This window comes from Mycobacterium sp. IS-1556 (genome assembly GCF_001499985.1).
Lineage (GTDB): Bacteria > Actinomycetota > Actinomycetes > Mycobacteriales > Mycobacteriaceae > Mycobacterium.
The window spans coordinates 1-115,343 of record NZ_LQIM01000038.1 but is presented as its reverse complement, the minus strand read 5'-3'; the positions used below and the strand labels follow the sequence as shown (position 1 = coordinate 115,343).

Here is a 115,343-nt window from a genome sequence, read left to right as displayed (position 1 = left end):
GGTCGGCCAGCGAGATGTTGCGCGCCTCGGACATGGCGCCCGGATAGAACGACGCGATCTGCGCCATGGCGTCATCGGTCGTGCAGACGAACCGAGCGGTGTAGGCGGTCTCGGAGACGAGCACGCTCTCGGTGTCCACCCCGACGGACTCCAGCCAGCTGCGGTAGTCGTCGAAGTCGCGGCCGACGGCGCCCACCAGCGCCACGTCACCGCCCAGCACACCGATGGCGAACGCCATGTTGCCCGCGACCCCGCCGCGGTGCACGACCAGATCGTCGACAAGGAAACTCAACGAGACTTTCTGAAGGTGATCGGGCAGCAGTTGTTCGGAGAATCTCCCCGGGAACCGCATCAGATGGTCGGTCGCAATCGATCCGGTCACCGCAATTGTCACGAACTATCCCCTTCATTTGTTAAGTCGCCTAGGTAATTCTAGTGCGCTAACCTGCCTACAAAAGCCCGTCAGCCACTGTAGACAGGCACCTTCCTGGCCACCTCCCGGGGGAGCAAAGCGATGACCGGTCCGTACCCGCCCGAATACGGCGCTGGACCGACCGCCCCGCAAACGTATCCTCAACCGTTCCCGTACCCGGAGAACATGCCCTCGGCGTATCCGGGCACTCTGCCGCCGCCGGTGCAGTACCGGAAACGGCGGCGGTGGCCGATCGTGGCCGCAGTGGTGCTGGCGGTGGCGGTGATCGCGGCGGTGGTGGCCGGAATCGTCTTCGCCGGCGGCGACGAGGATGCACCGCAGTCGAGCGCGCTGAGCGAGGCGTCGGCCAAAGCCGCGATCCAGGAGTATCTGGACGCGCTGACCAACGGCGACACCGAGACCGTGGCGCGGCACACCCTGTGCGGGTTGTTCGACGCGGTCAAGGAGAAGCGCTCGGATCTGGCGCTGGCCAGGTTGTCCGGCGATGCGTTCCGCAAGCAGTACAACAGCGCCGAGGTCACGTCGATCGACAAGATCGTGATGCCCTCGCCGAATCAGGCGCAGGTGCTGTTCACCATGCGGGTGACGCCGGCCAGCGGATCACGACGGGACCGGCCCGACACCGACGAACAGCAGGCCGTCGCCCAGCTGCTGTCGCAGGGCAACGAGATCCTGGTGTGCTCCTACCTGCCGCGCACGGGCGGCCAGTACTGATCTGGTCCGGTCAGTTGAACGAGTCGCCGCAGGCGCACGAACCCGTGGCGTTGGGGTTGTCGATCGTGAAGCCCTGCTTCTCGATGCTGTCGACGAAGTCGATGGTCGCACCCTGCACATACGGCGCGCTCATCCGGTCCACCGTCAGGTTCACGCCGCCGAACTCCACGGACAGGTCACCGTCGAGCGACCGGTCGTCGAAGAACAGGTTGTAGCGCAGGCCGGCGCAGCCGCCCGGCTGCACGGCGATACGCAGGGCGAGGTCGTCGCGGCCCTCCTGGTCCAGCAACGCCTTGGCCTTGGCGGCGGCAGCGTCGGTCAGGATCACGCCGTGGGTGGCGGTTGCCGACTCTCCCTGAACTGTCATTACGTCTCCTGTGAGGCCTCATCGGGTGCGCGTTACTGGTTCAACGGTACCCCGTTCGGCCGCTATTCCCGAGTCTGTCCCCAGGCCGTCGCGGCCGTCTGCGGCAGAAGTAACCTGGCAGCGTGAACCTGCTGGGCCGTAAGAAAGACAAGGAACCCGACTCGGGCACCGGTGTGGCCGACGCCACAGTGGAGACGGAGTTGGCCGAGGACGCCACGGCGGCGCGCACCACGGCCCCCAAGGGCAGGCCGACGCCCAAGCGCGACGCCCGCAAGCGCGGGCCGGTGGCGCCCGCGCCGATGACGGCCGCCGAGGCGCGTCGCCGCCGCAAAGAGATGCGCTCCAAACTGAGCCGTGAGGAACGCCGAGCGGACAAGGCCGCGCGCCGCGAACAGATGACCCAACGCCGCGAGAAGATGATGGCCGGCGAGGAGGCCTACCTGCTGCCGCGGGATCGTGGACCGGTGCGCCGCTATGTGCGCGATCTGGTGGACTCCCGCCGCAACGTGCTCGGGCTGTTCATGCCGTCGGCCCTGGGCCTGATCTTCGTGATGCTGGCGGTGCCCTCGGTACAGGTGCAGCGCCTGATCTCCCCCGCGATGCTCGTGCTCGTGCTCATCATGGTGATCGACGGCTTCATCCTCGGCCGGCGCGTCAACCGTAAGGTCGACGCGAAATTCCCTGACAACACCGAAACCGGTTGGAAGCTCGGGTTTTACGCGGCCAGCCGCGCCTCGCAGCTGCGCCGGATGCGGGCACCCCGTCCGCAGGTGAACCGCGGCGACAAGGTCGCCTGAGCCCGGTGCGCACCCTGGTGCTCGGCGGCATCCGGTCGGGTAAGTCGCAGTGGGCCGAAGCGGCGCTCGCCGATACCGGTTCGCCACCGCTGCGCTACCTTGCTACCGGGCCTGCGCCCGCCGACGATCCCGACTGGGCTGCCCGGGTCGCCGCCCACCGGCAGCGCAGGCAGGATCGGTGGTCGACCGTCGAAACAGCAGATGTGGCAACGCAATTGCGGACCGAACACATCGCAACCCTGGTCGACGACATCGGCTCATGGCTGACCGCGGCGATGGACAGGTCGGGCGCGTGGACCGGCGGCTCGGTCGCCGCGGACGTCGACGATCTGCTCGACGCGGTGGGCGGGTTCTCCGCGCCGCTTGCGGTGGTCAGCCCCGAGGTCGGGCTGACCGTGGTGCCCGCGACGGCGGCGGGCCGCCGATTCGCCGACGAACTGGGTTCGCTCAACCAGCGGCTCGCCGCGGTGTGCGACCGGGTGGTGCTGGTCATCGCCGGACAACCCGTCTCGGTGAAGGAGCCGGTGTGACGGACTTTCCCGCCGTAGAGTCACCCGACGCCGACGTGGCCGCCGCCGCGCGGGAGCGGCAGAACCGGCTCACCAAGCCGCCCGGCTCGCTGGGCAGGCTGGAGGACCTCGCGGTCTGGGTCGCATCGTGCCAGGGGATGTGCCCACCTCGGCAGTTCCAGCGGGCCCGGATAGTCGTGTTCGCCGGTGACCACGGCGTCGCAGCGGCCGGGGTGTCGGCCTACCGGGCCGATGTCACCGCGCAAATGGTCGCCAACTTCGATGCCGGCGGCGCCGCGATCAACGTGCTCGCCGAGGTGGCGGGCGCAACCGTGCGAGTGGTCGACATCGCGGTCGACACGCCGCAACCGCACTCACCGTCGGTCGGCGCGCACAAGGTGCGCCGCGGCAGCGGCAACATCGCCGTCGAGGACGCCTTGAGCGCCGACGAACTCACCGCGGCGCTCGAGGCCGGTCGGCGGATCGCTGACGACGAGGTGGACTCCGGCGCCGACCTGCTGATCGCCGGCGATATGGGCATCGGAAACACAACTCCGGCAACGACTTTGGTTGCGGCGCTCAGCGACTCGGAACCGGTCGCCGTGGTCGGTCGCGGCACGGGCGTGGACGACGCGGGGTGGGCACGCAAGACCGCCGCGGTCCGCGACGCGCTGTACCGCGGCCGCGCCAGCGTCACCGATCCTGCTGCGCTCCTGCGGATCTGCGGTGGCGCGGATATCGCGGCGATGGCCGGCTTCTGCGCCCAGGCCGCCGTGCGGCGCACGCCGCTGCTGCTCGACGGCCTGGTGGTGACCGCGGCGGCGTTGGTGGCCGAGCGCCTTGCGACGGGCGCCCGCCTGTGGTGGCAGGCCGCACACCGATCCCCCGAACCGGCGCACGCGGTGGCACTGGATCGGCTTGGCCTCGATCCGATCCTGGACATGCGGATGCGCCTCGGCGAGGGCACCGGGGCGGCGGTCGCGTTGCCTGTCGTACGGGCGGCGGTGGCCGCGCTGGCGTCGATGGCGACGTTCGACGAAGCGGGCGTCACCCCTGCATCCGAGGAGTACTAGCCCGTGATCCGTTCGCTCACCGGGGCGTTCGCGTTCGGCACCGTCCTCCCGGCGCCCACCACGGCGGCATTCGGCCGCGGGGCACTGACCGCGTTGCCGGTGGCCGGCGCCGCGATCGGCGGGCTGGCGGCCGCAACGCTGTGGGCGGCGTCGTGGGCGTTCGGGCCGGGACCCCTGGCGGGTGTGTTGGCGGTGGCGGTGGTGGTGGCGCTGACCCGCGGGCTGCACGTCGACGGGCTCGCCGACACCGCCGACGGGCTGGGCTGTTACGGGCCGCCGGAACGCGCGCTCGAGGTGATGCGCGACGGCTCGGCGGGTCCGTTCGGCGTCGCCGCCGTGGTCATTGTCCTCCTGGTGCAGGCTTTCGCGTTCGCCGGGTTGACCTCCGTGGGGTTGGTGGCGGCGGTCGTGGCGGGTCGCGTCGCGGCGGTGCTGGCGTGCAGGCGCGGCGTGCCCGCCGCAGCGGGCAGTGCGCTGGGCGCACGGGTCGCGGGCACCCAACCGGTCGCGGTGGCCGCCGCGTGGATCGTCGCGGCCGCGGCGTTGGCCGCGTTCGCCGGCCCGCGGCCGTGGCAGGGGCCGCTGGCGGTGATCGTCGCGGTGTCGTGCGGGGCGCTGCTCGTGGCGCACTGTGTCCGGCGCTTCGGCGGCGTCACCGGAGACGTGCTCGGCGCCGCGATCGAGGTGACGACCGCTGTCGCCGCACTGGGTCTCGCCATCCGCTGAGCGGCGCCGGGGAACGCCGGCTCAGCCGAGTCGGGCCATCCAGCCGTGGGTATCGGCGAAGGTGCCGCGCTGGATCCCGGTGAGCGTGTCGCGCAGCGCCATCGTGATCTCCCCCGGCCCGCCGTCGGCGATGGTGAACTCGCCGTCGGCGTGTTTGACGCGGGCGACCGGGGTGATGACCGCCGCGGTGCCGCAGGCGAACACCTCGGTGATCTCGCCCGCGGCCGCCTTCTTCTGCCACTCGTCCACGTCGATCTTGCGCTCTTCGACCGTGAAACCGGCGTCGGAAGCCAACTGCAGCAAGGAATCTCGCGTTACGCCGGGCAGGATGGAGCCGCTCAGCTCGGGCGTGACGAGCCGCGCGGACCCGCCGCTGCCGAACACGAAGAACAGGTTCATCCCGCCCATCTCTTCGACATAGCGGCGTTCGGCGGCGTCCAACCACACCACCTGGTCGCAGTCGTTGTCCGCGGCCTGGGCCTGCGCTAGCAGCGAAGCGGCGTAGTTGCCGCCGAATTTCGCGGCGCCGGTACCGCCCGGGCAGGCCCGCACGTATTCGGTGGACAACCACACGCTGACCGGTTTGATGCCGCCCTTGAAATAGGCACCTGCGGGTGAGCCGATGACGAGGTAGCGGTATTCGGTTGCGGGCCGCACGCCGAGACCCGGCTCGGTCGCGAACACGAACGGCCGAAGATACAGCGACTCCTCACCGCCGGCGGCCGGAACCCAGGGCTCGTCGACGGAGATCAGCTGGCGCAGCGACTCGATGAACACCTCCGCGGGCAGTTCCGGGATCGCGAGTCGACGCGCCGAGAGACGTAGCCGTCGGGCGTTCGCCTCGGGCCGGAACGAGACGATCGAGCCGTCCCCCCAGCGGTAGGCCTTGAGCCCCTCGAAGATCTCCTGTGCGTAGTGCAGCACGATCGCCGAGGGGTCGAGCTCGATGGGGCCGTACGGGATCACCCGCGCGTTGTGCCAACCCTCACCCTCGGCGTAATCGATCGACACCATGTGGTCGGTGTGGTACCGGCCGAATCCGGGATTGGCCAGTATCGAGGCCCGTACCTCGTCGCTCGCCGGGTTCGCATTGCGCTCAACCGTGAACTCGAGGGGACCGTCAGTCATGCAGCGATTGTATATCCGCACCGCTACCGGGTTTTTGCCGCGACGAACGGCGGTTTGACCACCTCACACTCGACGGCGCGGCCGCGGACGTCGACCGTGACCAGCTGCCCGTCGGCGATGTTGCGGTCGGTGTCGATCAACGCCAGCGCGATGCCGACTTTCAAAGTCGGAGAGAAGGTTCCCGACGTCGTCACGCCCACCGGACGGTCGCCGTCGAGCACCGTGAGCCCGGCGCGCAGCACCCCCCTTCCGACCGCCCTCAAGCCGCGCAGCAGTCGACGCGGGCCACTCGCCTTCTCGGCCAGCAACGCTTCACGCCCCCAGAACGCATCTTTTTTCCAGCCGATGGCCCACCCGCAACGCGCCTGCAGCGGTGAGAAATCCAGCGACAGTTCGTGGCCGTGCAGCGGATAGCCCATCTCGGTGCGCAGGGTGTCGCGCGCGCCGAGACCCGCCGGCTCACCGCCCGCCGCCGTCACCGTCTCGAGCAGTGCGTCGAACACCGCGTCCGCGCGGTCCCACGGAGGCAGCAGCTCATAGCCGTGCTCGCCGGTGTAGCCGCTGCGGCAGACGCGTACGGGAACCCCGCCGAACTCGGCGTCGGCATAACCCATGTAGTCCATGTCGGTCGGCAGCCCGAGCGCGCCGACGACCTGCGCTGATTTCGGACCCTGGACGGCGAGTACCGCGTACGCCCGGTGTTCGTCGGTGATCGTCAACTCGGCAGGGGCCTCGCGCCGCAGCGCCTCGACGACCGCGGCGGTGTTGGCGGCGTTGGGCACCAGGAAGATCTCGTCATCCGAGACGTAGTACGCGATCAGGTCGTCTACAACTCCGGCGACGCCGCCTACATCGGTGCAGCACAACGTGTATTGCGCCTTGCCCGGGCCGATGCGGCGCAGGTCGTTGGTGAACGCGGAGTTGACGTACTCGGCCGCGCCGGGCCCTCGCACCAACGCCTTGCCGAGATGGCTGACGTCGAACAGCCCGACCGATGTCCGGGTCGAGGTGTGCTCGCTGACCGTCCCGGCGTACGAAACCGGCATCAGCCACCCACCGAACTCGGCAAAGCTCGCCCCCAGTTCGCGGTGGCGGTCTTCCAGTGGGCCGTGTTCGACTTCGCTCACGGAAATCCACCCTAACCGGGGCGTCGACGCTGGCAGACTCGGGTGCGTGGTCGATTTCGCCGCACTGGAGGCGGCCGGAATTGCGAACGCGCGAGAACGCGCGGGGCTCATCGAGTACCTCGACAGCCTCGGGTTCACCGCGGAGGACATGGTCGAGGCAGAACGCAAGGGCCGTCTGTTCGGCCTGGCCGGTGACGCGCTGCAGGGGCCGGGCCGCCCGGTGCACAGCTTGCGCACGGCCGCCGAGGCGCTCGACGTGCCCCTTGACGAGGTCGCCACGGCGTGGGCCGTGATGGGCCTGAACATCTCAGATCCGGATGCATTGGCGCTGAGCCGGGCAGAAGTCGACGGACTGGCGGCGTGGGTGGCGATGAAGGCGCTCGTCGGCGATGATGCCGCGCTGGCCTTTCTACGCGTCCTCGGCAACACGATGGCCCGTCTCGCCGAAGCCGGCGGGACGATGGTGCGCATGGCCCAACCCGATCTCCTGATGACGCACAGCGGGAACGAACTCACCACGGCGAAGGCCTATCGCGCGGTCACCGAGATCACCCAGCGGATCAGCGTGCTGATCGACGCCGTCTTCCGGGAGCACATCATCAGCGCCCGAACCCATTTCGAGGGCGTGTTGCACGACTCGTCGCCCATCGTCACGTGCGGGGTGGGATTCGCCGACCTCACCGGTTTCACCGCCCTGACCCAGCGGCTCACGCCGGACGAATTGTCCGATTTGTTGATCGGGTTCGGCGGCATCGTGTCCGATCTCGTGCACGCCGACGGAGGGCGCGTGGTGAAGTTCATCGGCGACGAGGTGATGTGGGTGTCCTCGACCCCGGAACTGCTGGCGAAGGTCGCTCTCGATCTCGTCGAGCTGCCGCAGGCGCGTGACGCCGGTCTGCTGGTGCGTGCGGGTCTCGGCTACGGGGACGTGCTGGCCATCGGCGGCGATTACTGGGGCACCCCGGTGAACCTGGCCGCCCGGTTGGTGGCGGCCGCCGCGCCGGGGCAGATCCTGGCGTCCACCGACGTTCGCGACGAGCTGCCCGAATGGCCCGCCATTCCGCAGAACCCATTGATACTCAAAGGCTTCGAGGCTCCGGTGACAGCCTATGACCTGCACCTGAGTCGCTGATGGTCGACCTGGATGCGCTCGAAGCCGCCGGCCTCGCCGACGCACGGCAGCGTGCGGCGTTGATCGAGTACCTCGACAGCCTCGGGTTCTCCGCCGAGGAGATGGTCGACGCCGAGCGGCACGGGCGGCGCCTGTTCCAACTCGCCGGCGACGCGGTGCGCCGCTCAGGTCCCCCGACCTACAGCCTGCGCACCGCCGCCGAGGCGCTCGCGCTGCCGGTCGATGACGTCGCTCACTACTGGGCGATGCTCGGCTTGACTGTCACCGATCCCGATCAGGTCGCATTGAGCCAGGCAGATGTCGACGCCCTCGCCACGTGCGCCGCGATGACGGCGTTGTGGGACATAGACGGCACCGCCGGTCTTTTGCGACTCATCGGTTCGGCAATGGCCCGGGTGGCCGAGGCCGAAGCGACGGCCACTCGAACCAGTCAGCCACAGTTCTGGATCACCACCAGCCACGACGAACTCACCACGGCACGCACTTACCGCGCGCTGGCCGAATTGATTCCCAGGGTGGGAGCGTTGATGGATGCCGTACATCGACAGCATCTCGAACGGCCCAACCTGTTCGAGAACGTCCTGCGCGACCCGTCGGCCAGCCTGGAGTGCGGCATCGGCTTTGTCGACCTCTCGGATTTCACGGCGCTGACGCAGCAAATCAGCCCAGGCGAACTGTCGGCGTTGCTCAGCGGGTTCACCGCCACCGTCAGCGACGTGGTGCATGACGACGAGAGTTGGTTGGTGAAATTCATCGGTGACGCGGTGATGTGGGTGAGTTCGACGCCGGAGCGTTTGCTGCGGACCGCCGCCGATCTCGTGGACCACCCACGGGTGCGAAAAGCCGGACTTCGTCTTCGCGCAGGGCTGAGCTACGGCGAAGTTGTCGCCATCAACGGCGACTACTTCGGCACCCCCGTCAACCTGGCCGCGCGGCTCGTCAGCGCCGCGGCACCCGGTCAGATCCTCGCCGCTGCAGATGTCCGCGACGAGCTGCCCGGCTGGCCTGCGACCCGACTGGATCCTTTGACGCTCAAGGGCTTCGACGCCCCCGTCCCGGCTTACGATCTGCACGGCGGCCACTGAAGCTAGGGTTAGGCCTCGTGAGCCCTGCAACTGTCGGATACCAGGCCCCTATCGTCACCGTCAGCTCGGCGCTGCCGAAACGCAAAGCCGGCTCATCGGTGCTGATCGTGCCGGTGGTCAACGGGGACGACGACTCTGCGCCGAAGGTGCTGCCCAGCCCCTTCCTCGATAGCGGGGCGGTCGCCGAGATCGAGGGCGCGCTCGAGGCACTCGGCGCCAAAGGCGGCAGCGAGCAACTCACCCGCGTCGTCGCGCCATCGCTTCCGGTGGCCAGCGTCTTGGCGGTCGGACTAGGCAAGCAGAGCGACCACTACTCCGCCGATGTCATCCGCCGCGCCGCGGGTGTCGCGGCTCGGTCGCTCAACGGCACCGAGGCGGCGCTGACGACGCTGACGGACGTCGACCTGACCGCCGCGATCGAGGGCCTGATCCTCGGCGCCTACCGGTTCGCCGACTTCCGCAGCGGCAAGACCGCGCCCAAGGACGCCGGCCTGCGCGAGATCACCGCGCTCACCGCGGACACGAAGTCGAGTACCAAGGAAGCCGCGCAGCGGGCGGCCGACATCGCGACCGCGGTGGCCACCGCCCGCGATCTGGTCAACACCCCGCCGAGCCACCTCTTTCCCGCCGAATTCGCCCGGCGCGCAAGCGATTTGGCCGAGGCAGCCGGACTACAGGTGGAAATCCTCGACGAGAAGGCGTTGGAGAAGGCAGGTTACGGCGGCATCATCGGCGTCGGCAAAGGTTCGTCCCGTCCTCCGCGTCTGGTACGGCTGTCCCACAAGGGCGCCAAGCGCAAAGGTAAGCGCGTCGCGCTGGTTGGCAAGGGCATCACGTTCGACACCGGCGGCATCTCGATCAAGCCCGCGGCGAACATGCACCACATGACCTCCGACATGGGTGGCGCGGCCGCTGTCATCGCGACCGTGGTGCTGGCCGCCAAGCAGAAGCTGCCGATCGACGTGATCGCCACGGTGCCGATGGCCGAGAACATGCCGTCGGCCACCGCGCAGCGGCCCGGTGATGTGTTGACCCAGTACGGCGGCACCACGGTGGAAGTGCTCAACACCGACGCCGAGGGCCGGCTGATTCTGGCCGACGCGATCGTGCGGGCCGGCGAGGACCAGCCGGACTACCTGATCGAGACCTCGACGCTGACCGGCGCGCAGACCGTAGCGCTCGGCGCCCGCACCCCCGGAGTGATGGGCAGCGACGAATTCCGCGACCGAGTCGCAGCGATTTCGCAGGCGGTCGGCGAGAACGCCTGGCCGATGCCGCTGCCCGAGGAACTCAAGGACGACCTCAAATCGACGGTCGCCGACCTGGCCAACGTCAGCGGCTCGCGGTACGCCGGCATGCTGGTGGCCGGCACGTACCTGCGCGAGTTCGTTCCCGACGGCGTGCAGTGGGCCCACATCGACATCGCGGGCCCGGCGTACAACACGGGCGGCCCGTGGGGCTACACCGGCAAGGGCGGCACCGGGGTGCCGACGCGGACCATGTTCGCGGTCCTGGAGGACATATCTCAGAGCGGCTGATGGGCTCGAGCCGCGAGCGTCTAGGCCATATGGCCGAGACCGACGAAATGGCGGTTTTCACCCGCACAAACCCGCCAAAACGTCCGTTTCGGCGAACACGGACGCCACGGCGCTAGCGGCTAGACCACCCTGCCGCGCGCGGTACTCCGCATCACCTGCGGGAGCAGGTGCGCTACGCCGTAGACGATGTGTGCCTCCGGGGCGACCGGCCGGATCGGCTTGTTCTTCTTGACCGCCGAGACGATCGCGTTGGCCACCTTGTCGGGGCCGTACCGACGTTTGGCGAACACCTTCTCCAGTTGCGCGCGGCGGGCTTCGACCTTGTCCCGCTTGCCGGCGGGCGCGTCGAACCGGGTGGTGTGCACGATGTTGGTGTCGATCACGCCGGGGCATACCGTGGTGAGCCCCACGTCGGCCTGGTCCAGCTCGGCGCGCAGACAGTCGCCGAACATGAACACCGCGGCCTTGCTGGTGGCGTAGGCATTCATCGACTGCTGCGGTGAGTACGCCGCCATCGACGAGATGTTGACGACGTGCCCGCCCAGCCCTCGGTCGACCAGCCGGCGCCCGAAAGACCTGCAGCAGTTGACAACTCCACCGAAGTTGATGGCAAGGACACGGTCGTACTCCTCGCGCGGGGTGTCGAGGAACATTCCGGCGTGCCCGACGCCCGCGTTGTTCACCACGATGTCGGGTACGCCGTGTTCGGCGCACACAAGGTCGGCGAACCGCTCGACGGCGTCGGCGTCGGACACGTCGACGGTGTAGGCGTGCGCGACTCCTCCGCGGGCGGCGATCTGGGCCGCGGTCTCCTTTGCGGTGCCCTCGTCGAGGTCGCTGACGACGATCTCGGCGCCCTCCCGCGCGAATGCGAGTGCCGTCTCGCGACCGATTCCACTGCCCGCACCGGTCACGGAAACCAGTGTGTCACTGAAGTATTCGCGTGGCGGGCCGACCTGTGCGCGCAACAGTTCACGCGCCGGCGGGTTACCGTCGAGGAAATCGACAAGCTGCTCGACCGACCGTGCGATCGCATGCGGGTGCGACATCGGCGACCAGTGCCCGGCGGCAAGATCGCGGCGCCACAGCTGCGCTACCCAGTTCTTGGTGTCGTCATAGACGTACGGCCGCACGAACGGATCCCTGAGATTGACGATGAGTTGCACCGGGACATCGACGTAGTGGTTCGTGCGCCCGGTCTTCATCGACGCCAGATAGTTGGCGCCATAGACCTTGACGCTCTTGGCGGCGTCGTCCTTGTAGGTCGTGGAATGGTGCAGTTGGTCGGGAGGGATCCCATCGCGCAGTAGCAGGATCTGTCGCACCAGGTTTGCGACGAAGCCGCGCACGGCCAACGGTGCGATGCCCGGGATCGAGAAGAAGCCCATATAGGAGAAGGACAGGAACTGGCTCAGCGCGCGAACGAACCGCCGCGGGCGCCACGGACGCCTCAAGCTGCCGATGACGAAACGGTTGAGGTGGTCGATGCTGGGACCCGCAACCGAGGTGAGCGACGCGACGCGGTCGCTGGCACCCGGCCGGGCCAGGTACTCCCACACAGCCGCCGAGCCCCAGTCGTGCGCGAGCACGTGCACCGGTTCACCGGAGCTGACGGCAGCGGTGACGGCTTCGAAGTCATCGGCGTACCGGGCCATACGATGAGCCGAAACGCGCTTGGGCGCAGTCGATTCGCCGACTCCCCGGTTGTCGTAGCGCACGATGCGGAACCGGTCGGCCAGCAGCGGCACAACGCCGTCCCACAGCACGTGCGAATCCGGCCAGCCGTGCACGAGGACCAGCGTGGGGCCATCGGGATTGCCTTCTTCGTGAACGGCGATCCGCACGTCATCTGAGCTGTCGACGAACCGCTGCGCGTTCTGCCCCATCACACCTCCAGTGGTTGGCGGAACCGCCGGTACCGTATCAGCGCTCGTCGAGTTCCCGACGCTCCGCGCGACGGCGTTCGATGCGGCGACGTTCGTCGTAGTCGCGCATCCGCTGCGGATAGCCGACCTTCTGCACGTCGTAGACGGGGATATTGAGCCGTTCGGACAGCCGACGGGCACCGGCGTCTCCCCCGGCACGGCGCCGGGTCCACTCGCCGTCGGCGGCCACCAGGACCACCGTGACGTCGGTGACCGTGGTCTTCGGTTCGACGAAGGCTTCCACACCGGTGTGTTCGGCGACCCACTGGCGCAGGTAGTTCAGATCCGCGGCGGGGTCGGCACCCGGCCCCTTGCCTGCGCGCTTACCGCGGCGAAATCTGTCGAGAACTCCCACTCCCGTCCGTGCTCCCTTCGGCCGCCTGTCTCGATAGTGCCAGAGCCACGGGTCAGCCGGTCTGCGGCGAACTGTGCAACCGGACGTGAAAGGATGGGTTGCGAAGACATCGATCCAGCACGACTGACCGACCGTTCAAGGGAGCGAGGGAGTCAATCACATGGCCATCTCCGTCCAGATGCCTGCACTCGGCGAGAGCGTCACCGAGGGGACTGTCACCCGTTGGCTCAAGCAAGAGGGCGATACGGTCGAACAAGATGAGCCGCTGCTGGAAGTCTCCACCGACAAGGTCGACACCGAGATTCCCTCACCCGCTTCCGGGGTGCTGAAGAAGATCATCGCCCAGGAAGACGACACCGTTGAGGTGGGCGGTGAATTGGCGGTCATCGGCGACGCCGGCGAGGACGGCGGCTCCGACAGCTCCGACGACTCAAAAGACTCGGAAGACAAGGACGCCTCGGAAGACAAGGACGCCTCCAGCGGAGACGAGCAAGCCGCCGAAGAGGAGAAGCCCGCGGAGAAGCCGGCGTCAGAGCCCGAGCCCGCCGCCGAGGAAGAGGACGCGTCGCAGCCCGATTCCAAGCCTGAATCCAAGCCGGCTGCGAAGTCGTCGGGGGACGCGACCCCGGTACTGATGCCGGAGCTCGGCGAGTCCGTCACCGAGGGCACGGTGACACGCTGGTTGAAGAAGGTCGGCGACTCCGTCGAGGTCGACGAACCGCTGCTCGAGGTGTCCACGGACAAGGTGGACACCGAGATTCCCTCACCTGTGGCGGGCACGCTGCTGTCCATCACCGCCGAGGAGGACGACACCGTCGAGGTGGGCGGGGAGCTGGCCAAGATCGGCGATGCCGACGCGGCGCAGGACTCGAAGCCCGAGCCCAAGCCTGAACCAGAACCGGAGCCAGAACCGGAGCCCAAGCAGGAAGAGAAACCCAAGCAGGAAGAGAAGCCCGAGCCCGAACAGGAACCCAAGCCCGAGCCCGAGCAAGAGGCCAAACCCGAACCCAAGCCCGAGCCGAAACCGGAATCGAAACCGCAGCCCGAGCCGGAATCGAAGCCCGAGCCGCAACCCACGAGTGAGTCCGGCCCTTACGTCACCCCGCTGGTGCGAAAGCTGGCTGCGGAGAACAACGTTGACCTCGCCAACGTGAAAGGCACCGGCGTCGGCGGACGGATCCGCAAGCAGGACGTGCTCGCGGCGGCGGAGGCCACCAAGGCGCCGACGACCCCGACCGAACAGCCGGCCGAAGCACCGGGCAAGGCGCCCGCCGCGGCGTCGGCCTCCGCGGACGGCGACACCTCGTCGGCTCGGTTGGCGCACCTGCGCGGCACCACGCAGAAGGCCAACCGGATCCGCCAGCTGACCGCGAAGAAGACCCGCGAATCTTTGCAGGCGACAGCGCAATTGACCCAGACCCACGAGGTCGACATGACCAGGGTGGTGTCGCTGCGAGCACGGGCGAAGGCCAGTTTCGCCGAGCGCGAGGGCGTGAACCTGACATTTCTGCCGTTCATCGCGGTCGCGGTGGTGGACGCGCTGAAGGCGCATCCGAACGTCAACGCCAGTTACAACGAGGAAACCAAGGAGATCACCTACTACGACGCCGAGCACCTCGGCTTCGCGGTCGACACGGAGCAGGGTCTGCTCTCGCCGGTGATCAAGAACGCCGGTGATCTGTCGCTGGCCGGCCTGGCCCGCGCGATCGCCGACATCGCGGCGCGCGCACGCTCGGGTGACCTCAAACCCGACGAGTTGTCCGGCGGAACGTTCACGATCACCAACATCGGCAGTCAGGGCGCGCTTTTCGACACGCCGATCCTGGTGCCGCCGCAAGCGGCGATGCTGGGTACGGGCGCCATCGTCAAGCGGCCCCGGGTGATCGCCGACGAGTTCGGCAACGAGTCGATCGGTGTCCGCTCGGTGTGCTACCTGCCGCTGACCTACGACCACCGGCTGATCGACGGCGCAGATGCCGGCCGCTTCCTGACCACCATCAAGCGCCGGCTCGAGGAAGGCGCGTTCGAGGCCGACTTAGGCCTGTAGAGGCCTACAGGGAAGGCTTGCGCCTGTCGTGTCCGAAGCCGTCATCGCGATCGCGGGATCGTCCGGTCTGATCGGCACGGCGCTGGTGTATGCACTGCGTGCCACCGACCGCCGTGTGCTGCGCATCGTCCGGCGCGCACCGTCGAACGCCGACGAGGTGTTCTGGAACCCGGACACCGGCGAATTCGACCCTCAGACGTTGGCCGGGGTGGACGCGGTGGTCAATCTGTGTGGCGTCAACGTCGGCGAGAAGCGGTGGTCGGGCGCGTTCAAGCAGAGCCTGCGCGACAGCCGCATCGGACCCACGGAGGTGCTCGCCAACGCGGTCGCCGAGGCCGGCGTACCCGTGCTCGTCAACGCCAGCGCGGTCGGCTTCTACGGCGACACCGGCCCGCAGATCACCGACGAGAACGCGCCCGCCGGCGAGGGGTTCCTCCCCCACCTGTGCATCGATTGGGAGGCCGCCACCTGGGCGGCGCGACAGGACGGCGCGCGGGTCGTGCTGGCGCGCTCCGGCCTGGTGTTGGCCCCGGCGGGCGGGATGCTCGGCCGGCTCAAACCATTGTTCTCTCTGGGGCTGGGCGCCCGGCTGGGCAACGGCCGCCAGTACATGCCATGGATCAGCCTGGAGGACGAGGTCCGCGCGCTGCTGTTCGCGATATCGCACGACGAGCTGTCCGGGCCGGTCAACCTCACCGGTCCCGCGCCCGTCACCAACGCCGAGTTCACCGCGGCGTTGGGCCGCGCGGTCAATCGACCGACACCGCTGATGGTTCCGGGATTCGCGCTGCGCGCCGTTCTCGGTGAGTTCGCCGACGAGGGGCTGCTGGGCGGTCAGCGCGCCATCCCCGCGGCGCTCGAGCGGGCCGGATTCGTCTTCCACCACAACACCATTGGCGAGGCGTTGGCGTTCGCCACCGCGCCGCGAGAGTAGCGTCGGTGTAGTGACGGGTTCGATTCGGTCGGTGTCGACGCAGATCGACGTGCGTCGGCTGGGCTTGGTCGACTACGAGGATGCCTGGCAGTTGCAGCGTCAGATCGCCGACGAGCGGGTGGCGGGCGGACCGGACACCCTGCTGCTACTCGAGCATCCGCCGGTGTACACCGCAGGCCGGCGCACGCTGCCCAGCGAAAGGCCGAGTGCGGCCGCCACTCCGGTCATCGACACCGACCGCGGCGGCAAGATCACCTGGCACGGGCCCGGGCAACTGGTGGGCTATCCGATCGTCGGGCTGGCCGAACCGCTCGACGTGGTCAACTTCGTTCGGCGTCTTGAGGAATCGCTGATCAAGGTCTGCGCCGATCTCGGCGTGCAGACCGGTCGGGTCGAGGGCCGTTCCGGGGTGTGGGTGCCGCCCGCGGCGAGCCGCGAATCCGGTACCGACGCCAAGGGCCCCGCGCGCAAGATCGCTGCAGTCGGCATCCGGGTGTCGCGGGCGACGACCATGCACGGATTCGCGTTGAACTGCGATTGCGACCTGTCCGCATTCTCGGCGATCGTGCCCTGCGGCATCACCGACGCCGGGGTCACTTCACTGACGGCTGAACTGGGGCGGCGGGTCGGCGTCGCGGACGTCATCGGACCGGTGGCAGACGCGGTGGCAGACGTCCTGGACGGGCGGCTGAGGGTAGCGTTGACGCCGTGACCGTGACTCCTGAAGGCCGCAAACTGCTGCGTCTCGAGGTGCGCAACGCCGAGACGCCGATCGAGCGCAAGCCGCCGTGGATCAAGACACGCGCGAAGATGGGCCCGGAGTACCAGGAACTCAAGGCGCTGGTCAAACGCGAAGGGCTGCACACGGTCTGCGAGGAGGCCGGCTGCCCCAACATCTTCGAATGCTGGGAGGACCGCGAGGCCACCTTCCTCATCGGCGGCGAACAGTGCACCCGTCGCTGCGACTTCTGCCAGATCGACACCGGTAAACCGGCCGACCTCGACCGTGACGAACCGCGCCGGGTGGCCGAGAGCGTGCAGGCGATGGGGCTGCGCTACTCGACCGTGACGGGCGTGGCCCGCGACGACCTACCCGACGGCGGTGCCTGGCTCTACGCCGAGACGGTGCGTGCGATCAAAGAACTCAATCCGAACACTGGCGTGGAACTGCTGATCCCCGACTTCAACGGCGACCCCGGCCAATTGCGCGAGGTCTTCGAGGCGAATCCAGAAGTGTTGGCGCACAACGTCGAAACCGTTCCGCGGATCTTTAAGCGGATCCGGCCCGCATTCCGCTACGAGCGCAGCCTTCGAGTGCTGACCGCGGCGCGCGACTTCGGGTTGGTCACCAAGTCGAACCTCATCCTCGGCATGGGTGAGACGCCCGAGGAGGTGCGCACCGCGCTGACCGATCTGCGCGACGCGGGCTGCGACATCGTCACGATCACCCAGTACCTGCGGCCCTCGGCGCGTCATCACCCGGTGGAGCGCTGGGTGCACCCCGAGGAGTTCGTCGAGCACGAGCAGTTCGCCCAGGGGCTGGGGTTCGCCGGCGTGCTGGCCGGACCACTGGTGCGGTCGTCGTACCGGGCGGGCCGGCTGTATGCCCAGGCGAAGGCGACGGCGCGCACGGGAGCCGCGGCGGCGGCGTCATCGCACTCCGTATCCTGAAGCAATGGCGAAAACCCGCAATCCCGAGGCCCTCAAGGCCGCGAAGGCCGAGGCCAAGGCGGCCCGCAAAGCGGCGTCCAAACAACGCCGCAGCCAACTGTGGCAGGCGTTCCAGATCCAGCGCAAAGAGGACAAGCGGCTGCTGCCGTACATGATCGGCGCATTCGTGCTGATCGTCGCCGGCTCCGTGGCGCTCGGGATCTTCGCGGGCGGCTTCACGACTTACGTGATGATCCTGCTGGGCATCATCCTCGGAGCCCTGGTGGCCTTCATCATCTTCGGCAGACGCGCTCAGAAGTCCGTCTACCGCAAGGCCGAGGGTCAGACCGGCGCAGCGGCGTGGGCGCTGGACAACCTGCGCGGCAAGTGGCGGGTGACGCCCGGCGTCGCGGCCACCGGCCACTTCGACGCGGTGCACCGTGTGATCGGCAGGCCCGGGGTCATCTTCGTCGGCGAGGGTTCGCCGACACGGGTGAAGCCGTTGCTGGCCCAGGAGAAGAAGCGCACCGCCCGACTGGTCGGCGACACTCCGATCTACGACGTCATCATCGGCAACGGCGAAGGCGAAGTGCCGCTGGCCAAGCTGGAGCGTCACCTCAACAAGCTGCCTGCCAACATCACGGTCAAACAACTCGACGCGCTGGAGTCGAGGCTGGCCGCGCTTGGCACCAAGGTGGGCCCGGCCGCGATGCCGAAGGGCCCACTGCCGACGCAGGCCAAGATGCGCGGTGTGCAGCGCACCGTCCGCCGCCGCTGAGGCCCGAGTTCCGAGTTCGGAGTTCCGCCGAGACAGACGAAATGGTCGTGATCCGACCGGATTTTCAACCAAAACGTCGGTTTCGGCGCCGGCAGAAGTTACCGACGAACCACCGCGGTGTTGGTGAACCGGTCCTGATATCCGCGGAAGTCTTTGTCGGTGAACAGGGCGGGGATGACGAAGAACACCAGCAGACCGCGGACCGCGGCGCGCCCGATCCCGACGTGCATCCGGTGGTCGATCGAGGCGACCCGCAGGCCCAGCGCCCACTGACCGGGCGTGAAGCCGAACAACCGCACCGAGACGATGCCCAGCACCAGCCACACCACCGCGATCGACGTCGAGCCCAGCGGGCTGTACAGGAAGGCGTCGCGGCTGATGACGCCGACGTTCACCGCAAGCCCCACCAGTCCGTAGGCAATGAACCAATCGATCATCAGCGCAGCGATCCGCCTGCCGAACCGGGCGATCGAACCGGGGCCGGTCTCCGGCATACCGAGGCGCTGACCGGGATAGTCGTCGGGTCCGGCGTCGCTGGTCGGATCCGGACCCGACAGCCAGGACCCCAGTGATCGGGCCATACTGTCAGGATAGGGCGGGACATCAGGTGGTCCACGCGAGGCCATCGGCCGCCGGCGACGAGGCACTGAGGTGAGATTGCGTAACTTCGGCGCAACATTCGGTTGACGACCGTGCAACATCGTGTCCCTAGCGTCAACCCGCGGGTTACCAGATAAAGGAGAGAACTCAGTGGCAGAAAAGACGGCCGACGACATTCTCAAGCTGATCAAGGACGAGGATGTCGAATACGTCGACATCCGGTTCTGTGATCTGCCCGGCGTCGTTCAGCATTTCTCGGTCCCGGCTTCGGCCTTCACCCAGGACGTCTTCGAGGACGGCTTGGCCTTCGACGGCTCATCGGTTCGCGGTTTCCAGTCGATCCACGAGTCCGACATGATGCTGCTGCCGGACCCCGACACCGCACGTATCGACCCGTTCCGCGCCGCCAAGACGCTGAACCTCAACTTCTTCGTGCACGATCCATTCACCCGCGAGGCTTACTCGCGCGACCCGCGCAACGTCGCCCGCAAGGCGGAGAACTACCTGGCCAGCACCGGCATCGCCGACACGGCGTACTTCGGCGCCGAGGCCGAGTTCTACATCTTCGACTCGGTGACCTTCGACTCCCGGATCAATGGCACCTTTTACGAGGTGGACTCCGAGGCCGGCTGGTGGAACACCGGCGAACCGGTCGAGGCCGACGGCAGCGCCAACCGCGGTTACAAGGTCCGGCCCAAGGGCGGCTATTTCCCCGTCGCGCCGTACGACCACTACGTGGATCTGCGCGACGAGATGTGCACCAACCTGCAGAACGCAGGCTTCACGCTCGAGCGCGGCCACCACGAGGTCGGCACCGCCGGCCAGGCCGAGATCAACTACAAGTTCAACACGATGCTGCACGCGGCCGATGACCTGCTGCTGTTCAAGTACATCATCAAGAACACGGCATGGCAGGCCGGCAAGACCGTAACGTTCATGCCCAAGCCGCTGTTCGGCGACAACGGGTCCGGCATGCATGCCCACCAGTCGCTGTGGAAGGACGGCCAGCCGCTGTTCCACGACGAGTCCGGCTACGCGGGCCTGTCGGACATCGCGCGCCACTACATCGGCGGCATCCTGCACCACGCGCCGTCGCTGCTGGCGTTCACCAACCCCACGGTGAACTCCTACAAGCGCCTGGTGCCGGGTTACGAGGCGCCGATCAACCTGGTGTACAGCCAGCGCAACCGCTCGGCGTGTGTGCGTATCCCGATCACGGGCAACAACCCGAAGGCCAAGCGCCTGGAGTTCCGCTGCCCCGACAGCTCGGGTAACCCGTACCTGGCGTTCGCGGCGATGCTGATGGCCGGCATCGACGGCATCAAGCGCAAGATCGAGCCGCAGACGCCGGTCGACAAGGACCTCTACGAGCTGCCGCCCGACGAGGCCGCCAACATTCCCCAGGCGCCCACCTCCCTGTCGGCGGTCATCGACAAGCTCGAAGAGGACCACGACTACCTCACCGAGGGTGGGGTGTTCACCGAGGATCTGATCGAGACCTGGATCTCCTACAAGCGCGAGAACGAGATCCTGCCCGTTCAGATCCGTCCGCACCCGTACGAGGTGGCGCTGTACTTCGACGTGTAAGCCGTCATCGTGGAAGGGGCCGGATGGTGCACGCCATCCGGCCCCTCCGCTTTCGTGCGGCCGACGGCGTGCGAACAATCAGCGACGGTCCGGTAACGGTGCTGTTCAAGCGCTCAACAGAACGGGTCGGCGCGCGTAAGGTCGGTCCATGACGACCCAACTGGACGCTCGCCTCTCGAGGTATTCGTCACCGTTGCTGAGTGTTTTCCGCATCGTCTTCGGCCTTCTGTTTGCCATCCACGGTTCGCAGAAGTTGTTCGGCTGGCCGGTCCCAGCGCCAGCTCCGATCGAAGTCGGCGACTGGCCGATGTGGTGGGCGGGATTGATCGAATTGGTCTGCGGCCTGCTCATCGCCGTCGGGCTGTTCACCCGCATCGCGGCGATCATCGCTGCCGGCGAGATGGCCGTGGCGTATTTCTGGCAGCACTGGCCGCCGCTGGAGGGCCCGCGCGGCAGCTTCTGGCCCATCGCGAACAACGGCGAACCGGCGGTGCTGTACTGCTTCGGTTTCCTGGCCCTGGCAGCGCTCGGCGCCGGCGCCTGGTCGGTCGATGCGCGACGCCGAGGCGCGGCCGGCGGGTACGCGGGTGCGCCACCCCGGCGAGTCGGCGCGGTCACTGCGAGGGAGGAGCAGTACGTCGCCACGGACGCGCCTCCGCGCCGGCGCGGCGGGCTGCTCAGCCGTTTCCGCAGACCGCGCTACTGATCCAGGCCGAGGTCCTTACGGAAACGCTTCATCCCGTCGATCTTCGCCGGAAGCGTCGCCTGCGGCCCGGCGTAGAACATCCACGGCATCGTCACAATGCCCGCGATACCGCCCGCCTCGGCGCGCTCGTAATGCTCTGGGGTGAACGCGTCGGTCAGCGGCGTGATGACGGTGAAATCGTCCATCGTCAAACCATTTTCGGCGCGTAGCTCACGCAGCTTCGCGACGCGTTCGAGCGCCCGGTCGGTGGTGATGAGATCGCCGATCCAGCCGTCGTGGCGCGCCGCGCGGCGCAGCGCGATGTCCGAGAGCCCGCCCACATACACCGGGATCGGCGGCGGCGTCGGCTCCATCTCCAGCCGCGGCGTCTGATAGAACTCGCCGTCGAATTCCGTCCACCCGGGCTTCCACAGCTCCTTCATCAGCGTGAGCATCTCGTCGGTGCGTTTACCGCGCCGCGCGAACTGCTGGCCCATCAGGGCGAACTCTTCCTCGCACCAGCCCACACCGATGCCGAGTTCGAGCCGTCCTCCCGCCAGAACAGCCGCGGTGCCAATCGATTTCGCGGCCGAGTACGGGTCCCGCATCGCGGGCAGATACACGGTGGTGACGAACCGCAACCGCGAGGTCACCACGGCCAACGCCCCGATCAACACCCACGGGTCGGGCCAGTCGGTGAAGGCCTCCCACCGCCGCCGACCATCCTTGGTGTATGGATACGGGGTCTGCAGCGTCTCCAGGTTCACGACATGGTCGGGGATACCGAGGCCGTCGTAGCCGAGATCATCTGCTGCCCTGGCGATCTCGACGATCTCGCTGGTGTCCAGGAACGCCACGCTGACGTAGAACTTCACCCGGCGTCCCGCGCCCACGCCGGCCGGATGAAGACACCCTCGGCCTCGACCGTGGTGCCGTCGGCGTCCATCAGGTATCCGCGGGCGAATGTCTTGACGCCCTCGGACCGCTCCACGAACGCCTCCGCGCGCAGTCGGCCCAGCGGGGTTCCGCGCAGATACCGAAGCGAGATCGTGCCGGTGAACTTCGGCTGGGTGAGGCCTTCGCTCGCAGCCTCACCCAGCAGGTGGTCGAGCACCAGCGCGCAGATACCGCCGTGCACCCAGCCCGGGGGGCCTTCGTACGCGCCGCTCAGCGTGAACTCACTCCAGCAACGCCCGTCCTCCTCATGGTGGATGACCATCGGGGGCGCGATCGCATTGCGAAGTCCCACAGCCGGGTTCGCCCACGCCAGCGGGCGCCCGGTGAGCTCGTGACGCAGCGTGCTGGACACCGGGCGCTGCTTGCTCTCGAGGAGGTCCGTGACCGCTTCGATCTTCGCCTGCGCGTCGGCGACCGCGGCTTCGTCGATCTCGGTGTGCAGGCTCGCATAGATCAGTTTGCGCACCGCATCCGTCAGCGGGCCGTACAAAGCCCGCTGACGCTGATACTCCTCCTCGGTGATGACGTCGAACCCGAAATCCATGCTCATGTGTTCATCCACTCCGTCTCATCCACCGAAGACCTTCTTGACGACCGCTTTCGCCCGACGCGTCACCCGCAGATAGTTGTCGAGGAACTCCCCGCCGTCGTCGGTGTCCCAACCCGCTGCCACCGCAACGGCATTCAACTGGCGGCCGGGCCCGGGCAGCTGGTCGGTCGGCTTGCCGCGCACCAGCACCAGCGCGTTACGCGCACGGGTCGCGGTCAGCCACGCCTGGCGCAACAACTCGACGTCGCCCTCGGCGATCAGCTCGGCGGCGCCGATCACGTTGAGCGACTCCAACGTCGACGTGTTGTGCAGCGCGGGCACCTCGTGCGCATACCTCAGTTGCAGCAACTGCACCGTCCACTCGATGTCGGCTAGGCCGCCGCGGCCCAGCTTGGTGTGGGTGTTCGGGTCGGCGCCACGCGGCAGCCGTTCGGCGTCCACCCGCGCCTTGATCCGCCTGATCTCCTGCACCGCTTCGGCCGACACCCCGCCGGGTGGGTAGCGGATCTTGTCGATCATCAGCAGGAACCGCTCCCCCAGGTCGAGATCGCCGGCCACGCGATGGGCCCGCAACAGCGCCTGCACTTCCCACGTCTGCACATACCGCGCGTAGTAGGCCTCATACGAGGCGAGCGTGCGCACCAGCGGGCCGTTGCGGCCCTCGGGCCGAAGGTTCGCGTCGACCTCCAGCGGCGGGTCGGCACTGGGCGTCCCGAGCAGCGAACGCACCTGCTCGGCGACCGTCACCGACCATTTGACCGCGGCCGACTCCTCAACTCCCGCTTCGGGTTCGCACACGAACATCACATCGGCGTCCGAGCCGTAGCCCAGCTCGCCTCCGCCCAGCCGGCCCATTCCGATCACGGCGATGCGGGCCAGCGGTCCCCGGTCACCGGTGTTGGCGCGGATCACCGCGTCCAGCGCGGCCTGCAGCACCGCCACCCAGATCGACGTCAGCGCGGCACACACCTCGGTCACTTCCAGCATGCCGAGCAGGTCGGCCGAGGCGATGCGCGCCAGTTCGCGCCTGCGCAGGGTGCGCGCCGCCGCGATCGCACGCTGCGGGTCGGAATACCTTGCAGCAGAGGCGACCAGCGCCCGCGCCACCGCATCGGGTTCAACGTCGAGCAGTTTGGGGCCGTCAGGGCCGTCGGCGTAGGACTGGATGACCTCCGGTGCCCGCATCAGCAACTCCGGAACGTACGCCGAGGTGCCCAGCACCTGCATGAGCCGCTTGGCGACGGCGCCCTCATCCCGCAGCGTCGCCAGGAACCACCGTTGTTCGGATAGCGCATCGCTGATGCGGCGGTAGGACAGCAGACCCGCATCCGGGTCGGGTGTGTCGCTGAGCCATCTGAGCAGGGTCGGCAGCAGGATCTGCTGCACGCGGCCACGACGGGCGCTGGTACCGGTCAGCGCGGCCAGGTGCGTCAACGCGCTCTGCGGCCCCTCGTATCCCAGCGCGGCCAGCTGCCGTTCGGCGGCCTCCTGGGTCATACCCTCCGAAATGCTCAGTGCCGGTTGCCCGACCGACTCCAACAGCGGTTGGTAGAACAGCTTCTCGTGCAGGCGGGACACCCGCAGGCTCTGGCGCTTGAGCTCTTCGCGCAGCACGCCGAGCGCATCGCGGGTGCCGTCGGGGCGCACGTGGGCGGCCCTGGCCAGCCAGCGCAGTGACTCGTCGTCGTCCTCGTCGGGAAGCAGGTGGGTGCGCACCAGCCGCTGCAGCTGCAGCCGATGCTCGAGCAGCCGCAGGAACTCGTATGAGGCGGTGAGGTTCGCGGCGTCGTCGCGGCCGATGTATCCCCGCTGGCCGAGTGCGGCCAGCGCGCCGACCGTCGATGCGACGTGCAGCGTCTCGTCGTTGCGGCCGTGCACCAATTGCAGTAGTTGCACGGCGAATTCGACGTCGCGCAGCCCGCCGGTGCCGAGCTTGATCTCCCGCGACCGCTGCCCGGCGGGCACCAGTTCCTCGACGCGCCTGCGCATCGCCTGCACCTCGGGGACGAAGTCCTCGCGTTCGCTCGCGGTCCACACCATCGGCATCAGCGCCTCGATGTAGGCCCGGCCCAGTTCCTCGTCGCCGGCAGCCGGTCGCGCCTTCATCAACGCCTGGAACTCCCAGGTCTTGGCCCACCGCTGGTAATACGCGACGTGCGAGTCGAGGGTGCGTACCAGCTGACCGTGCTTGCCCTCGGGCCGCAGCGCCGCATCAACTTCGAAGAACGCGTCGGCGGCGAACCGCATCATCTCGCCCGCCACCCGGGTCGCGAGCGCATCGGCGGTCTCGGCCACAAAGATCACGTCGACGTCGCTGACGTAATTGAGTTCGCGCGCACCGCATTTACCCATCGCGATGACAGCGAGCCGGGGCGGCGAGTCACCACCCGCCGTCTTGAGAGCCAGGTGCAGCGCGGCCGCCAGTGCCGCATCGGCGAGATCGGACAGGTGCTCACCGACGGTCGAGAAGGGCAGCACCGGTTCGTTCTCCACCGTCGGCGCGAGATCGAGAGCGGCCAGCACCAGCAGCCGGTCGCGGTAGAGCTTGCGCAGCGGCTGCAGTGCGGCCGCGGTATCCGAAGCCTCGTCGGCGCGCGCGACGAACACCTCGCGCAGCTCCTCGGCGGCCGGCAACCCGACGTCACCGGCGAGCAGGCGCCAGTTCTCCGGATGGGCGACGAGGTGGTCGCCGAGGGCGAGCGAGGAGCCCAGCACACCGAACAGCCGGCCGCGAAGGCCGCGGTCGGTGAGCAGCGCCCGGTTGAGTTGGTCCCAGCCGGTGTCCAACGCCTCGGCCAGCCGGACCATCGTGTGCAGCGCGGTGTCGGCGTCGGGCGCCCGCGACAGCGACCACAGCAGCTCCACGTGGGCCTCGGAGTTCCAGCCCAGTCGATCCAGGTCCGCAGGGGCGGACGGTTCGACCAGCCCGAGCCGCCCTACGCTCGGCAGCTTCGAACGCTGCGTCGCAGGTTTGGCCACCAGAGAAAGGTAGCGCGAGCGTCGGTCAGAGAGACAAGTAGGCCTTCAGCTCGAACGGGGTGACGTGGCTGCGGTAGTTCTCCCACTCCGCGCGCTTGTTGCGCAGGAAGTAGTCGAAGACGTGCTCGCCCAACGCCTCGGCGACCAGCTCGGAGTTCTCCATTTCGGTGAGCGCCACGCCGAGGCTACCCGGCAGCTCCTTGTAGCCCATCGCGCTGCGCTCCTCCGGCGTGAGAGTCCAGACGTTGTCCTCGGCCTCGGGCGCCAACACGTAGTTCTTCTCGATGCCGCGCAGCCCGGCGGCCAGCAGCACCGCGAACGTCAGATAGGGATTGCACGCCGAGTCGGGGCTGCGCACCTCGACGCGCCGTGACGAGGCCTTGCGCGGTGTGTACATCGGAACCCGCACCAGCGCCGAGCGATTCGCGGCGCCCCAGGAGGCCGCGGTCGGCGCCTCACCGCCGTGCACCAGGCGCTTGTAGGAGTTCACCCACTGGTTGGTGACGGCGCTGATCTCCTTGGCGTGCTCGAGGATTCCCGCGATGAACGACTTGGCGACGTCGGACAGCTGCAGCGGGTCGTCGGGGCTGTGGAAGGCGTTGGTGTCGCCCTCGAACAGGCTCATGTGCGTGTGCATGGCCGAACCGGGGTGCTCGGCGAACGGTTTCGGCATGAACGATGCCCGCACCCCGTCGCCGAGGGCGACCTCCTTGACGACGTAGCGGAACGTCATGACGTTGTCGGCCATCGACAGCGCGTCGGCGTAGCGGAGGTCGATCTCCTGCTGGCCCGGCGCGCCCTCGTGGTGGCTGAACTCCACCGAGATGCCCATCTGCTCGAGCGCATCGATGGCGTGGCGGCGGAAGTTGGGCGCCGAATCGTGCACGGCCTGATCGAAGTACCCGCCGTTGTCCGCGGGCACGGGCGCCGAGCCGTCGTCCTCGCCGGGTTTCAGCAGGAAGAACTCGATCTCCGGGTGTACGTAGCAGGAGAAGCCGAGATCGCTGGCCTTGGCCAGCTGCCTGCGCAGCACATGACGCGAGTCGGCCCACGACGGTGAACCGTCGGGCATGGTGATGTCGCAGAACATCCGCGCCGAGTGGTGCCGGCCCGAGCCGTCGGCCCACGGCAACACCTGGAACGTCGACGGGTCCGGGCGCGCGACCATGTCGGCTTCCGACACACGCGCGAAGCCCTCGATCGCCGAGCCGTCGAAGCCGATGCCCTCCTCGAACGCCCCCTCGAGTTCGGCGGGGGCGATCGCGACCGACTTCAGGTATCCGAGCACATCGGTGAACCACAACCGGACGAAGCGGATGTCGCGTTCCTCCAGCGTGCGCAGCACGAATTCCTTCTGCCGATCCATGACCGCAGCGTAGGCACCGGCTGTTAATTCTGTGTTACACGGCGGCTGCGATTAACAGCGCAGTCCGGCCGGCGGGACCACCGAACGGACCAGGAACTCGACCACCGCGGTGTCCACGCACGCGTCGCCGTTGAACACCACCGTGTGCTGCGTGCCGTCGAACGTGATCAGCCGAGCGTCCATCTGGCGGGCGAGGTCGACGCCCGCCTGGTACGGCGTGGCCGGGTCGCGGGTGGTCGAGACGACGACGACCTTGCCCGGTCCGGGCGACGTGGCCGCGTGCGGCGTCGAGGTGGGCGGCACCGGCCACATCGCACACACGTCGCGCGGGGCGAACCCGGTGAAGGTGCCGTAGGACAGGAACGGGGCGACCTCGCGGATTCGGCGGTCCGCCTGCGCCCACGCGGCTGGGTCGCTCGGATACGGCGAATCGACGCAGCCGATCGCCGTGAACGCATCCTGCTGGTTGGTGTAGTGCCCGGATTCGTCGCGGCCCTGGTATTCGTCGGCGAGCAGCAGCAGGTCGCCGGCATCCGTGCCGCGCTGCAGGCCGAGCAGCCCGCTGGTGAGGTACTTCCAATACCGCTGCGAGTAAAGCGCGTTCACCGTTCCGGTGATCGCGTCCTGGTAGCTCAGCCCGCGCGGGTCCGAGGTTTGGGCCGGGCGCTGAACCAGCGGATTGACCAGCTGGTGGTAGCGCTCGACGAACCGGGCGGGATCGGTGCCCAGCGGGCAGCCCGCCGACTTCGCGCAGTCGGCTGCATAGTCGTCGAACGCGGACTGGAAACCGGCCATCTGGCGGATCCGGCCGTCGATCGGGTCGAGCTGCGGGTCGATCGCGCCGTCGAGCACCATGGCCCGAACCCGGTCGGGATACCGCTCGGCGTAGGCGGCGCCGAGCTGGGTGCCGTAGGAGAACCCGAGATAGTTGATCTGGTTCTCGCCCAGGGCGGCCCGCACGACGTCCATGTCCTGGGCCGAGGTCGCGGTGCCGACATTGGCCAGGAACTCGGTGCCCATCCTGTCCACGCACGACTGCACGAACTGCTGATACAGCCGCTCGATGTGCGCGACACCGGCGGGGCTGTAGTCGGCGAGCGGTTCCCGACGGAACGCGTCGAACTCCGCGTCGGTGCGACAACGCAACTCGGGTGTCGAGTGCCCGACACCGCGCGGATCGATGCCGACGAGATCGAAGCGGCGGCCGATCTCCGAGTCGGCCAGCGCGGCGCCCATACCCGCAACGGTCTCGACCGCCGATGCGCCCGGCCCACCGGGATTGACCACCAGCACGCCGATCCGATCGCCGGTGGCCGGCACCCGGATGACGGCCAATTGGGCTTGTGCGCCAGACGGTTTCGTGTAGTCAACCGGCACCGAGACCGTGCCGCATCGACCGGCCGGAATTGCCGCGGCCTTCTCGGCGCCGATGATGCGTTCGCATCCGCCCCAATTCGGCGGCTGCCCGTACGCCTGCGCGGATTGACCTTCGGGACTCGCCGAACCCACCGGACAGGCAATGACGGACACCGCAGCGAACGCGGACACCATCCGCCCCACCCGCCACATGGCTGACATCGTTGCACGCCGACCGCGCGCCGTCTCTACTGTCGATGCAACGGTGACCCGGCCGTGATCAGGCAGATGAACACGTGGTGCCCGGCGCCGGCAACGTCAGGTCGACGAGATAGCGCGCGGCGATGTCGTCGACGCACTGATTGCCCTGGAACACCACCGTGTGCTGCGTTCCCTCATACGTCACCAGCGTGCCGCCGAGTTGGTCGGCCAGTTCCACACCGGCCTGATACGGCGTTGCGGGGTCATTGGTCGTCGACACCACAAGTGTCGGCGGTAGACCGCTCACCTCGATCTCATGCGGTTTGCTGGTGGGCGGCACCGGCCAGAACGCGCACGTACTCAGCGGGGCGTGTCCGGTGAACTCGCCGTAGCTCATGAACGGCGCGGCCTCCCGGACCCGCCGGTCCTCCTCGACGGCTTTGGCGCGGTCGGTCACCGCTGGCTTGTCCACGCAGTTCACCGCCACTCGCGCGTCGGTGGAGTTGTTGTAGTGGCCCTGCTCGTCGCGGCCCATGTACAGGTCGGCCAGCGCGAGCATGGTGTCACCGCTGCCCCGCTTCATTTCGCTGAGGGCCTGGGTGAGATGGCGCCACAGGTTCGGCGAGTACAGCGGCAGGATGGTGCCCACGATCGCGTCGGAGTAACTGAGGCCGCGCGGGTCCCGCGTCTCGAGCGGTTGCTCCACCAGCGGGTCGACCAGGCTGTGGTAGACGTCGGTGGCCTTGGCCGGGTCGGTGCCCAGCGGACACGTCGGGCTCTTCGCGCAGTCGGCGGCGTAGTCGTTGAACGCGGTCTGGAACGCCGCGGCCTGCCGGACGTTGGCCTCGATCGGATCGGCGTTGGGGTCCACCGCGCCGTCGAGCACCATCGCCCGCACTTTGTCGGGGTAGTTCTCCGCGTAGGTGGCACCGATCCGGGTGCCGTAGGAATAGCCGAGGTAGGTCAGCTTCTCGTCGCCGAGCGCCTCTCGCATCGCCTCGAGATCCTTGGCCACGTTGACGGTTCCGACGTTGGCTAGGAACTCCTCGCCCATCTTGTCCACACAGCGTTGGACGAACGCCTTGGTCTCCTTCTCGATCTCGGCGACGCCCTCCGGCGAGTAGTCGACCTGAGGTTCGGCCCGCAACCGGTCGTTGTCGGCGTCCGAGTTGCACCACAGGGCCGGGGTGGAGTTGGCGACGCCGCGGGGGTCGAAGCCGACCAGATCGAAACGCTGGCGCACCGACTCGGGCAGCGAGCCGACCAGGCTCGCAGCGGCTTCCACGCCGGACTCCCCCGGCCCGCCGGGATTGATGATCAGAGAGCCGATCTTGTCGCCGGTCGCCTTGAACCGGATCATCGCGATGCGGGCGACGTCACCGTCGGGCTTGTCGTAATCCACCGGCACCGACAGCATCCCGCACTCGGCGCCGGCCGGAACCCGCGACTCGTCGGTCTTCTCGGTCTGGCACGCCCGCCATTCGATCGGGGTACCCGGCGCAGGCACCGCGACGACGGCGCGGCCGTCGACCAGCTGGCTGCAACCGGTGGCCGCGAACAACACAGTGGCCGCGAGGACCCCGAGCTTGGCGTTCATGGCTCCACATGCTGCCATGACCACCCATCGGCGCTGGCTAGGCCACTATCGCGTGGCGGCCAGCAACTCGTCGAGCGCCGCGGAGAAGTCGTCGGTCATGTCCCACAGATCGGGCAGCAACTCCGGGCACGCCACGATGCCGACGTTCAGCGCTCCGGTCAACGACATGACGGTGATGTTCAGCCCCGAGCCGTGGAAGATCGGCCCCAGCGGGTACATCGCCTTGGCTTCGCAGCCCAGGTAGTACAGCGGCACCTGAGGCCCCGGGACGTTGGAGACGACGAGGTTGTGCACCGGCCTGGCGCCGCTCAACCGGCTCGCGGCGTAGACACGCATCGCGACACCGAACACCGCGGGGGCGGCGAACTGCGTCCAGTCCTGCAGCAGGGTAGCCCCGATGGCCGAACTATGTTGTTTGGCAACGGAATTCGCTTCGGCGATGGATTTGAGCCGGGCCGCCGGGTCGTCGATATGCGTCTCCAAGCGCGAAAACATGCCCGACACCTGGTTGCGGCCCGGTCGATCGGACTTGTCGTGCACCGAAACGGGCACCATCGCGACCAGCGAGTTCTCCGGCAATTCCCCACGGTCGGCCAGGAACTTGCGCAGCACACCGGATACCAGCGCCATCACCACGTCGTTGAGCTTGACCCCGAAATGGTTCTTCACAGTCTTGACGTCCTCGAGATCCAGCTTCGTGAACGCGATGTTGCGGTGCCCGGTCACGTTGGTGTTGAACGCCGTCCTCGGCGCGACGAACGGGGGCGCCATCGAAAGCCCGGAGCGGGCGCGGCGGACGGTGTCGACCACCGACGACAGCGTCATCGGCAGCGCGTTGACCAGCTTCAGCGGCCGGGTCGCGAACTTGACCGCACCGCTGACGGCGATCTCGAGGGAGGTCGCGTCGCCGGGACCGTCGACCGGATCGGGCGGCGGTGCGTCCGGCTCGGTGCTGCACAACTGCGACATCAGGCTGGCGCCGGTGACCCCGTCGACCCCGGCGTGGTGCACCTTGGTCATCACGACGAGCCGCCCGCCGGCCTGCGGATCGGTGCCCTCGACGTTCTCGATCACCCACTTCTCCCACAGCGGACGGGTGCGGTCGAGCGGCAGCGATGCGAGGTGGCCGCAGATCTCGGCGAGCTCGCGGCGGCCGCCCGGCGCCGGCAGGCCGATGCGGTGCAGATGGCGGTCGACGTCGAAGTCCTTGTCCTCCACCCACACCGGATGGTCGAGGTTGAAGCGGCTGTCGGCCAGCTTCTCGCGGAACTCCGGCATCGCCTTGATCCGCTGGTTGAGCGCATCCCGGAATCGATCGAAGGTGTAACCGCCGGGCATCGTCGAGGTGTCGAGTTCGAGTATCGAACACACATGCAGCGGCTGCTGCGCGGTTTCGAGGTACAGGAAACTGGCGTCGAGCCCGCTGAGCCGTTGCATGCGCCGATGTTATGCCCGGCGGCGGCCGGTGTGAGGAAATCCACTCAACAGGGCATTCACTGTCTACCGCGCGAAGTGGCAGACTGGGGGCCGTCAGACGAACCCGGGGACCGATTACGGCCTCGAGGATTCGACCCGACTCACCCGCTTGGGGGACATCGATGTCTGAGCAGACCGTCTACGGCGCTGCCACCGACAAGCCGCGCACTACTCCTGAATCGTCCGCACCGCGGACCAAAGTCCGAACGCTGCATTTGCACAAATGGAAGGCCGAAGGCCACAAGTGGGCGATGCTCACCGCCTACGACTACTCGACAGCGCGCATCTTCGACGACGCCGGCATCCCGGTGCTGCTGGTCGGCGATTCGGCAGCCAACGTCGTCTACGGCTATGACACGACCGTGCCCGTGAGCATCGACGAGCTCATCCCGCTCGTGCGCGGTGTGGTGCGCGGCGCCCCGCACGCGCTGGTCGTCGCCGACCTGCCGTTCGGCAGCTACGAAGCTGGCGCTGCACAGGCTCTTTCCACGGCCACCCGGTTCCTGAAGGAGACCGGTGCGCACGCGGTCAAGCTCGAGGGCGGCGAGCGCGTGGTCGATCAGATCGCGACGCTGAGTGCGGCGGGCATCCCGGTCATGGCGCACATCGGCTTCACACCCCAGAGCGTCAACGGGCTGGGCGGGTTCCGCGTCCAGGGCCGCGGCGACGCCGCCGAGCAAACCATTCACGACGCCATCGCCGTGCAGGAAGCGGGCGCCTTCTCCGTCGTGATGGAGATGGTGCCGGCCGAACTGGCCACCCAGATCACCGGCAAACTGACGATCCCCACCATCGGAATCGGCGCGGGCCCGAACTGCGACGCGCAGGTGCTGGTCTGGCAGGACATGGCCGGCATGACCAATGGCAAGACCGCCAAGTTCGTCAAGCGCTTCGGCGATGTCGGCGGTGAACTCCGCCGTGCCGCAGAGCAATATGCCGACGAGGTGGCCGGCGGGGTGTTCCCCGCCGACGAGCACTCGTTCTAGTTCCTCTGCGCGAACAGACGCGAACTGCCCACTTTCGACGCGAAAACAGGGCAGTTTGCGACTGCTCGCGCTACTGAAACTCCGGCTTGCGCTTGGCCAGAAACGCGTCGACGCCCTCGACGCCGTCGCGGGACACCGCGCGTCCGGCGATGAGCCGGCTCTCGAGTTCCATCTGCTCCTCGAGTCCGTTCTTGAACGTCCCGAGCAGCAGCTGCTTGATGCCGCCGTTGGAACCGGCTGCGGTGGCGGCCATTTGATCGGCGAGCTTCGCGGCCCGGTCGGCCAACTCCGCGTCGGGAACCACCTCGGTGACCAAACCCCACGCCGACGCCTCCTGCGCGGACAGGGTGCGGTTGGTCAGCATGAGCTCCTTGGTCTTGGTGATCCCGATGAGCCGCGGCAGGTAATACGACGCGCTGCCGTCGGGGCTCAAGCCCACCCGGGTGTAGGCCATCGTGAACGACGCGGACTCGGCGGCCAGCACCAGATCGCCGGTCACGGCGATTGAGAATCCCGCGCCCGCGGCGGTGCCGTTCACCGCGGTGATCAGCACCGCGTTCATCCGTGCGAAGGTCGAGATCGCGCGGTGCAGATCGTCGGCGACGCCCTTGATGTGAGCGCCGCGGTCCGGCGCTGACGCGAACGACTTCAAATCTCCACCGGCGCAGAAGAACCGGCCCGACCCGGTGAGCACGACAACCTTGGTCGCGTCGGTGTCGCATTGCTTGGCGGCGGCGGCCAGCTCACGAGTCATGGTGGCGTTCATGCCGTTTGCCGCGTCCGGCCGGTTCAGCGTGATGCGGGCGATCGCACGGGTCTGCTCGAAGGTCAGCGTTTCGTAATCGGTCACAGGTGGACCCTATCTTTCTCATCCTCGGGACCCTTCCCCCGTGTTCACCCGCGTGTGGCAATCTGTCTCGCACCATGGGCAAATCCAATGACCAGTCATCGCGGCATCTCGAGGTCGAGCGCAAGTTCGACGTCGTCGATTCGACCGTGTCACCGTCATTCGACGGTTTGTCGTCGGTGGTGCGCGTCGAACGCGCACCGGTACACCGGCTGGAAGCCGTGTACTTCGACACCCCGGACCACGCACTGGCTGCGCGCCGCATCACGCTGCGCCGCCGCACCGGCGGCGCGGACGCCGGATGGCACCTCAAGCTTCCGGCCGGTCCCGACGCGCGTACCGAGGTCAGAGAGCCCCTCGGCGAAGAGGATGAGGTGCCGGCGACGCTGCGTGACGTCGTGCTGGCCATCGTGCGCGACCGCCCGCTGGGGCCGGTCGCGCGCATCTCGACACGGCGCACCGTCGACCTGCTCTACGGTCCCGACGGGACACCGGTGGCGGAGTTCTGCGACGACGAGGTCACCGCTGCGGCCGAGCCGGGCGGCCCCGAGCAGGCGTGGCGCGAATGGGAACTCGAGCTGACCGACGGGGCCGACCGCGAACTGCTTGACCGGTTGTCCAACCGGCTGATCGACGCGGGGGCCGATCCCGCGGCCAGCGGTTCCAAACTGGCGCGGGTGCTGGCCGAGTCGTCGCAACCCGAGGCGGTCCCGCGACCGGCCGACCCGGTGCACCGCGCGGTGGCCGAACAGGTGGAGGAGCTGATCGAGTGGGACCGGGCGGTGCGCGCCGACGTCGACGACTCGGTGCACCAGATGCGAGTGACGACGCGCAAGATCCGCAGCCTTCTGCAGTCGTCACGGGAGGCGTTCGGCATCTCCGACGACGCCTGGATCCTCGACGAACTCCGGCAGCTCGCCGCGATCCTCGGCGTGGCGCGCGACGCGGAAGTGCTGGCCCAACGCTACGAGCAGGCGCTCGATGAGCTGCCCGAGGAACTGGTCCGCGGCCCGGTGCGAGAGCGGTTGGTCGACGGCGCCAAGCGGCGCTATGCGGCCGGGCTGCGCCGGTCACTGATCGCGATGCGTTCGCAGCGCTACTTCCGGCTTCTCGACGCGCTCGAAGGCCTGATCGCCGCCGAACCGGCGCCGCAGGACGAGGAGGAGCGCAGCCAGGCGACGATCGACGCGGCCTACAAGCGGGTCCGCAAAGCGGCCAAGGCCGCCGCCGAGGCGGACACCGAAAAGGATGAAGCACTGCATCGAATCCGTAAGGGCGCCAAGCGTCTTCGCTACACCGCCGCGGCGACCGGCGCGGCCAAGGTGTCGGATCGGGCCAAAGCCGTTCAGTCGCTGCTCGGCGACCATCAGGACAGCGTGGTCAGCCGGACTCATCTGGGTCAGCAGGCCGAAGCCGCGCACGCCGCAGGCGAAGACACCTTCACCTACGGCCTGCTCTACCAGCAGGAGGCCGAGGTCGCCCAACGCGCGCGCGACCAGTTGGACGGCGCGTTGACGAAGCTGGCCAAGGCGGTGCGCAAGGCGCGGTGAGCGGCCGGCGAGGCGGATGAGTTGGCCTGTAAGCCGGATTCTGTCCCTCACCACCGCAGCTGACCGCGGCGGCGAGGTGGCGACCATCCATCTGGACACACCGTCGCCGGGTGCCTCGAGCGGCCTACCCGCAGGCTCGGGCGAGCAGCCCTCGGACGCCTGCGCGGCCGCAACCAGGTTGCGGCCTTCTTGGCCTTGCTTCGGGTGGGGTTTGCCTAGCCACTCCGGTCACCCGGAATGCTGGTGCGCTCTTACCGCACCGTTTCACCCTTACCACCGTCACCGGTGGCGGTCTGTTTTCTGTGGCACTTTCCCGCGAGTCACCTCGGATTGCCGTTAGCAATCACCCTGCTCTGTGAAGTCCGGACTTTCCTCGAAACCGAGGCGAACCTCGATTCCGCGGCCGCCCAGCCAACTCATCCGCGCATACAACGTACTGCCAGTCGCCGCTGTTCCGCGAGTTCGACATACTTATGCCCATGGCGCAGGTTCCTCCGGCGCGCTACCTCATGCGCGCCAAAGACCTGGTCGACGCGCGCTATGCCGAGCCCATCACCGTCGACGACCTGGCCGCCGCGGCCGGGTTGTCGCGGGCCCATTTCAGCCGGATGTTCACCCGAACCTTCGGCGAATCGCCGCATGCCTATCTGCAGACCCGACGGCTGGAGCGGGCGGCGGCGCTGTTGCGGTACACCGACCGCTCGGTGGCCGATATCTGCGTGATGGTCGGGTTGGCCAGCGTCGGATCGTTCACCACCTCGTTCGCCCGGGTGTACGGCAAGCCGCCGGCGGCCTACCGCGCCAGCCTGCCGCCGGCGGCCATGCACGCCCGGGTGCCCAGCTGCATTCTCAAACGCGACACCCGCCAGCCCGCCGACAGTCGGGTCCGCAAGACAGCACACGGGGAGAAGACGGGCCCGCGACCGGCGTCGTAGCGTCGTGCCCATGTTGAGAATCTCGAGCGCCCAGATCTGGGTTCACGACCAAGACGTCGCATTGAAGTTTTGGACCGAAAAGGTCGGAATGGAAGTGCGCCAGGATGTTTCGCTTCCCGATGGGGACACGCCGTTCCGGTGGCTGACGGTCGGCCCGCCGGGGCAGGACGACTTTTCGCTGGTCTTGATGGCCGTGCCCGGCGCGCCGGTGATGGACGAGGCCACCCGCCAGCAGGTGCTCGATCTCACCGCGAAGGGGTTCGCCGGCACGGTATTCCTCACCACGGACAACTGCCAGGCGACTTATGAGGAAATGCGTTCGCGCGGGGTGGAGTTCACCGAGGAGCCGCACCAGATGCCGTACGGCATCGATTCCGGCTTCCGCGACCCGTCCGGCAACAGCGTGAGGTTGACCCAGCTCGCGGACATCCCGGCCGGCACCGGCTGACGCGCATGCGGATCGGCACCGCTGCGCTGGCTTCGGCGGCGTTCTTCGTGGTCGCGCCCGGCAGCTTCGTCGGGCTCGGCCCGTGGCTGATCACCCGCTGGGACCTTCCCGATCCCGTTTCGCCGTGGCGTGTGGCACTGGGCGGCGTGATGATCGTCGTCGGTCTGATCCCGCCCATTCACGCGTTCGTCGAATTCGTAAGAGCTGGTGGCACTCCGATGCCCGTCGCGCCAACCGAACGACTGGTCGTGACGGGCTTCAACCGGTTCGTCCGCAACCCGATGTATGCCGGTCTCATCACGGCCATCCTCGGCCAGGCGGTGCTGTTCGCGAACATGTGGCTCGTCGTCTACGCCGCGATCGCATGGGCCGTCACGGCCTCGTTCGTGCGCTGGTACGAAGAACCGACGCTGGTTCGCACGTATGGGCAGCAGTACGAGACCTACCGCGACAACGTGTCGGCGTGGCTCCCCCGGCTGACGCCGTGGACGCCACAGACCTAGCGGTGGGACGTTCTTCTCGAGTGGACCCGAGTGACCCGGAGAAGAGGATTTCTGAGCTCGAGCGCCGGCTGGCTGAGCCGCGCGTCGGCGCCGACCCCGTTGCCGGCTCGGACCCACTCACCGCCGAGCACGTCCACAATGTGGCGTTTTCCAAGCCACCTCTGTTCAAGCGGGGCTACGACGAGGACGAGGTCGATGCCTTTCTCGATCTCGTCAAGGTCGAGTTGACCCGACGCGACTAGAACCGGCACCACCGACCCCACCAATGGACGTGTCCGTCTCACGAATCCGCGATCCCGCACGTTTACCAGGTATGGCCCAGACCAAATGGCGAACTCGCGTGGACTCCGGCGACTGGGAGACCATCGCCGCTGAACTCGACGCAACCGGCGGCGCCCTGCTTCCCCGCCTGCTCACTAAGGGTGAAGCGGCGGCGATCAGAAGCCTCTATCCTGCCGACGACTTGTTCCGCGCGACCATCGACATGGCTCGATATCGCTTCGAGGAGGGCGAATACCGCTACTTCCGCCGGCCCTACCCCGAACCGGTCGAAGCGCTCAGGCAGGCGCTGTACCCGCGGCTGCTCCCGATCGCCCGCGACTGGTGGAGCAAGTTGGGCCGCCCGGCCCCGTGGCCGGAGAGCTTCGACGACTAGATCGACCAGTGCCACGCCGCCGGCCAGGCCAAGTCAACGGCGCTGCTGCTCAAGTACGGCCCGGGCGACTGGAATGCTCTGCACCGAGACCTCTACGGCGACTTGGTGTTTCCGTTGCAGGTGGTGATCAACCTCAGCGAACCGGGCGTCGACCACACCGGCGGCGAGTTCATGCTGGTCGAACAGCGCCCCCGCGCCCAGTCCCGCGGTACCGCGACGCTGCTGCCGCACGGACACGGATACGTCTTCACCACGCGCGAGCGGCCCGTGCGGTCGACCCGCGGATGGTCCGCCGCGCCGGTCCGACACGGTGTGTCGGTGGTGCGCTCGGGTGAGCGGTACACCCTTGGGCTGATCTTCCACGACGCCGCGTGACCGCTAGCGCCGACGCAACATGATCACGTTGTCGACCCACGTCGCTGTCTCGCCGTCCGGCGTCGTCACCTCTCGCGTCGGCGTGTCGATCCGAGCCGGCTCCCATTCGGCCTCGGGCAGATTCAGCTCCGCGACGACTTCGTCGGGCGGTGTGAACAGGTGGTGGTGGTCATCGAGCTGCGACGCCCACGGCGGCGGCCCGCTGTGATCGACGATCAGTAGAAGCCCGCCCGGTCGGACGGCCCGCGCGGCCGCTTGGAAGATCGCCGTCCGGTCGAGCGGAAAAGTGGAGTGCAGGAACTGCGCGTTCACCAGATCGAAGTCACCCTCCGGGAAGCTTTCCGACAGGTCGTGCTGTTGGAAGTCGATCCGGTCACCCACCCCACGCGCGGCCGCATCTTCGGCGGCCCGTCGCAGCGCGGTGTCGGAGATGTCGACGGCGACCACCCGCCATCCGTGTTCGGCCAGCCACATCGCGTCACCGCCCTCGCCGCTGCCGAGATCCAGTGCGACGCCGGGCTTCAGGCCCGACGCAACGTCGACGAGACGAATGTTCGCCCGCCCGCTCCAGATGCGGTCCTGTTCGCTGTAGCGCTCTTCCCAATGCTGTTTGGCGTCAGGCGTTGACATGTCGGCTCCCTTCCGGAACATCAACTGGATAGTCGTCCTCGATCAGGCTCTGCACCACGGCGGCGGCCGCTGCCGAGCCGCCGGCCACCGCTGCGGCCACCTGCGGCATCTGCGCGCTGAGGTCGCCGGCGGCGAAAACGCCTGGCGCACTTGTGCGGTAGAGCGCGTCGACGTAAACGGGGTTCTGCGCAATCGGTGTCGGGTCGCCCTGTGTAGCGCCGAGTTGCTCGGCGAGCGACGAACGTTGATGCAGCGTCGTCGCGACCAGCAGACCCGTCCGCGCAAGGCGACTCCCGTCGGCGAACACCACGGCCTCCAAATCCCCGTCCCGCACGGCGAGTTCGGCGACCGCCCGCTCATCGATCGGGACGTCCGCGGCGACCAGCCGTTGCCGCTGCCCGTCGTCGAGATCGGCGGGACCGTCGGTGAGCAGGACCACGTCGTCGCTCCACATACGCAACAACAGCGCCGAATGCACCGCACGCTCCCCACGCGCCAGTACGCCCAGCGGCTGGTCGCGAACCTCCCAGCCGTGGCAGAACGGGCAGTGGAACACCGACCGGCCCCACAGTTCCGCCAGCCCCGGAAGCTGCGGGGGCCGATACTCCATACCGGTGGCCAGCAGCACCCGCCGGGTCCGCTCGATCCGGCCGTCGGCCATCCGCAGCTCGAAGCCTCTCCCGGTCCGTTCACCGCCGACGACGTCGCCGGTGCGCACCTCGACGCTCGGATACGCCGATAGTTCCCGGCGCCCCAGTTCGTACAGCTGCGCCGGCGGCCGACCGTCGTGCCCCAGCAGTCCACCGATACCGTGCGCGGCCAGGTTGCTCTGCGCGCCGGAGTCGATCACCAGCGTGCGCCGCCGAGCCCGGCCCAACACCAGGCCGGCGCTCAGTCCGGCCGCACCGCCACCGACCACGACGCAATCCCAATCTGTGTCCATGCGTCCACCTTGCAACCACCCCCTACAAGATGCCAAGCTTTCTTGCCATGCAGGCAAAAGCAGAAGAGAGCGTCGACGCGAAGGTGCGGCGCAGGCTGCGCGAACTGCGCTTGCAGCGCGGCCTGACCCTCGAAGACGTCGCGGGCCGGTCGAACATCGACGTGTCGACGCTGAGCCGACTCGAATCCGGTAAGCGCCGGCTCGCGCTCGACCACCTGCCGAGGTTGGCCGCCGCGCTGTCGGTGAGCACCGACGAACTACTCCGCGCACCGGAAGCCGAGGATCCCCGGGTGCGCAGCGGCTCTCACACCGCACGCGGAATCACGTACTGGCCGCTGACCCGTCAGGCCGCGGGCGGTCTGCACGCGTTCAAGATCAGGATCAGCGCCCGGCGCCGCACCCCGCCCGCCGAACTGCCCGTGCATGAGGGCCAGGACTGGATGTACGTGCTGTCCGGTCACCTCCGGCTGGTCCTCGGTGATCGCGATTTCACGGTCAAACCTGGTGAGGCGGTTGAGTTTTCCACCTGGACCCCGCACTGGTTCGGGGTGGTCGACGGGCCGGTTGAGGCGATCACGATCTTCGGGCCGCACGGTGAGCGGCTCCATCTTCACGACTCGTCAAGGTAGGCGGTCTGATTGACCAGCCGCACCGAGGCCGCGCCGTCGGGATAGAACTCCGCGATCGACAGCGACGCCAGGTCGAGATGAATCCGGTAGAGGATGCTCGCGCCGCCATCGAGTGCCATGCGCAGAAGCGTCTTGATCGGCGTCACGTGCGAGACCACCAACACGGTGTCCCCCGCGTGTTCGGCGATGATCCGCGCCCTCGCCCTGCCGACCCGCTCGGCGGCGGAGTCGAAACTCTCACCCTGCGGCGGTGCCGTGGACGTGTCCCGCAGCCAGCGCCGGTGCAACTCGGGATCCCGCTCGGCGGCTTCGGCGAACGTCAACCCCTCCCACGCACCGAAGTCGGTCTCGATCAGGTCGTCGTCGACGGACACGTCCAGGCCGAGCGCCTTGGCCGCCGCCGTTGCGGTGTCATACGCGCGCTGCAGCGGCGAGGTGATGACGGCGGCGATACCGCCTTTACGCCCCAGATACTGCGCGGCCGCTTCGGCCTGGCGTCGTCCGAGGTCGGTCAGCGCCGGGTTGCCGCGGCCCGAATACCGGCGATGCACCGACAACTCCGTCTGACCGTGCCGCAGCAGCAGAAACCGGGTCGGTGCGCCCCGCGCCCCGGTCCACGCCACCGGATTCGGAGCCTGCTGCGGCGTGGCGTGCGCTGGGCCGGTGAGTGATTCGGCCGCGGCGTCCATCGCCTCGTTCGCCAACCGGTCGGCGTGGCTGTTCTGCGCCCGCGGGATCCATGTGTACGTGACACGGTCGAAGCGCGCGGCGAGGTCGCGGGCCTGCCGGTGCAGGGGGGCGAGGTCGGGATGCTTGACCTTCCAGCGCCCCGACATCTGCTCCACCACGAGCTTGGAGTCCATGAACACGTCGACTTCGCTTGCGCCCAGACTGGCCGCCTCGCCGAGCCCGGCGATCAGCCCGCGATACTCGGCGACGTTGTTGGTGGCGCGGCCGATCGCCTCCTTGCTCTCGGCGAGCACGGTGGTGCGGTCCGCCGACCACACCACCGAGCCGTAGGCGGCCGGCCCGGGATTGCCCCGAGAGCCCCCGTCCGCCTCGACGACGACCTTCACGCGCCGAACTCCTTGACCCGCAAGAGGATCGCTCCGCACTCCGGGCACCGCAGCACGTCGTCGTCGGCCGCGGCCGAGATCCGCGCGAGCTCACCCTTGTCGATCTCGATCCGGCACGCTCCGCACCGGCGGCCCTGCAACCGCCCGGCGCCCGCACCGCCGCGGGCGCGCTGCCTTTCGTAGAGCGCAACGAGGTCGGAGTCGAGCGCGGTGATCAGCTCGTCGCGACGCGACACGGTCTGATGCCGCTGCCGGTCGAGTTCGGTACGCGCCTCGTCGCACGCCGTCTGCGCAGCGCCCAGGTCGTTCTGCAGCTCGTCGATGGTGGCCAGCGCGGCCTGCTGGTCGCTCTGCAGCTCCTCGCGGCGCTCCATCACCTCCAGCTGCGAGTCCTCCAGCGCCGCCTGCCTGCGCTCGAGTGTGTCGAGTTCGTGCTGCAACTCGGTGAGCTGTTTGGCATCGACCGTCCCGCCCGCGAGAAGCGCGCGATCGCGCTCCTCGCGCTGACGCACCGCGTCGATCTCCGATTCGTACTTGGCGACCTGCGCATCCAGGTCCTCGATGGCGATCTGCAACGCGGCCAACCGGTCGTTGGCGTCGCGGTGTGCGGCCTGCACCTCCTCCAGCCGCTGCTGTTCGGCCAGATGTTTGGCGCGGTGCTCGAGACGGCTCAACTGGGCGTCGATTTCGGCCAGCTCGAGTAACGACTGTTGTTGAGCTACTTCAGCTTTCATGCCTCATCTCTCGACATTCCATGGGTCGGTGCGCACGTCGGAGACCCGCACGGTCAGCGCATCGCCGAAGTGGGTGCGCAGCAAGCCGGCGGCCTGACGGCACCACGGATACTCACTGGCCCAGTGCGCGACGTCGATCAGCGCCACTTCGGAGGCGCGTCGGTGTTCGTCGGCCGGATGGTGCCGCAGGTCCGACGTCACATAGGCATCCACGCCACGGCGGGCGACGGCGCCGAGCAGCGAGTCACCCGCTCCGCCACACACCGCGACCCGCGAGACCGTCGCCTCCGGGTCGCCCGACGCGCGCACGCCCCACGACGTTGCGGGCAGGGCTTCGCGCACGCGGGAAACAAACGCCGACAACGGCTCCGGGCGGGCCAGCACGCCGACTCGTCCCAGCCCGACGTTCCCGGGGATCGGCGCCAGCGCGAAGATGTCGAATGCGGGCTCCTCGTAGGGATGTGCATCTCGCATCGCGGTGAGCACGCGCGCGCGCAACCGGGCGGGGGCGATGACCTCAACCCGGTCCTCGGAGACCCGTTCGACCGCACCGACGCTGCCGATCGCCGGCGACGCGCCGTCGTGCGGGAGAAACTGTCCGGTGCCGGTCGTGGTCCAGCAGCAGTGCGAATAGTCGCCGATGCGACCGGCGCCGGCGCCGAACATGGCTTCCCGCAGCGCCTCCGAATTCTCCGCGGGCACGAACACGACCCACTTGTCCAAATCGGATCCCGCGCCGGCCGGGTCGAGCACCTCCTCGACGGCCAGGCCCAGGGTCTCGGCGAGCGCATCGGAGACGCCGGGCGACGCCGAGTCGGCGTTGGTGTGCGCCGTGAACAACGCCCGGCCGGTCCGGATCATCTGGTGGATCAGGGCGCCCTTGGCGGTGCTGGCCGCGACCGTGTCGACCCCGCGCAGCAGCAGCGGATGGTGCGCAAGCAGCAGCCCGCGATCGGGCACCTCGGCGGCGACCGCGGCGGTCGCGTCGACGGCGACGGTGACCGTCTCGACGGTTTCCGACGGGTCGCCGCAGACCAGGCCCACCGAGTCCCAGTCCTGTGCAAGCTCCGGCGGATACGCCGCATCGAGCACGTCGATGATGTCGGCCAACCGCACGCTCACCGCAGCACCTCGGCCATCGCCTCGACGAGCACCGGCCACTCCGGGCGCACGGCGGCACGAAGGAACCGGCCGTCGAGCCCGACGAAGGTGTCGCAGCGGCGCACGGCAATGCCTCTGCCGTCCAGGTGTTTTCGCATCAACTCGGCATCCGGCACACAGAACAGGACGAAGGGAGCCGAACCGTTGACGACATGCACGCCGATGCTAGTCAACGCCGCCACCATCTCGGCGCGCACCTCGACCAGGCGGCGGGCGCCCCGGTCGGCCTCCGCCACCGCTTCGGGCGCGCAGCAGGCGGCGATGGCCTCGAGTTGCAGCGTGCCGACCGGCCAGTGCGGCCGTCGCGCCGTCAACCGCGCCAGCACATCGGCCGAGCCAAGCGCGTACCCGACCCGCAGCCCCGGCAACGCCCACGTCTTGGTCAGGCTGCGCAGCACCACCACGTCGGGCAGCGCCTCGGCGGCCAGTGACATCGGCTCACCGGGAACCGCATCGGCGAACGCCTCGTCAACCACCACGGTGCGCCCGGGCCGACGCAGCGCCAACACCTCCTCACGGCCGTGCACAACGCCCGTGGGGTTCGTCGGGTTGCCGAGCACGACGAGGTCCGCGTCCTCGGGTACCGCGCCCGCATCGAGGGTGTACGGCGGATCCAGCACCACATGGTCGAACGCCACCCCGGCCGCCGACAGCGCCGCCTCCGGTTCGGTGAACGACGGCGCGATCAGGGCGGCCCGTCGCGGCCTCAGCTGGGCCAGCAGCGCGAACCCCTCGGCGGCCCCGGCCAGCAGTGCGACCTCGGCCACGTCGCGCATGTGCCGGTCGGCAACCGCGGCGAGCGCGCGATCCACGTCAGCTTGGCTCGGGTACCGGGCGAGGTCGGGCAAGCGGGAGGCGAGGCGGTCGACCAGCCACGACGGCGGCGCGTCGGCGCGGACATTGACGGCGAAGTCCAGCATCCCGGGCTCCGCGGCCTGGTCGCCGTGGTAGCGCGCGGCTGCACGCAAAGGTCTCGCCACATCACGACACTAGTGCGCCGCCTGCCCGGGTTCTGCGATCGGGGAGAATGGACCCGTGACCGACATGCTGGCCTCCACCGCTCTGGCGACCCGCCCCCAACTGGTGATCTTCGACCTCGACGGCACCCTGACCGACTCGGCGCAGGGAATCGTCTCGAGTTTCCGCCATGCGCTCGGGTCGGTCGGCGCCGCGGTACCCGACGGAGACCTGGCCACCATGATCGTCGGCCCGCCGATGCATCACACGCTGCGCCGCCTCGGACTCGGCGAGCAGACCGGCGCCGCCATCGCGGCGTACCGCGCGGACTACGTCACCCGCGGCTGGGCGATGAACCGCGTCTTCGACGGCATCCCCGCGCTTCTCTGCGACCTGCGCGCGGCCGGTGTGCGGCTGGCGGTGGCCACCTCGAAGGCCGAGCCGACCGCACAACGAATCCTCGCCCACTTCGGCCTCGCCGACTGCTTCGAGGTGATCGCCGGCGCCAGCGTCGACGGCTCGCGCGCGACCAAGGTCGACGTCGTCGCACACGCGCTCGCCCAACTGGGCAGGCTGCCCGAACGCACGCTGATGGTTGGCGACCGCTCCCACGACGTCGAGGGCGCCGCCGCGCACGGCATCGACACCGTCGTCGTCGGATGGGGCTACGGAAGCGGCGATTTCGACGATCCCGCCGCCGCCCAAGGGGTGGCGCACGTCGCGACGGTGGCTGACCTTCGTGAGGTGCTCGGTGTCTAATGTCGCCGGCCGGGCGGCTCCGGTGTCTGAACCGCTGCACGTGACGTTCATCTGCTCGGGAAACATCTGCCGGTCCCCGATGGCGGAGAAGATGTTCGCCCATCAGATCGGTGAACGCGGCCTGGGTCACGCCGTCCGCGTGTCAAGTGCCGGCACCGGTGGCTGGCACGCCGGTGAGCCCGCCGACCGCCGGGCCAGCCACGTGCTGCGTGAGCACGGCTATCCGACCGCGCACCGCGCCGCCCAGGTCGACGACGACCACATGTCCGCCGATCTGGTGATCGCACTGGGCCGCAACCACGTCCGGATACTCAAGGATCTGGGCGTGCCCACCGAACGGATCCGGATGCTTCGCTCGTTCGATCCGCGGTCGGGCGCCCACCCCCTCGACGTCGAAGACCCCTACTACGGCGACCACGCCGACTTCGAGGCCGTCTTCACGGTCATCGAAGCGTCGTTGCCGGGTGTGCACGATTGGGTCGACGAGCATCTTGCCGGCCGGGGGCTTGCGAGCTGATGCGCCGGTGGACGTTCTTGTTGCGGCCGTCATGGCTGGCACTGTTCGTCGTGGTGGTCGCGTTCGCCTATCTGTGCTTCACCGTGCTCGCGCCGTGGCAGCTGGGCAAGAACACCAAGACCTCACGTGAGAACGCGCAGATCGCGAACTCGCTGAAGGCCGAGCCGGTGCCGGTGGCATCGCTTCTGCCGCAGCAGGATTCCGCGGCGCCCGATGCGCAGTGGCGCCGCGTCACCGCCAGCGGGCGCTACCTGCCGGAAGGGCAGGTGCTCGCTCGGCTGCGAATGGTGGAAGGCGAACCGGCATTCGAAGTGTTGGTGCCGTTCGACGTCGACGGCGGGCCGACTGTTCTCGTCGACCGCGGATACGTCCGGCCGGTGGAGGCCTCCGGGGTGCCCGAGATCCCGCCCGTGCCCGCCGAAACGGTGACCATCGCCGCGCGGTTACGCGACTCCGAGTCGGTGGCGCAGGGCAAGGAACCGTTCCGCCGCGACGGCATCCAACAGGTCTACTCGATCAACACCGAGCAGATCTCGGCGATCACCGGGGTGCCGCTGGCGGGTTCGTATCTGCAACTGGAGCCGGAGCAGCCCGGCGGGCTCGGCGCGATACCGCTGCCGCATCTGGACGCCGGACCGTTCCTGTCGTACGGAATCCAGTGGATAGCGTTCGGCATCATCGCGCCGATCGGATTGGGCTACTTCGTCTATGCCGAGGTGCGCCAACGCAGGCGGGAGAAGGCCGCACAGGAGGCGGCGCAGGCTGCGCCCGACGCGCCGCTCACGACGGAAGACAAGCTCGCCGACCGCTACGGCCGACGGCGCTGAACGCCAGCGCCGCACCGGCGGCGGCGATTTGGACGGCCCGGGACAACCGCACCGCCCGCCGAAGATCGGCCACCCGCGGCGGTGCACCGTCGCCGAGTGTGGGCCGGATTTCCAGCCGGTCGGCGTACCGGGTAGGCCCGCCGATCCGCACCCCCAGCGCGCCCGCGAAGGCGGCTTCCGCCACGCCGGCGTTCGGGCTGGGATGACGGCCGGCGTCGCGCCGCCATGCGCGCAGCGCCGCGACGGGAGAGCCGCCGACCACGGGCGCGCACGCAGCGACCAGGACCGCGGTCGCACGCGCGGCCAGATAGTTTGCGACATCATCGAAACGAGCTGCCGCCCAACCGAACCGCAGATAGCGAGCGGACCGGTGGCCGATCATTGCGTCGAGGGTGTTCGTGCCGCGGTAGATCAGCACAGCGGGAACCCCGCCGACGGCCGCCCACAGCAGGGGTGCCACATGGGCGTCCGAGGTGTTCTCCGCGACCGATTCCACCGCCGCCCGGGTGAGCCCGGCCTCGTCGAGCGCCGCCGGATCGCGGCCGCACAATGCGGGCAGCAGCCGTCGTGCAGCTGCGACGTCGCCGCTGTCGAGGTGCCGGGCCATTTGGCTGCCGGCGCGGGAAAGCGAGGTCCCGCCCAGCGCGACGAACACCGTCGCCGCCGTGGTGACCGCGACCGGAACCGCGCCCCGGCGCCGGGCGACATGGTCTACCGCCACCCCGAGCACCCCCAGCGCGCCGAGCAGCGCAGCGGTGTGCAGCACCCCCGCCGAGCGTGTGTCCGCGTACGTGCGACGCTCCAAAGCCGCTGCGGCGCTCCCGAAGACGGCTACCGGATGGCCGCGCCGCGGGTCACCGAACAGCGCGTCGGCAGCACAACCGGCCGCGATCCCCGCCACGCGTGCAGGTGAGGCCGGCGCAAACATCCCGCGAGCGTCTCACAAGGGGGCCTGTTCGTACGCGTGAGGTTGGACCGTCGCTCCTAATGACACACCCAAGCCGTGTCGATGCTGAATCGATAGCAAACCTGGGTAGGTTGCCCGGCGCTGCTGAACCAATGCTGCGACTGGGAACCGTCGTCGAGCGTGTACTTGCAGCTGTAGTAGCGGTCCCTGGGTTTGAACTGGCCTTGTGCTCGCTCGAATATTCCATCGGAACTGGTGCAGTTCTGGGCGAGTTGATCCTCGGTGGTCCGCGGTGGCCTGGCGTCGGCCTCCGGTGCAGCGAACAGTGCTGCGCCGGCGGCAAGGGCGACGGTTGCGGCAACCAACGGTATCGGCCTGTCGCTCATCTTGATCTCCTCACTTGGATTGGCTCCTGAGATGAGCGTCGCCCGGCCGGTGTCGGCCAACCAGTAGCAAATCTGTACTGGGTCGCTTCGAACCTGTACCGACGCCGGCCGCCGTGCCACGCTGTATGAAGCGGATCCGCCGCGAGGTGAGGAGCCAGCGGAAATGTCGTCTTATGGCCAGTTCTGTCCCGTGGCCAAGGCCATGGAGTTGCTCGACGAACGCTGGACGATGCTGGTTGTCCGCGAATTGCTTTCGGGGAGCACCCATTTCAACGACCTGCGCCGCGGGGTACCCAGGATGTCGCCGACGTTGTTGTCCAAGCGCCTGCAGACCCTGATACGCGCTGGGGTCGTGCAGCGCATCGACGACGATGGCCACCCGTCCTACGTGCTCACCCAGTGCGGTCGCGAACTCATCGACGTGGTGACCGCTCTTGGCTCTTGGAGTCTGCGCTGGATCGGTGATCTCGGCGATCAGGATCTCGACCCACACCTGTTGATGTGGGACATCCGCCGCACCGTGCCTACCGATCGATGGCCCGCGGGCCGCACGGTGGTGGCTTTTCGGCTCTCCGGCGTCGCCCCGAAGGCCGCGTCATGGTGGTTGATCGTCGCCGACGGCCGTGCCGACATCTGCGATTTCGATCCCGGTTACGACATCGCCGCAACGGTATCCACCAGCTTGCGCACGCTCACCCAGGTTTGGCGCGGCGACCTGGCGTGGTCACACGCCGTCGGCAACGGCTCGATCACCATCGACGGCCCGTCCCTGATCCGGCGTTCAATCCCGAACTGGATCGGGCAATCGACACTGGCGCCCGTTCCCCGCCCGGCGTGACCTGTGAGTGGGCGCGGACGGTATCGAACCGCCGACCGCTGGTGTGTAAAACCAGAGCTCTACCACTGAGCTACGCGCCCTTGCAGGGCAAGCTACACGGCGATGACCTGCGACAGGAAATCAGCTCAGCCGGACCGCAACGCCGCCAGCGCGTCCGTCCATAGCGCTTGATCGCGGGCCTCGCCGGGCTGTTTCATCTCGGCGAACCGGACGATGCCGGTGCGGTCCACGACGAACGTGCCGCGGTTGGCGATGCCCGCGTCCTCGTTGAACACCCCGTAGGCCGACGCGACGGCCCCGTGCGGCCAGAAGTCGGACAACACGGGGAACGTGAAGCCGCTCTGCGTCGCCCACACCTTGTGGGTGGGCGGCGGACCCACGGAGATGGCCAGCGTCGCGGTGTCGTCGTTCTCGTACTCAGGCAGCCGGTCGCGGATCTCGTCGAGCTCGCCCTGACAGATGCCGGTGAACGCCAGCGGGAAGAACACCAAGAGCACGTTCTTCGCGCCCCGGAAGTCGCTGAGCGTGACGGTCTGACCGTTCTGGTCCTTGAGCGTGAAGTCGGGCGCTTCGGTACCAACCTCGATCACGAGCGTCTCCCCGCCGCCTTGCTCTTCGGTTGCACCAGCCGGCTGGCGATCCAGTCGCCGAGGTTCGCCGAGGAGGTCTGCATCAGCCCGGCCGTGGGAGCCGACTCGGCGATCTCGGCCGGTTGGACGTGGCCGGGCTTGCCCGTCTTCGGGGTCACCACCCAGATCACGCCGTCGTCGGCCAGCGGAGTGATCGCGTCCATCAGCGCATCCACCAGGTCGCCGTCGTCATCGCGCCACCAGAGCAGTACCACGTCGATGACCTCGTCGGCGTCCTCATCGAGCAGCTCGCTGCCGCACGCCTCCTCGATGTCGGCTCGGATGTCGTCGTCGACGTCTTCGTCCCAGCCCAGTTCCTGTACAACCTGATCTTTTTGGATGCCCAGTCTGTGGGCGTAGTTCGGGGCGTCATCCGCCGCGACCACCGTTGGTCCTCCTTCAGCCGGCTCGGGCGCACGTTGCGCTCGGCGTTATCTTGGGCCCTATCGTCGCACGCCGGGGTCCGCCCGCACGTGCCTGGCGGCAAGGTTGGTCAATATCGGTCAGTATGCGGCGTCACAGAGGTTGAGCGCGGCGGTCTTGGAGTCGTTGAGCCGGGTGATCGCCGCGTTGAACTCATCGGGCCCGTAGTTACCGGCGATCGCGGTGGCCACGCCCCTGGCGGCGTCGACCCACCCGTTGAGCGCGTCCCTGAGCTCTGGGCTGAGCGCGTCGGAGACGCTGCGCGCGACCATGTCGGCGCTGTGGTTCAGCGCATCGATCGCCGGGCCCGCCTTGGCCTGCACGTCGGCGGCGTTCTGGTTGAACGCATCGACGTACGCGTTGACCGCGGTGATCGCATCGACGCTGGTGGAACTGAGCGTCTCGCACGAGGAGTGGATCGCCTCCTTGGTGATGGAGGACTGGCGTTCGGACTCCCGGGCGCTGGAACTGGCGGCCGACTCCTCCAACGAGGCCGAAACCGACGCCCGGTACACCGGCGCCTCGGCGGCGTCCACCTGCGCGGTGCCCTCGGTGACGCTGCTGCATCCCACGACGACCATGGCGGCGGTGGCCGAGATGCCGACCATCAGTGCGCCGATCTGCAGCGGTTTTTTCACCAGCGCACCGATCACCACGGCTGCAGACGTTACCGGGTCGGTCCGGCGATCGTCGGTTGGTTCCACTCACCACCCCACCTGTGCGGGTGGGGCAGGATGGGAGAAGGATGGAATCCGCCGCCCACGCGCAAGCGTAGAAAACATCTGCGTCGAGTGCGTGAGCACCTGAAACCGCCTACCAAGGAGCGGAAGTTGACCACCGAGTTCGTGCGCCAGGATCTGGCCCAAAACTCCTCCACCGCAGCTGAACACGACCGGGTGCGGGTGATCCGTGAGGGTGTCGCGTCGTACCTACCCGATATCGATCCCGAAGAGACCAGCGAATGGCTGGAATCGTTCGACCAGCTGTTGGAACGGTCCGGCCCGGCACGGGCGCGCTACCTCATGCTGCGCTTGCTGGAGCGCTCCGGCGAACAGCGCGTGGCCATTCCGGCGCTGACGTCGACGGACTACGTGAACACGATCCCCACCGAGCTGGAACCCTGGTTCCCCGGCGACGAGGATGTCGAGCGTCGCTACCGAACCTGGATCCGGTGGAACGCCGCGATCATGGTGCACCGCGCGCAGCGGCCGGGAGTCGGTGTGGGCGGCCATATTTCGACGTACGCGTCGTCGGCCGCCCTGTATGAGGTCGGCTTCAACCACTTCTTCCGCGGCAAATCGCATCCGGGCGGCGGCGACCAGGTGTTCATCCAGGGCCACGCATCGCCCGGCATCTACGCGCGCGCGTACCTGGAGGGCCGACTGTCCGCCGAGCAACTCGACGGCTTCCGCCAGGAGCACAGCCACCCCGGCGGCGGGCTGCCGTCGTATCCGCATCCGCGGCTGATGCCCGACTTCTGGGAGTTCCCCACCGTCTCGATGGGGCTGGGCCCGATGAACGCCATCTATCAGGCCCGGTTCAACCACTATCTGCACGACCGCGGCATCAAGGACACCTCCGACCAGCACGTCTGGGCGTTCCTGGGCGACGGTGAGATGGACGAGCCCGAGAGCCGCGGCCTGGCGCACGTCGCGGCGCTGGAGGCCCTGGACAACCTCACGTTCGTCGTCAACTGCAACCTGCAGCGCCTCGACGGGCCGGTGCGCGGCAACGGCAAGATCATCCAGGAACTCGAGTCGTTCTTCCGCGGCGCGGGCTGGAACGTCATCAAGGTGGTGTGGGGCCGCGAGTGGGATGCGCTGTTGCACGCCGACCGCGACGGCGCGCTGGTCAACCTGATGAACACCACACCCGACGGCGATTACCAGACATACCGGGCCAACGACGGCGCCTACGTGCGCGACCACTTCTTCGGCCGCGACCCCCGCACCAAGGCCTTGGTCGAAAAGATGTCGGACTCCGAGATCTGGAACCTCAAGCGAGGCGGACACGACTACCGCAAGGTCTACGCCGCCTACCGCGCCGCCGTCGAGCACAAGGGCCAGCCGACGGTGATCCTGGCCAAGACCATCAAGGGCTATTCGCTGGGCGCGCACTTCCAAGGCCGCAACGCCACCCATCAGATGAAAAAGCTTGCGCTGGAAGACCTGAAGTACTTCCGCGATGCGCAGCGCATCCCGATCAGCGACGCGCAGCTCGAGGAGAACCCGTATCTGCCGCCGTACTACCACCCCGGCCCGGAGGCACCCGAGATCCGCTACATGCTGGACCGGCGGCGCTCGCTCGGCGGGTTCCTGCCCGAACGTCGCACCAAATCCAAGGCGCTCACCCTACCCGGCCGCGACACCTACAAGGCGCTGAAGAAGGGGTCGGGTAAGCAGGAGGTGGCCACCACCATGGCCACGGTGCGGACGTTCAAGGAGCTGTTGCGCGACAAGGAGATTGGCTGGCGCATCGTCCCGATCATCCCGGACGAGGCCCGCACGTTCGGCATGGACTCCTGGTTCCCCAACCTCAAGATCTACAACCGCAACGGTCAGCTCTACACCTCGGTGGACGCCGAGCTGATGCTCGCGTACAAGGAAAGCGAAGTCGGCCAGATCCTGCACGAGGGCATCAACGAGGCCGGCTCCTCGGGCAGCTTCATCGCGGCCGGCACGGCGTACGCCACCCACAACGAACCGATGATCCCGGTCTACATCTTCTATTCGATGTTCGGGTTCCAGCGCACCGGCGACAACCTGTGGGCGGCCGCCGATCAGATGACGCGCGGGTTCCTTCTCGGCGCCACCGCGGGACGCACCACACTGGTCGGCGAGGGTCTGCAGCACGCCGACGGGCACTCGCTGCTGCTGGCGGCGAGCAACCCGGCCGTCGTCGCCTACGACCCGGCGTTCGCCTACGAGATCGCCTACATCATCGAAAGCGGCCTGCACCGCATGTACGGCGAGAACCCGGAGAACGTCTACTTCTACATGACCATCTACAACGAGCCCTACGTTCAGCCGCCGGAACCGGAGGACCTCGACGTCGAGGGCCTGCTGCGCGGCATCTACCGCTACCGGCCGGCACCCGAGAAGCGGTCGAATGCGGCGCAGATCCTGGTGTCGGGGGTGGCCATGCCGTCGGCGCTGAAGGCCGCCGAGATGCTCGCCGACGAGTGGGATGTCGCCGCGGACGTGTGGTCGGTGACCAGCTGGGGCGAGCTGAACCGCGACGGCGTGGAGATCGAGAAGCAACGGCTGCGTCATCCGGACCGGCCGGCGGGTACGCCCTACATCACCAAAACCCTGGCCGAGGCGCAGGGCCCGGTGATCGCGGTGTCGGACTGGATGCGCGGGGTGCCCGAGCAGATCCGGGCCTGGGTGCCGGGCACCTACATCACGCTGGGCACCGACGGGTTCGGCTTCTCCGACACCCGGCCCGCCGCACGGCGGTACTACAACACCGACGCGGAGTCGATCGCCGTCGCCGTGTTGGAGGGGCTGGCCCGCGACGGCAACATCAATCAGTCCGTCGCGGTCGAGGCGGCGGCCAAGTACGAGATCGACGACGTGATGGCCGCGCCCGAGCAGACCTCGGATCCCGGAGTGGCTTAGGCCACGACATTGGACCCGGAGTGGCTTAGTTGTCGGGCAGCGCGTTGGAGGGTTCCTCCATCTCGGTGGCGTAGCCTTTATGGATGCCTGACAACAGGTACGTGCCGCCGAAGTCGACGGTCGAGGTTCTCGAGACCGTGCCCGACTCGGTGCTGCGCCGGTTACAGCAGTACTCGGGCCGACTGGCCACCGAGGCGGTGCGGGCGATGGAAGAGCGGTTGCCGTTCTTCGCCGAACTGGAGGCATCGCAGCGCTCCAGCGTGCAATTGGTCGTGCAGACCGCGGTGGTCAACTTCGTCGAGTGGATGCGTGACCCGCAGAGCAATGTCAGCTACACCGCGCAGGCCTTCGAAGTCGTCCCCCAGGATCTGCGGCGGCGCATCGCGCTGCGGCAGTCGGTCGAGATGGTCCGCATCACCATGGAGTTCTTCGAAGAGGTGGTGCCGCTGCTGGCCCGCTCGGAGGAGCAGCTGACCGCGCTGACCGCGGGCATCCTGAGATACAGCCGCGATCTCGCGTTCGCCGCGGCCAGCGCCTACGCCGATCAAGCGGAGGCACGTGGCGCGTGGGACACCAGGATGGAAGCCAACGTTGTCGACGCCGTGGTGCGCGGCGACACCGGCCCGGAGTTGCAGTCCCAGGCCGCCGCGCTGAACTGGGACGCCACGGCGCCCGCCACGGTGATCGTGGGCCTGCCACAACCCGACCGGGTCGATCTGGCCAGCGACGACGTACACGACGTCGTTAAGCGCAACGGCCGCGCGGCGCTGTCGGACGTGCACGGCAACTGGCTGGTCGCGATCGTGTCGGGAGCGCTCTCCCCGACCGACCGGTTCCTGACCGAAATCCTGACGGTGTTTGCCGACGGGCCGGTGGTGGTCGGTTCCACCGCCACCACGCTGGCGAACGCCCACCGCAGCGCTACCGAGGCCATCGCGGGCATGAACGCCGTGGCGGGCTGGAGCGGGGCGCCCCGGCCGGTGCCTGCGCGCGAACTCCTGCCCGAACGTGCGCTGCTGGGCGACGTGACGGCGATCGCGGCCTTGGAAACCGAGGTGATGAGGCCGCTGGCCGACGCCGGACCCGCGTTGACCGAGACGCTCGACGCCTATCTGGATTCCGGCGGCGCGATCGAAGCGTGCGCACGCAAATTGTTCGTTCATCCAAATACCGTCCGCTACCGGCTGCGGCGGATCGCCGACTTCACCGGCCGTGATCCCACGGTTCCGCGCGACGCCTACGTGCTGCGGGTGGCCGCAACCGTGGGCCGACTCGGCCGCCAGCCATACCAAACGAGCACAGCAAACATGATCACTGCGCTGCGGCACGCGCCGCCCGCGGAAGCGCTGGACATACCGCTGCCGGGCAGCGAGATCGCGGGCGGATATCAGTAGCGTCGCATCACAGGCAGTTTTGTGGGGTTTCCACAAAAACATAAGACGAGGTTCATAATCTCTTACACCGCGCAAACCCGTCTTCACAGTGTTTTCTTAATTCGTGCCTCAGAAAAGCGTGCTTGCACTTCTCGCGCCCGGACAGGGTTCCCAGACACCCGGCATGCTCGCCGCGTGGCTGGAGCTGCCCGGTGCCGCCGAGCGGCTCGCCGCCTGGTCCGAGATCAGCGGGCTGGACCTGACCCGGCTGGGCACCACCGCGACCGCCGAGGAGATCACCGACACCGCGGTGACCCAGCCGCTCGTCGTGGCGGCCACCCTGCTGGCTCACGAGGAGCTGACCCGGCGCGGCCTGATCGCCGGACGTGCAGACCAGGAAGTCGTCGTAGCGGGCCACTCAGTCGGTGAAATCGCCGCCTACGCGATCGCCGGCGTGCTCTCGGCCGACGACGCAGTCAAGCTGGCGGCCACCCGTGGTGCCGAGATGGCCAAGGCGTGCGCTGTCGAACCGACCGGCATGGCCGCGGTGCTCGGTGGTGAGGAAGCCGACGTGCTCGCCCGCCTTGAGGCGCTCGACCTGGTGCCCGCCAACCGCAACGCCGCGGGACAGATCGTCGCCGCCGGCGCCGTCGCCGCGCTGGACAAGCTCGTCGAGGATCCGCCGGAGAAGGCGCGGGTGCGCAAGCTGGCCACCGCGGGCGCTTTCCACACCCACTACATGGCCTCGGCGCTGGACGGATACGCCGCGGCCGCCGAAGGTGTAACGATCTCTGAGCCCACCGCGAAGCTGTTGTCGAACGCCGACGGTCAGCCGGTCGTCTCGGCGACCGACGCCATGAGCAAGCTGGTGGCGCAGATGACCCGGCCGGTGCGCTGGGATCTGTGCACCGAGTCGATGCGCGAACTCGGTGTGACCGCGCTCGTCGAGTTCCCGCCCGCCGGGACGCTCGCGGGCATCGCGAAAAGAGAACTTCGGGGGGTGCCGACGCACGCCGTCAAGTCCCCCGCTGACCTGGACGGGCTCTCGGAGCTCTAGCCAGTACAACCACATATCGAACGTCATTCCCACGAAGTAACAACCCCAATTAGAAGGAGCCATTGTGGCCGCCAGTCAGGATGAAATCATCGCCGGTCTCGCCGAGATCATCGAAGAGGTCACGGGTATCGAGCCTTCCGAGGTCACCCCGGAGAAGTCGTTCGTCGACGACCTGGACATCGACTCGCTGTCGATGGTCGAGATCGCCGTGCAGACCGAGGACAAGTACGGCGTGAAGATCCCCGACGAGGACCTCGCCGGTCTGCGCACCGTCGGTGACGTCGTCACCTACATCCAGAAGCTCGAGGAAGAGAACCCCGAAGCCGCCGCGGCCATCCGCGCGCAGATCGAAGCCGATCGGGCATGAGTAGACCTTCCACTGCTAACGGCGGTTTCCCCAACGTCGTCGTGACCGCCGTCACGGCGACCACGTCGATCGCGGCGGACATCGAGAGCACGTGGAAGGGGCTGCTGGCCGGCGAAAGCGGCATCCGCGTCCTCGAGGACGAGTTCGTCACCAAGTGGGACCTGCCGGTCCGCATCGGTGGGCACCTCGTCGACGCGATCGACGACCATATGACGCGACTGGACATGCGGCGGATGTCGTATGTCCAGCGCATGGCCAAGTACCTCAGTGGCCAGCTCTGGGAGACCGCGGGTACGCCTGAGGTCGATCCGGATCGCTTCGCCGTGGTCGTCGGCACCGGTCTGGGTGGCGGCGAGAAGATCGTCGAGACCTACGACGCGATGAACGAGGGTGGCCCCCGCAAGGTGTCGCCGCTCGCCGTGCAGATGATCATGCCGAACGGTGCGGCCGCGGTGATCGGTTTGCAGTTGGGCGCCAGGGCCGGGGTCATCACCCCGGTCTCGGCGTGCTCATCGGGTTCGGAGGCCATCGCCCACGGCTGGCGCCAGATCGTGATGGGCGACGCGGATATCGCCGTTGTCGGCGGTGTCGAGGGCGGAATCGAGGCGCTGCCGATCGCGGCGTTCTCGATGATGCGCGCGATGTCGACCAACAACGAGGATCCTGCGGGTGCGTCCCGGCCGTTCGACAAGAACCGCGACGGTTTCGTCTTCGGCGAAGCCGGTGCGCTCATGATCATCGAGACCGAGGAGCACGCCAAGGCCCGCGGCGCCAAGCCGTTGGCCCGCCTGATGGGTGCGGGCATCACCTCTGATGCCTTCCACATGGTGGCGCCCGCCTCCGATGGTCTGCGTGCGGGCCAGGCGATGAAGCGTGCGATGGAAACCGCGGGCCTGGCGCCCAAGGACATCGACCACGTCAACGCCCATGCCACCGCGACCTCGATCGGCGATGTCGCCGAGGCCAACGCGATCCGGTCGGCCGGCGTCGAGCACGCGGCGGTCTACGCGCCGAAGTCGGCGCTCGGCCACTCCATCGGAGCGGTCGGCGCGCTGGAGTCGGCATTGACCGTGCTCTCGCTGCGTGACGGCGTCATCCCGCCGACGCTGAACTTCGAGACCCCCGATCCTGAGATCGATCTCGATGTGGTTGCAGGCGAGCCTCGTTACGGCGACTTCCAGTACGCCATCAACAACTCGTTCGGCTTCGGTGGACACAATGTCGCCCTGGCCTTCGGGCGCTACTGAGCGGAAGGGACTTTCGAGCAGTAATGGCAGGGTTGACGCGTTCAACTCGGCTCTCCACGGGGGCCGGTTTCCCCAACGTGGTCGTCACGGGTATCGCCATGACGACCGCACTGGCAACCAGCGCGGACGACACCTGGAAGAAGCTGCTGGACGGTCAGAGCGGCATCCGCAAGCTCGAGGATCCGTTCGTCGAGGAGTATGACCTGCCGGTTCGCATCGGCGGGCATCTCCTCGAGGACTTCGACCACGAGATGACGCGGGTGGAACTGCGCCGATTGTCGTATCTGCAGAAGATGTCGACGGTGCTGGGCCGCCGGGTGTGGGAGAACGCCGGCACGCCCGAGGTGGACCCCAAGCGGCTGATGGTGTCGATCGGCACCGGCATGGGCTCCACCGAGGAGCTGGTGTTCAGCTACGACGGTATGCGCGCCAACGGGCTGAAAGCGGTTTCGCCGCTGGCCGTGCAGATGTACATGCCGAACGCCGCAGCCGCGGCGGTGGGACTGGAGCGCAAGGCTCGCGCCGGGGTGGTCACTCCGGTGTCGGCCTGCGCATCGGGGTCGGAGGGCATCGCGCACGCGTGGCGCAACATCGTGCTCGGCGAGGCCGACGTCGCGATCTGCGGTGGTGTGGAGACCAAGATCGAGGCGGTGCCGATCGCCGGCTTCGCCCAGATGCGAATCGTGTTGTCCACCACCAACGATGACCCGGCCGGTGCGTGCCGACCGTTCGACAAGGACCGTAACGGGTTCGTGTTCGGCGAAGGCGGTGCACTGATGGTCATCGAGACCGAAGAGCACGCCAAGGCCCGCGGCGCCAACATTCTCGCCCGGATCATGGGAGCCAGCATCACCTCGGACGGCTACCACATCGTGGCGCCCGATCCGAACGGTGAGCAGGCCGGTCACGCGATGACGCGTGCGATCGAACTTGCCGGCCTGCAGCCCACCGACATCGACCACGTCAACGCGCATGCCACCGGCACCAGCGTGGGCGACGTGGCCGAAGGCAAGGCGATCAACAACGCGATGGGCAGCCACAAGCCGGCGGTGTACGCACCGAAGGCGGCGCTCGGCCACTCGGTCGGCGCAGTCGGCGCGGTGGAGTCCATCCTGACCGTGATGGCGTTGCGCGACGGCATCATTCCGCCGACGCTGAACCTGCGCAACCTGGATCCGGAGATCGATCTGGACGTGGTCGCCAGGGAGCCGCGGTCGGGCAATTACCAATACGCGATCAACAACTCGTTCGGATTCGGTGGGCACAACGTCGCGCTCGCCTTCGGGAAGTACTGACACTCCCCCAGGGATCCAGCGCTACAGGAGGTTTTAGATGACGACCATGGCCCCCGAGGCAGTCGGCGAATCGCTGGATCCCCGCGACCCGCTGCTGCGGCTGAGCACCTTCTTCGACGACGGCAGCGTCGAGTTGCTGCACGAGCGGGACCGCTCGGGCGTGCTCGCCGCCGCCGGAACCGTCAACGGCGTGCGCACCATCGCGTTCTGCACGGACGGCACCGTCATGGGTGGGGCCATGGGCGTCGAGGGCTGTGCCCACATCGTCAACGCCTACGACCAGGCCATCGAGGAGCAGAGCCCGATCGTCGGGATCTGGCACTCGGGTGGCGCGCGGCTGGCGGAAGGCGTAAAGGCGCTGCACGCGGTCGGTTTGGTGTTCGAGGCGATGATCCGGGCGTCCGGATACGTTCCGCAGATCTCGGTCGTCGTCGGCTTCGCCGCCGGCGGCGCGGCTTACGGTCCGGCGCTGACCGACGTGATCGTGATGGCGCCCGAAAGCCGGGTCTTCGTCACCGGTCCCGATGTGGTCCGCAGTGTGACCGGCGAGGACGTCGACATGGCGAGCCTCGGCGGGCCGGACACCCACCACAAGAAGTCCGGCGTGTGCCACATCGTCGCCGACGACGAGCTCGACGCCTACGAGCGCGGCCGTCGGCTGGTCGGATTGTTCTGCCAGCAGGGCCATTTCGACCGCGCCAAGGCCGAGGCCGGCGACACCGACCTGCACGCGCTGCTGCCCGAGTCGGCGCGCCGCGCATACGACGTGCACCCGCTCGTCGAAGCCCTGTTGGACGAGGGTGTGCCGTTCGAGGAGTTCCAGGGCAAGTGGGCCCCGTCGATCGTCATCGGGCTCGGCCGGTTGTCTGGTCGCACCGTCGGCGTCATCGCCAACAACCCGCTGCGCCTCGGCGGCTGCTTGAACTCCGAAAGTGCGGAAAAGGCAGCGAGATTCGTGCGGCTGTGCGACGCGTTCGGCATTCCGATCGTCAACATCGTCGACGTCCCCGGATACCTGCCGGGCGTGGATCAGGAGTGGGGCGGCGTCGTGCGGCGCGGGGCCAAGCTGCTGCACGCATTCGGCGAGTGCTCGGTCCCGCGCGTCACGCTGGTGACGCGGAAGATCTACGGCGGTGCGTACATTGCCATGAACTCGCGGTCACTGGGCGCGACGAAGGTGTACGCCTGGCCCGACGCCGAGGTCGCGGTGATGGGCGCCAAGGCTGCGGTTGGCATCCTGCACAAGAAGAAGTTGGCCGCCGCTCCGGAGGACGAGCGCGAGGCGTTGCACGAGCAGTTGGCCGCCGAGCACGAGAAGATCGCCGGCGGAGTGGATTCCGCGATCGACATCGGCGTCGTCGACGAGAAGATCGACCCGGCGCATACCCGGTCGAAGCTGACGCAGGCGCTGGCCGAGGCGCCGGCGCGCCGCGGCCGCCACAAGAACATCCCGCTGTAATCAGCGGGTGGTGTAGCCGCCGTTGGCGAAAATCGTCTGTCCGGTGATCCAGTGGCCCTCATCGGCGAGGAACACCACGAACGGCGCGATGTCCTCGATGTTTGTGAGCCGGCCGCCCATGGCCTGCGACTTGTGGAACTCGACGCGCTCGGGCGTCTCCTGCCCGTAGAAGAAGGGCGTGTCCATCGGGCCGGGCCCGACGTTGTTGACATTGATGCCGCGCGCCATGAATTCCTTGGCGGCCGCCCGGGTGAAGTGCTCGACCGGGCTCTTGGCTCCGGCGTACGTCGAGTAACCGTCGGTGAAGGCTGCAAGCAGTGCGGTGACGATGGTGGTCACCGATCCACCGTCGGCGAGCTTGCGGCCAGCCTGCTGCAAGAAGAAGTACGCGGCCTTGGAGTTGATGTCGAACATCGAATCGTATTCGTCTTCAGTCGTTTCCATGATGGGCTTGCGCAGCACCTTGCCGACGGTGTTGACCGCGATGTCCACGCTGCCGAAGGCGTCGATCGCCGCGTCGAACAGTTTCTCGACGTTGCCCGGAACCGTCAGGTCGCCCTGAACCTTGACGGCCTTGGCGCCTGACCCTTCGACCTGGGCGACGGTCTTGTCTGCATCGGACTCGGTGGCGGGGCTGTTGTAGTGGACCGCCACATTGACGCCGCGTTCTCCCAGCGTGGTGCTGATCAGGCCGCCGAGGTTCTTCGCTCCGGCGGCGACGACTGCTGACTTGCCTGCGAGGTTGCTCATAGTGCCGACCGTAATCAGAAAATCGACAAATGAGAAACGCATAAAACCGCACTATTGACAAACAACAGTTGTAGATAGGCTGTTCGCATGGCACGCGCCATTCCGGACCTTCGCCGTCTGCGACACTTCATCGCGGTCGCCGACGCCGGCGGGTTCACCCGCGCCGCCGAAGCGTTGCATCTCAGCCAGCAAGCGTTGAGCAGTTCGGTACAGCAGCTGGAAAAGGAGCTTGACGCAAAGCTTTTCGAGCGGGTCGGGCGGCAGGTATCGCTGACACGTGCCGGTCGGTTGCTGCTCGCGGAGGGCCAGACGCTACTCGCCGCCGCGCACACCGTCGCCGACCACGTGCACCGCGTGGCGGCGGACACCGAGGCGGTGTTCGTTGTGGGCCACACTCCGGCGTTGAGCAGCGCCGAGGTCTACACGCTGATGGAGCCCGCGATCGCGGCGTTCACCGACACGTCGTTCACCTTCCGGCAGATGTTTCCCGATGTCCTGGTCGCCGGCCTGCTCGACGGCTCAGTACACCTCGGCCTGCGCCGCGGTGTCGTGCCGCCGAGCAACCTGGCAGGCGCGGTGATCGGCTACGACCGCGTCCGCGTGGCCGTTCCCGCCGACCATCGGCTCGCGACCCGCCGGAAAGTGGACATTCACGACCTCGTATCGGAACGGATTGCGCTCTGGGCCCCTCCGGGTGCGTCGTATTACAGCGATTTTCTGATGAGCGCGTGCCGACGCGCTGGTTTCGAACCGGGCTATGTCGTCAGTCGTGTGCAAGGAGCCGCCACTGTCGCGGCGCCGCTGACCACCGGGGCGGTCGGGTTCGTCACGGCACCCGCGGGGCCGGCGATGGGCGGTCGGGTGACGGTCGTCGACCTGGTACCCGTGCTGCACGTTCCGGTTCAAGCGCTCTGGCAACGGCATACGTCGTCGGCGGTGCGGGATGCGGTGGTGACTCCGGACAAGTGAATCCGCTCGGCGACCACCGCCCAGTGCCGGGCGTGGTCAAAGTTGAGATTTCGCCAGCATTTCCTGCGCGACGCCCACGACCCGTTCCCGGTCGGACTCCACCAGGCCGATGCGGGTGCGGCGGTCGACGATGTCGTCGACGTTCAACGCGCCCTCGTGGGTCACCGCATACTCGAATTCCGCGCGGATCACGTCGATTCCCTCGGCGACAGGTTCGGTCGACCGATCGCAACTCGCCGCCGCGATCACGTTCGGTGCCTCTGCACCGAAGCGTGAGAGCAACGAGCCCGGCATCTCCGGTGGATGACGAAGGGTGGCAACAGGATTCGACGGCGCGCCGACCAGCGGCAGATTGCGGGTGCGGCAGCGCGACGCCGTCAGCCCCCGCAAAGCGATGGACTGGTCGAGCACATCCTCGGCCATGTGCCGGTATTCGGTGAGCTTGCCGCCGATGACGCTGATGACGCCCGACGGTGATTCCACCACCGCGTGATCGCGCGACACGTCGGCCGTGCGGCCGCTACCGGTGTCGATGAGCGGTCGCAGGCCCGCGTAGGCGCCGATCACATCCGACGGCGTCAATGCTACGGCCAACGCGGTGTTCACGGTGTCCAGCAGGAACGAGATTTCGTCCGGCGAGGGTTGCGGCACATCGGGTATGGGCCCCGGCGCGTCCTCGTCGGTCAGCCCGAGGTAAACCCGACCCAACTGCTCGGGCATAGCGAACACGAAGCGGTTGATCTCGCCGGGGATCGGGATCGTCAGCGCCGCAACGGGATTACCGAACGCCGCCGCATCGAACACCAGGTGCGTTCCGCGGCTGGGCCGCAGCTTGATCGACGGGTCCACCTGTCCCGCCCACACTCCGGAGGCGTTGATCACCGCGCGCGCGGTGACGTCGAAGGACTCACCGGTGAGCTGGTCGGTCAGCATCACCGAGGTCCCGGTGGCCGACGACGCCGCGACCCGGGTCAGGACGCGGGCACCGTGCTGCGCAGCGGTGCGCGCCACGGCGGTGACCAGGCGGGCGTCGTCGATCAACTGCCCGTCGTATGCGAGCAATGCACCGTCGAGTCCGTCGCGCCGCACGGTGGGCGCCAGTTCGGCGGCACGGCGCGCATCGATCCGCCGCGACCGGGGCAGCGCCGAAGCCGGTGTGCCCGCCAGTTTGCGTAGGCCGTCGCCGGCCGCGAAGCCGAAGCGCACCAGCGCACGCGACGCCGCATTCATCGACGGAAGCAGCGGAACCAGCTGCGGCATGGCCGTGACGAGATGAGGCGCGTTGCGGGTCATGAGGATTCCGCGTTCGACGGCGCTGCGCCGGGCGATGCCGACATTGCCCGTCGCCAGGTATCGCAGCCCGCCGTGCACCAGCTTCGAGCTCCACCGGCTGGTGCCGAACGCCAGGTCGTGCTTTTCCACCAACGCGACGCTCAGCCCGCGGGTGGCGGCGTCCAGCGCGATGCCGGCGCCGGTGATACCGCCGCCGATCACCAGGACGTCGACCCACTCACCGTCGGCGAGTGCAGCCAGTTCGGCAGCGCGGCGCGCGGCGTTCAACGCCGTTGAGCCGCTCACGGTGCGAGGTATCCGTTCAAGGCGCGGGCCAATTCGGCGTTGAGCGAATCGCGGTCCAACAGCTTTTCGACCATCTGCGCCGACTGGATCGTCGACTGCGTGATGAGCAGGCACATGGCGCCGATCTGGTGTGGGTCGCCGGGTCGGACGCTGCCCTCGTCCTGGGCCGCCTTGATCGCCGTCGCGAGTGCATCGACAAGGATCATCTGGCTCGTGCCCAGCCGGTTGGCGATGTAGACCATGGCGAACTCGGGCGCGTCGTGCAGCACCGACATGACGACCTCGTCGTTGCGCACGTGCTCGGCCACTGCGACGACGCGTTGCACCAGTGCTTCGCGGCCGGGTCCGGTGTCTGGCACCGCCTCGAGCACACCGGCGATGCGCGACGTCATCAGCGCCGCGAGCACGCCGTTGGTATCCGACCAACGGCGGTAGATGGTCGGGCGGCTCATCCGTGCGCGCCGAGCGATCTCGGTCATCGTCACCCGTTTGACACCGACGGCGAGCACGCATGCCGCCGCGGCCTCGAGGACGCGGTCCTCGACGGACGATTGATCGTTACGGATTGACGACATGTGTAATACTGTAACGCATGACGCGTCCGGATGCTCACCACACCGCCCTCCTGCCACCGATGAAGTGGAACGCCTGGGGCGATCCAGCGGAAGCCAAACCACTGTCCGACGGCATCCGCGCGCTGCTCGAACAAGCGCTCGGCGTGCAGGAATCCGCGACGTCCGAACTGCGGCCCGACGAGGTCAGGGTGCGGCCGTCGTCGCTGTCCGCCGCTGACCGCGATGCGTTGACGGGCATCGTCGGGTCGGACTACTGCCGAGTCGACGACCAGGGCCGGCTGCTGCGGGCAGGCGGTAAGTCCACGCTGGATCTGTTGCGCCGCAAAGACACCGGCGTGCAGGACGCACCCGACGCCGTGGTGCTACCGGGAAGCGAGGACGAGATAGCCGCAATCCTGCACTTCTGCAGTGACCACCGGATCGCCGTCGTACCGTTCGGCGGCGGCACCAGCGTCGTCGGCGGCCTGGACCCCCTCCGGGGCGATTTCAGCGCGGTGGTCTCGCTGGATCTGCGCCGCCTGAACGAACTGCACTTCCTCGACGAGGTGTCCGGAGAAGCCGAGCTCGGCGCGGGGATGACGGGACCGGACGCCGAACGCCTGCTGGGCGAACGCGGCTTCTCCCTCGGCCACTTCCCGCAGAGTTTCCAGTTCGCCACCATCGGCGGTTTCGCTGCGACCCGGTCGTCGGGTCAGGACTCCGCGGGCTACGGGCGGTTCAACGACATGGTCCGTGGCCTGCGGGCGGTGGCGCCGGTCGGCGTGCTGGACCTCGGACGCGCCCCAGAGTCGGCGGCGGGACCGGATCTGCGGCAGCTGGTGATCGGTTCGGAGGGCGTGCTGGGCGTCATCACCCGCGTGCGGGTGCGGGTGCATCCGGTTCCGACTGCGACGCGTTATGAGGCGTGGTCGTTTCCCGATTTCGCGACCGGCGCCGACGCGCTGCGCGCCGTCGTCCAGACCGGCACCGGTCCGACGGTGATCCGGCTGTCCGACGAGGCTGAGACCGGGGTGAACCTCGCGACCACCGAGAGCATCGGCGAAAAACAAGTCACCGGAGGCTGTTTGGCGATCACGCTGTTCGAGGGCACCGAGGCGCACGTCGCCAGCAGGCATTCGGAAACGCGCGCGGTGTTGGAGGCCGCCGGCGGCACGTCGCTCGGCGAGGAACCCGCGCGGGCATGGGAGCACGGCCGGTTCGGGGCGCCGTATCTGCGTGACTCGCTGCTCTCTGCGGGCGCGCTGTGCGAAACCCTCGAGACCGCGACGAACTGGTCCAACGTGCCGGCGCTGAAAGTCGCCGTCACCGAAGCGTTGACGAACGCGCTGGCCGAATCGGGCACGCCCGCTCTGGTGCTGTGCCACATTTCGCATGTGTATCCCACCGGCGCATCGCTGTACTTCACCGTTGTCGCCGGGCAGCGGGGCAATCCGATCGAGCAGTGGCGCAAGGCGAAGGCCGCCGCATCGGATGCGATGGTCCGCACTGGGGCCACCATCACCCACCACCACGCGGTCGGCGCCGACCACCGGCCGTGGATGCGCGACGAGATCGGGGACCTCGGCGTCGAGATTCTGCGAGCCGTCAAGGACAAGCTCGACCCGGCGGGAATCCTCAACCCCGGCAAGCTGGTTCCATGACGTTTCAGGGTCGCGTCACGATGCTGACCAACCCCGCGTCGGGGCACGGCAGCGCGCCGCATGCGGCCGAACGCGCTGTTGCTCAGTTTCATCGGCGCGGCGTGGACGTCGTCGCGATCGCAGGCACCGACGCCGAGCACGCGCGGCGACTCGTCGAGGGTGCGCTCGAACGCGGTATGGATGCGCTTGTCGTCGTCGGCGGGGACGGCATCATCTCGCTTGCGCTGCAGGTGTTGGCGCAGACCGAGATACCGCTCGGCATCATTCCGGCGGGCACCGGCAATGACCACGCGCGCGAGTTCAGGATCCCCACGCGCGATCCCGAGGCCGCGGCCGACGTGGTGGTCGACGGCTTGGTCGGCGGTGTCGCGCAAACGATCGACCTAGGGCGCATCCGCGGCGCGGACGGCACCGACAAGTGGTTCGGCACGGTGATGGCGGCAGGTTTCGATTCCCTGGTCACCGACCGCACCAATCGGATGCGCTGGCCGCACGGCCGGATGCGATACAACCTCGCGATGGTGGCCGAGCTGTCGAAGCTGCGACTGTTGCCTTTTCGGCTGACGTTCGACGGCGAGGAGGTGACGACGGAGTTGACGCTGGCCGCGTTCGGCAACACCCGCAGCTACGGCGGCGGCATGCGCATCTGCCCCGACGCCGACCCCACCGACGGTCAACTCGACGTGACGATGGTTGCCTCGGCGTCGCGAACCAGGCTGATCCGGCTGTTCCCCACCGTTTTCAAGGGCACGCACGTAGATCTCGATGAGGTTCGCACAGCGCGGGCGAAGACGATACGGGTCGACTCCCCGGGCATCAACGCGTATGCCGACGGCGAGTACGTGTGCCCGCTGCCGGTCGAAGTGACGGCCGTTCCCGGCGCGCTGAACATCTTGACGCCCGCCACATAACGCGAGCAGACGCAAATTGCCTCATTTCGGCCCATTTCTGGGGCAGTTCGCGTCTGCTCGGCGAGGCGAGGACCCAGCCCAGCTCGGCGAGGAGACCTCAGCCGACTCCGCGGCTGAGCCAGCTCACCTCCGCGCCCGCACCGCCGTCTCGGTATGCCTCGAGCGCCTCATCCCACGCGGTGCCCAGTACCGAGTCCAGCTCGGCGGCCAGCGTGTCGGCGCCCGAAGCCATCAGCGCGCGCAACCGCATTTCGCCGACCATCACGTCCCCGTTGGCGCTCATCGACCCGCTCCACAGACCCAGTTGAGGGGTGTGGCACCAGCGGTGGCCGTCGACGCCGGGGCTGGGATCCTCGGTCACCTCGAACCGCAACACCGACCACGAGCGCAGCGCGCTGGCCAGCGCCGCGCCGGTGCCCACCGGACCCACCCAGTTGGTGACCGCACGCAGCTGTCCCGGCATGGCCGGCTGCGGAGTCCACTTGAGGTTTGCCCGGGCCTGAAGGGTCGACGACAACGCCCACTCGACATGCGGGCACACCGCCGCGGGTGAGGCGTGGATGTAGACCACGCCCGTCGTCGCGTCGGCGAACTGGTTCGACGCACGCATAGCTGCTCCTTCGGCTCCACGAGGGACGTCTTCCCCAAGCGGCCTCGCGAAATCCGAATTACAGCTGTGTCGTGCGTGTCTATTGTGCCCTGTGAGACGCCTGTTGCGCTAGTCTGCGCCGAATTCTCTCAGGACTTCGTCAGACAACTCCCGCCACGGCTCGTATGCCCAGTCCCCGAAATCCCGGTCGGTCAGCACGACCAGCGCCAGATCGGCCTGCGGATCGGCCCACAAAAACGTCCCTGACTGGCCGAAATGCCCGAAAGTGCGGCCCGAGTTCCCGGTGCCCGTCCAGTGCGGGGACTTGCCGTCGCGGATCTCGAAGCCCAACCCCCAGTCGTTGGGGCGCTGTACCCCGAAGCCCGGTAGCACGCCATCCAGGCCGGGAAACTGCACCGAGGTCGCCTCGGCGTGCAGCTGCGCCGACACCGTGACCGGCCGCAGCAGGTCGCCGGCGAACGCTGCCAGATCGGCCACCGTCGACGTCGCGCCGTAGCCCGCGGCCGCCGCTCCACCGTCGAGTGCGCTGTCGGTCATCGCGAGCGGTTCGAACACGGCTTCGGTCAGATACCGCGCGAACTCGATGCCGGTGGCCTTCTCGAGCGTCTCGGCGAGCACCTCGAAGCCGTAGTTGGAGTAGACGCGGCGCGTCCCCGGTTCTGCCATCGTCTCCGCCGAGTGCATGGAGTAGCCGGCCGCGTGCGCAAGCAGATGACGGACGGTGGCGCCCGGCGGGCCCGCCTCGGTGTCGAGGTCGACGGCGCCCTCCTCGACACCGACCTGCACCGCGCGGGCGGCCAGCAGCTTGGTGACCGACGCCAACGCGAACCGGTGGCGGACATCGCCGCACTCGGCCAGCACGCCGGACGGTCCGACCACGGCGGCGGCGGCATCCGGAACAGGCCAATCGGCCAGGGCATCGAGCGCGCTCATCGCGCCGAGCCTACTTGCGCGCGATGTAGTAGTTGTTGATCGGATCCGACTCGATTTCGCGCATCTGGACGTCGGCGAACCCCGCCTCGGCGAGCATCGACGTGGCGAGTTGGTGACCCCAACAGGTGCCGAGCCCTTCGCCGTCGAGGCCCAGCGACACGCTCATGCAGTGCATCGTCGAGACGGTGTAGAGGTACGTGGACAACGGCACGCCGACGTTGTCCTCCAGCCGGCTCGACGCCTTGATGTCGACCATGAGCAGGTAGCCCCCGGGCCGTAGTGCGCGGTAGATGTTCGCCAGCACCGCAGCCGGGGCCGCCTGGTCGTGAATGGCGTCGAAAACCGTTATCAGGTCGTAGCTTTCGGGCATGTCGAGTTCGGCCACGTCGGCGGCGACGAACGTGGCGTTGGTCAGGCCGAGCCGAGCCGCCTCGGCGCGCCCGACGCCCAACCCCTCGTCGGAGAAGTCGATTCCGGTGAACCGGCTCGCCGGGAAGGCCTGCGCCATGACGTTGATGGCATGCCCACTGCCACAGCCGATGTCGGCGACCTCGGCACCCTCACGCAATAACTGCGGAAGCCCGTCGGCCATCGGCAGGATGACGTCGACGAGCGCGGCGTCGAACACCTCACCGCTCTCCTCTGCCATCAGCGTGTGGAACCGCGGATACTCGCTGTAGGACAGTCCGCCGCCGGTTCGGAAGCAGCCGATGATCTTCTGTTCGACCTCGGCCAGCAGCGGAATGAACTGCGCGACCCGCGCGAGGTTGTCCGGGCCGGCGGCGCGGGTGAGCACCGCGGCGCGATGGCGCGGCAGCGTGTAGGTGTCCGTCGCGGCGTCGTAGTCGACGACCCGCGACGCGACGACTCCGCCGAGCCATTCGCGTACGTAGCGTTCGTTCAGCCCGGCGGCGTCGGCGATTTGGGCGCTACTTGCCGGCGGTAGCTCGGCCAGCGTGTCCCACAACGAGGTCTGGTGTCCGATGGACAACAGGATGGACAGGCTGGCGCTGTCGATCGCGTCGACCATCCGCCCGGCGAATTCTTCGGTGGAGTCGGCGGCGGAGTTCTTGTCGAGTGTGGTCATAACCCGATCAACGGTAGGCGCGCCACGTCGGTTCAATGCCCCGATTCGTCGACACGGCGCCGCGCCACGATCGCGAAGTTGAGCGGAATTCGTGGCGCCGATGGTGGGAGCGCCCAGCCCTCCGGTGATGGGATAAGGTCGGCAAACGCAGGCCAGTCCATGTATGGCAGTTCGACCAGTGCTTCGATCTGCAGTCCCGCCTGCAGCAGGGCGGAGACGATTTCCCCGAGATCATGCCGCCACTCATGGTTCTCGACGTGGCTGATGAGACCGGCTGAATCCTCCGTGTACGTGCCAGAGTCCTCGTAGATGCGACTGCCTCCGCCAGCCAAGTAGTCGTCGGTGATCTCCCATGGCTCGAACGCCATGGCACCGAGGATTGGGTGGTCATCGCGGATCAGGAACAGTCCACCCGGCTCGAGCAACTCACGGATGGACTGGGCCCAGTTGACCAACTCGGGCAACCACACGATCGTTCCGGCGCTGGTGACGATGAGCTCGAACCTTCGCTCGATCAGCGTCGATGCGAACCGGGCGTCACCTTCGACCCACGTCAGTTCGCGGCCATCGCGCTCTGCGATGCGGGCGGCGTGACGAAGAGAATTGGGCGAAAGGTCGAGACCGTGGACGTCAACGGCTCCCATTCTTGCCCACGAGACGGTGTCGATGCCGATGTGGCACTGCAAATGCAGCAGCGAACGGCCAAGGACCTGACCGTTCGGCAGATGCGGTTGCAACACGGAGAAGTCTTTTCGCACTACGCGGGAGATTTCGGACGGGTCGCTCAGGAACCCGTCCACGTCATACATCTGCGATATCGCGTGGACATCTGCACGCTCGTCCCAGTTAGCCCTATTCGCTGCAATCGCTTCGGCGTCACTCACGGCACCAGTGTCTCCCGAGCCGCTAGCTGGACATACGTATGGACACTATTCCAATCCGGACGCCACCCATTAGGTTGGACGCATGAGCCAGACGGTGCGCGGTGTGATCTCACGCAAGAAGGGCGAGCCAGTAGAAGTCGTGGACGTCGTGATTCCCGACCCCGGTCCGGGCGAGGTGGTGGTCGACGTCACCGCGTGCGGGGTGTGCCATACCGACCTGACGTATCGCGACGGCGGGATCAACGACGAGTTCCCGTTCCTGCTCGGACACGAGGCGGCCGGGACCGTCGAATCGGTCGGCGCCGGCGTGACCAACGTCGAACCCGGTGACTTCGTGATCCTGAACTGGCGCGCCGTGTGCGGCCAGTGCCGGGCCTGCAAGCGCGGCCGTCCGCATCTGTGCTTCGACACCCACAACGCCGCGCAGAAGATGACGCTCACCGACGGTACGGAGTTGACGCCTGCGCTGGGCATCGGCGCGTTCGCCGACAAGACTCTGGTTCACGAGGGCCAGTGCACCAAGGTCGACCCCGAGGCCGATCCCGCGGTGGCCGGGCTGCTTGGCTGCGGCGTGATGGCCGGTCTGGGCGCGGCGGTCAACACCGGCGCGGTGGGCCGCGACGACACCGTCGCGGTCATCGGCTGCGGCGGCGTCGGCGATGCGGCCATCGCCGGCGCGCGATTGGTCGGCGCCAAGCGCATCATCGCCGTCGACACCGACAACAAGAAGCTCGACTGGGCCCGCGAATTCGGCGCCACCCACACCGTCAACGCGCGTGAACTGGACCCGGTGCAGACCATTCAGGACCTCACCGACGGTTTCGGCGCCGACGTTGTGATCGACGCGGTCGGCCGACCGGAGACCTGGAAGCAGGCGTTCTACGCCCGCGACCTGGCGGGAACCGTTGTGCTGGTGGGTGTTCCGACGCCGGACATGACGCTGGAGATGCCGCTGATCGACTTCTTCTCCCGTGGAGGCTCACTCAAGTCGTCGTGGTACGGCGATTGTCTACCCGAACGGGACTTCCCCACCTTGATCAGCCTCTACCTGCAGGGGCGGCTGCCGCTGGACAAGTTCGTCACCGAACGCATCGGCATCGACGACGTCGAGGAGGCGTTCCACAAGATGCACGGCGGCTCCGTGCTGCGTTCGGTGGTGATCCTGTGAACGGCGGGCCGATCGGGCGGGTGGTCACCCACGGCACCTTCGAACTCGACGGCGGTAGTTGGGAAGTCGACAACAACATCTGGGTTGTCGGCGACGACTCCGAGGTGGTGGTGTTCGACGCGGCGCACGACGCGGGCCCGATCGTCAACGCCGTCGGCGGCAGGCACGTCGTGGCAGTCGTCTGCACGCACGGGCACAACGATCACGTGACCGTCGCGCCCGAGCTCGGTCAAGCGCTCGACGCTCCTGTGCTGTTGCATCCGGCTGACGAGGTGTTGTGGCGAATGACGCATCCCGACAGCGACTTTCGCACCGTGTCCGACGGTGACACCCTGCGGGTGGCCGGCACCGAGTTGCGCGCGTTGCACACCCCTGGCCACTCGCCGGGGTCGGTGTGCTGGCATGCGCCCGAGTTGAATGCGGTGTTCTCCGGTGACACCTTGTTCCAGGGCGGGCCCGGTGCGACGGGGCGGTCCTTCTCGGACTTCCCGACCATTCTCGAGTCGATCTCGGGCCGGCTCGGCAAGCTGCCCGGCGACACCGTCGTCTACACCGGCCACGGCGATTCCACCACAATCGGCGACGAGATCGTGCACTACGACGAGTGGGTGGCCCGCGGCAGCTGAGCTGCCTATCGGCTCGGGCCACTGGTCCCGTAGCTAGTCATCGAGGATGCGGCGCTTCTCGGCCTGGAACTCCGCCTCGGTGAGCGCACCCGAATCCCTAAGTGCGGCCAGCTGCTTCAACTGCTCGAGCCGCACCCCCTGGTCGTTCGGCTGGTAGCCGGAGGTCGGTGTCGACACCGACCGCAGCGTCGGCGGTCCGTCGGCGCTGAGCATCTCGTGCGGCGCAAGCGGTCGCGCCGCCTTGCCGGCGCGCGCCGACCAGACCATGGCGGCGATGAGTTCGAGCACCCCGAGCGCGATCAGGCCGCCGAACACCCAGAGCAGCCAGCTGTAGGCACTGCCGTGGCCGAAAGCCAGCCGAGGGTTGATGTACCCGGCCACATCGCCGTCCGTCGCGACGCGGTAGGTGCCCGCTTCGGCCACCTCGATCAGCCACACCCGCACGTGCGTGTCACTGTTGACTGTTGTTGTCCCGCCGATGTTTTCGGTCACCACCGGGTCGGCGACGCCATCGGGCGACTCGATGTCGATGCTGATCTCGGGGATGGGGAAGCCGCTCGTCGGCTGACCGGTGATCATGGTGTGGAAGCTGACGGTCACCTCGCCGGCCGGCAACTCGATGCTGCCCGTTCCCGGGATCGGCACCTCACCGTATGCGTCGAACTCGTCGAGCACGAACGCGTTGAGTACCAGCGTGACGATGAACCCGACGACGGACACCAGCAGGGTCAGCACGGAGACGACGACGGCGATGCGCGGGGCGACCCTTCCGCTCATGGCCAGAGTGTGACACGGCCGGGCCGCGTGCGGTGGCCTTGATGGGATCAGTCGACACCTTCGGCGGCGTCAATTCCGAACGGGGACTACCGTCGTAAGCGACCGAATCTGTTGTCCGCCACGTCCGGGAGGTCGCGTTGCCCGAGTCCAGCATCGTCGTGCGGCCCGAGCCGATGGAGAGCGGGTCCTACACCGCCGGCTCGCGGCTGCAGGCCGCCGGACTGCAGGCCGCGATCAAGCTCTTCGAGGAAGCCGCCGCCGCGGTGCCGGTCCCCCGCCTTCCGCAGCCGTTCGTCATCGCCGACTACGGCGCCTCCACCGGCCATAACTCCCTGCTGCCGATCTGCGCGGCAATAGCGGTGCTGCGCAAGCGGACCCGCATCGACCACTCCACGCTCGTCGTGCACACCGACGTGCCGGAAAATGACTTCACCGCATTGTTCCGGACGCTCGCCGACGATCCGGATACCTATCTGAGCAAGGACGCGGCGACCTTCGCCTCGGCGATCGGCCGGTCGTTCTACTCGCAGATCATGCCGTCCAGCAGCGTCAATCTGGGGTGGAGTTCGTGGGCGGTGCACTGGCTCAGCCGTGTCCCGGCGCCGATCCCCGATCATGTCCACGTCGCATACAGCCGCGACGAGAGCGTGCGCGCCGCCTATGCCAGACAGGCCGCCCAGGACTGGCAGGAGTTCATCGCGTTTCGCGGCCGCGAGTTGCGTCGCGGCGGTCGTCTGGTGGTGATGACGACGGCGGTCGACGACGACGGCGAGATCGGGTACCGCCCGGTGCTGGGCGCACTGGTCGACACGATCGACGAGCTCGCCGCCGAGCGGCTATTGACCACCGACGAGGTGTACCGGATGGGCATCCCGATCGTCGGCCGCAGTGAGCAGGATTTCCTGGCGCCGTTCGCGCCGAAGGGCCGCTTCGAACAGCTCGAGATCGAGCACCTCGAGGTCTTCGACGCCGGGGACCGCTTCTGGCAGCAGTACCAAGTCGACGGCAACGCAGACGCTTTCGCCGCGCAGTGGGCGTCCTTTTGCCGGGCCGCGGTGTTCCCGACGATGGTGGGTGCGCTCGACGGCGTCGGCACCGAGCCACGGGTGGCGGAGATCTTCGACCGTCTCGAGGCTGGCGTTGCGACCCGGCTCGCCGCGGCGCCCGAGGAAACCCAGATTCCGATGGCGCACCTGGTGTTGACGAAACGACCCAGGGCCCACTGACCGCGGCTCGACGGGTAGCCCGTTCGCCGGTGGGGTTACGGCGCGGGCTGCCCGGGCAGTTGCGGAGCCGGCACCCAGGGCAGCCCCGGGATGGTCGGGTACGGCGCGGTTGGGGTCCACGCCGGCGGCTGCGTCGTCGGTGGCGGCTGCGTCGTCGGTGGCGGCTGCGTCGTCGGTGGCGGCTGCGTCGTCGGCGGTGGCGGCTGCGTGGTCGGTGGCGGCGCGGACGTAGGCGGCGGCGCGGACGTGGGCGGCGACTCGGGTGACGGCGGCGGCTCGGTGACGGTCCGCGTCTGCGGCGGAGGCGGCTGGTAGACGGTCTGCGGCGGCGCCTGCGTCGCGGGTGCCGGTTCGGCGGAGGTGGGCGGCGGTGTCGCGGGTCGCGGGGTGGCCGTGACCGGAGGCGCGGTGGTCGACGCCGGCGTGGGAGCGGTCTGGTCGCCGTCCATCACCCAGAACACCGCTGCCGCCAGGGCAGCCAGCACCACGACGACGCCCGCAGCGAGCGGAACGGCCGGGTTTCGGTACCACGGCGTTCGTCGAGGTGGCAGGTCATCCCAGGACTCGTCGCCGAACTGCAGCTGTGGTCGCACCCCGGCGGCGGCGCCCGCGGGCTCCGGCGCGTAGTCGTACGGGTCGGTGGCCGCCACCTCGGGCACCTCGTCGGCGTCCGACCACGCCAACGCGCCGAAGGCGCTCGACTGCGGCGACATCTCGTCGGCCGCCGCGTCAACCTCGGGCGCCATGGCGGTTGCCGCACCGGCCGCAGCGGCGGCCCCGGGCGCCGCGGCCATCGCGGTCATCCCCTCTTCGACGGTGCCCCGGGCGGCCGCCAGCCCGCCGCCCACCGCCGCGGTCAACTCGGGCTGGGCCGTCGTGATGACCGGCACCCGGAATCGCTCCGACAGCGTCGTCGTGATGACCGGGATCCGCGCGCTGCCGCCTACCGATGCCACCGCCGCAAGCTCTCGAACACCGTTGCGCTCCAACGTGTCCTGAAGCACGTCGGCGAAGGCGGTGACCGGCGCGCGCAGCAGCTCGTCGAGTTCGGTGCGGGTCAGCCGCACGTCGCTTCGGTGCCCGGGCAGGTCGGCCACCAGCGAGGTGAACGCCGCAGTGGACAGCCGCTCCTTGGCGCCGCGGCACTGTGCGCGCAACCGCGACAGCGATCCGATCGCCGAGGTGCCGGACAGGTCGATGGTGCCGGCCCTGGCCAGGTCGTCGAGGACGTGGGTCAGCAGCGCCTGGTCCACCAGGTCACCGGACAGGTCGGGGTGACGCACGGTTTCGGCGACCGGCGAATAACCGTTGCCGGCGTCGACCAGGGTGATGCTGGTACCGGTGCCCCCGAAGTCACAAAGCGCGATGACGCCGCGCGCGGGCAGGCCAGGCTCGTTCTGCAGCGCGGTCAGTGCCGCGACACTGTCGGAGACGACGGGCGCCGGCTGCGGACGGTCGAACTCGGGCATCGCGGCCAGCGCGCCGCGCAGCGCGTCGACCGAGGCGGGCCGCCAGTGCGCCGGATGCGTCACCGCGACCGGGCCGACGGGCCGGCGCCCACCCCCGACCGCGTACAGCATCGCCCGCAGCGCATCCGCGAGCACGGCATCGGCGCTGTGACTCGAGCCGTCGGCGGCGACGATGCCGACCGGATCGCCGACGCGGTCCACGAAATCGGTCAGGATGAGGCCACGCTCGTTGAGGTTGGGGTTTTGGCCGGGCACGCCGACCTCCGGGGGCCGGTGCGCGAAACGCGTCAACACCGGCGACCGGGTCAGCGCGGACCGGTCCAGCACGACGGCCGCCAGGTTGGTGGCACCAACCGACAGCCCGACCCCGTCAGCCATCACTCCTCGTCTCGATGAAAAACCCCATTGGGTTCCATCTCAGCAGATCGGGTTGGCGTTACTTCACCGGATGGTGCCTGCACCCGGAATCAGCGGTAGATCGAGCGCCGTCACCCAGCCCGGCGAGAGTTCGTTGACCGCGGGTACCGCGTTGAGTGCGCGTAGTCCTGTGGCCAGGCAGCCGGCCGCGGCCGCATCGCGCCCGGAGCCGTCGGTGAACCGGAACGCGGTCTCCTGGAAGATGCTGGGAGTGCCCTCGATGTCGACGCGGTACACGTCGTTCTCGTTGCCCGAGGGCCAGTCGGGCGCCGCGTCGCTGCCGATCCGGTTCACATGCTCGAGCTGGATCCGGGTCTCGCCCCGGTACACGCCGTTGATCGTGAACCGCACGGCGGCGACATTGCCGGGCGCGATGGTTCCCTTGACGGTCTTGCGTTCGGTCGGCGTCACCCATTTGTCCCATGTCGTGGTGATCTCGTCGAGCATGATGCCCGCAGCGTGCGCGATCATCGGAACCGTTGCGCCCCAGGCGAACACGAGGATGTCGGGGTTCTCCAGCAGCGGGCGGTACTCGGGCGGTTTGCCGATGCCCATCTCGCGGTCGTAGTCGCCGGAGTAGTTGGTGTAGTCGAGCAACTCCGAGGCGCGCACCTTCCGCACCTGCGAGCACAGGCCCATCAGCGTCATCGGGAACAGGTCGTTGGCGAACCCGGGGTCGATGCCGGTGGTGAAGCACGACGACTCGCCGAGCTCGCACGCCGCGGTGACGGGCTCGATCCAATTCGGCGGGTTCAGGTGCATGGTCGGCCAGATCCACGGCGTCATCGCGGTCGAGCAGACGTCGATCCCGGCCCGCAGGAAACGGGTGATCAGCGCGATGTTGTCCTCGGCGTGGTTGGCCGTCGGGCCGTAATGCACCAGCGCATCGGGTTTCAACGCGATCAACGCGTCGAGGTCATCGGTCGCCGTGATCCCGAGCGGGGTGCTCAGGCCGCAGATCTCGCCGACGTCGCGGCCCACTTTCTCCGGGTCGCTCACCCCGACACCGGCCAACTCGAACAACGGGTGCTCGACGATTTCGGGGATCACCATCTTGCCCACGAATCCGGTGCCCCAGACCACTACGCGCTTGGCGCCAGCTTCCTTCACCACAGCTCGACGGTCCCCTTCCACTCGGCCACGGCCTACACCCTAGGTGCGCGCGTGGCGTTTCAGCCGCGAACAGACGCAAATGGCCTCAAAATCAAAGGTTTTCGGGGACATTTGCGTCTGCTCGCGCTCGACGGGATGTGTCGCGCAACGAAGCCTTGAATTGCATTGCGCGATAGGGCCAGCCGGTCGCGGTGTTCCACTGTGACACCACCAGCCCGACGCCGCCGTCGATGTCGAAGCGCGACCCCGGCAGCAGGTAGCCCCCGTAGAGCTGGGCGACGCGGCTGCCGAAGTGGTCCTCGGCGTCCCACGCCGTTCCGACGACCGGCATCTGGATCGGCGTGGTGTGCATGTTCGCCACGGGCGAGGCCACCACCCGATAGCCGAGTGCATACTTCGACGCGAGAAAGCCGCCCAGCACCCACTTGTCCGGCCCGATACGGCGAAACGCCAGCTCTCCCCATCTCTCACCGGCCGGTGTGACAGGTGTCGCGGAAGTCCCCCACGCCCACCGGCCGCCTCTGAAACCCCAACCGAGATAGCGGGTCCGGTCCCCGATGTGTTCGGGACGCACCCGCATCAAGACGATCCCCTTGTCGCGCTGAAAGCCGGTGGCCGCCACGTAAACCCAGCCGTCGTCCGGATCGAAATCCCATGCCCAGCACTGTGCGTGCCCGCCGTGCAGGTCGGCGGGGAACTTGGCCTTCTCGCCCAAGTGCGTCCAGGTGACACCGCTGTCGGGCGAGCGCCAGATCTCGGTCCAGACGACTGTGCCGAAGCCGCGGTTGACGATGACGTGCAGGTACATCGAATCACCGACGGTCAGTAAGTCCGACGGGATCACGGTGCTGATGCCGCTGCGGCGCCATCCGGAGGCCGCATCGTCGTGCGCGTAGTGCCACAGCTGCCTCGCGTAGTCGGGGTCGCTGCCGCCTGCGCACTCGAAGACGATTTCATGGTCGGCGTCGCCGGTGCCGATCAGCACGACCGGTGAGCGCCAATCACCCTCCCCCACCTTGCGACCCGAGAACGTGTCGCCGAACACCGACACCAACTTGCCGTCCGGCGCCGTCACCGAGGCGCCGAGATCGGTGCAGGTGACGCCCCATCGGTCGGTGAGTCCCGGACCGGTGAGGTCGACGGCCTTGCCGTTGAGAAGCGGCAGTCGGGCCCGTCGAGTGGGCCGCAGGCCATGGCCGGCTGCCCGGCCGATCGACGGGTTGTCGGGCACCTAGAAGCAGCGTCGAAGGCCGCCGGGCTCACAGATCAGCGGATACGGCGTGACGGGGATGGCCAGCGGCTCCTTGAACGACAGGGTCAGCGGCATCTCGACCATCGCGGGCTGCTCGCCGCATACCGCGCCGTGGATGACCTTGAGGGTGCCGGCGAGCGTGCTCCCGTTGAACGAGTAGATCATCGTCTGGGGCGCCTTACTGCCGTCCGCGCATTTACGGAACGAGTCATTGGGGTTCGCCTCGAATGTCCACTGGCCGCCGACCTGGACGGCTTCGGCGCCGCCGCGGCCTGCCGGGAAGACCTTCAGCCGACACCCGACGGGAAGGATCAGGGGCTCGCGCAGGTCGCCGACGGTCGGGACGCAGATCGGGTAGATCTCCCAGGTGGTTTCGGCCTGCCCGGCGATGCGGACGTTGTAGACGCCCTCGGGAGTGTCCGGCGACTTGACGTCCCCCTGACCGTGCGCAATACCCTGCGCGCCGAACAGCACGCCGAGAACGAGCGCGGCCACGCCCAGAGTCCGTGTGATCGTGTTCCTCAACGTGGTCCCTTTCCCGGCGTCAGCGGTGTACTGAGTATTTCAGTGTGCACATCGGCTCGTCACGGCTTTCCCCTGTCCCGGGTTTCGCCGACCAGCGCCGACGGGTAAAGACGCGGCACGAGGCTCGGGATGGTGGCAATGAAACGACTGGTGGCGGTGGCCCCAGCAGTGGTCTTAGCAGTGGTCTCGGCCATCGTCATCGTCCTGTCCGGGTGTTCCACCGGGCAACGTGTCGACCTCGGCGACTCGTCGAACCACCTCATCGCCGCCATCGCCGGCGAGCCCGACCAACTGGACCCGCACAAGACCAGTGCCTACTTCTCCTTCGAGGTGCTCGAGAACGTCTTCGACACGCTCGTCGAACCGGACGCCAACCTCGAGATGCGGCCCGCGCTGGCCGAGTCGTGGGACGTCAGCCCCGACCAGCTGTCGTGGACGTTTCACCTCCGGCCCGGGGTGACATTCCACGACGGCAGCCCGTTGAGCGCCGACGACGTCGTGTTCTCGTACCGGCGCATCATGGATGAACAGCTGGCCAACGTCGACAAGTTCAGCGCCGTCACCGACGTGCGGGCCGTCGATCCGCTGACCGTCGTGATCCGCGTCAAACACCCCACGCCGAACCTGTTGACCAACATCGGCGGCTTCAAGGGCATGGCGATCGTGCAGCGCCGCAACGTCGAAAGCGGTCAGATCGCCACCCACCCGATCGGCACGGGACCGTTCGCGTTCCAGTCCCAGAAGAGCGGCGACTCCATCACGCTCAAGGCCAACCCGTCGTATTGGGGTGGCCCACCGAAGGTGCCGGGTGTGACGTTTCGCTTCATCTCCGAACCGTCGACCGCGCTTTCGGCGTTGCAGGCCGGTGAGATCGACTGGACCGACTCCATCCCGACGCAACGGGTGATGCAGCTGCGCGACGACGACTCGCTGCACCTGGCGGTGACCCCGAGCAACGACTACTGGTATCTCGCGCTCAACCAGGCCCACAAGCCGTGGGACGACGTGCGGGCGCGCCGAGCCGTCGCCTACGGCATCGACCGCGACGCGATCGTCGCGGCGACCAGCTACGGCACCGCGGTTGCGAACCAACTCGCGATCCCCGAGGGCAACCCCTGGTACACCGAGTACACGCGCTACCGCTACGACCCCGACACCGCCAACCGGCTGCTCGACGAGGCGGGCGTCGGCGACATCGACCTCGACATGCTGGTCACCAGCGAGTACCCCGAGACCGTCACCGCGGCCCAGGTGATCGCCGACAACCTTGCGCCGCTTGGTATCACGGTCAAGATCCGCACGGTCGACTTCGCCACCTGGCTCGACGAACAGAACTCCGGCCTCTTCGACATGCTGATGATGGGCTGGCTCGGCAACATCGACCCGGACGACTTCTACTACGCCCAGCACCACACCAACGGCACCAGCAACGCCCAGAAGTTCTCCAACGCCGAGGTGGACCACCTGCTCGACGCCGGTCGGGTGGAAACGAATCGCGAAGCGCGCGAAGACATCTACCGCCGAGCCGCCACGATCATCGCCGACCAGGTGAGCTACATCTACCTCTACAACCCGTCGGTGATCCAGGCCTGGGTGACAAACCTGTCCGGATACGAGGCCCGCCGCGACGGTGCTGTCCGGTTCCGCACGGCAAGCCTCACCCAGGCCGAAACGACATGACCGCCTTGCTCGTTCATCCGATCACCCGGTTTTTGGCGCGCCGGCTGGCGTACTCGGCGGTGGTGCTGCTCGGGGTGCTCGTCGTGAGTTTCGCGTTGGTGCACCTCGTGCCGGGCGACCCGGTGCGCATCGCGCTCGGCACGCGCTACACACCGCAGGCCTACGAGGCGCTGCGGTCGGCGAGCGGCCTGGACAGACCGATCATCGGCCAGTTCTTCGGCTACCTCGGTTCCGCGTTGACCGGCGATCTCGGCGTCAGCTTCCGCAACGGCGATCCGGTGACGGAGATCCTGCTCGAACGCCTGCCCGCGACGGTGTCGCTGGCCGCGGTGGGCATCGTGATCGCGCTGCTGATCGCCATTCCCGCTGGCATCTGGTCGGCGCTGCACGAGGGCAGGCTCAGCGACGCGATCGTGCGGATCGGCAGCCAGTTCGGCGTCTCGATCCCGGATTTCTGGATGGGCATTCTGCTGATCGCCTTGTTCTCGTCAACACTGCACTGGCTGCCCACCTCCGGCTACCGGCCGCTGGTCGAGGATCCGACCGGGTGGTTGCGCCACCTGGTCTTGCCCGCGGTGACCATCGGCCTGGTCGCGGGAGCGATCATGACGCGGTACGTGCGCTCGGCGGTGCTGGAGGTCGCGGCGATGGGCTACGTGCGCACCGCGCGGTCGAAGGGACTTGCGCCGCGGGTGGTCACGCTGCGCCACACCGTGCGCAACGCGTTGATCCCCGTACTGACCATCACCGGTATCCAACTCGCCACCATCCTTTCCGGTGTGATCGTCGTCGAAGTGGTGTTCGCGTGGCCCGGACTGGGTCGACTCGTCTACAACGCGGTCGCGGCGCGCGACTATCCCGTCATCCAGGGCACGGTGCTGCTCATCGCGGCGCTGTTCCTGCTCATCAACCTCATCGTGGATGTGCTCTACGCCGTCGTCGACCCGAGGATCCGGCTCTCATGACCACTCCCGCCGAGCAGGGCAGCAGGATGTCGTCGCTGCGACTCCTGCTGGGCAACCCGGTCACCGTGGTCAGTGCCGGTCTGTTGATTGTGATCGCGTTCGTCGCGGTCACCGCGAATTGGATTGCGCCGTACGGGATCAACGACGTCGACGTGCCGAATGCGCTCCAGGCACCCAGCGGCACGCACTGGTTCGGCACCGACGAACTGGGCCGCGACGTGTTCTCCCGGGTGCTGGTGGCGACGCAGTCGTCGATGCGCGTCGCCGTGGTGAGCGTGGCGTTCGCCGTGGTGGTGGGCGTGGCGATCGGCGTGGTCTCCGGCTACCGCGGCGGTTGGCTGGACACGGTGTTCATGCGCGTCGTCGACGTGATGTTCGCGTTCCCGGTGCTGTTGCTCGCGTTGGCGGTGGTGGCGATCCTCGGGCCTGGTGTGACGACGACGATCCTGGCGATCGGCATCGTCTACACGCCGATTTTCGCGCGCGTCGCGCGGGCCAGCACGATGAGCGTGCGCGTCGAACCGTTTGTCGCGGTGTCGCGCAGCATGGGCACCGGCCATCTGTACATCCTCGGCCGCCACATTCTGCCGAACATCGCCGGACCACTGGTGGTGCAGACCTCGCTGTCGCTGGCGTTCGCGATCCTCTCGGAGGCGGCGCTGTCGTTCCTCGGGTTGGGCATCCAGCCGCCGCAGCCGTCGCTGGGCCGAATGATCTTCGACTCCCAGGGTTTCGTGACCATGGCGTGGTGGATGGCGGTGTTCCCCGGCGCCGCGATCTTCGTCGCCGTACTGGCGTTCAACCTGCTCGGCGACGGCCTGCGCGACGTCCTCGACCCGAAACAGCGCACCATGATCGAAGCCCGGAGAAAGCAGTGAGCGAACCGGTGTTGAGCGTGCGCGACCTGCGGGTCGGCATCGGCCGACGCGAAATCGTGCACGGAGTCTCGTTCGACGTGCACCGCGGGCAGACGCTCGGCATCGTCGGCGAATCGGGATCGGGCAAGTCGATGACCGTGCTCGCCGCGACGGGTCTGCTCGACGCCCCTGGTGCCACTGTCTGCGGAACCAGCACGCTCACAACGGGTTCCGGCCGGACCGAGCTCGTCGGCGCACCGAGCCGGATTCTGCGCAGCGTGCATGGCGGTCAGATCGGCTTCGTGTTCCAGGATCCGGGCACGTCGCTGAACCCGCTGTTGACGCTCGAGCGGCAGATCACCGAATCGCTCGAGGCGCACCGCCGGATGAACCGGCAGCAGGCGCGGGGCCGCGCCGTGGAGTTGTTGGAGGCGGTCGGCCTGCCCGATCCGCAGTCGCGGCTGCGCGCCTATCCGCATCAGCTCTCGGGCGGGCAGAAGCAGCGCGTGATGATCGCGATCGCGATGGCGTGCGATCCGGTACTGCTGATCGCCGACGAACCGACGACCGCACTCGACGTCACCACCCAGGCTCAGATCGTCGAGTTGGTGGCCGACCTGCAGCGCGACTTCGGCACGGCGGTGGTGTGGATCAGCCACGACCTGGGCGTGATCGGCCAGGTCGCCGACGACGTCACGGTGCTGCGCGGCGGCGAAGCCGTCGAGCAGGCGCCGATCGCCGACGTCTTCGACCGTCCTGCGCACGAGTACACCCGTGAACTGCTCGCGGCCCGGCCGCTGATCGGGCGGCCCGGCCCGGCGGCCGTGGCCGATGCGCCTGTGCTGCTGGACGTCAACGGCCTCGACGTGCGCTTCGCGGTCCGCACGCCGGTCGGCACATCGACCGTGCACGCCGTCAAGGAGTTGACGTTTCAGATCCGGCGCGGCACCACGCTTGGTTTGGTCGGCGAGTCGGGATCGGGTAAGTCGACGGTGGCCGCGGCGCTCACCGGCTTGCTCCGCCCAAATGCCGGCACGGCAACGCTCGACGAGGCCGAGGTGTTCAGCGTCCGCGGCTCTGCCGAGAAGGCGCTGCGCCGGCGGATCGGCCTCGTGTTCCAGGATCCGTTCTCGTCGGTGAACCCGCGTGCCCGCGTCGGCGCCGCGATCGGCGAACCGCTGATTGTGCACCGCCTCGCGAAAGGCAGGCGTGCACGCGCGGCCAGGGTGGCCGAGTTGCTCGAACTCGTCGGTCTGCCAACGTTATTCGCGTCGCGCTACCCCCACGAACTGTCCGGGGGTGAGCGCCAGCGGGTGAGCATCGCCCGCGCGCTGGCCGGCGAGCCGGAGCTGCTGATCCTCGACGAAGCGACTGCGGCGCTGGATGTCTCGGTGCAGGCGCGGGTACTCGACCTGCTGGCCGGGCTGCAGCGCGACCTCGACCTGACGTACCTGTTCATCGCGCACGACCTCGCGATCGTGCAGCAGGTCAGCCACGACGTGCTGGTGATGCGCGACGGCGCCACGGTCGAGTACCGTCCGGCCGCGGAGCTGTTCGCGTCTCCGCAGGACGACTACACCCGCACGTTGTTGGCGGCAGTACCCCCGGAGCGCCCGCGAGCCTCGTGCAGCTAGCTCGTCGGCACCGATGTACATCGATCCGGGCCCTACGGTCGAGATTGCACTCATGGTCGTGATGTGTGCGGTCGGCGCCGTACAACCCTGGGTGCAATCTGGCGCGTAGGACGTCTCGGGCAACATAGGACGGCCAGGTTGTCGGCGAGTTGTCCGCGCGCACGTTGCATAGCTTGTTGTCTCGAGGCGACAAATGCCGTTATGAGAAGGTCTTGCCATGACTCAACTCAGCGGCAAGGTCGCTCTGGTTACGGGTGCGTCGGCGGGCCTGGGCGCCGCGGTGGCCCACCTCTTCGCCGAGCGCAACGCGATGGTGTTCGGCATCGCACGCGACGCCGAGCGGATGGCATCGGTGTTCGAGGCGGTGCCCGGCGGTCGTTTCGCGTCGGTGGACGTGGCGTCGTCGCAGGCCTGCCGCGACGCCGTCGCACAGTGCGTCGACGCGTTCGGCCGACTCGATGTGCTGGTCAACGTCGCCGGCTTTCACCAGATGCGGCACACCACGACGGTGACCGACGACGAGTGGGACCGCGACCTGGCGGTGAACCTCAACGGGCCGTTCTACCTGTGCCGTGCCGCTCTGCCTCACCTGCTGGAGAGCGGCGGCAACATCGTCAACGTCGCCTCCATCGCCGGCGTCGAGGGCGAGGTCTACTCGGCGGGGTACTGCGCGGCCAAACACGGGCTGGTCGGGCTGACCCGCGCACTGGCCGTCGAGTACACCAAGGACAGAATCCGGGTGAACGCGGTGTGCCCGGGCGGGATGCCGACCGCGCAGACCACCGAGTTCACCGCGCCCGACAACGCCGACTGGAACCTGATCATGCGCATCGCGTCGCCGCGCGGGTTCTCCGACACCGCCGACGTCGCCAAGGCGATCGCGTTTCTGGCCAGCGACGACGCCGCCGCGATCCACGGCGCGGTGTACCGCGTGGACAACGGCAAGGGCGCCGGCTGAAGGGATCAGAGCAGCTTGTGCTCGATCACCGTGGTGAGACGCGGTTTACGCCAGCCGCCGCTGATCTTCTCGATCCGCACCCCCATCTCGCCGCCGGCGATCTCCAGCGTGCCGACCTGGTTGCGGAAGTGCGGCATCGTGACCGGCCGCCAGCGCAGTCGCGGCATGCCCACGTCCGTGGTCTTGACCAACAGCTTGCCGACGATCTCCGCGGTCCGAGTATGACCGAGCCGCAATACGATTCGCTCCACCGCCGACGGTTCCTTTCGCAGCCCCGAGCACACCACCTGCCAGATCTTGGTCAAGGCATTCGGCGCGTCCTGCGGTAGCTCGATCTCCGACACCCAGCAGTGGTGGACGTCCCCGCCGAACATGACCATCGACTGCGGAGCCTCTCCTCGTTTGCCGGTGGCGACGTCGATCACCAGGTCCTCGAACCGCCGGAAGCTGTACTGGAAGCACGCCCAGTGGTCGAGGTTCGCCGCGATGCGCACCTTCTCGCCGAGCCCGGTCAGCCATCGACCCCAAGCGCCGTCGGTGACCGCTTCGGACCAGCCCTCGATGTGGTGCATGCCGTAGGGCAACAGGATCGGCAGCGAGCTCGCGAACAGCAGATGGTCGTAGTTGCCGTCGACCCTGGCGGTGATCCACTCCCATTCGTCGTCGGTCATGATGCGGCGCTGCCCCGGTTGCAGTTGCCTACCGGTTCGCGAGTCGGCGACGATCAGCCGGGACGAGCCGAGGTCGCGGCACATGCTGAATCGTGAAGCGCCCTCGTCACTTTCGGCCCGCTTAGCGAGCAGCCTGATCGGCTCGGTGCCGTCGCGGCTGGCCAGGACCTGCTGGAACGTCTCGTCGTCGGCGAGCTCCTGCGGCGACATGTTGCCCAGATGCTGGTAGATCCAGTAGGCCATCAACCCGCCGATGATCCGGGTCTCGTACCAGTCGGTCTTGCGCTTCTCCTCCAGCCACGCCTGCGAGGTGTTCCACTTGTCGTTGATCTCGTGGTCGTCGAACATCATCGACGTCGGCAGCGTGGACAGCATCCACCGCACCACGGGGTCGCTCCAGGCGTCCCAGTAGCCGATGCAGTACTCCTCGAAGTCCTCGAGCACCTCGACCGGCCCGTCGGCGTGTACCTCGCGGTCGGCGACGAGGTCCCTGATCGTGTCGTTGACCTGATCGGCGTAGAGCTGGTCGCCCATCATCAGCAGCGCGTCGGGCCACAGCGCCGACGGCTGTCGCAGCATCCGCATACCGTAGGTGCGCAACACGTCGATGCCCTTGCCCTTGGGATGCCACCAATGTTGATAGGTGTAGGGCGGACGGTGCGGCGCCGAGCAGCGGCACGATCCGAACAGCAGCCGCAGGGAACCGTCGCGCGGCATCAGCCTGATACGCGGCTGCGGGAACTCGTAGTCGTCCGGTGGCCACGCCTTGGCGCCGTCGAGGTGGACCTCGTAGGGATGTTCGCGGTTGGGGTCCAGATCCGCCACGCAGACGATCGCGAAATGGTGGCCCTCGACCTCAAAGGTGTTGGCGCCGTTGCCGAGAACCTCGACGCGGCATGGCCCGTCGGTCTCCACCCAGACGGTCGCGTCCGTTTCGCCGACGTGGCGGAGCAAGGGCCCAACACGCACCTCGGGCATCACCCCATCATGCCCGCTCGTCGACGCCCGTGCACCCGTCTTCGGGCGCCGGCGCAAGAGGCGAACTCAGTGCTCCGGCCGCCGGCGTCCGAGGAAGAACGCCAGACCGATCGCCCCGAAGCCCAGCGTGCCGATCACGCCGGCCGCCACCATCAGGAAGATGTCCCTGCCGGTGAGGCCGCCGGTCGTCGCCTCATCAGACGCGAGTCGGAGCCGGTAGTCGCCGGGCAGCCGGCCCTCGGCGGGTTCGCTCAAACCGGGGAACTGCTGAGTCCGGTGCACCTCGAATTGGCGTTCCCCGCTTGCCGTCTGGGTCCACTCGCCCCAGGCCGGCGTCGCCCCGTCGAGCAGCACCTTGCGGCCACCGTAGACGGGGTCCACACCGACATCGACGATCTGGCGGACCCGGAACGGCTCGTAGCGAGCATTGGAGTAGTTGACCAGGACCGGCACGTTGTCGTAGCGCAGCACCGGCGGCGGAGGTGGCGGCAACGGCAGGCCGGCACCCGGGAAGTAGCCACCGCCGAAGAAGCTGCCGACCGCGATGTTGGTCGCCGCCTGCGCGAGGTTGGCCGCCACGTTGACGGGGCTGAGCACTGCGGCCGTGAAGCTGTAGGCCGCGAACCGCGCGGCTTCGATCACGAGCCGTGTCAGCGGCGGGATGTACACGATCCGGGGCCGCATGTCGTAGACGTAGACGATGCGCACCGGCGCCCGGAAGGGGTTCATCAGCACCGGCCGGTAATACTCGTCGTACTCGATCCAGTCGGGCCGCCACTGGCGCACATTGCTGATCAGCTCGAAGTCGCGGTCGCGCTTGGCCTCCAATTCGACCTTCGCGCTGGTGCTGGCTTCCAGGCCGTTCAGCCCCAGGGTCAGGTCGACCGACTGCTTGAACGCGTTGACGTCCTGCTCGGGTGCGGCGGCGGGCTCCGGCTCGAAGATCGGTTCGGCCTTCTTGGCGAGCTGGATGTTCTCGGCCGGGGCCTCGAGCGTCTCCGGGGCCAGTATCTCGATCTCCTTGGCGGCCTGCTCGATGGACACCGTCGGGGTTTCGGACGCCTCGCCGTCGTCCTCGGTCGCGGTGGCCTGCGATCCGCTGGTCGGCGTCGCGCTGTCCGTAGCCGGCGCGAGCGCGGCCGACGTGGACGTCGACGGAGCGGCCGACTCACTGACCTCGGGCGCGGTCGCCGGAGCAACGCCGGTGGTGGCCGGTGCGGCCGACGTCTGCGGGGCCCGCTCGACGGCCGTAGACGGCTCGGCGCTGGGCTCGGTGGCGTCGGCAGTCGGAACCGCCGCGGTGGTCGTCGGGGCCACGGTTTGCGGTGCAGGTTCCGGCTCGGGCGCCGGTTCCGGCTCGGGCGCCGGTTCCGGTTCGGGCTCGGGCGCCGGCTCCGGTTCGGGTGCGGGTTCCGGCTCGACGACGACGGGCTCCTGCGTCTGTGGCGCTTGCGTCTGCGGTGCCTCCTGGGTGCGCGGCACGTCGGGCACGACGGGCTCGGGCGCCGTCGTCGGCTGTTCGGCCGTCACCTCGCGCTTTGGAGCTCTCACTTCGGGTTCCGGCGCGACCGTCGTCACGACGTCGTCGGAGTCCGGCTTCGCAACGGCGGGGGCGACACCAACGGTCAGCGCGGTCATGGAGATCACGACCCCCGACGCCAGGGCGGCGATGCCTCGCCTGCGGACATCATCCAGCGGTGCACCCATCGTGCATCGACTCCCTTCTCTTGGGCGGCATTCACCGCCGCTCCCCCGACGCTACGAATTTGTTGGGCAACTGGAGGCTCGCCTGAGGCGCCCCCGACGCTCCGGTCTCAGAGACTTCATCGTTGACACGGGCCACGCGTTACACATCGACGGCCGGCGCTCGTGCGTCTACAGCGAACAGAAGTTAAATGTGCTATCGGTGTGGCTAGTGGTGCCTGTGGGGCCCGGCCAGGTGGGTGCGAGGTTACGGCTTACGGCGCCGAAGACCACCGATCGCCAACGCGATCCCGATCAGCGCGATGATCGGTCCCAGGATCGACCAGGTGGTGGTGTTGCTCATCGGGCTGCCGCCGACCACACCGAATCCTTGGAGTGTGAACAGCAGGCCGAACAACGCGACAATCACGCCGAGTAGGGCAATGGCGAACCTCATGCGTTCACAGTAGGCGCGAAGCTCAGCGGCGCTGCGACAGGTACTTCTGATACGCCTCGGCGGCGGCCGCCAATTCCGGACGGGCGTCGAGCACGGGCTTCATCTTCTGGCGCGCCTGTTCCCGCTTGTAGGGCAGGAATTCCGTCGGGAAGTCGCCGTCATGCGGCTGATAATCGCGCAGCACGCGCCGCGCAACGGTGGCCTTGTGCACCTCGTCGACGCCGTCGGCGATGCCCATCGTCGGGGCGCCGGCGTACATCGCCTGGATCGGGGTGAGATCTGTGGTGCCGAGCGAGCCGAGAATGTGCAGCGCGTTGAACGACACCTCGCGCAGCACCTTCGCCATCGTGAACTTGACGGCCGCAATCTCGGTGCGGGCCTCCTGCGTCGAGGTGTTGTCGATCTTCCACGCCGTCTCCAAGACGAACAGGCGCAGCATCTTGATCATCGCGTAGGACTCGGCGATCTTCTCCTGCACCATCTGATGTTCGGCGATGACCTTGCCGTGCGATTCGCGGCTCAGCGCCCGCTCGCACATCATGTCGAACGCAAGCTTGCACTGCGCGATCGTGCGCATGGCATGGTGGATGCGCCCGCCGCCGAGTCGGCGCTGCGCCAACACCTTTGCACCGTTCTCCGGGCCGAGGAGATGGTCGAGCGGCACCCGCACGTCGCGGTAGATGATGTGGTTGTGGTTGCGCGGCTCGGGCATGATCTCCACGCCGGGCGTCTTGCGCGGGACAACGAACATACCGTTGGTGCACATCACGAACAGGATGTCGGCGACGCGGCCGGCCGAGGTGAACCACTTCTCGCCGTTGATCACCCAATCGTCGCCGTCTCGCACGGCGTGGGTCTTGAACAGGTTGGGGTCGCTGCCACCCTGCGGCTCGGTCATCGAGTACGCCGAGAACATGTCCTGGTTGAGCAGCGGCTTGAGCCACCGTTCCTTCTGTTCGTCGGTTCCGTACGCGGCCAGCATCTCCATGTTTCCGGTGTCCGGCGCCGATGCGCCGAACATGTGCGGGGCACCGGCGTAGCGGCCGATGATCTCGTTGAGCAGGCCGAGCTTGAGCTGGCCGAAGCCCGGCCCGCCGAGATCCTTGTCGAGGAAGATCGCCCACAGGCCCTGGTCCTTGACCTCCTGCTGGAGCTCACGCACGTAGGCCTTGACCGCCGGATCGGGTGACCGCACCGCGTACGGAAACACGTGGTCGAGCGGTTCGACCTTCTCTTCGCAGAACTGCTTGACCCAGTCGAGCTTCTCTTGGAATTCCGGTTCGGTGCTGAAGTCCCACGCCATGCTCGCAGTCTGTCACCACCACCGCCGCGATGCGGCAATCCCGGCCTCGGTAACGCCGTAGTCTCGATCTGCATCCGATCCTGCGTGCCCCGAGCTAAAACGGGTAATTGGGCGCTAGGAAGGACGTGACATGACTACGCGTGCGCTCACAGCGCTTTCGATCGCAGCGGTGGGCCTACTGTTCGCCGCACCGCAGGCCGCCGCATCACCCGAAGACGATCTCTGCCGCAGCATCACCTCGGTGGGATACACGGGCGACTGCGCCACACTGACCACCCTCGCCCGGGATGCGTGCGCGCAGTTCGCCCGCGGTGCCGACTCGACCGCCGTGGCCGAGAAGTTGGACATCACGACCAAGGACGAGGCGCTGTCGAACTTCATCGTGGCCGGTGCGCGCCTGTATTTGTGCCCGCAGCCCAAGCAAGCGTGATCCGCTGAGGCGGTTGGCGGCGCTAGACTCCGACGGCAATGAACGCCCGTCTCGACGCCGCCAGGACCGTTGCCGCCGCGGGCATCGCGGTGATCTTGTTCGCGCCGGTCGGGTGCTCGACCCCTGACAGGCCGGAGGCCTCGTCCACGACGACGGCAGCGCCGGCTCGCCCGTTGCCGACACCGGCAGCCGACGCCCCGCGCCGCGAGCTGGCATCCGATCCGGCGCGCATCGCCGACGATCTGGTCGCCGACGAACGCGTGCTGCGCGACCCGTCATCGTCCGAGGCGCTGATGACCGCGGCGGCGCATCGGCAGCAAGCGGCGTACCGGGCGCTGGGACGGCATCCCGAGTGGGATCCGATCGTCCGCCCGCGAATCCCGCCGGAGCTCCTGCAGATCTACGACCACAACGTCAACGCCCGTCGAGAACTCGGGGTGATGAGCCGACCGAAGGACACGCTGCCCGCCTGGCGGATCGTCCCGCCCACACCCGCCGACGAACTGATGGGCTACTACCGTCAGGCCGAATCCGAGTTCGGTGTCGGCTGGAACTTTCTGGCGGCCATCAACCTCATCGAAACCGCTTTCGGGCGGGTCGCGGGCGTGAGCACCGCGGGCGCGCAGGGCCCGATGCAGTTCATGCCCTCGACATTCGCTGCCTACGGCGCCGGCGGCGACATCCTCTCGCCGCGCGACAGCATCATGGCGGCCGGCCGTTACCTCGCGGCCAACGGGTTCGCCACCGACCGCGACTACGCCCTGTACCGGTACAACAACTCGAACAACTACGTCCGGGCGGTCAGCGACTACGCCGCGGTTCTGGCCGCCGATCCCGCTGCGTTCGCCGGCTATCACCGGTGGGAGGTGTACTACCTGTCGACAGCCGGAGACGTGCTCCTGCCGGTCGGCTATAACGAGACCTCCCCCATACCCGTCGCGACTTACCTTGCGTCGTCGGCGAAGTCGTCACCCGACGTCCAGATCTCCGAGCAGAGCGCGCAGATACTCGAAAGGTTGCTGACCGTCAGGAACGGTGCGGCCGGCGCCGCCGCGCCCGAGATGACCGACACGATTTCACGGCAGTTCCTCGACACGCCCTATGGCGCAGACACTCTCGTCGGTTCCGCGAGCGAGCCCGAAAAGCTCGTCGTTGAACTGTCGCGCGTCGACTGTTTCACCTATGCCGATTACGTCGAGGCGCTGAAGCGGGCGGGAAACCGCGAGGAGTTCATCGCCGCACTGACCGAGGTCCGCTACCGGGACGGCGTCGTGAGCTTCCCGAACCGCAAACACTTCTTCACCGACTGGGCCGCGGGGACGCCGCCGATCGCCACCGACATCACGACGAGCTTGAGTCCCAACGCTGTTCAGGTGCAGAAGAACCTGAACCAGAAGGATTCCGGCGGGGTGTACCTGCCCGGGTTGCCGGTCGTTCCGCGAACCGTGTCCTACATTCCGAGCGCACAGGTCGACGGGGGCGTGCTGAGCCAACTGAATACCGGCGATTACATCGGTTCGTATGCCGAAGACGGCGGCCTCGACGTCACGCACGTGGGCATTTTCATCGATGCCCCGAACGGCCCCGTCGTGCGGAACGCGTCATCACTGGACGCCGACGAGAAGGTCGTCGACACCCCGTTACAGGACTATCTGCGCAACGTGCCCGGGGTGGTGATACTCCGCCCGGTTCGTTGACAAGTCACGGACACCCGTGAGCTTGAATCAACCGCTCCGCCATACCGATCCGCCCAGGGCAAGGCCGGAGTATCGTCTGCCTTCTCCTCGAGGAGGCGATCATGAGGCATGCGGCCACACCATTCGAAGTTCAGCCACCGCGGCCCACTGCCCGAAGCACAACGACTCTCGATACGAGTGATGTCGCACAGCAGCATGACAGGTCTCGTCGGAGATCTGGCGCGTCTCAGCATTCTGGGTGATGACGTTGCAACACAATGAATCTCGCCGATAGGAGTGGCACCATGGTCGATTCCGGGCCGAATGGGCGAGCACATTTGACAACCACTATCGACGCGTCAGCTTTCTCGGAGACCGAGACAGTGACACAACTTCAACCGCTCTATCTGCTGGCAGACAGTCAGCTGCTGTTCTGGAAGCGGCACAACCGATTGCTTCTCGAAGCGGCCCTCGATGGATTGGCCGGCGACACAGCGATCAGCGCGGCCTACATCGGCGCCTCCAACGGGGATCGTCCGGAGTTCTACGACATCTTCGAGGCGGCGGTGGACGCGATCGGCATCACCGACCGTCGCATGATCAAGTCGTCGTTCGGCCCCGACGATCGCGCTTTCTTGGAGCGTGCCCAGTTGCTCGTGCTCGCAGGCGGCGATGTGCGGCTCGGCTGGGACACGTTCAAGAGAACCGGCATGAACGAGGTAATCGTGGACCGGCGTGCTCAGGGGGCGGTCCTGGTGGGCGTTTCAGCTGGCGCCGTTCAACTCGGACGCTATGGCATCCTCGAGGCATCGGATCCACCGGCGCTGCTCGACGTGTTCAACTTCGTTCCCCTGGTCATCGACACGCACGACGAGCGAGCCGAATGGTCGCGGCTGTCGCGCGCGATTCATTCGCTGGAGGGAGCGGCGACCGGGCTCGGGGTTCCGTCCGGCGGCGGAGTCATCGTGCACGCGGATTGCACCGTCGAGCCTGTTCGGCGTCCCGCGCACGAATTCCGCTTCGACGGCGTTGCCGTCACGCATTCACTGTTGTGCGCCGAGGAGGACACCGAGTGACGCGACCTACAACGGTCGCGATAGCTTGGCCGTTGTGCCACGATCATTCGACTTTGCGATGGACTCCTCGGCCAGCGTCGAACAAATTCTTTCGGCGTTCTCTGAGGAGGAGTACTGGCTGGCGCGGCTGGCGGCCTTCGGCGGCATCGGCAGGCTCGAGTCGTTGGACGTCGACAGCGGTGGCTCAGTGTGCGTGGTGATCAGAACCGACCTGCGCCACGACGGTCTGCCCGGCCCGATAGCCCATTTGTTTCCGCACAGCTGGCACACGATTCACAAGGAGAGGTGGCGCCCGATTCGCGAGGGGCAGGTGCAGGGCGAGATCAGTGTAGTCACGCACGGAGCGCCGGGTTCCGGGACGGGAACAGGACTACTCATACCGACGCCGCAGGGCACGCGCCTGGAGGGCGCCGCGACTGTGGAGTTCAGAGTCCCTCTGATCGGAGGCAAGGTCGAGAAGATGATCGGCCGTCAGTTGGTTGAAGGCCTTTCCGCAACGTTGAACTTCACCGCAGAGTGGGTCACGGAGCACAACTGAGTTGCCTTATGTGGCTTCAGCTTCAAGTGAACGTCGGAGTTGTTGGCCATACAGGCTGACCGATTCGGCGGTCAGCATGTTCTCATGGGTGCAGTCGACCGAGTACTCGGTGATGTCGCCGGCTACAAACGGGGACCAGTTCTGCGACGCAGACGACGGCTCTCCTTGCACCGCGGAGAACACGGTCATATCGCCGTCGAAAACGCCCGGTTCGTGGGTCCGATACAACTCCACGTTGGTGTTGATGTTGTTGACGATCAGATCCCGGAGATACTTGTATCGGCTGAACTCCACGGAGGCGTGCTCGCGAAGCAGTTCTTCGACCTGCTCGTAGGTAAGCGGCTCGTCTTGTGCTGGGACGTCGATATTGCACAGCCGCAACACTGCTTCAAGCATGTCTTCCTGGCCGAAGTCTTGGTCCGGCAGGGTGACGGTCCCGCCGGCACTGGGCTGGGCGTCGAGAAGGATGAGACGGCTGATCTCAGATCCGCGACGCTGAAGTTCGATGGCGACTTCTTGGGCGACGACTCCTCCAAAAGACCAGCCGAGAAGATTATACGGCCCTGTCGGACAAGCCTTTTGAATCCGGTCCGCATAGTTCTTCGCCATCTCGCGAATTGTCCGCGGTTCGACTTCTCCGCTGTCCAGGACTTGTTGAATTCCGATGATCGGGCAGTCCAGAGAGATGCCGAGAGCGTGGTACGCCCAACTCACCCCACCCCCGGCATGGATACAGAACAGCGGTGCGCCCGTGCCCGGTTTGAGAGTCTGGACCGGTGCGACTTCAACGGAAACGGCATCTGTGTCCAGCCGCTGACTCAGGCTCTTGACCGTGGGTGCCTCGAACACGGTGGGTACCGAAAGATCGGTACCGAGCGAGGACCTGATCGCCGCGATCAGGCGCATCGCTGACAGTGAGTCTCCTCCGAGGGCGAAGAAGTCGTCGTCGAGTCCGGCGCGGTCGAGGCCCAGGACGTCGGCGAAGATTTCGGCGACGGTTTTTTCGGTCGGTGTTTGCGGGGCGCGGAAACTGGCGGTGGAAAACACCGGGGCGGGCAGGGCCCGGCGGTCGATCTTGCCCGAGGACGTCATGGGGAACTCGTCGAGCACCATGATCTGGGTGGGCACCATGTACTCGGGCAACCGCGCGCTCAACTGTTGGCGCACCGCGCTGATCTTGGTGTTGGTTTGCGGGTCGTTGGCGTGTGCGCTGCGCTCGCCGGTCTCGGGGTGGGGCAGGTACAGATCGGTCAACGCCGACTCGCACCCGACCGCGGCGGAATCGATGAAGACCGCATCCAAGGTGCCGGGCTGAGCACCCCAGGTGACCGCGACGCGATAGCCGGCCGCCTCGCCCAGTTGGTGCAATTGCTCGGCGGTGACCGCATCAGCAGCGGGCACCGCCAGTGCCTCGGTCAGCGTCAGCCCGGCGGCCAAGCCCTGTTCGACACCCACGTCGACGATCACCCCGGCACGCGGAATCTCGGTGACCCGCACCGCCTCGCGACGTTGCGACACCAACTCCGCATGCAACCCACTGAGCCCGGCGCATCGCGTCCACTCCCAGACGGGCACTGCGGCCAGCGAGTGCGCCACGGTGGGATCCTTGTGCACCACAACGTCATAGCGGTAGCGGGTCAACTCGTTATCGGCCGATCCCCGTTTGACCTGAATGTCGAGCCCGGCCACCGCCGGATGCGCCGCAGCCCAGGTGGTGAAAAACTCCGGCGCCAACAACAATTCGGGTTCACCGACGACGGCGCGCTGGACCCGCTGACGGATCTCGGCGGCATCGGTGCGCTCAATGTTCTCAGTGCGCGCCAACGCGACACCGGTGTGAAACGCCCCCTGCAGACTGTGATTGCGCACATCGCCGATGACCAACGCCCCACCGGGGGCCAACAACTCGACCGCGGTGTCGATCACCTGAGTCAAATAAGCCGCGCTGGGGAAATACTGCACCACCGAGTTGACGATGATGGTGTCAAAGAACCCCGGCGGCAGACCCTCGCTGACATCGGCGCGCTGCACCCGCAACCGCACCCGATCCCCCCACGGTTGCGCGGCCACCGCCGCCTGCAACGTCTCAATGGTCGGCGCGGAAAAGTCGGTGCCCCAATACTGTTCACACTCCGGGGCGACCTGAGACAACACCAACCCCGACCCCACCCCGATCTCCAACACCCGCCGCGGCCGCAGCGCCAAAACCCGATCCACAATCGCCGAACGCCACTGCTGCATCTGCTCAACAGGAATCGACTCACCGGTGTAGCTACTGTTCCAACCCCGAAAATCCATCCCGAAACCCGGCACCTCGAGCTGGGCGTCATACAACTCGTCATAAACGTGATGCCACTGCTCGACAATCCCGGCATCATCACCAGCACTACTCGCCTGCTCCAGGGTCACATAGGCCACCAGGTGTGAGCCGGCGGTGCCTTGATGCACGGTGGCTGCGGCGTGGGTGACCTGCGGGCAGCCCAGCAAGCTGTTTTCGATCTCGCCCAACTCGATGCGCTGCCCACGCAGCTTGACCTGGGTGTCGGCGCGGCCCAGATACTCCAACGTGCCCGCCGAGGTCCACCGCACCAGATCCCCGCTGCGATACATCCGCGCCCCGCCATCCCCATACGGATTGGCCACAAACCGCTCAGCGGTCAACCCCGCCCGACCCACATAACCACGCGCCACCGCCGGCCCACCCAGATACAACTCACCCACCACCCCGACCGGAGCCGGATGCAACCGCGCATCCAACACCAACGCACACACACCCGCAATCGGAGCGCCGATGTCCACGCGCTGTCCCGCCGACAGTGGTGCGGTGCACGTCGCCCAGACGGTGGTCTCGCTCGGACCATATGCGTTGAACATCCGCCGTCCCGGCGCCCAGGCGGCCACCACCTCCCCCGCACACGCCTCCCCGGCCGTGATCAGCGTGCCCAGTCCGTCGAGCTGGGTTCGATCGAGCGTCGCCAGCACCGTCGGAGTCAATACCGCCGCATCGACCCGATGGTCATGCAGCACCGCGGTCAACGCCTCCCCGGCATAGGCATCCGGCGCGGCCACCACCAACGCCGCCCCTGGTCCGGCGGCCAGGATCACCTCGAACACCGAGGCGTCGAAGGTGGGTGCGGCGACCATCAACACCCGCGACCCGGCGCCCAACCCGAACGTTTCCCGCTGCGCCGCCGCCAAACCCAGCAGACCGGCGTGGCTGACCACCACCCCCTTGGGCACACCGGTGGACCCCGAAGTGAAGATCACATAGGCCCCACTGTCGGGCCCCAACGGGGCCAACCGATCAGCATCGGAGATCGGATCAACACTGCGCCCCGACACATCCAACTCATCCAGACGCAACACCGGACGCGAGCCCGCCCCCGCCACCGAATCCGCACCCATCGTCACCACACACACCGCACCCGCAGCATCGAGCACCGTGGCGATGCGCTCCACCGGATGGCCCCGATCCACCGGCACATACACCCCACCGGCCTTGACCACCGCCCACCACGCAACCACCAACTCCGCACACCGATCCACCGCCACACCCACCGCACGCTCGGGACCCACCCCCACCTCGATCAGCACCCGCGCCACCCGAGTCGACCACTCATCAAGCTCGCGATACGACACCCGCCGGCCACCATCGAGCACCGCCACGCCATCTGGATCAGCAGCCACCGCCATGGCCAACACCTGCGGGGCCACCCCCACCGGCGCGACCACCCCAGCACCCGACCACTGCGCCAGCACCAGATCACGCTCACCACCATCGAGCAACGCCACCTCGCCGATCACCACCGAGGCATCAGCCACCACCGCCTCGACCACCCGACCGAACCAACCCACCAACCGCTCGATAGTGGAACGCTCATACAGATCCCTGGCATAGGTCACCATCCCCGCAGCCATCGGCGCATCCGGATCCTGGCCGGGCATCTCACCCAGCTGGATGTCCAGGTCGAACTTCGCGGAACGGGTTGACGCGGCGAGTCCGTCGACGCTGACCCCGTCGAACGTGACCATTTCGGGGCGCACGTTGTTCTGGAACACCATCAGAACTTGGAACAGTGGATGATGCGACGTGGAACGCACCGGGTTGAGCTGCTCGACCAGCCGCTCGAACGGCACATCCTGATTGCTGTAGGCATCCAGCGCCTTATGCCGCACCTGCTCGAGCACCTCGCTGAACCGCTGCCCCGAGCTCACCCCCACCCGCAACACCCAGGTGTTGACGAAAAACCCGACCAGCTCATCCAACGACTGATCCATCCGCCCAGCGATCGGCGTGCCCAACGCCACGTCCTCACCAGCCCCGGCCCGGTGCAACACCACCGCCACCACAGCCTGCAACACCATCGACGCCGTCGCATTATGCGCTGCAGCCACCCGTTTGAGCCCGGCCCACAACTCCGGATCAACGCGCAACTGCACCTCATCACCGCGATAACTGGGCACCGGCGGGCGCGGCCGATCAGCCGGCAACGACACCACCTCCGGCAGATCAGCCAACTCCTGCCGCCAGTACGCCAACTGACCCGAGATCACACTGTCCGGATCAGACTCGACCCCCAACCAATCCCGCTGCCACAACGCATAATCGGCATACTGCACCCCCAACGGCACCCAATCCGGAGCCCGACCCAGACGGCGCGCTCCATACGCCTGGGCCACATCACGCACCATCGGAACCGTCGACCAGCCGTCAAAAGCGATGTGATGCACCACAATCGCCAACACATACTGCTCAGCACCCACCGCAAAGATCTGCGCACGAACCGGGATCTCATCGGCCAAATCAAACCGATACCCCGCCAACGCCACCACTTCACCGACCACATCGCCCTCGGCCAACGACACCACCGCCGCGCCCCCACGCCGCCACATCCCCACCTGCGCGGGCAACACCTTCTGGAACGGCACACCATCAACCTCAGGAAACACCGTGCGCAACGACTCATGCCGCGCAATCACATCATCGAGCGCCGCATCCAACGCCCCCACATCAAGCGCCCCACCAATCCGCAATGCGATCGGGATGTTGTAAGTCGCCACCCCACCCTCGAACCGGTTCAAAAACCACAACCGTTGCTGGGCATAGGACAATGGGATCTGCTCCGGGCGCGGCATCACCTGCAGCGGCGGGCGGGCAGGGCCGCCACGATGGCAATCCAGATACTCTGCGAGAGCCCCGACGGTGGACGCGTCAAACAGGTATCGGACGGGAACCTCCCGACCCAATGCCAACTGCAGTCGAGTACTCACGCGAGTAGCGACCAGTGAGTCTCCTCCGAGGGCGAAGAAGTCGTCGTCGAGTCCGGCGCGGTCGAGGCCCAGGACGTCGGCGAAGATTTCGGCGACGGTTTTTTCGGTCGGTGTTTGCGGGGCGCGGAAACTGGCGGTGGAAAACACCGGGGCGGGCAGGGCCCGGCGGTCGATCTTGCCCGAGGACGTCATGGGGAACTCGTCGAGCACCATGATCTGGGTGGGCACCATGTACTCGGGCAACCGCGCGCTCAACTGTTGGCGCACCGCGCTGATCTTGGTGTTGGTTTGCGGGTCGTTGGCGTGTGCGCTGCGCTCGCCGGTCTCGGGGTGGGGCAGGTACAGATCGGTCAACGCCGACTCGCACCCGACCGCGGCGGAATCGATGAAGACCGCATCCAAGGTGCCGGGCTGAGCACCCCAGGTGACCGCGACGCGATAGCCGGCCGCCTCGCCCAGTTGGTGCAATTGCTCGGCGGTGACCGCATCAGCAGCGGGCACCGCCAGTGCCTCGGTCAGCGTCAGCCCGGCGGCCAAGCCCTGTTCGACACCCACGTCGACGATCACCCCGGCACGCGGAATCTCGGTGACCCGCACCGCCTCGCGACGTTGCGACACCAACTCCGCATGCAACCCACTGAGCCCGGCGCATCGCGTCCACTCCCAGACGGGCACTGCGGCCAGCGAGTGCGCCACGGTGGGATCCTTGTGCACCACAACGTCATAGCGGTAGCGGGTCAACTCGTTATCGGCCGATCCCCGTTTGACCTGAATGTCGAGCCCGGCCACCGCCGGATGCGCCGCAGCCCAGGTGGTGAAAAACTCCGGCGCCAACAACAATTCGGGTTCACCGACGACGGCGCGCTGGACCCGCTGACGGATCTCGGCGGCATCGGTGCGCTCAATGTTCTCAGTGCGCGCCAACGCGACACCGGTGTGAAACGCCCCCTGCAGACTGTGATTGCGCACATCGCCGATGACCAACGCCCCACCGGGGGCCAACAACTCGACCGCGGTGTCGATCACCTGAGTCAAATAAGCCGCGCTGGGGAAATACTGCACCACCGAGTTGACGATGATGGTGTCAAAGAACCCCGGCGGCAGACCCTCGCTGACATCGGCGCGCTGCACCCGCAACCGCACCCGATCCCCCCACGGTTGCGCGGCCACCGCCGCCTGCAACGTCTCAATGGTCGGCGCGGAAAAGTCGGTGCCCCAATACTGTTCACACTCCGGGGCGACCTGAGACAACACCAACCCCGACCCCACCCCGATCTCCAACACCCGCCGCGGCCGCAGCGCCAAAACCCGATCCACAATCGCCGAACGCCACTGCTGCATCTGCTCAACAGGAATCGACTCACCGGTGTAGCTACTGTTCCAACCCCGAAAATCCATCCCGAAACCCGGCACCTCGAGCTGGGCGTCATACAACTCGTCATAAACGTGATGCCACTGCTCGACAATCCCGGCATCATCACCAGCACTACTCGCCTGCTCCAGGGTCACATAGGCCACCAGGTGTGAGCCGGCGGTGCCTTGATGCACGGTGGCTGCGGCGTGGGTGACCTGCGGGCAGCCCAGCAAGCTGTTTTCGATCTCGCCCAACTCGATGCGCTGCCCACGCAGCTTGACCTGGGTGTCGGCGCGGCCCAGATACTCCAACGTGCCCGCCGAGGTCCACCGCACCAGATCCCCGCTGCGATACATCCGCGCCCCGCCATCCCCATACGGATTGGCCACAAACCGCTCAGCGGTCAACCCCGCCCGACCCACATAACCACGCGCCACCGCCGGCCCACCCAGATACAACTCACCCACCACCCCGACCGGAGCCGGATGCAACCGCGCATCCAACACCAACGCACACACACCCGCAATCGGAGCGCCGATGTCCACGCGCTGTCCCGCCGACAGTGGTGCGGTGCACGTCGCCCAGACGGTGGTCTCGCTCGGACCATATGCGTTGAACATCCGCCGTCCCGGCGCCCAGGCGGCCACCACCTCCCCCGCACACGCCTCCCCGGCCGTGATCAGCGTGCCCAGTCCGTCGAGCTGGGTTCGATCGAGCGTCGCCAGCACCGTCGGAGTCAATACCGCCGCATCGACCCGATGGTCATGCAGCACCGCGGTCAACGCCTCCCCGGCATAGGCATCCGGCGCGGCCACCACCAACGCCGCCCCTGGTCCGGCGGCCAGGATCACCTCGAACACCGAGGCGTCGAAGGTGGGTGCGGCGACCATCAACACCCGCGACCCGGCGCCCAACCCGAACGTTTCCCGCTGCGCCGCCGCCAAACCCAGCAGACCGGCGTGGCTGACCACCACCCCCTTGGGCACACCGGTGGACCCCGAAGTGAAGATCACATAGGCCCCACTGTCGGGCCCCAACGGGGCCAACCGATCAGCATCGGAGATCGGATCAACACTGCGCCCCGACACATCCAACTCATCCAGACGCAACACCGGACGCGAGCCCGCCCCCGCCACCGAATCCGCACCCATCGTCACCACACACACCGCACCCGCAGCATCGAGCACCGTGGCGATGCGCTCCACCGGATGGCCCCGATCCACCGGCACATACACCCCACCGGCCTTGACCACCGCCCACCACGCAACCACCAACTCCGCACACCGATCCACCGCCACACCCACCGCACGCTCGGGACCCACCCCCACCTCGATCAGCACCCGCGCCACCCGAGTCGACCACTCATCAAGCTCGCGATACGACACCCGCCGGCCACCATCGAGCACCGCCACGCCATCTGGATCAGCAGCCACCGCCATGGCCAACACCTGCGGGGCCACCCCCACCGGCGCGACCACCCCAGCACCCGACCACTGCGCCAGCACCAGATCACGCTCACCACCATCGAGCAACGCCACCTCGCCGATCACCACCGAGGCATCAGCCACCACCGCCTCGACCACCCGACCGAACCAACCCACCAACCGCTCGATAGTGGAACGCTCATACAGATCCCTGGCATAGGTCACCATCCCCGCAGCCATCGGCGCATCCGGATCCTGGCCGGGCATCTCACCCAGCTGGATGTCCAGGTCGAACTTCGCGGAACGGGTTGACGCGGCGAGTCCGTCGACGCTGACCCCGTCGAACGTGACCATTTCGGGGCGCACGTTGTTCTGGAACACCATCAGAACTTGGAACAGTGGATGATGCGACGTGGAACGCACCGGGTTGAGCTGCTCGACCAGCCGCTCGAACGGCACATCCTGATTGCTGTAGGCATCCAGCGCCTTATGCCGCACCTGCTCGAGCACCTCGCTGAACCGCTGCCCCGAGCTCACCCCCACCCGCAACACCCAGGTGTTGACGAAAAACCCGACCAGCTCATCCAACGACTGATCCATCCGCCCAGCGATCGGCGTGCCCAACGCCACGTCCTCACCAGCCCCGGCCCGGTGCAACACCACCGCCACCACAGCCTGCAACACCATCGACGCCGTCGCATTATGCGCTGCAGCCACCCGTTTGAGCCCGGCCCACAACTCCGGATCAACGCGCAACTGCACCTCATCACCGCGATAACTGGGCACCGGCGGGCGCGGCCGATCAGCCGGCAACGACACCACCTCCGGCAGATCAGCCAACTCCTGCCGCCAGTACGCCAACTGACCCGAGATCACACTGTCCGGATCAGACTCGACCCCCAACCAATCCCGCTGCCACAACGCATAATCGGCATACTGCACCCCCAACGGCACCCAATCCGGAGCCCGACCCAGACGGCGCGCTCCATACGCCTGGGCCACATCACGCACCATCGGAACCGTCGACCAGCCGTCAAAAGCGATGTGATGCACCACAATCGCCAACACATACTGCTCAGCACCCACCGCAAAGATCTGCGCACGAACCGGGATCTCATCGGCCAAATCAAACCGATACCCCGCCAACGCCACCACTTCACCGACCACATCGCCCTCGGCCAACGACACCACCGCCGCGCCCCCACGCCGCCACATCCCCACCTGCGCGGGCAACACCTTCTGGAACGGCACACCATCAACCTCAGGAAACACCGTGCGCAACGACTCATGCCGCGCAATCACATCATCGAGCGCCGCATCCAACGCCCCCACATCAAGCGCCCCACCAATCCGGAAGGCAGTCGGCATGTTGTAAGTCGCCACCCCACCCTCAAACCGGTTCAAAAACCACAACCGGCTCTGTGCGAAGGACAACGGTACGACCGCGGGTCGTTGTCGCGCCTCCAACGGCTTACGCCGTTGCGAGCCCTCACCGACCCGCTGCGCCAACTGAGCAACCGTGGGCGCGTCGAACAAAGTGCGCACCTCGAGGCGAGCGTCCAGTCCCGTATTGACGGCGTTGATCACCCTCATCGCCAGCAGCGAATCGCCGCCAAGGTCAAAGAACGAGTCGTCGACGCCGACCCGCGCGTGCCCGAGCACCTGGGCGTAGATGCCGGCCAGAATCTCCTCGACGGCGTTAGCCGGGGCGCGGTACCCGCCGGTGGCGTACTCCGGTGCCGGCAGGGCGCGTTTGTCGAGTTTGCCGTTGACCGTCATCGGTAGCGCCTCGATCGCCACTATGGCCGCGGGCAGCATGTAGGCGGGAAGCCGGTCGGTCAGCGCACTGCGCACCTCGACCGGATCGGCAGTGCCGGTGACATAACCCACCAACCGCTTGTCGCCGGGGCGGTCTTCGCGGGCGATCACTACCGCCTGCTCGACGCCGTCCACCGCAGTCAAGGCGGTCTGGATTTCGCCGAGTTCAATGCGATACCCGCGGATCTTGACCTGTTCGTCGGCGCGTCCGAGATACCGCAGCTGCCCGTCAGAGCCCCAAGAGACCAGGTCTCCGGTGCGGTACATCCGTTGTCCTGGCGCCCCCGCTCCTGCGAACGGACACGCCACAAACCGCGCCGAGGTCAATCCGGCTCGACGCCAATACCCCAATCCGAGCCCGGAACCGGCCACATACAACTCACCGACCACCCCGGCCGGAACCGGACGCAACCATCTGTCGAGCACAAAAAAGCCAAGATGGGCCAACGGAATACCGATGGGGCTGACGTTGCTGGTGGCATCGCCGTCGACGATCTGCCGGAGTGAGGCATGCACCGTCGTCTCGGTTGTGCCGTACAGGTTCAACAGACGTGGGGACTCGGGATGTTTGTCCAGCCATGGCCGAAGACGTTGCGGGTCAAGCGCTTCGCCGGCGAACAGCACAGCTTCCAGTTCCAACTGCTGGCCCGGGTCGTCCTGCCGCACGTCGGCGGTTTGCAACGCGTAGAACGCCGACGGCGTCTGACTCAACACGCTGACCGATTCACCGACGAGCAGGGCGTGGAAGTCGTCTGGCGAACGGGTCACCGGCTCGGGCACCACGACCAGCCGCCCACCACCCAGCAGGGCACCCCAGATCTCACACACCGAGACGTCGAAGGCGTAGGAATGCCACTGCGACCACACGCCCGCGCGATCGACGTCGTTATTCAGCGACGCCAGCAGCTCGATGACGTTGCGATGAGTGATCGCCACGCCCTTGGGCACACCGGTCGTGCCGGAGGTGTAGATGAAGTAGGCGACATCGTCGGCGGCCGGCGCCGGTGGCGCCGCGGCGGACTGGCTCCTCACGGCGGAGGCGGCGGTGTCGATGACGACGAGGTCATGCCCACTCAGCCGCTCGGCGAGGCCCGCTGTGGTGACCGCGGCCATCGGCGCCGCATCAGCGATCATGAAGTCGATCCGTGCCGCCGGCAACGCCGGGTCGATCGGCAGATACGCCGCACCGGTCTTGAGCACCGCCAGGATCGCCACAATCGCCTCGGCGGACCGCGAAACCAGCAGCGCCACAGTCTCACCCGGACCCGCGCCGTGGCCGACCAACAGCTGCGCCAACCGGTTGGCAGCCTCGTCCAGCTCTCGATACGTCATAGCGTGACTGTCGAAGGTCACCGCCACCGCATCCGGAGTCTGGGCCACTCGCGCGGCGAACAACCCCGGAATAGACATCGACGAGGGTTCGTGCTGGGTCAGCACCGCCCGATTACTCCATCCTTCCAGGCGGGCGTGTTCACTTTCGTCGAGCAGATCCACCGACGAAAGTGGCCGGACGGGCTCGGCGGTCATCGCCGCCAACACGCGCTGCAGCCGCTCGATCAACGCGTCGATGCCGGCGGCGTCGAATACGTCGGTGTCGTACTCGACGCGGATGCCCAGTTGGGCACCTGGCGTGGCTTGCACTGTCAGCGGGTAATGGTTGTATTCGCGGCTGGCGAACGCGGTGACGACCACGTCGTGGTCGCCCGACATGGTGGCGGTGTCGATCGGGTAGTTCTCGTAGACGAACAGCGTGTCGAAAAGCTGCTCCTGACCCGTGATCCGGTGGATTTCGCTGAGCGCCAGGTGTTGGTGGTCAACGGTGTCGTTGTGGGCGCGCTGCAGTTGGTCCAGCAGCTCGGCGGTGGTGGTTGTGGGCGTGATTTTCGCCCGCACCGGCACGGTGTTGATGAACAGGCCGACCATGGATTCCGCACCGACGACGTCTACCGGTCTACCGGAGACTGCGGTGCCGAAAGCGACGTCGTGCTGGCCGGTCAGCCAAGCCAGGAGTTTTGCGAAGGCTCCTTGCAGCACGGTGTTGACGGTGGTGCGGCGTGAGCGGGCGAGCTCGGTGACAGCCCGTGTGGTTTCTTCGGACAGTCGAGACGATGCAATACCGCGGGTGCCCATCCCCAGCCGTTGAGCGGGTCCCACGAGAGTGGGGGTGTCAAAGCCGGCGAGCACCTCACGCCAGGCGTTAAGGGCGGCGTCGAGGTCTCGATCGGCCAGCCAGGTGACGAACCTGCGATACGGCGCAGCCGCGGGGAGTCGCTGACCCTGATAGCTGGCGAAGATCTCGCCGAGCAGGATCGGCAGCGACCATCCGTCGAGCACGATGTGGTGGTTGGTCAGCACCAACCGGTGCGTCTCGGGGGCGGTGCGGATCAATGCCGCCCGGAACGGCGGTCCGTCGGCCAGATCGCAGACCGCGGCGCGTTCGGCAGCGCACAGCTGCTGCATCTCTGCGTCGACGTCGTGGGTGTTCACTTCGGCGTAGCGCCACGCGGTCACTGGATCGGCGGGGATGATCTGCACCGGCTCGTCGAACTGGGAGCAGAAACGGGCCGCCAAATTGGGATGGCGGTGAACCACCGTACGCACCGCATCACGCAGTCGGTCGGAGTCGAGATGACCGCTCAACGCGATATCCAGTTGCACGGCGTACACGTCGTCACGGTTGTGCTGCGCCGTGCTGGCATGGAAGAGCAGGCCCTGCTGCAGCGGGGTCAACGGCAAGATGTCGACGAGTTCGTATTGCCCTGCGAGATAGTCGATTTGATGTTGACTCAGCCGCGCCGGGGCGATATCCGATGGTGTCAACCCGCCACCGCCCCGTCGCACATGGACGCAGATGCCGGCCAGTGCGTCGAACCACAACTTGCTCAGCCGGCTGACTCGGGCACGATCCAGCACCGAGGGTGCCCACGTCCAATTGGCGTGCAGCTGCGGGCCGGCCTCGGTGTCGAGGGTGCCGGCGTTGAGTTCCACGGTGTGCGCCAAGGGCATGGGCACTGCCGTGGCGGCGGCGGTCAGCGACATGTCGTCATGGTCGACACGCCACAGGCCACTGGATGTCTCGCCGGCCGCGCCGCCCAGGCGGCCGAGGTAGTTGAACCCGATTGAGGGGTCCGACTCGGGCAGGTCGACGTCAGGATTCAGGTAGCGCAGCAGACCATAGGTCAGCGGATCGGGCAGGGCGCGCAGCTGTTCTTTGGCGTCCTTGATCGAGGCCCCCAGCGACGGCTCGCCGGCGATCACCTGTGCCCAGCGCAGGCCACCGATGCTCATCGACACGGGATACTTGGTGGTGAACCAGCCCACCGTGCGCGACAGGTCAACTCCTGCGGCCAACTCCTCGTCTCGCCCATGGCCCTCGACATCGATGCCGATCGGCACAGCGCCGTTGCCCACGAACTCCGACCATGCCAACCCCAGGGCGATCAGCAGGACCTCCTGGATGCCCGCGTGGAATGCCGCTGTCACCTCCCCCAAGAGCAACCGGGTCGTCTCCGCATCCAGCGACACCGACAGATGGCCGGCACTGGCATACGTATCGAGGTCGGGTCGTATTGCCGGCAACGCTGCTGGTGCTGCCGCAACCTGCTTCCACGCCGCCGCATGGTTCACCACCTTGTCGGCACGGGCATACTCGGCCAGCAGCGACGCCCACCGGGCGAAAGACGTCCCGCCCGCCGGCAACTTCACGGGCTGTCCGCTGTGGTGCTGGGCCCAGGCAAAGTTGAGATCCTCCAGGACAATTCGCCACGAGACGCCGTCGATGGCCAGGTGGTGAATGATCAGCACGAGCTGGCGCGCCGAGGCCACCCACAGCGCGCTGAGCATCAGCCCTGCAGCCGGATTCAACCGCGAGCGGGCGGCCACCAGCACCTCGTCGGACAACTCATCGACGGTTCGCAGGCACGTCAGGGCATCCACCGCTCCGACTTCGGGCACCGTCAACGACCACTCGCCGTCGACGTCGCGATCGACGCGCAGCCGCAACATGGCATGCCGATCCAGAAGCGCCTGCAGCACCACCACCACGTCGGGCTCAGACACCCCCGCCGGAGCCGACACCAACACCGTCTGGTTGAACTCGTCGACAGGGCCGTCCACACTTGCCAGCCAGCGCATGATCGGGGTCGCCGCTATCGGTCCAATGCCCGGATCGACCACATCGGCCTCACCGTCGGCCACCTCGGCCACGCGGGCCAGTCGGGCCACGGTCTGCTCGACGAACACATCGCGTGGCCGACAACGCAATCCGACGGCTCGCGCGCGCGCCACCACCTGCATCGACAAGATGCTGTCGCCACCCAGATCGAAGAACGAGTCGTCCACGCCGACGCGCTCCAATCCCAGCACTTGGGCGTAGATGCCGGCCAAGATCTCCTCGACCGCGTTGCCGGGGGCTCGGAAGTGTTCGGCGTCAATGTATTCCGGCGCTGGCAGAGCGCGTTTGTCGAGTTTGCCGTTCACCGTCAGTGGCAGCGCCTCGATCGCGACAACCGCGGCGGGCACCATGTAGGCCGGCAACCGTTCGGCCATCGCGGCGCGAACGCTGGTCACGTCCGCTGTCCCGGTGATGTAGCCAATCAAGCGTTTGTCTCCCGGGCGGTCCTCGCGGGCGATCACCACCGCCTGCTCCACCCCATCCAGCCCGGCCAACACGGCCTGCACCTCACCCAGTTCGATGCGGTAACCGCGGATCTTGACCTGCTCGTCAGCGCGTCCCAGATACTGGAGTTGCCCGTCGGCGCCCCACCGCACCAGATCGCCGGTGCGATACATCCTCTGTCCGGGCGCATCCGCGCCTACGAAGGGGCACGCCACGAACCGCGATCCGGTCAGCCCGGTCCGGCGCCAATATCCGCACCCCACGCCGCGACCGGCCACATACAACTCTCCGACCACTCCGGCCGGCACTGGTCGCAACCATTGGTCCAGCACGAACAACGCCGCCCCGGGCACCGGCTTCCCGATCGGCACCGCCCCCGAATCCGGTTGCAGCGGAGCGCTTATCGTGGCGTACACCGTGGTTTCCGTCGGCCCGTAGCCGTTGATCATCACCCGCCCGGCCGCCCACCGGTCCACCACCTCCATGGGACACGGTTCAGCGGCGATCATCAACGCCGTGGATTCCACACCCTCGGGTGAGAGCATCCCCACCGCAGACGGGGTTTGACTCAGAACGCTGACTTTCTCGGTGACCAGCAAGGCATGAAAGTCCTCCGGTGAGCGGGCGACCGATTCGGGCACCACCACCAGCCGCCCACCGAACAACAAGGCGCCCCAGATCTCCCACACAGAGAAGTCGAAAGCCAACGAATGAGACTGCGTCCAGACCTGCCCCGGCACCAGGTCCACGCCGACATCCAATGCGTCGAACAACCGCGTGACGTTCTGATGGGTGACGGCAACACCTTTGGGCACACCGGTGGTGCCCGAGGTGTAAATGATGTGGGCGAGATCGTCGGGATCCGGTGCCGGTAATGCCGCGCTGGGTTGGCCGGCGATGTGGAGGTCGTCGACAGCGATGACCGAGACGTCGCACCCGGCCAGCCGCTCAGCCAAGCCCGTGGTGGTGATCGCGACGAGCGGTGCGGCGTCGGCGATCATGAACTGCATTCGCGCCACCGGCACGACCGGGTCGATCGGCAGGTATGCCGCCCCGGTCTTCAGCACCGCCAGAATCGACACGACCGCCTCGACGGAGCGGTTCAACAGCAGTGCGACACATTCGCCCGCAGCCACGCCCTCGCCGGCCAACAGGTGCGCCAGACGATCAGCGGCCTCGTCCAGCTCGCGATATGTCAGACAACGGCTTTCGCAGCTGACCGCGACCGCCTCGGGGGTACGGCACACCTGTTCGGCGAACAGCGCCGGTATCGACGCCGGTGTCGAAGCTTGCGCCAGGACCTCGCGGTTGCCGATCTCGGCCAGCCGGACGTGCTCCGTTTCGTCGAGCAGATCGATCGATGACAACCGCCGCGTCGGGTCGGCGGTCATCGCCTCCAGCACCCGCGACAGCCGTTCGATCAGCGCCTCGATACTTTCCGCGTCGAACACGTCGGTCCGATACTCCACCGCACCGCCGATTCCGGCCGGCTCCCCGACTTCGGTGAACCGTTCGCCCAGGGAAAACGTCAAATCCATCCGAGCAGAACGTGTGTCCACCGGCACCGGGGTGACTTGAACATTTCCCAATGCCCCCGCCGCGGGCTGCGTTGAGAAGTCTTGCCAAGCCAACACCACCTGAACCAAGGGCTGGTGGGTGAGTGATCGGTTCGGATTGAGCCGCTCCACAAGAACTTCAAAGGGCACGTCCTGGTTCTCGTAGGCGGCCAGGCTACGTTGGCGCACCTGGCCCAACAGCTCAGCGACAGTGGGATCGCCGACGAGCTCGACCCGCAGCACTAAGGTGTTGACGAAAAAGCCGATCAGCTTGTCGAGCGCTGGGTCGCGTCGTCCGGCGATCGGAAACCCTACCGCCACATCTGAATTAGCGGTGAGCTTCGACAGCAACACTGCCAGGGCGGCCTGAACCACCATGAAGTTCGTCGCGTTGTGCTCACGGGCCACCCGAGCCACCCGCTGCTGCAACTGCGCCGACCAGCCCACGGCCACGGTGGCGCCGCGCTGATCCGAATTCGGCGGATATGGCCGATCGGTGGGCAGCTGCAGCCGCTCGGGCATTCCTGCCAGCGCTTGCTCCCAATAGGCCACCTGCGCGGCGATGGTGCTGTCGCTATCGGCCAGATCCCCCAATTGGGCGCGTTGCCACAACGTGTAATCGACGTACTGAACCGGCAACGGCGCCCAATCGGGGCCCTGTCCGGCACACCGGGTGGCATACGCCACGGCCAGATCCGCCATCAACGGCGCGACCGACCAGCCGTCGGCGGCGATATGGTGCACGACCGCCACCAACACGTGCTCATCATCAGCGAGCCGGAAAAGCTTTGTCCACAAGGGCATATCGGTCGCCAAATCAAAGGTGTGCCGCACCGCCGCGTCGATTGCTTCTTCGAGACGGGCCGGGGACCAGCCGCTGGCGTCAGCAACATCCCAACGGAAGTCGGCACGTTCGGGCGGGATCACCAGCTGCTGAGGCAACCCCTCGGGCGCGACGAACAACGTGCGCAGGCTCTCATGGCGGCACACGACGTCGGCCAGTGCCGCATGCAACGCCTCGACGTCGAGTCCGCCGCTCAACCTCAATGCGGTCGCCATGTTGTACACCGGCGACGGCCCCTGCAACTGGTCGATGAACCACAACCTCTGCTGGGCATACGACAAAGGAACCACCGCGGGTCGCTCGACCGCCACCAACGGCGCCAGTCGGCGCGAACCCACACCGATACGCGGCGCCAACTGCGCAATTGTGGGAGCCTCGAACACCGTGCGTACCGAGAGGTCGCTGTCCAGCGCCGCGTTGATCGCCGCGGCCAGCCGCATCGACGAGATGCTGTCGCCGCCCAGTTCGAAGAACGAGTCGTCCACCCCGACGCGATCGATCCCGAGGACCTGGGCGTAGATGCCGACGAGGATTTCTTCCACCGCGCTGGTCGGTGCGCGATACTCACCGGCGGTGTATTCAGGTGCCGGAAGGGCGCGGATGTCCAATTTGCCGTTGACCGTGAGCGGCAGTGCGGCCAACACCACCACCGCCGCTGGGACCATGTAGGCCGGGAGCCGCTCGGCCAGCCGCACGCGTATCTCGGCGGGGTCAGCCGCGCCGGCCGCGGTCTCGGTGACGTAGCCGACGAGGCGTTTGTCGCCGGGGCGGTCCTCGCGGGCGACCACCGTCGCCTGGTCCACCCCGACCATCCCGGCGAGAGCTGCTTGTACCTCACCGAGCTCGACGCGGTAACCGCGGATCTTGACCTGTTCGTCAGCGCGGCCCAGATACTGCAGTTGCCCGTCGGCGTCCCACCGCACAAGGTCGCCGGTCCGGTACATCCGCTGTCCTGGCGGTCCCGCACCGACGAACGGACACGCCACAAACCGCGACCCGGTCAGCGCGGGCCGGCGTACATACCCCACCCCCACGCCGCGACCGGCCACATACAGCTCGCCGACCATCCCGGGTGGGACCGGCCGCAGCCATCCGTCCAACACGAACAACGCCGCGGTCGACACGGGCGCACCGATGGGCACGACGCTCAGACCCGGTGTCAGCGGCGCACTCATCGTCGCGTACACGGTGACTTCGGTTGGGCCGTAGGCATTGATCACCACTCGCCCGGACGCCCATCTATCCAACACGTCGGCCGGACAGGGCTCACCGCCGAGCAGCAACGCCGTCGAATCCAGGCCCTCAGGTGAGAGCACCCCGACCGCGGACGGCGTCTGGGTCAGCACACTGACACGCTCGGCAACGAGCATGTCGTGGAAGTCTCTGGGGGAAGCCGTAACCGATTCGGGCACGACCACCAGCCGACCACCACTGAGCAGCGCTGCCCAAATCTCCCACACGGAGAAGTCGAAGGCGTACGAATGGCATTGGGTCCACGCCTGTTCATCCGGCAGGTGTGTCGGCATTGACTCCGCCACGTGTGCCAGGTTGTGCTGGGCGATGGCGACACCTTTGGGGGTCCCGGTGGTGCCCGACGTGTAGATGAGGTAGGCGATGTCATCGGGGCTCGGCGCGGGCAACGGTGTTGTCGGGTACTTGTCGATCCGCGGGTCGCTGACATCGATGATGTCCGTATCGAATCCATCTAGCCGCCAAGCTAATTCGGAAGTGGTGAGCACGGCAGCCGGCACGGCGTCGGTGAGCATGAACTCGATTCGCGGCGCCGGGAGCGCCGGGTCGATCGCCAGGTACGCCGCCCCGACCTTGAGCGTCGCCAGCATCGCCGCAACCGCTTCGGCCGACCGCTCCAGTAACAGCGCCACGCACTGCCCGGCGACCACCGAGTGATCAGTCAGCAGATGCGCCAACCGATTTGCGAACTCCTCGACCTCTCGGTAGGTCCACGAGCGCCCGTTGGACCACAGTGCCACCGCATGCGGTGTCTGAGCGACCCGCGCAGTGAACAACGCCGGGATCGACACCGGCGTCGCCGGCTTGCTCAACACCGACCGGTTACCAATTCTGTCTAGGTGGACATGCTCGCACTCGTTCAGCAGGTCCATCGACGACAACCGCCGGTCGGGATCGGTGGTCATCACCGCCAGTACCCGCGTCAACCGCGTGATCAACGCGTCAATGCTCTCGGGATCGAAGACGTCGGTGTCGAATTCGACGCGAAGGCCCATCTCACGTCCGGGCTGGGCTTGCACCGTCAGCGGATAGTGGTTGTATTCGCGGCTGCTGGCGCCGGTGACGGCCAACTCGTGATTACCCAACACCGCGGCGGCATCGACCGGGTAGTTCTCGTACACAAAGAGGGTGTCGAACAGTCGCTGATGGCCGGTGATGCGATGGATGTCGCTGAGCGCCAGGTGCTGGTGCTCGAGGAGGTTGTTGTGAGCGGCTTGCAGCTGATCGATCAGATCGCTGGTAGTCGTCGTCGCCGTGATGCGGGCACGAACCGGCACTGTGTTGATCAACAGCCCCACCATTGCGTCCGCGCCGACGATCTCGGCGGGGCGAGCGGACACAACCGCGCCGAACGCGACATCGCGTTGACCGGTCAGCCACATCAGCATGTGCGCGTAGGCGGCCTGCAGCACGATGTTGACGGTGGCGTGGCGTGAGCGCGCCAAGTCCCCAAGCGCCTGAGTGATCTCCTCGGGAATCCGGAACGACTCAACGCCTCGGCGCCCCAACCCCAACCGGTCTGCCGGGCCCACCAACGTGGGCGCATCGAAACCGGCCAGCGCCTCGCGCCACGCCGCGTGCGCCGCAGCGTGGTTTCGCCCGGCCAGCCAGGTGACGAAGCTGCGGTACGGCGCGGGTGCGGGCAGCCGCTGTCCGTAATAGCTGGCGAAGATCTCGCGTAGCAGCACTGGCATCGACCAGCCGTCCATCACGATGTGGTGACTCGTCAGCACAAACCGATGCGCGTCTGGTGCAGTGCGGATCAACGCGGCCCGGAAGGCCGCTCGGTCGGTCAGGTCACGGACCGCAGCGCGTTCGTCCGCACTCATCCGCGCAATTTGCTCGTCGACATCGGCGCCGGGTTTCAGCACGACGTACCGCCACTCCACGGTGGGGTCGGCCGGGATGATCTGCACTGGCTGGTCGAACTCTCCGTGGAAGCGGGCGGCCAAGTGCGGATGACGGTTGATCACCGCATCCACTGCGTCGCGAAGCCGGTCCGGGTCGAGCGGGCCTGCGACCGAGATATCCAGCTGCACCGCGTACACGTCGTCACTGGCGCTCGCGGTGCTGGCATGAAAGAGCAGCCCCTGCTGAAGGGGCGTCAGTGGCAGTACGTCAGCGATCTGCATATTGCCTCTGGAGATCGTCGATCTGCTGCTGGCTCAGCGAGACAGCGACATCGGAGGGCGTCAGCCCGCCGCCACCGCGTTGCACATGTGCGCAGACGCCGGTCAGGGCGTCGAAGAACAACTGGCTGATCAGACTGATCTCTTCGCGCTTGAGTGCAGAGGGCGCCCATGTCCAATTGGCGTGCAACTGCGGACCTTCCTCGGTATCGACGGTGGCGGCGTTGAGCTCCACCGTGTGCGCGAGGGGCATCGGTACCGCTGCGGCCGCCGCGGCGGCGACCGACAGGCCGTCTGGGTCCACCCGCCAGATCGCATCGGACGCCACGGCAGCGGCTGGTCCCAGTCGTCCCAGATAGTTGAACCCGATCGACGGTTCCGACTCGGGCAGGTCGACATCGTGGTTGAGGTAGCGCAGCAGGCCGTAGGTCAGCGGGTCGGGCAGAGCGCGCAACTGTTCTTTGGCATGTTTGATCAGCGCGCCCAGCGCCGGCTCGCCCGCGGTCACCTGTGCCCAGCGCAGACCGCCGACGGTGATCGACACCGGGTACTTGGTGGTGAACCATCCCACCGAACGGGACAGGTCGACGTCGCCGGCCAGTTCCTCGACCCGGCCGTGGCCTTCGACGTCGATGCCGATCGGTGTCTTGCCGTTGCCCAAGAACTCCGACCACGCCAGAGCAAATGCGATCAACAGGATTTCGTGGATGCCGGCATGAAATGCCGCGGGCGCTTCGCCCATCAGCAGCCGAGTGGTCTCGCCATCCAGCGTCGCTGACAACTGGTCCGCATTGGCATAGGTATCCCGCTCGGGTTGCACCGGCGGCACCAGTGCTGGCACCGCCGCCACCTGCTTCCAGGCGTCGGTCTGCTCCACCACGGCCGCGTCATGCGCATGACCTGCCAACAACGATGCCCAGCGGGCAAACGACGTCCCGCCCGCCGGCAACTCAACCGGCTGCCGGTGCTGATGCTGAGCCCACGCAATATTGAGGTCTTTTAACAGGATTCGCCACGACACCCCGTCCACGGCGAGGTGATGGATGATCAGCACCAGCTGGTTTGTGGTCGTCACCCACAGCGCACTCAGCATCGCCCCAGCCGACGGGTCCAGCCGTGACCGCGCGGCCACCACCGCCTCAGCGGAGAGCATCTCGACCGCATGGAGGCGTCCGCGAGCATCGACCGAACCTGCCTCGGGCGCCTGAAGCGACCAGTTCCCTGCACCGTCGTCGTCCACGCGCAACCGCAACATGGGGTGCCGATCCAGCAGGGCCTGCAATAGCACCACCACATCGGCGTCGGTCACGCCAGCCGGGGCCGACACGACCATCGTCTGGTTGAATTCGTCGGTCGGGCCCTCCACGCCTGCCAGCCAGCGCATGATCGGAGTGGGCGTGACCGGCCCGATACCCTCATCGGCCGTAGGCTCACCGTCGGCCACCACCGCGACTCGGGCGAGTCGGGCCACCGTCTGCTCGACAAAGATGTCGCGTGGTCGACAAAGCACTCCGACTGCCCGCGCGCGAGCAACTACCTGCATCGACAGGATGCTGTCGCCGCCGAGGTCGAAGAAGGAGTCGTCGACTCCGACGCGTGGTAGGCCGAGTACTTGGGCGTAGATGCCGGCCAGGATGTCTTCGATTGCGCTGGCGGGGGCGCGATATGCGCCGGCGGCGTATTCGGGTGCGGGCAGGGCGCGGGTGTCGAGTTTGCCGTTGGGGGTCAGCGGCAGCGCGTCGAGTAGCACCACCGTGGCCGGGACCAGATAGTCGGGCAACCGATCCAACAGCTGGGCGCGAATATCGCCCGGGTCTGCGCTGCCGGTGATGTAGCCGACCAGACGCTTGTCACCGG

91 protein-coding genes, 1 tRNA gene, 1 other RNA gene and 3 pseudogenes (1 of these 96 running past the window's edge) are annotated in these 115,343 nt (G+C 67.5%); 50 read left to right on the top strand and 46 right to left on the bottom strand.

The window, feature by feature from the left end; genetic code table 11:
• A protein-coding gene (locus tag AU187_RS18855; RefSeq protein WP_059098898.1) for a carbohydrate kinase family protein crosses the window boundary here: on the bottom strand, positions 1–394 show its 5' end (the start). It extends 581 nt beyond the left edge of the window; 394 of the gene's 975 nt are visible here — the first part of the coding sequence; it begins with the start codon at positions 392–394; its stop codon lies beyond the left edge, outside the window.
• Between the two features lie 120 nt (positions 395–514).
• Here AU187_RS18855 and AU187_RS18850 point away from each other — a divergent pair, with 120 nt between their 5' ends.
• Positions 515–1,147, top strand: coding sequence for an Rv0361 family membrane protein (locus tag AU187_RS18850; RefSeq protein ID WP_059098897.1), 633 nt, complete (start codon positions 515–517; stop codon positions 1,145–1,147).
• Between the two features lie 10 nt (positions 1,148–1,157).
• Here the strand turns inward: AU187_RS18850 and AU187_RS18845 are convergent, their stop codons facing one another.
• A complete protein-coding gene (locus AU187_RS18845) occupies positions 1,158–1,514 on the bottom strand; it encodes a HesB/IscA family protein (RefSeq protein WP_059098896.1) in 357 nt (118 codons plus the stop codon).
• Positions 1,515–1,636: 122 nt separating this feature from the next.
• Here AU187_RS18845 and AU187_RS18840 point away from each other — a divergent pair, with 122 nt between their 5' ends.
• The 4 genes from AU187_RS18840 to AU187_RS18825 are packed head-to-tail and all read left to right on the top strand — an operon-like array spanning position 1,637 to position 4,619.
• Positions 1,637–2,311 (top strand): DUF3043 domain-containing protein, encoded by a 675-nt coding sequence (locus tag AU187_RS18840; protein ID WP_082683794.1) that lies wholly within the window; start codon positions 1,637–1,639, stop codon positions 2,309–2,311.
• 5 nt (positions 2,312–2,316) lie between these two features.
• Complete coding sequence (locus tag AU187_RS18835) at positions 2,317–2,841, top strand: bifunctional adenosylcobinamide kinase/adenosylcobinamide-phosphate guanylyltransferase (RefSeq protein ID WP_059098895.1); 525 nt, start codon at positions 2,317–2,319, stop codon at positions 2,839–2,841.
• The gene (cobT, locus tag AU187_RS18830) at positions 2,838–3,893 is read left to right on the top strand and encodes a nicotinate-nucleotide--dimethylbenzimidazole phosphoribosyltransferase (protein ID WP_059098894.1); all 1,056 of its coding nucleotides are present in this window, start codon (positions 2,838–2,840) and stop codon (positions 3,891–3,893) included. Before AU187_RS18835 ends, cobT begins: the two co-directional genes overlap by 4 nt.
• A gap of 3 nt (positions 3,894–3,896) precedes the next feature.
• On the top strand, positions 3,897–4,619 hold the full coding sequence (locus AU187_RS18825) for an adenosylcobinamide-GDP ribazoletransferase (RefSeq protein ID WP_059098893.1): 723 nt from the start codon (positions 3,897–3,899) through the stop codon (positions 4,617–4,619).
• Between the two features lie 21 nt (positions 4,620–4,640).
• On the opposite strand, the gene AU187_RS18820 is transcribed toward AU187_RS18825, so the two are convergent.
• The gene (locus AU187_RS18820) at positions 4,641–5,747 is read right to left on the bottom strand and encodes a branched-chain amino acid aminotransferase (protein ID WP_059098948.1); all 1,107 of its coding nucleotides are present in this window, start codon (positions 5,745–5,747) and stop codon (positions 4,641–4,643) included.
• Between the two features lie 23 nt (positions 5,748–5,770).
• Positions 5,771–6,874, bottom strand: a complete 1,104-nt coding sequence (gene gcvT / locus AU187_RS18815; protein ID WP_059167167.1) for a glycine cleavage system aminomethyltransferase GcvT — start codon at positions 6,872–6,874, stop codon at positions 5,771–5,773.
• A gap of 46 nt (positions 6,875–6,920) precedes the next feature.
• Here gcvT and AU187_RS18810 point away from each other — a divergent pair, with 46 nt between their 5' ends.
• From AU187_RS18810 to AU187_RS18800, 3 genes are read left to right on the top strand one after another with little or no spacing between them, the layout of a single operon-like run.
• Positions 6,921–8,006 (top strand): adenylate/guanylate cyclase domain-containing protein, encoded by a 1,086-nt coding sequence (locus AU187_RS18810; protein ID WP_059098891.1) that lies wholly within the window; start codon positions 6,921–6,923, stop codon positions 8,004–8,006.
• On the top strand, positions 8,006–9,091 hold the full coding sequence (locus tag AU187_RS18805; RefSeq protein WP_059098890.1) for an adenylate/guanylate cyclase domain-containing protein: 1,086 nt from the start codon (positions 8,006–8,008) through the stop codon (positions 9,089–9,091). The genes AU187_RS18810 and AU187_RS18805 overlap by 1 nt, the downstream gene beginning before the upstream one ends.
• Before the next feature lie 17 nt (positions 9,092–9,108).
• Positions 9,109–10,629 carry a leucyl aminopeptidase gene (locus AU187_RS18800; protein WP_059098889.1) on the top strand — a complete coding sequence of 507 codons (1,521 nt, stop codon included), beginning with the start codon at positions 9,109–9,111 and terminating at the stop codon, positions 10,627–10,629.
• 119 nt (positions 10,630–10,748) lie between these two features.
• Here the strand turns inward: AU187_RS18800 and AU187_RS18795 are convergent, their stop codons facing one another.
• Positions 10,749–12,515 (bottom strand): SDR family oxidoreductase, encoded by a 1,767-nt coding sequence (locus AU187_RS18795; RefSeq protein WP_059098888.1) that lies wholly within the window; start codon positions 12,513–12,515, stop codon positions 10,749–10,751.
• A 37-nt stretch (positions 12,516–12,552) separates the two neighbouring features.
• Complete coding sequence (locus tag AU187_RS18790; protein WP_059098887.1) at positions 12,553–12,909, bottom strand: hypothetical protein; 357 nt, start codon at positions 12,907–12,909, stop codon at positions 12,553–12,555.
• 160 nt (positions 12,910–13,069) lie between these two features.
• On the opposite strand from AU187_RS18790, the gene sucB reads away from it, so the two are divergent.
• From sucB to AU187_RS18765, 5 genes are read left to right on the top strand one after another with little or no spacing between them, the layout of a single operon-like run.
• The gene (gene sucB / locus AU187_RS18785; RefSeq protein WP_059098886.1) at positions 13,070–14,956 is read left to right on the top strand and encodes a 2-oxoglutarate dehydrogenase, E2 component, dihydrolipoamide succinyltransferase; all 1,887 of its coding nucleotides are present in this window, start codon (positions 13,070–13,072) and stop codon (positions 14,954–14,956) included.
• Between the two features lie 28 nt (positions 14,957–14,984).
• Complete coding sequence (locus AU187_RS18780; protein WP_059098885.1) at positions 14,985–15,890, top strand: TIGR01777 family oxidoreductase; 906 nt, start codon at positions 14,985–14,987, stop codon at positions 15,888–15,890.
• A gap of 10 nt (positions 15,891–15,900) precedes the next feature.
• The gene (lipB, locus tag AU187_RS18775; RefSeq protein ID WP_059167166.1) at positions 15,901–16,602 is read left to right on the top strand and encodes a lipoyl(octanoyl) transferase LipB; all 702 of its coding nucleotides are present in this window, start codon (positions 15,901–15,903) and stop codon (positions 16,600–16,602) included.
• On the top strand, positions 16,599–17,561 hold the full coding sequence (lipA, locus tag AU187_RS18770) for a lipoyl synthase (protein ID WP_059098883.1): 963 nt from the start codon (positions 16,599–16,601) through the stop codon (positions 17,559–17,561). The genes lipB and lipA overlap by 4 nt, the downstream gene beginning before the upstream one ends.
• Before the next feature lie 4 nt (positions 17,562–17,565).
• A complete protein-coding gene (locus AU187_RS18765; protein ID WP_059098882.1) occupies positions 17,566–18,318 on the top strand; it encodes a DUF4191 domain-containing protein in 753 nt (250 codons plus the stop codon).
• Between the two features lie 98 nt (positions 18,319–18,416).
• Here AU187_RS18765 and AU187_RS18760 read toward each other — a convergent pair whose 3' ends face one another.
• Positions 18,417–18,899, bottom strand: a complete 483-nt coding sequence (locus tag AU187_RS18760) for an RDD family protein (RefSeq protein ID WP_059098881.1) — start codon at positions 18,897–18,899, stop codon at positions 18,417–18,419.
• 169 nt (positions 18,900–19,068) lie between these two features.
• Between AU187_RS18760 and glnA (AU187_RS18755) the strand changes: the two genes are divergently transcribed.
• Positions 19,069–20,505 carry a type I glutamate--ammonia ligase gene (gene glnA / locus AU187_RS18755; protein ID WP_059098880.1) on the top strand — a complete coding sequence of 479 codons (1,437 nt, stop codon included), beginning with the start codon at positions 19,069–19,071 and terminating at the stop codon, positions 20,503–20,505.
• Between the two features lie 148 nt (positions 20,506–20,653).
• Complete coding sequence (locus AU187_RS18750) at positions 20,654–21,211, top strand: DoxX family protein (protein WP_059098879.1); 558 nt, start codon at positions 20,654–20,656, stop codon at positions 21,209–21,211.
• Here AU187_RS18750 and AU187_RS18745 read toward each other — a convergent pair.
• Genes AU187_RS18745 through AU187_RS18715 form a run of 7 tightly spaced genes read right to left on the bottom strand, consistent with a single transcriptional unit; the run spans position 21,205 to position 31,633 of the window.
• Entirely contained in the window at positions 21,205–22,065 is an 861-nt protein-coding gene (locus tag AU187_RS18745) for a TIGR03619 family F420-dependent LLM class oxidoreductase (RefSeq protein ID WP_059098947.1), read from the bottom strand. The genes AU187_RS18750 and AU187_RS18745 overlap by 7 nt on opposite strands.
• Positions 22,062–22,697 carry a PaaI family thioesterase gene (locus tag AU187_RS18740; protein ID WP_059098878.1) on the bottom strand — a complete coding sequence of 212 codons (636 nt, stop codon included), beginning with the start codon at positions 22,695–22,697 and terminating at the stop codon, positions 22,062–22,064. Before AU187_RS18740 ends, AU187_RS18745 begins: the two co-directional genes overlap by 4 nt.
• 18 nt (positions 22,698–22,715) lie before the next feature.
• Positions 22,716–25,676: a bifunctional [glutamine synthetase] adenylyltransferase/[glutamine synthetase]-adenylyl-L-tyrosine phosphorylase gene (locus AU187_RS18735; RefSeq protein ID WP_059098877.1), complete on the bottom strand. Its 2,961-nt coding sequence runs from the start codon at positions 25,674–25,676 to the stop codon at positions 22,716–22,718.
• 25 nt (positions 25,677–25,701) lie between these two features.
• Positions 25,702–27,042 (bottom strand): type I glutamate--ammonia ligase, encoded by a 1,341-nt coding sequence (gene glnA / locus AU187_RS18730; protein WP_059098876.1) that lies wholly within the window; start codon positions 27,040–27,042, stop codon positions 25,702–25,704.
• 51 nt (positions 27,043–27,093) lie between these two features.
• On the bottom strand, positions 27,094–28,620 hold the full coding sequence (locus tag AU187_RS18725; RefSeq protein WP_059098875.1) for an alpha/beta hydrolase: 1,527 nt from the start codon (positions 28,618–28,620) through the stop codon (positions 27,094–27,096).
• Between the two features lie 58 nt (positions 28,621–28,678).
• Positions 28,679–30,196 carry an alpha/beta hydrolase gene (locus AU187_RS18720; protein ID WP_197413434.1) on the bottom strand — a complete coding sequence of 506 codons (1,518 nt, stop codon included), beginning with the start codon at positions 30,194–30,196 and terminating at the stop codon, positions 28,679–28,681.
• 45 nt (positions 30,197–30,241) lie between these two features.
• Positions 30,242–31,633, bottom strand: coding sequence for a WS/DGAT/MGAT family O-acyltransferase (locus AU187_RS18715; protein ID WP_059098873.1), 1,392 nt, complete (start codon positions 31,631–31,633; stop codon positions 30,242–30,244).
• Between the two features lie 161 nt (positions 31,634–31,794).
• On the opposite strand from AU187_RS18715, the gene panB reads away from it, so the two are divergent.
• Positions 31,795–32,658, top strand: coding sequence for a 3-methyl-2-oxobutanoate hydroxymethyltransferase (panB, locus tag AU187_RS18710; RefSeq protein ID WP_059098872.1), 864 nt, complete (start codon positions 31,795–31,797; stop codon positions 32,656–32,658).
• A gap of 70 nt (positions 32,659–32,728) precedes the next feature.
• Here the strand turns inward: panB and AU187_RS18705 are convergent, their stop codons facing one another.
• On the bottom strand, positions 32,729–33,508 hold the full coding sequence (locus tag AU187_RS18705; protein ID WP_059098871.1) for an enoyl-CoA hydratase/isomerase family protein: 780 nt from the start codon (positions 33,506–33,508) through the stop codon (positions 32,729–32,731).
• Between the two features lie 74 nt (positions 33,509–33,582).
• On the opposite strand from AU187_RS18705, the gene AU187_RS18700 reads away from it, so the two are divergent.
• Positions 33,583–35,055, top strand: a complete 1,473-nt coding sequence (locus AU187_RS18700) for a CYTH and CHAD domain-containing protein (RefSeq protein ID WP_059098870.1) — start codon at positions 33,583–33,585, stop codon at positions 35,053–35,055.
• 13 nt (positions 35,056–35,068) lie between these two features.
• Here the strand turns inward: AU187_RS18700 and rnpB are convergent.
• Positions 35,069–35,474, bottom strand: an RNA gene (rnpB, locus tag AU187_RS20100) — RNase P RNA component class A.
• 60 nt (positions 35,475–35,534) lie between these two features.
• On the opposite strand from rnpB, the gene AU187_RS18695 reads away from it, so the two are divergent.
• From AU187_RS18695 to AU187_RS18675, 5 genes and pseudogenes are all read left to right on the top strand, one after another.
• The gene (locus AU187_RS18695; RefSeq protein WP_059098869.1) at positions 35,535–35,990 is read left to right on the top strand and encodes a helix-turn-helix transcriptional regulator; all 456 of its coding nucleotides are present in this window, start codon (positions 35,535–35,537) and stop codon (positions 35,988–35,990) included.
• Between the two features lie 10 nt (positions 35,991–36,000).
• Complete coding sequence (locus AU187_RS18690) at positions 36,001–36,438, top strand: VOC family protein (RefSeq protein WP_059098868.1); 438 nt, start codon at positions 36,001–36,003, stop codon at positions 36,436–36,438.
• A gap of 5 nt (positions 36,439–36,443) precedes the next feature.
• Positions 36,444–36,941, top strand: a complete 498-nt coding sequence (locus AU187_RS18685; protein WP_059098867.1) for a methyltransferase family protein — start codon at positions 36,444–36,446, stop codon at positions 36,939–36,941.
• Between the two features lie 68 nt (positions 36,942–37,009).
• Positions 37,010–37,174: pseudogene (locus tag AU187_RS18680) on the top strand (DivIVA domain-containing protein); the annotation flags it as partial.
• 80 nt (positions 37,175–37,254) lie between these two features.
• Positions 37,255–37,971, top strand: a pseudogene (locus AU187_RS18675) (2OG-Fe(II) oxygenase).
• Between the two features lie 3 nt (positions 37,972–37,974).
• Here the strand turns inward: AU187_RS18675 and AU187_RS18670 are convergent.
• A complete protein-coding gene (locus AU187_RS18670) occupies positions 37,975–38,601 on the bottom strand; it encodes a class I SAM-dependent methyltransferase (RefSeq protein ID WP_059098865.1) in 627 nt (208 codons plus the stop codon).
• Positions 38,588–39,544 (bottom strand): NAD(P)/FAD-dependent oxidoreductase, encoded by a 957-nt coding sequence (locus AU187_RS18665; RefSeq protein WP_059098864.1) that lies wholly within the window; start codon positions 39,542–39,544, stop codon positions 38,588–38,590. Before AU187_RS18665 ends, AU187_RS18670 begins: the two co-directional genes overlap by 14 nt.
• 47 nt (positions 39,545–39,591) lie before the next feature.
• Between AU187_RS18665 and AU187_RS18660 the strand changes: the two genes are divergently transcribed.
• A complete protein-coding gene (locus tag AU187_RS18660) occupies positions 39,592–40,173 on the top strand; it encodes a helix-turn-helix domain-containing protein (protein ID WP_059098863.1) in 582 nt (193 codons plus the stop codon).
• On the opposite strand, the gene AU187_RS18655 is transcribed toward AU187_RS18660, so the two are convergent.
• Genes AU187_RS18655 through cobC form a run of 4 tightly spaced genes read right to left on the bottom strand, consistent with a single transcriptional unit; the run spans position 40,155 to position 44,124 of the window.
• Complete coding sequence (locus AU187_RS18655) at positions 40,155–41,249, bottom strand: bifunctional RNase H/acid phosphatase (protein ID WP_059098862.1); 1,095 nt, start codon at positions 41,247–41,249, stop codon at positions 40,155–40,157. The genes AU187_RS18660 and AU187_RS18655 overlap by 19 nt on opposite strands.
• Positions 41,246–41,983, bottom strand: coding sequence for a zinc ribbon domain-containing protein (locus AU187_RS18650; RefSeq protein ID WP_059098861.1), 738 nt, complete (start codon positions 41,981–41,983; stop codon positions 41,246–41,248). Before AU187_RS18650 ends, AU187_RS18655 begins: the two co-directional genes overlap by 4 nt.
• Positions 41,984–41,986: 3 nt before the next feature.
• A complete protein-coding gene (locus AU187_RS18645) occupies positions 41,987–43,105 on the bottom strand; it encodes a Nif3-like dinuclear metal center hexameric protein (protein WP_059098860.1) in 1,119 nt (372 codons plus the stop codon).
• Positions 43,102–44,124, bottom strand: a complete 1,023-nt coding sequence (cobC, locus tag AU187_RS18640; RefSeq protein WP_059098859.1) for an Rv2231c family histidinol phosphate aminotransferase CobC — start codon at positions 44,122–44,124, stop codon at positions 43,102–43,104. The genes AU187_RS18645 and cobC overlap by 4 nt, the downstream gene beginning before the upstream one ends.
• Before the next feature lie 64 nt (positions 44,125–44,188).
• Between cobC and AU187_RS18635 the strand changes: the two genes are divergently transcribed.
• From AU187_RS18635 to AU187_RS18625, 3 genes are read left to right on the top strand one after another with little or no spacing between them, the layout of a single operon-like run.
• The gene (locus AU187_RS18635) at positions 44,189–44,860 is read left to right on the top strand and encodes an HAD-IA family hydrolase (RefSeq protein ID WP_059098946.1); all 672 of its coding nucleotides are present in this window, start codon (positions 44,189–44,191) and stop codon (positions 44,858–44,860) included.
• Between the two features lie 22 nt (positions 44,861–44,882).
• Entirely contained in the window at positions 44,883–45,377 is a 495-nt protein-coding gene (locus AU187_RS18630; RefSeq protein ID WP_059098858.1) for a low molecular weight protein-tyrosine-phosphatase, read from the top strand.
• The gene (locus tag AU187_RS18625; RefSeq protein ID WP_059098857.1) at positions 45,377–46,204 is read left to right on the top strand and encodes an SURF1 family cytochrome oxidase biogenesis protein; all 828 of its coding nucleotides are present in this window, start codon (positions 45,377–45,379) and stop codon (positions 46,202–46,204) included. Before AU187_RS18630 ends, AU187_RS18625 begins: the two co-directional genes overlap by 1 nt.
• Here AU187_RS18625 and AU187_RS18620 read toward each other — a convergent pair.
• Together AU187_RS18620 and AU187_RS18615 are read right to left on the bottom strand one after the other, a co-directional pair.
• On the bottom strand, positions 46,158–47,132 hold the full coding sequence (locus AU187_RS18620; RefSeq protein WP_059098856.1) for a cobalamin biosynthesis protein: 975 nt from the start codon (positions 47,130–47,132) through the stop codon (positions 46,158–46,160). The genes AU187_RS18625 and AU187_RS18620 overlap by 47 nt on opposite strands.
• Before the next feature lie 56 nt (positions 47,133–47,188).
• Entirely contained in the window at positions 47,189–47,497 is a 309-nt protein-coding gene (locus tag AU187_RS18615) for a hypothetical protein (RefSeq protein WP_156425442.1), read from the bottom strand.
• Positions 47,498–47,660: 163 nt separating this feature from the next.
• Here AU187_RS18615 and AU187_RS18610 point away from each other — a divergent pair, with 163 nt between their 5' ends.
• Complete coding sequence (locus AU187_RS18610; RefSeq protein WP_059098854.1) at positions 47,661–48,335, top strand: winged helix-turn-helix transcriptional regulator; 675 nt, start codon at positions 47,661–47,663, stop codon at positions 48,333–48,335.
• An 8-nt stretch (positions 48,336–48,343) separates the two neighbouring features.
• Here AU187_RS18610 and AU187_RS18605 read toward each other — a convergent pair.
• The 4 genes from AU187_RS18605 to AU187_RS18590 form a co-directional block, all read right to left on the bottom strand.
• A tRNA-Val gene (locus AU187_RS18605) sits at positions 48,344–48,415 on the bottom strand.
• Between the two features lie 45 nt (positions 48,416–48,460).
• The gene (locus tag AU187_RS18600) at positions 48,461–48,925 is read right to left on the bottom strand and encodes a peroxiredoxin (protein WP_059098853.1); all 465 of its coding nucleotides are present in this window, start codon (positions 48,923–48,925) and stop codon (positions 48,461–48,463) included.
• Positions 48,922–49,350 carry a DUF3052 domain-containing protein gene (locus AU187_RS18595; protein WP_059098852.1) on the bottom strand — a complete coding sequence of 143 codons (429 nt, stop codon included), beginning with the start codon at positions 49,348–49,350 and terminating at the stop codon, positions 48,922–48,924. The genes AU187_RS18600 and AU187_RS18595 overlap by 4 nt, the downstream gene beginning before the upstream one ends.
• Before the next feature lie 117 nt (positions 49,351–49,467).
• Positions 49,468–49,995, bottom strand: coding sequence for an Rv2240c family protein (locus AU187_RS18590; protein ID WP_172800317.1), 528 nt, complete (start codon positions 49,993–49,995; stop codon positions 49,468–49,470).
• Between the two features lie 222 nt (positions 49,996–50,217).
• Between AU187_RS18590 and aceE the strand changes: the two genes are divergently transcribed.
• The 7 genes from aceE to AU187_RS18555 all read left to right on the top strand — a co-directional run bounded on the left by aceE (position 50,218) and on the right by AU187_RS18555 (position 59,805).
• Positions 50,218–53,007, top strand: coding sequence for a pyruvate dehydrogenase (acetyl-transferring), homodimeric type (gene aceE, locus AU187_RS18585; protein ID WP_059098944.1), 2,790 nt, complete (start codon positions 50,218–50,220; stop codon positions 53,005–53,007).
• 83 nt (positions 53,008–53,090) lie between these two features.
• Positions 53,091–54,401: a PucR family transcriptional regulator gene (locus AU187_RS18580; protein WP_059098851.1), complete on the top strand. Its 1,311-nt coding sequence runs from the start codon at positions 53,091–53,093 to the stop codon at positions 54,399–54,401.
• A 118-nt stretch (positions 54,402–54,519) separates the two neighbouring features.
• The gene (locus AU187_RS18575) at positions 54,520–55,437 is read left to right on the top strand and encodes an ACP S-malonyltransferase (RefSeq protein ID WP_172800316.1); all 918 of its coding nucleotides are present in this window, start codon (positions 54,520–54,522) and stop codon (positions 55,435–55,437) included.
• A 64-nt stretch (positions 55,438–55,501) separates the two neighbouring features.
• On the top strand, positions 55,502–55,804 hold the full coding sequence (gene acpM, locus AU187_RS18570) for a meromycolate extension acyl carrier protein AcpM (RefSeq protein WP_059098849.1): 303 nt from the start codon (positions 55,502–55,504) through the stop codon (positions 55,802–55,804).
• Positions 55,801–57,051 carry a 3-oxoacyl-ACP synthase KasA gene (gene kasA, locus AU187_RS18565; protein WP_059098848.1) on the top strand — a complete coding sequence of 417 codons (1,251 nt, stop codon included), beginning with the start codon at positions 55,801–55,803 and terminating at the stop codon, positions 57,049–57,051. Before acpM ends, kasA begins: the two co-directional genes overlap by 4 nt.
• 23 nt (positions 57,052–57,074) lie before the next feature.
• Positions 57,075–58,346 carry a 3-oxoacyl-ACP synthase KasB gene (kasB, locus tag AU187_RS18560; protein WP_059098847.1) on the top strand — a complete coding sequence of 424 codons (1,272 nt, stop codon included), beginning with the start codon at positions 57,075–57,077 and terminating at the stop codon, positions 58,344–58,346.
• 37 nt (positions 58,347–58,383) lie between these two features.
• Complete coding sequence (locus AU187_RS18555) at positions 58,384–59,805, top strand: acyl-CoA carboxylase subunit beta (RefSeq protein WP_059098846.1); 1,422 nt, start codon at positions 58,384–58,386, stop codon at positions 59,803–59,805.
• On the opposite strand, the gene AU187_RS18550 is transcribed toward AU187_RS18555, so the two are convergent.
• On the bottom strand, positions 59,806–60,555 hold the full coding sequence (locus AU187_RS18550) for an SDR family oxidoreductase (protein WP_059098845.1): 750 nt from the start codon (positions 60,553–60,555) through the stop codon (positions 59,806–59,808).
• An 87-nt stretch (positions 60,556–60,642) separates the two neighbouring features.
• Here AU187_RS18550 and AU187_RS18545 point away from each other — a divergent pair, with 87 nt between their 5' ends.
• Positions 60,643–61,524 carry a LysR family transcriptional regulator gene (locus AU187_RS18545; protein ID WP_059098844.1) on the top strand — a complete coding sequence of 294 codons (882 nt, stop codon included), beginning with the start codon at positions 60,643–60,645 and terminating at the stop codon, positions 61,522–61,524.
• Between the two features lie 36 nt (positions 61,525–61,560).
• On the opposite strand, the gene AU187_RS18540 is transcribed toward AU187_RS18545, so the two are convergent.
• Positions 61,561–63,102, bottom strand: coding sequence for a glycerol-3-phosphate dehydrogenase/oxidase (locus AU187_RS18540; protein ID WP_059098843.1), 1,542 nt, complete (start codon positions 63,100–63,102; stop codon positions 61,561–61,563).
• Positions 63,099–63,677, bottom strand: a complete 579-nt coding sequence (locus AU187_RS18535) for a TetR/AcrR family transcriptional regulator (RefSeq protein ID WP_059098842.1) — start codon at positions 63,675–63,677, stop codon at positions 63,099–63,101. Before AU187_RS18535 ends, AU187_RS18540 begins: the two co-directional genes overlap by 4 nt.
• Before the next feature lie 59 nt (positions 63,678–63,736).
• Between AU187_RS18535 and AU187_RS18530 the strand changes: the two genes are divergently transcribed.
• Positions 63,737–65,317 (top strand): FAD-binding oxidoreductase, encoded by a 1,581-nt coding sequence (locus tag AU187_RS18530; protein WP_156425444.1) that lies wholly within the window; start codon positions 63,737–63,739, stop codon positions 65,315–65,317.
• Positions 65,314–66,228, top strand: coding sequence for a diacylglycerol kinase (locus tag AU187_RS18525; protein WP_059098840.1), 915 nt, complete (start codon positions 65,314–65,316; stop codon positions 66,226–66,228). Before AU187_RS18530 ends, AU187_RS18525 begins: the two co-directional genes overlap by 4 nt.
• A 97-nt stretch (positions 66,229–66,325) precedes the next feature.
• On the opposite strand, the gene AU187_RS18520 is transcribed toward AU187_RS18525, so the two are convergent.
• The 4 genes from AU187_RS18520 to AU187_RS18505 all read right to left on the bottom strand — a co-directional run bounded on the left by AU187_RS18520 (position 66,326) and on the right by AU187_RS18505 (position 69,742).
• A complete protein-coding gene (locus AU187_RS18520) occupies positions 66,326–66,838 on the bottom strand; it encodes a DUF3145 domain-containing protein (protein WP_059098839.1) in 513 nt (170 codons plus the stop codon).
• A 108-nt stretch (positions 66,839–66,946) separates the two neighbouring features.
• Positions 66,947–67,771 carry a serine hydrolase domain-containing protein gene (locus tag AU187_RS18515; protein ID WP_059098838.1) on the bottom strand — a complete coding sequence of 275 codons (825 nt, stop codon included), beginning with the start codon at positions 67,769–67,771 and terminating at the stop codon, positions 66,947–66,949.
• Positions 67,772–67,781: 10 nt separating this feature from the next.
• Positions 67,782–68,858, bottom strand: a complete 1,077-nt coding sequence (locus AU187_RS18510; protein WP_059098837.1) for a class I SAM-dependent methyltransferase — start codon at positions 68,856–68,858, stop codon at positions 67,782–67,784.
• 32 nt (positions 68,859–68,890) lie between these two features.
• Complete coding sequence (locus AU187_RS18505; RefSeq protein WP_059098836.1) at positions 68,891–69,742, bottom strand: class I SAM-dependent methyltransferase; 852 nt, start codon at positions 69,740–69,742, stop codon at positions 68,891–68,893.
• An 82-nt stretch (positions 69,743–69,824) separates the two neighbouring features.
• On the opposite strand from AU187_RS18505, the gene AU187_RS18500 reads away from it, so the two are divergent.
• Both AU187_RS18500 and AU187_RS18495 read left to right on the top strand, forming a co-directional pair.
• Complete coding sequence (locus tag AU187_RS18500) at positions 69,825–70,910, top strand: S-(hydroxymethyl)mycothiol dehydrogenase (protein ID WP_059098835.1); 1,086 nt, start codon at positions 69,825–69,827, stop codon at positions 70,908–70,910.
• The gene (locus tag AU187_RS18495) at positions 70,907–71,536 is read left to right on the top strand and encodes an MBL fold metallo-hydrolase (protein ID WP_059098834.1); all 630 of its coding nucleotides are present in this window, start codon (positions 70,907–70,909) and stop codon (positions 71,534–71,536) included. The genes AU187_RS18500 and AU187_RS18495 overlap by 4 nt, the downstream gene beginning before the upstream one ends.
• Before the next feature lie 33 nt (positions 71,537–71,569).
• Here AU187_RS18495 and AU187_RS18490 read toward each other — a convergent pair whose 3' ends face one another.
• Positions 71,570–72,313: an SHOCT domain-containing protein gene (locus tag AU187_RS18490; RefSeq protein WP_059098833.1), complete on the bottom strand. Its 744-nt coding sequence runs from the start codon at positions 72,311–72,313 to the stop codon at positions 71,570–71,572.
• Between the two features lie 137 nt (positions 72,314–72,450).
• Here AU187_RS18490 and AU187_RS18485 point away from each other — a divergent pair, with 137 nt between their 5' ends.
• Positions 72,451–73,539, top strand: a complete 1,089-nt coding sequence (locus AU187_RS18485; protein WP_059167165.1) for a class I SAM-dependent methyltransferase — start codon at positions 72,451–72,453, stop codon at positions 73,537–73,539.
• Positions 73,540–73,574: 35 nt separating this feature from the next.
• Here the strand turns inward: AU187_RS18485 and AU187_RS18480 are convergent, their stop codons facing one another.
• From AU187_RS18480 to AU187_RS18465, 4 genes are all read right to left on the bottom strand, one after another.
• Positions 73,575–75,386, bottom strand: a complete 1,812-nt coding sequence (locus tag AU187_RS18480; protein ID WP_059098831.1) for an Hsp70 family protein — start codon at positions 75,384–75,386, stop codon at positions 73,575–73,577.
• Between the two features lie 63 nt (positions 75,387–75,449).
• Positions 75,450–76,535 (bottom strand): NAD(P)H-dependent amine dehydrogenase family protein, encoded by a 1,086-nt coding sequence (locus tag AU187_RS18475; protein WP_059098943.1) that lies wholly within the window; start codon positions 76,533–76,535, stop codon positions 75,450–75,452.
• A gap of 94 nt (positions 76,536–76,629) precedes the next feature.
• Positions 76,630–77,727 (bottom strand): glycoside hydrolase family 183 protein, encoded by a 1,098-nt coding sequence (locus tag AU187_RS18470; protein ID WP_231740279.1) that lies wholly within the window; start codon positions 77,725–77,727, stop codon positions 76,630–76,632.
• Between the two features lie 42 nt (positions 77,728–77,769).
• Entirely contained in the window at positions 77,770–78,285 is a 516-nt protein-coding gene (locus AU187_RS18465; RefSeq protein WP_231740275.1) for a hypothetical protein, read from the bottom strand.
• Positions 78,286–78,453: 168 nt separating this feature from the next.
• Here AU187_RS18465 and AU187_RS18460 point away from each other — a divergent pair, with 168 nt between their 5' ends.
• From AU187_RS18460 to AU187_RS18440, 5 genes are all read left to right on the top strand, one after another.
• A complete protein-coding gene (locus tag AU187_RS18460) occupies positions 78,454–79,995 on the top strand; it encodes an ABC transporter substrate-binding protein (protein ID WP_059098941.1) in 1,542 nt (513 codons plus the stop codon).
• Positions 79,992–80,960, top strand: a complete 969-nt coding sequence (locus tag AU187_RS18455; RefSeq protein WP_059098829.1) for an ABC transporter permease — start codon at positions 79,992–79,994, stop codon at positions 80,958–80,960. Before AU187_RS18460 ends, AU187_RS18455 begins: the two co-directional genes overlap by 4 nt.
• On the top strand, positions 80,957–81,838 hold the full coding sequence (locus AU187_RS18450; RefSeq protein WP_059098828.1) for an ABC transporter permease: 882 nt from the start codon (positions 80,957–80,959) through the stop codon (positions 81,836–81,838). Before AU187_RS18455 ends, AU187_RS18450 begins: the two co-directional genes overlap by 4 nt.
• Positions 81,835–83,451, top strand: a complete 1,617-nt coding sequence (locus tag AU187_RS18445) for a dipeptide ABC transporter ATP-binding protein (protein WP_059098827.1) — start codon at positions 81,835–81,837, stop codon at positions 83,449–83,451. Before AU187_RS18450 ends, AU187_RS18445 begins: the two co-directional genes overlap by 4 nt.
• Before the next feature lie 217 nt (positions 83,452–83,668).
• Positions 83,669–84,409, top strand: a complete 741-nt coding sequence (locus AU187_RS18440; RefSeq protein ID WP_059098826.1) for an SDR family NAD(P)-dependent oxidoreductase — start codon at positions 83,669–83,671, stop codon at positions 84,407–84,409.
• 5 nt (positions 84,410–84,414) lie between these two features.
• Here AU187_RS18440 and AU187_RS18435 read toward each other — a convergent pair whose 3' ends face one another.
• The 4 genes from AU187_RS18435 to AU187_RS18420 all read right to left on the bottom strand — a co-directional run bounded on the left by AU187_RS18435 (position 84,415) and on the right by AU187_RS18420 (position 89,501).
• Positions 84,415–86,058, bottom strand: coding sequence for a DUF7800 domain-containing protein (locus tag AU187_RS18435; protein ID WP_059098825.1), 1,644 nt, complete (start codon positions 86,056–86,058; stop codon positions 84,415–84,417).
• A gap of 66 nt (positions 86,059–86,124) precedes the next feature.
• Entirely contained in the window at positions 86,125–87,765 is a 1,641-nt protein-coding gene (locus AU187_RS25800) for a hypothetical protein (RefSeq protein ID WP_059098824.1), read from the bottom strand.
• A 244-nt stretch (positions 87,766–88,009) separates the two neighbouring features.
• Positions 88,010–88,198 (bottom strand): hypothetical protein, encoded by a 189-nt coding sequence (locus AU187_RS18425; RefSeq protein WP_059098823.1) that lies wholly within the window; start codon positions 88,196–88,198, stop codon positions 88,010–88,012.
• A gap of 22 nt (positions 88,199–88,220) precedes the next feature.
• Positions 88,221–89,501 (bottom strand): acyl-CoA dehydrogenase family protein, encoded by a 1,281-nt coding sequence (locus AU187_RS18420; protein ID WP_059098822.1) that lies wholly within the window; start codon positions 89,499–89,501, stop codon positions 88,221–88,223.
• Positions 89,502–89,631: 130 nt separating this feature from the next.
• On the opposite strand from AU187_RS18420, the gene AU187_RS18415 reads away from it, so the two are divergent.
• The 5 genes and pseudogenes from AU187_RS18415 to AU187_RS18400 all read left to right on the top strand — a co-directional run bounded on the left by AU187_RS18415 (position 89,632) and on the right by AU187_RS18400 (position 93,221).
• The gene (locus AU187_RS18415) at positions 89,632–89,931 is read left to right on the top strand and encodes a DUF732 domain-containing protein (protein ID WP_059098821.1); all 300 of its coding nucleotides are present in this window, start codon (positions 89,632–89,634) and stop codon (positions 89,929–89,931) included.
• Positions 89,932–89,969: 38 nt separating this feature from the next.
• Positions 89,970–90,887, top strand: a pseudogene (locus AU187_RS26040) (lytic transglycosylase domain-containing protein); the annotation flags it as partial.
• 105 nt (positions 90,888–90,992) lie between these two features.
• Entirely contained in the window at positions 90,993–91,628 is a 636-nt protein-coding gene (locus tag AU187_RS26035) for a DUF1460 domain-containing protein (protein ID WP_231740278.1), read from the top strand.
• Positions 91,629–91,990: 362 nt separating this feature from the next.
• On the top strand, positions 91,991–92,683 hold the full coding sequence (locus tag AU187_RS18405; RefSeq protein WP_231740274.1) for a Type 1 glutamine amidotransferase-like domain-containing protein: 693 nt from the start codon (positions 91,991–91,993) through the stop codon (positions 92,681–92,683).
• A gap of 58 nt (positions 92,684–92,741) precedes the next feature.
• Positions 92,742–93,221 carry a DUF2505 domain-containing protein gene (locus AU187_RS18400; RefSeq protein ID WP_231740273.1) on the top strand — a complete coding sequence of 160 codons (480 nt, stop codon included), beginning with the start codon at positions 92,742–92,744 and terminating at the stop codon, positions 93,219–93,221.
• Between the two features lie 6 nt (positions 93,222–93,227).
• On the opposite strand, the gene AU187_RS18395 is transcribed toward AU187_RS18400, so the two are convergent.
• Positions 93,228–113,489, bottom strand: a complete 20,262-nt coding sequence (locus AU187_RS18395; RefSeq protein WP_059167164.1) for a non-ribosomal peptide synthetase — start codon at positions 113,487–113,489, stop codon at positions 93,228–93,230.
• A partial coding sequence (locus AU187_RS25530; protein WP_231740272.1) for a condensation domain-containing protein occupies positions 113,476–115,343 on the bottom strand: 1,868 nt, incomplete at its 5' end. The genes AU187_RS18395 and AU187_RS25530, both read right to left, overlap by 14 nt.

Coding starts and splice junctions, on each gene's coding strand:
- AU187_RS18850 (WP_059098897.1), top strand. CDS start 515: ATGACCGGTCCGTACCCGCCCGAATACGGCGCTGGACCGACCGCCCCG.
- AU187_RS18845 (WP_059098896.1), bottom strand. CDS start 1,514: ATGACAGTTCAGGGAGAGTCGGCAACCGCCACCCACGGCGTGATCCTG.
- AU187_RS18820 (WP_059098948.1), bottom strand. CDS start 5,747: ATGACTGACGGTCCCCTCGAGTTCACGGTTGAGCGCAATGCGAACCCG.
- AU187_RS18805 (WP_059098890.1), top strand. CDS start 8,006: ATGGTCGACCTGGATGCGCTCGAAGCCGCCGGCCTCGCCGACGCACGG.
- AU187_RS18795 (WP_059098888.1), bottom strand. CDS start 12,515: ATGGGGCAGAACGCGCAGCGGTTCGTCGACAGCTCAGATGACGTGCGG.
- sucB (WP_059098886.1), top strand. CDS start 13,070: ATGGCCATCTCCGTCCAGATGCCTGCACTCGGCGAGAGCGTCACCGAG.
- AU187_RS18765 (WP_059098882.1), top strand. CDS start 17,566: ATGGCGAAAACCCGCAATCCCGAGGCCCTCAAGGCCGCGAAGGCCGAG.
- AU187_RS18760 (WP_059098881.1), bottom strand. CDS start 18,899: ATGGCCCGATCACTGGGGTCCTGGCTGTCGGGTCCGGATCCGACCAGC.
- AU187_RS18750 (WP_059098879.1), top strand. CDS start 20,654: ATGACGACCCAACTGGACGCTCGCCTCTCGAGGTATTCGTCACCGTTG.
- AU187_RS18740 (WP_059098878.1), bottom strand. CDS start 22,697: ATGAGCATGGATTTCGGGTTCGACGTCATCACCGAGGAGGAGTATCAG.
- glnA (WP_059098876.1), bottom strand. CDS start 27,042: ATGGATCGGCAGAAGGAATTCGTGCTGCGCACGCTGGAGGAACGCGAC.
- AU187_RS18725 (WP_059098875.1), bottom strand. CDS start 28,620: ATGTCAGCCATGTGGCGGGTGGGGCGGATGGTGTCCGCGTTCGCTGCG.
- AU187_RS18720 (WP_197413434.1), bottom strand. CDS start 30,196: ATGAACGCCAAGCTCGGGGTCCTCGCGGCCACTGTGTTGTTCGCGGCC.
- AU187_RS18715 (WP_059098873.1), bottom strand. CDS start 31,633: ATGCAACGGCTCAGCGGGCTCGACGCCAGTTTCCTGTACCTCGAAACC.
- panB (WP_059098872.1), top strand. CDS start 31,795: ATGTCTGAGCAGACCGTCTACGGCGCTGCCACCGACAAGCCGCGCACT.
- AU187_RS18700 (WP_059098870.1), top strand. CDS start 33,583: ATGGGCAAATCCAATGACCAGTCATCGCGGCATCTCGAGGTCGAGCGC.
- AU187_RS18695 (WP_059098869.1), top strand. CDS start 35,535: ATGGCGCAGGTTCCTCCGGCGCGCTACCTCATGCGCGCCAAAGACCTG.
- AU187_RS18690 (WP_059098868.1), top strand. CDS start 36,001: ATGTTGAGAATCTCGAGCGCCCAGATCTGGGTTCACGACCAAGACGTC.
- AU187_RS18685 (WP_059098867.1), top strand. CDS start 36,444: ATGCGGATCGGCACCGCTGCGCTGGCTTCGGCGGCGTTCTTCGTGGTC.
- AU187_RS18670 (WP_059098865.1), bottom strand. CDS start 38,601: ATGTCAACGCCTGACGCCAAACAGCATTGGGAAGAGCGCTACAGCGAA.
- AU187_RS18665 (WP_059098864.1), bottom strand. CDS start 39,544: ATGGACACAGATTGGGATTGCGTCGTGGTCGGTGGCGGTGCGGCCGGA.
- AU187_RS18660 (WP_059098863.1), top strand. CDS start 39,592: ATGCAGGCAAAAGCAGAAGAGAGCGTCGACGCGAAGGTGCGGCGCAGG.
- AU187_RS18650 (WP_059098861.1), bottom strand. CDS start 41,983: ATGAAAGCTGAAGTAGCTCAACAACAGTCGTTACTCGAGCTGGCCGAA.
- AU187_RS18635 (WP_059098946.1), top strand. CDS start 44,189: ATGCTGGCCTCCACCGCTCTGGCGACCCGCCCCCAACTGGTGATCTTC.
- AU187_RS18625 (WP_059098857.1), top strand. CDS start 45,377: ATGCGCCGGTGGACGTTCTTGTTGCGGCCGTCATGGCTGGCACTGTTC.
- AU187_RS18620 (WP_059098856.1), bottom strand. CDS start 47,132: ATGTTTGCGCCGGCCTCACCTGCACGCGTGGCGGGGATCGCGGCCGGT.
- AU187_RS18615 (WP_156425442.1), bottom strand. CDS start 47,497: ATGAGCGACAGGCCGATACCGTTGGTTGCCGCAACCGTCGCCCTTGCC.
- AU187_RS18610 (WP_059098854.1), top strand. CDS start 47,661: ATGTCGTCTTATGGCCAGTTCTGTCCCGTGGCCAAGGCCATGGAGTTG.
- AU187_RS18590 (WP_172800317.1), bottom strand. CDS start 49,995: ATGGTCGGCATCTCGGCCACCGCCGCCATGGTCGTCGTGGGATGCAGC.
- AU187_RS18580 (WP_059098851.1), top strand. CDS start 53,091: ATGCCTGACAACAGGTACGTGCCGCCGAAGTCGACGGTCGAGGTTCTC.
- kasA (WP_059098848.1), top strand. CDS start 55,801: ATGAGTAGACCTTCCACTGCTAACGGCGGTTTCCCCAACGTCGTCGTG.
- kasB (WP_059098847.1), top strand. CDS start 57,075: ATGGCAGGGTTGACGCGTTCAACTCGGCTCTCCACGGGGGCCGGTTTC.
- AU187_RS18555 (WP_059098846.1), top strand. CDS start 58,384: ATGACGACCATGGCCCCCGAGGCAGTCGGCGAATCGCTGGATCCCCGC.
- AU187_RS18550 (WP_059098845.1), bottom strand. CDS start 60,555: ATGAGCAACCTCGCAGGCAAGTCAGCAGTCGTCGCCGCCGGAGCGAAG.
- AU187_RS18545 (WP_059098844.1), top strand. CDS start 60,643: ATGGCACGCGCCATTCCGGACCTTCGCCGTCTGCGACACTTCATCGCG.
- AU187_RS18535 (WP_059098842.1), bottom strand. CDS start 63,677: ATGTCGTCAATCCGTAACGATCAATCGTCCGTCGAGGACCGCGTCCTC.
- AU187_RS18530 (WP_156425444.1), top strand. CDS start 63,737: ATGAAGTGGAACGCCTGGGGCGATCCAGCGGAAGCCAAACCACTGTCC.
- AU187_RS18525 (WP_059098840.1), top strand. CDS start 65,314: ATGACGTTTCAGGGTCGCGTCACGATGCTGACCAACCCCGCGTCGGGG.
- AU187_RS18520 (WP_059098839.1), bottom strand. CDS start 66,838: ATGCGTGCGTCGAACCAGTTCGCCGACGCGACGACGGGCGTGGTCTAC.
- AU187_RS18515 (WP_059098838.1), bottom strand. CDS start 67,771: ATGAGCGCGCTCGATGCCCTGGCCGATTGGCCTGTTCCGGATGCCGCC.
- AU187_RS18510 (WP_059098837.1), bottom strand. CDS start 68,858: ATGACCACACTCGACAAGAACTCCGCCGCCGACTCCACCGAAGAATTC.
- AU187_RS18500 (WP_059098835.1), top strand. CDS start 69,825: ATGAGCCAGACGGTGCGCGGTGTGATCTCACGCAAGAAGGGCGAGCCA.
- AU187_RS18490 (WP_059098833.1), bottom strand. CDS start 72,313: ATGAGCGGAAGGGTCGCCCCGCGCATCGCCGTCGTCGTCTCCGTGCTG.
- AU187_RS18480 (WP_059098831.1), bottom strand. CDS start 75,386: ATGGCTGACGGGGTCGGGCTGTCGGTTGGTGCCACCAACCTGGCGGCC.
- AU187_RS18460 (WP_059098941.1), top strand. CDS start 78,454: ATGAAACGACTGGTGGCGGTGGCCCCAGCAGTGGTCTTAGCAGTGGTC.
- AU187_RS18455 (WP_059098829.1), top strand. CDS start 79,992: ATGACCGCCTTGCTCGTTCATCCGATCACCCGGTTTTTGGCGCGCCGG.
- AU187_RS18450 (WP_059098828.1), top strand. CDS start 80,957: ATGACCACTCCCGCCGAGCAGGGCAGCAGGATGTCGTCGCTGCGACTC.
- AU187_RS18440 (WP_059098826.1), top strand. CDS start 83,669: ATGACTCAACTCAGCGGCAAGGTCGCTCTGGTTACGGGTGCGTCGGCG.
- AU187_RS18435 (WP_059098825.1), bottom strand. CDS start 86,058: ATGCCCGAGGTGCGTGTTGGGCCCTTGCTCCGCCACGTCGGCGAAACG.
- AU187_RS25800 (WP_059098824.1), bottom strand. CDS start 87,765: ATGGGTGCACCGCTGGATGATGTCCGCAGGCGAGGCATCGCCGCCCTG.
- AU187_RS18425 (WP_059098823.1), bottom strand. CDS start 88,198: ATGAGGTTCGCCATTGCCCTACTCGGCGTGATTGTCGCGTTGTTCGGC.
- AU187_RS18420 (WP_059098822.1), bottom strand. CDS start 89,501: ATGGCGTGGGACTTCAGCACCGAACCGGAATTCCAAGAGAAGCTCGAC.
- AU187_RS18415 (WP_059098821.1), top strand. CDS start 89,632: ATGACTACGCGTGCGCTCACAGCGCTTTCGATCGCAGCGGTGGGCCTA.
- AU187_RS26035 (WP_231740278.1), top strand. CDS start 90,993: ATGACCGACACGATTTCACGGCAGTTCCTCGACACGCCCTATGGCGCA.
- AU187_RS18400 (WP_231740273.1), top strand. CDS start 92,742: ATGGACTCCTCGGCCAGCGTCGAACAAATTCTTTCGGCGTTCTCTGAG.
- AU187_RS18395 (WP_059167164.1), bottom strand. CDS start 113,489: ATGCAGATCGCTGACGTACTGCCACTGACGCCCCTTCAGCAGGGGCTG.